Origin of the sequence: Streptomyces sp. 3214.6 (genome assembly GCF_900129855.1) — a bacterium.
Classification (GTDB): Bacteria; Actinomycetota; Actinomycetes; order Streptomycetales; family Streptomycetaceae; genus Streptomyces; species Streptomyces soliscabiei.
Window position 1 is genome coordinate 3090514 of record NZ_LT670819.1, and the last position, 113640, is coordinate 3204153.

Below are 113640 nucleotides of genomic sequence, written 5' to 3' on the forward strand. Positions count from 1 at the left end.
TGAAGCACACGCCGCTGGCGGCCGGCGGCGAGAGCCGTGAGTGGAGCGGGCCGATCGCCGACCACGACGCCGCGCTGAAGGCCGTCGCGGAGGAGCTGGCCAAGGACGGGCTGGGGCTGGACTCCCCCGAGCTCGCCGCCATCGGCCACCGCGTGGTGCACGGCGGCAAGCAGTTCACCGAGCCGACAGTGATCGACGACGCCGTCCTCGCCGAGATCGAGCGGCTGATCCCCGTCGCCCCGCTGCACAACCCGGCCAACCTCACCGGCATCCGCACCGCGAAGGCGCTGCGGCCGGACCTGCCCCAGGTCGCCGTCTTCGACACCGCCTTCCACACGACGATGCCGGAGGCCGCGGCCCGCTACGCGATCGACGTGGAGACCGCCGACGCGCACCGCGTGCGCCGCTACGGCTTCCACGGGACCTCCCACGCGTACGTCTCCCGGGCGACGGCGAAGCTGCTGGGGAAGACCCCCGAAGAGGTGAACGTCATCGTGCTGCACCTGGGCAACGGGGCGTCCGCGTCGGCGGTCGAGCGGGGCCGGTGCGTGGACACCTCGATGGGGCTCACCCCGCTCGAGGGCCTCGTCATGGGGACCCGCTCCGGGGACGTCGATCCGGCCGTCATCTTCCATTTGGCGCGAGTTGGGGGAATGTCCATCGACGATATCGACACTCTTCTCAACAAGAAGAGCGGTCTGATCGGGCTGTGCGGCGACAACGACATGCGGGAGATCCGGCGGCGGGTCGACGAGGGCGACGAGCGGGCGAAGCTCGCCTTCGACATCTACATTCACCGCTTGAAGAAGTACATCGGCGCCTATTACGCGGTACTCGGCACCGTGGACGCCGTCGCGTTCACCGCCGGGGTCGGGGAGAACGCGGCGCCGGTGCGGGAGGCGGCCGTCGCGGGCCTTCAGTCGCTGGGGCTGGCGGTGGACGGCGCGAAGAACGCCGTACGCGGCGACGAGCCGCGGCTGATCTCGCCCGCCGGCGCGCGGGTGGCGGTAGCCGTGGTGCCCACGGACGAGGAACTGGAGATCGCTACACAGACCTACGCACTGGTGGAACGGTATTGATATGCGGCTCCCCGCGTGGCGACCGAGCAGCCGCGTTGAAATGCGGCTCCGCCGCGTGGCAACTGAGCACATCCCTTCTCATTTGTATCTTCCGCCAGACGGAATATTCCGTTGCGAAACAAACCGATAGGATCGCCTCATGCGCCGTTCGAAAATCGTCTGTACTCTCGGCCCCGCGGTCGACTCCCATGAAATGCTCGTGTCGCTGATCGAGGCCGGCATGAACGTGGCCCGCTTCAACTTCAGCCACGGCACGCACGCCGAGCACCAGGGCCGTTACGACCGGGTCCGGGCCGCCGCCAAGGAGACCGGCCGGGCCATCGGTGTCCTCGCCGACCTGCAGGGCCCGAAGATCCGCCTCGAGACCTTCGCCGAGGGTCCCGTCGAGCTGGTGCGCGGTGACGAGTTCACCATCACCACCGAGGACGTCCCCGGCGACAAGACGATCTGCGGCACGACGTACAAGGGCCTGCCCGGTGACGTCTCGCGCGGCGACCAGATCCTCATCAACGACGGCAACGTCGAGCTGAAGGTCCTGGACGTCGAGGGCCAGCGGGTCAAGACGATCGTCATCGAGGGCGGTGTCATCTCCGACCACAAGGGCATCAACCTGCCCGGCGCGGCCGTCAACGTGCCCGCGCTGAGCGAGAAGGACATCGACGACCTGCGGTTCGCGCTGCGGATGGGCGCCGACCTGGTCGCGCTGTCCTTCGTCCGGGACGCCAAGGACGTCAACGACGTCCACCGCGTCATGGACGAGGAGGGCCGCCGGGTCCCCGTCATCGCCAAGGTGGAGAAGCCGCAGGCGGTGGAGAACATGGAGGACGTCGTGATGGCGTTCGACGGTGTGATGGTCGCGCGTGGCGACCTCGCCGTCGAGTACCCGCTGGAGCGGGTCCCCATGGTGCAGAAGCGCCTCATCGAGCTGTGCCGGCGCAACGCCAAGCCGGTGATCGTGGCGACCCAGATGATGGAGTCGATGATCACCAACTCCCGTCCGACCCGCGCCGAGGCCTCCGACGTGGCCAACGCGATCCTGGACGGCGCGGACGCCGTGATGCTGTCCGCCGAGTCGAGCGTGGGCGCGTACCCGATCGAGACCGTGAAGACGATGTCGAAGATCGTCACCGCGGCCGAGCAGGAGCTGCTCAGCAAGGGTCTGCAGCCGCTCGTGCCGGGCAAGAAGCCGCGGACGCAGGGTGGTTCGATCGCCCGTGCCGCCTGCGAGATCTCCGACTTCCTCGGCGGCCGCGGTCTGGTGGCCTTCACGCAGTCCGGCGACACCGCCCGCCGGCTGTCCCGGTACCGGGCGTCCCAGCCGATCATCGCCTTCACCACCGACGAGAACACCCGCAACCAGCTGGCGCTGAGCTGGGGCGTCGAGTCGCACGTGGTGCCGTTCGTGAACACCACGGACGAGATGGTCGACATGGTCGACATGGAGATCGCCAAGATCAACCGCTTCAACCCGGGCGAGATCGTCATCATCACGGCCGGTTCACCCCCCGGCGTCCCCGGCACCACCAACATGCTGCGCGTCCACCACCTCGGCGGCGGCTCCCGCGACTGATCCCGGCAGCCCCGTGAAGGAGCGTGAACGACGCTGAGGGCGCCCCCTGCGACAGGGGGCGCCCTCAGCGCTTGTGCGGCTCCCGGACGGGTCTAGGGGGCGCTCAGCCGGTGTGGTGCTCGTGTCGTCCGTCAGCCGGCGGTCGTGTACTGGTGCAGCCCCGGCACGGTCAGCGTGCCGCCGAACTGGCCCGCCTGCTGCACCTTCACGTTGGTGAAGTAGATCAGCGGGATGTTCAGGGGCGGCGGGCTCTTCGGGCTGAACGTGATCGGGATCAGGCCGAACAGGTTCCCGGAGATGCTCTCCGTGTACATGATCGTGTCGCCGTCGCGGATGGTCGACGTGGTGCCCTTGCCGGCCTGCACGTGGTAGGTCCGGCCGGACTGCTTGTCGTTCACCGTCTGATGCAGGTCGCCGATGTCCGTCCCGCCCGAGATGACGTACTTCAGCACCTCCTTGACGGTGCCGTTGGCGGTCTTCACCTTGACGACGCCCTGGTAGTCGGCGCCCTTGAGGAGCAGCGAACTGGCGTTCAGGTACCAGGGGTCGTCGGGCAGCCTGACCTTGTTGTCGATGCCGCCCTCGTCGTCGGTGGCGACGGGGCAGTCGTCGACGTTCGTGGTGGCGCTCTGCGAGGGGCTCGGCGAGGCCGTGGCGTCGTCGGTGGCCTTCCCGGCGTCCTTCGCCGTCTCCTCGGCCGTTTCGGCGGTGTCCTTGACGGTGTCCTTCACCTTGTCGGTGACGGCGTCCTTGGTGCCCTTGGACGTGCCGGAGGAGCCCTTGCCCGACGTACCGGAACCCGAGGAGCCGGACCCGGAGCCGGAGCCGGAGCCCGACGACGAGTCGCCCGCCGAGGCCGATCCGGAGGCCGACGGGGACGGGCTCGCCGTGGCCGTGGAGCCGGCGTCCTTGCCGTCGAAGAGGTCCGTGAGGGCGTCGCCGACGGTCTCCAGGACGCTCTTGCTCGTCTCGGTGGCCGACGGGCTCGCCGTCGCGGTGTCACCGGACGTCGCCGACTTCGCGGGCGAGGAGGACGCCGAAGGGGAGGGCTCCGCCGTGTCGCCGGAACCTGAATCCGACGACGAGGAGCCGCCCTTGTCGCCCGAGTCGCCCGACGTGTCCTTCGAGCCGTCCTTGGAACCGTCCGTGGACTCGTCCTTGGAGTCGCCCTTCGAGCCGTCTGCGTCCTCGCTGGCGCTGTCCGAGGCGGACGGCGACGGCGAGGGCGACGCGGACGCGTCCGCGCCCTCCAGGGCCGCCACGCAGTCCTTGTACTCGTCGATCGTGAGGCTCTTGGACGCCGGCTGGTCCTCGGCGTTGGCGAGGGTCGGCGTGAAGCCCATCCCCATGAGAACCGCCGTCGGCATGGCAGCCAGGGCTATCGCCTTGCCCGCCGGCATGTGGAATCTCGTGAACAGCGGCTTCTTGGGTGCCGCATGGCGCGGCCCGGTGGTTCTCACGCGGGCAGCGTCCACATCGCTCCCGGTGGAAACCTCGTCAGCCGGCACTGTGCCTCCCGTTCGCCCCGTTGGCCGGGCTCGTTCGTGACAGTTCGTGCAGATCGTGCGGCTCGCCCGTCGCCTCGTCGTCCTTGGTGAAGGACGGCCCCGCGGTGGGGGCCGGGCCCGTGCTGTACGGGTTCACGGTGAGATCGCCCGCCGGGACCGAACTCTCGGGAAACGCGCCCTCGGGGGCGTCTCCGGCGTTCGCGACGGCCTCCGGCGACTGGGCCGGGGCGGGCGGCGCACCCGGCGCCCAGGACACGGCCATCGCCCCGCCGATCAGCGCGAACAGGAAGCCGATGAGGAACCCGCCGAGGTTGGACACCGGGATGGAGACCAGGCCGAGCAGGATCGCCGCGACGCCCGCGAAGACCTGTACGTGCTTCTGAAACCACAGACTGATGCCCAGGACGCCCAGCAGCACACCGATGATCAGCGACCCGGCGCCCGCGGTGGTCGACATCGCCAGTGTCAGATGGCCCACCTGAAGGTGCGCGTAAGGGAAGTAGGCGATGGGGAAGCCGGCGAGAAGGACGAACAGGCCCGCCCAGAAAGGCCTGGTGCCCCGCCAGGCGCGGAACTGCTGCCTCCGGCGGGTGAACTGACCGGGGTCGGCAGGGGTCTCGGCGCTCATGGAAAACAGCTCCCTGGTGCGGCGTTTCTGTGGTGGTGAGTTGTACAGCGCGTGAAGACCCGGCCTTCACGATGGACGGGCGGGGGCGCCACCGGCTCCCCCGCCCGTCAGAGAGTGCTTAGTAGCACTCCTTGACACCCGTCGACAGCGACATCTTCAGGCCGCTGAGCTTGAAGGTTCCGGCGGTGGTGGCCCACGCCGTCTGCTTCACGTCGGTCAGCGTGACGGAGTCGGCCTGCTGGGCGAACCCGAACGGGTTCGCTGTGTCACCGCTCTTGAGACCAGGACCCTTGCTGGCGTCCTTGGCCGCGACGCCGATGTCGAGCCCCCGGAACACGGCGTCCGCCGAAAGGTCCTCGACGTCGATGTACAGGTTCTCGGCCTCGACCGGCTTACCGCCGCCGCCCGCCTTCAGCGTGAGGCTGACGGAACCGATCAGCGGGATGTTCGGGGTGACCACGGACTGGCACATGTTCGTGATCGAGGCGCTCTTGAACCCGGAGACGGCGACGGGGTGAGCCGTCTTCTTGCCGTCGAGGGTGTAACCCGAGTCGATCGCGCCGTACTGCGAGAAGCCCGTGCCGTCGAGCTGGTCGGCCGTGACCTTGAACGACTGGCCGGACACGCTGAACGACGCGGCCAGTGCACCCTGCGCGAGGGCGACACCTATACATGCCGTGGCGGCGACGCTGGGCACCATGACCACAGCGAACCGCTTCCATCTGGTCCCGCCACGCACCTGGGACTCCATATTTCCTCCTTCTCGGACGTACATCTCCTGGCCCTGACTAGCCTCCTGAAACGGCGGCTCAGCCGGGCAGGGATGGGAGAAGTGCTACGTCCTCGGGAAGGGGAGCGCCCGTAACTCGGAGGCGCGAACCGCGCACCGATCACCGGCGATCACCCCCGAGCGACAACCACTGGTCGCGCCTGACACGCATCACGCACAACCTTGCTGGGCAGGCTTCGCGCAGCGAAGACCCCCCTGCCCAAGGGCCGGCGCCACTGCCGCCTGCCCTGCTCGGTGGGGACCCAGGAAAACCCGTTGACCCAACCGGCTGTCGGGGTACGGGATTGGACCGAGCGTGGCCGATCGTGGTGCATTCTCGCCGCCCGCACAAGGGGGTTCGTTACTGGCTAGTAACGGCCGGATAACCGAACAACGACCCACAGGTCTCGACCGGCAACACAGGGTGTCATCCATGCCCAGGACAAAGCTGTTGATCGATGGACAGAATCCGACAGATCAACGCCATAGCCTTACTGGCAGTAACAGCGGCCGCGATTACCAAGATTTGGTAAAACGCGGCCGCGGAAGGCCCATCTCGGCAGAACTTTCACTCCGGCGACACGGGCTCTGACGTTTAGCGACTGGTCAGAACCCGCGCTCCGCCCGGATCAGAACAGCGCACGCGCCAGCGCCCGCCGGGCCGCCGCCACCCGGGGGTCGTCCGGCCCGACCACCTCGAACAGTTCGAGCAGTCGCATCCGTGCGGCGTCCCGGTCGTCGCCGGACGTGCGCTGCACGGTGTCGATGAGCCGCCCGAAGGCGTCCTCGACATGACCGCCCACCAGATCCAGGTCGGCCACGGCGATCTGCGCCTCGACGTCCATGGGTTGGTCGGCCGCCTCCTTGCGCACCTGCTGCGGATCCATACCACCCACCCGCTGAAGCAACTCGGCCTGCGCGAGCCCGAGTTTGGCCTCACTGTTGCCCGGGTCGTCGGCGAGCACGTTCTTGTACGCCTGCACCGCGCCGCCGAAGTCACCGGCGTCCAGCGCCTGTACGGCGGCTTCGAGCAGTCCGTCGTACGGCCCGACCGGCTCGGCCGCGGCGGCCTCCGGACGGCCGCCCGGCTCGGCGTCGGGATCGACGCTCAGACCGGTGAGCCCGAACCGCTGCTCGGCGACCTGCACCAACTGGTCGAGGGTCTGCCGGATCTGGGCCTCGCCGGCCGCCCCCTGGAAGAGCGGCAGCGCCTGCCCTGCGACGACCGCGAACACCGCCGGGATGCCCTGCACCCCGAACTGCTGCATCAGCATCTGGTTAGCGTCGACGTCGATCTTGGCGAGCAGGAAGCGGCCGTTGTACTCGACGGCGAGCCGCTCCAGGACGGGGCTCAGCTGCTTACAGGGCTGACACCACTCGGCCCAGAAGTCGATGACGACCGGCACCTCGGCGGACCGCTGCAGGACCTCCTGCTCGAAACCCGCCTCATCGACGTCGATGACGAGATCGGCCGGGGAGACGGCGCCCGCGCCGCCCTGCCGCGCCGTTTCGGCGCGCGTCTGCTCCGCCTTCGCCTTGGCCTCCTGGGCCGCCTTCACCGCGGCGAGGTCGACGACTCCGCTCATGGACATGTTCCGTGGCTGCATGCGTCTATCCTCCCCCGTCAGCGCGCCTGCATGAAAAAGCGTCCCGTTTACGCCCGACAACACGAGCTTACGCTACGAGTCGTAGCGTAATGGCACTGAGTGCCGCCACAACACCACCCCCTGGGTCGCCCTCTGGTGATCTGCCTCACGGAAGCCCGGAACAAACCGCCGGTTATGGTCGGGGGATGCAGAGCCGCACCCCCGTATGCCGTACCGGCCGTCCGCGCAGCGCCGCCGCGGACACCGCGATCCTGGCTGCGACACGGGAGGCGCTGGTCGAACTTGGCTGGTCGAAGCTCACCCTGGGCGACGTGGCCGCGCGCGCGGGCGTGGCGAAGACGACCCTCTACCGCCGCTGGTCCGGCAAGAGCGAACTGGTCGTCGACGCGGTCGCGGAACTCTTCGGCGAACTCGAACTCCCCGACCGCGGCAGCCTGGCCGCCGACATCGAGGGCGTGGTCCTGCAGTTCGCGGCGATCCTGGCCCGCCCGGAGGCCAAGAGCGGTCTGATGGCGGCCGTCGCCGAGTCCACGCGCGACGGCGAGCTGCGCGAGCGCATCCGCGCCTCCATCGTCGACCCTCAGAAGGACCTCGTCCTGGAGGGCCGGGCCCGTGCCCGTGCCCGCGGCGAACTCCCCCCGGAGTCCGACCCCGAGGAGGCGGCCCGCACCGTCGACCTCATCTTCGACGTCGTCGCCGGCGCGGTCGTCCACCGCACCCTGGTCAGCGCGGAACCGGCGGACGAGGAGTGGGTGCGCCGCTTCACGACGATCCTGCTGAGCGGCCTCACGGGCCTGCCCGGTTCCTAGCCGTCGGGTTCCCGCCCTGGATCACAGCTCCCGGGGCCGTTCAGAAACCCGCCGGTTCAGAAACCCGCCGGTTCAGAAACCGGCCGGCTCCGTGTACACCCCCCACTCGTCCCGCAGGGCGTCACAGATCTCGCCCAGCGTCGCCTCGGCGCGTACCGCGTCCAGCATCGGCCCGATCATGTTGGAGCCGTCACGGGCGGCGGCCAGCATGGCGTCGAGGGCGGTGCGTACGGCCCGCTCGTCCCGGGCCGCCTTCCGCGCAGCCAGCGCCCGGACCTGCTCCCGCTCCACCTCGTGGCTGACCCGCAGGATCTCCAGCTCCCCGGTCACCGATCCGGTGTGCGCGTTGACGCCGACGACCTTCTTCTCCCCCTTCTCCAGGGCCTGCTGGTAGCGGAAGGCGGACTCGGCGATCTCGCCGGTGAACCAGCCGTCCTCGATGCCGCGCAGGATGCCGGAGGTGATGGGCCCGATGGGGTGCCGCCCGTCGGGGTGGGCCCGGGTGCCGCGCTCCTTTATCTGCTCGAAGATCTTCTCGGCGTCCGCCTCGATCCGGTCCGTCAACTGCTCGACGAACCACGAACCACCCAGTGGGTCGGCCACGCTCGCGACGCCGGTCTCCTCCATCAGCACCTGCTGTGTGCGCAGCGCGATCTCCGCCGCCTGCTCGCTCGGCAGCGCGAGGGTCTCGTCGAGGGCGTTGGTGTGCAGCGAGTTGGTCCCGCCGAGCACCGCCGCGAGCGCCTCCACCGCCGTACGGACCACGTTGTTGTACGGCTGCTGGGCGGTCAGCGAGACGCCGGCGGTCTGGGTGTGGAAGCGCAGCCACTGCGCCTTCTCGGAGCGCGCCCCGTAGACGTCGCGCATCCACCGCGCCCAGATCCGGCGCGCCGCACGGAACTTGGCGATCTCCTCGAAGAAGTCGAGGTGCGCGTCGAAGAAGAAGGACAGGCCGGGCGCGAACACGTCCACGTCCAGGCCGCGGCTGAGCCCCAGTTCGACGTACCCGAAGCCGTCCGCCAGCGTGTACGCCAGCTCCTGCGCGGCCGTCGAGCCCGCCTCCCGGATGTGGTAGCCGGAGACGGACAGCGGCTTGTAGGCGGGGATGCCGGCCGCGCAGTACTCCATCAGGTCGCCGATCAGGCGCAGATGCGGCTCGGGCTGGAAGAGCCACTCCTTCTGGGCGATGTACTCCTTGAAGATGTCCGTCTGGAGCGTGCCGTTGAGGACGCCCGGATCCACGCCCTGCCGTTCGGCGGCCACGAGGTACATGCAGAAGACGGGGACGGCGGGACCGCTGATGGTCATGGAGGTCGTCACGTCACCGAGCGGGATGTCCTTGAAGAGGACCTCCATGTCGGCGGCGGAGTCGATGGCGACCCCGCAGTGCCCGACCTCGCCCAGGGAGCGCGCGTCGTCGGAGTCGCGCCCCATCAGGGTCGGCATGTCGAAGGCGACGGACAGGCCCCCGCCGCCGTTGGCGAGGATCATCTTGTAGCGCTCGTTGGTCTGCTCGGCGTTGCCGAACCCCGCGAACTGCCGGATCGTCCAGGTGCGCCCTCGGTAACCGGTCGGGTACAGCCCGCGCGTGAAGGGGTACTCGCCGGGCCAGCCGATCCGCTCGAAGCCGTCGTAGGCGTCACCAGGCCGCGGCCCGTAGACCGGCTCCACGGGGTCCCCGGAGAGCGTGCTGAAGTCGGCCTCACGCCTGCGCGAAGCGTCGTACCGGGCCTGCCAGCGGCGGCGGCCCTCCTCGATGGCGTCAGCGTCCATGCTTTCAATTTACTAGGACGTCCGAATAAATGTCGATGGATTCGATGAATTTTAGTAGGACGTCCTAGTAAAACTTCGCGAACAACCGCCGCACGCGCGTGTGGCGTACGGCGGTGGGGCTACGCCTTGACGGGCGTCGGCGCCGCGTCCGCGAGCTTGCCCTCCAGCTCGTGGCTGATCTTCCGCTCCACGATGAACGCGGCCGTCGGGATCGTCCCCGCCAGCAGCACCCACAGCTGCTTGCCGACCGGCCACTTCGCCTTGGAGCCCAGGTCGAAGGCGAAGACCAGGTAGACGACGTAGAGCCAGCCGTGCGCGATGGCCACCACGCGGGTGAAGTCCGCGGCGCCGTCGACGTCCAGGCCGTACTTGGCGATCATGCTCAGGCACAGCAGGACCAGCAGGACACCGGTGACGTAGGCCAGGACGCGGTAGCGGGTCAGCACGCTCTTTTTCATGAGGACGAGCGTAACCATCGGTTATCGGGCGATCTTGCGCGGGGTGAGGACAGGTGCTACTGGTCCTCGAAGTCGTTCGCCGCCACCCGCAGCGGGCGCAGCATCGCGAAGATCTCGCCGCACTCCTCCGCGTCGTACACCCCGAGCCCGAAGTCCATCGCCATCAGGTCCCGGGTGGCCGCCTCGACGACCTCGCGGCCCTTGTCGGTGATGACGGCGAGGGTGCCGCGCCCGTCGTTGGGGTTGGGGCGCTTGTCCACCAGTCCCGACCTGACCAGGCGGTCGACGGTGTTCGTCACCGAGGTGGGATGCACCTGGAGCCGTTCGCCGATCTTCGACATGGTCAGCTCGCCCTCCTTGGAGAAGGTGAGCAGCACCAGCGCCTCGTAGCGTGCGAACGTCAGGCCGTACGGTTTGACCACGGCGTCCACCTCGGCGAGCAGGATCTGGTGCGCGCGCATGATCGAGGTGATCGCGGCCATGGACGGCACGTTTCCCCAGCGCTGCTTCCAGAGCTCGTCGGCGCGGGCGATGGGGTCGAAGGGGAGACTGAGCGGTTTCGGCACGTCTCCAGACCTTACCGGCCGGTCATATCGCGGTCAGCCCCGTCTCGGCCTTCGGTCCGCCGGACCTCCCCGGCCACCGCCACACAGCACACCGTCCCCAGCACCCCCGCCCCCGTGACCGCGCCCGCCACGCCCACGAGCTCCGCGGCCACCCCCGCCAGGGCCATGCCGACGCCCTGGAACGTCATGAGCCCCGCGGTGAGCAGCGTCATGGCCCGTCCGCGCAGCTCCTCGGGCCCGTCCCGGACGATCCACTGGTCGAGGCCGAGGGTGTACGCCGAGCCGGCCCCCGACACCAGCAGCAGGACGAGGGAGACGGCGAGACCGGGGTGGAGGGCGTAGCCCAGGTAGGGCAGCAGCGTCACACAGACGAGCGGAAGGGCGATGCGCTCGCGGGTGACGGGACGCAGTCGGGCCCCCGCGTACAGCTCGCCGGCGATGGCGCCGACCGGCAGCGCGCGGTCGTTCAGTCATCGAGTCGTTCCGTAGAGGCTGCGCAGGCCGAGGACGTCGCCCTTGCCGAGGCTGCGGGCTCCGGTGGAGCAGGCGAAGGAGTTCGCGTACATGGTGAGGTTCTCGTGTCCGGCGCCGGAGTGGCCGAGGCCGAAGACATGGCCGGCCTCGTGCGTGGCGACGCTGCGGATGTCGTACGCGCGCGTGCAGCCGCCGGACGGCTTGTCGGTGAACGTGTAGTCGTGGGTGTTGAAGCGGACGTCGGCCTCGAGGAGTTCGTCCGGGCCGCCGGGGACCGGACGGCTCCATGAGCAGGTCGTGGCGACGGCGTCGGTGCCGAGGTCGCCCCCGTCCCAGACGCTCAGGCCGTCCCGGCGGACGCAGCGGGCCGCGCGGTCGATGCCGGCCTCGTTGCCGGTGGTCGACAGGTAGCGGGCCTTCGCCATGACGGCGTCGTCGTAACCGCAGTCGTTGCGGCTGGTGGTGATGGTGGCGATGGCGTCCTCGAAGGCCCGCCGGGCCTCGGCGCGGGACAGGCCGCCGGGCAGGGGGCCGTCGCCGACGAACCACTCGTACGTGCCGTACTCCTTGCGGCCGGCCGTGGAGTAGGCGCCGTCGGCGCAGGGAGCGGGCGCGTCGGCGCGGCTGCCCGCGACGGCTTCGGTGCGGGCCTCCTCGTGGGGGTAGGAGACCGTGCCGTCGGCGGCGACGGCCAGGGTGAAGTCGCCTGCCGAGCCGTTCGTGGTGAGCGCGTCGACGCTGACCGTCGTGCCGGGTTCGGGCACCGTCACGGCCGCCCCGGCGTGGGTGACCACACGGCCGACGGCCAGGCAGTCGAGCACGGACGAGCCGGCGGGCAGGTCGTCGACGGTCAGCTCGCCCCGGGCGCGGGCGCACGCGGGCGTCGCGCGGTGCGCCTCCCCCACGCAGACCACCGCCAGCGATGCCGTCAGTACGAACGCCGTGATCGCCCTGCCGAGTCGCCCCGGTCCGCGCCGCCCTGCCACCGCACACTCCCCTTCAATGCCACGCCACCGGGCGCAACTTGATCGACCCCGGGAGACATTAGCCATGCGGCACACGCCAAAACCCCGACCGCTGTCACCCGTTCGAGCGACTGCTCAAACGGGTGTACCAGCCACTGCCGGGGCAGGGCGTCACTGGCCGAGGTGGCGCTCCACGGTCTCCACCTTCGAGGTGAGGCCGTCCGTCACGCCGGGGCGGATGTCCGCCTTGAGGACCAGGGAGACCCGGGGGGCGCGTGCCTCGACTGCGGCCACGGCGCGCTTGACGACGTCCATGACCTCGTCCCACTCGCCCTCGATGGACGTGAACATGGCGTCGGTGCGGTTCGGGAGGCCGGACTCGCGGACGACCCGGACGGCGTCGGCGACGTATTCGCCGACGTCCTCGCCGACGCCCAGCGGGGTGACCGAGAAGGCGACGATCATGCGTTCACGACGCCTTCCTGGCGGGCGCGGGCCGCGATGACCGCGTCCTCGCTGGCACGACGCAGGCGGCGCTCGGCGATGAGGCCACCTCCAGGGATGATCGAGTACGCGAAGTAGAGGGCCGCGGTCTTCCGGGACCACTTCGTGCGATTCCAGGCGTCCGCCCAGAAGAGCACATACAAGACGAACAGCACGCCGTGGATCGGGCCGAGCACCCGGGCCACGTCGACGCTGGACGTGATCGTGTATTTGATGATCGTGCAGACCGCGAGGATGATCCAGGAGATGCCTTCCGGCACGGAGATCAGGCGGAGACGGCGGATGGCGGAAGCTGTCTTCAGGTCCACGAGTCACCTTCGGGGGGAGGTACGGCGATGGGCGGGCGGTTTGTGAACGCCGGTTTGTGAATGCGCGCACAAGCGTTCGTCCATTGTGGCAAACGGTCCCCCTAAGGGTGCGTTCAGGGTCGCTCTCCACCCCCGGGTGCTGTTCGGCGCACCCGTCCGGCGGCTACCTTCGCAGCGTGGCGATGTTTCGACTTCAAGGCAGCAAGGTGCTTGCCGTCGACATGACCGGGGACGCCGTGAAGGCGAAGAACGGCTCGATGGTCGCGTACGACGGGCAGATGGCCTTCAAGAAGCTCAGCGGGGGCGGCGAGGGGATCCGGGGGATGGTGACCCGGCGGCTCACCGGCGAGCAGATGACCGTGATGGAGGTGAGGGGGCAGGGCACGTGCTGGTTCGCCGACCGGGCCTCCGAGATCAACCTGGTCCAACTCCAGGGGGACAAGCTGTACGTCGAGTCGAGCAACCTGCTCGCGACCGACGCGGGCCTCAGGACGGGGACGAGTTTCACCGGGCTGCGCGGCGCGACCCAGGGCAACGGGCTGTTCACGACGACCGTCGAGGGGCACGGCCAGGCCGCGATCACCTCGGACGGGCCGGCGGTGGTGCTGCGCGTCAGCCCGCAGTACCCGCTGACCGTGGACCCCGGCGCGTATGTCGCGCACCAGGGCAACGTCCGGCAGTCCTTCCAGTCAGGCGTGACGTTCCGCACGTTCATGGGCGAGGGCGGCGGCGAGGCCTTCCAGATCCGCTTCGAGGGGGACGGCCTGGTGTACGTCCAGCCGAGCGAGCGCAACACGATCGCGGGGGACGTGTGAGATGACCTTCCGTGAGATCAACTCCAAGATGGTCGAGGCGACCGTCGTCCCCGGGCAACGGCTCTTCAGCCAGCGCGGCGCGATGCTGGCCTACCGCGGCGAGGTGGCGTTCACGCCCAACATCCAGGGCGGGCAGGGCGGCGTGATGTCCATGATCGGGCGGCGGCTCGCCAACGAGGACACGCCCCTGATGACCGTCGAGGGCAGCGGCACGGTCCTGTTCGGGCACGGCGGCCACCACGTCCAGGTCATCCGGCTCACCGGCGACACGCTGTACGTGGAGGCGGACCGGCTGCTCGCCTTCGAGGGCACGCTCCAGCAGGGCACGATGTTCCTCGGCTCGCAGGGCGGGGTCATGGGCATGGTGCGCGGCCAGGTCAGCGGCCAGGGGCTGTTCACCACCACCCTGAAGGGACACGGGGCCGTCGCCGTGATGGCCCACGGCGGGGTCTTCGAGGTCCCGATCACCCCGCAGCGTCCCATCCATGTCGACCCCCAGGCCTACGTCGCGCACCACGGCGACGTCCGCAACAAGCTGTCGACCGCGCTGGGCTGGCGGGACATGGTGGGCCGCGGCTCGGGCGAGGCGTTCCAGCTGGAACTCAGCGGCAGCGGTGCGGTGTTCGTCCAGGCATCGGAGGAGAAGCTGTGAGCATGTACGGGGCTCCGGGCGGCGGCCCGACGGTGCACGACCCCATGACCCTGCCGGTCGACGACAACGTGAACAACTACACCTTCTGCGTGGAGCTCAAGGGGAGCCAGTGGTTCCTGCAGAAGGGGAAGATGATCGCCTACTACGGCTCGATCGACTTCAACGGCGTCGGACACGGCCGGCTGGACCGTCTCGTGCGCACCTCGTTCCATTCGCCTCTGCACGCGAGCGACTGGGTCGTGGCGGAGGGCTCGGGCAAGATGCTCCTCGCAGACCGGGCCTTCGATGTGAATTCGTATGATCTGGACGACGGCAATCTGACCATTCGCTCGGGCAATCTGCTCGCTTTTCAGCCAAGTCTGTCGCTCAAGCAGTCGATCGTCCCCGGATTTCTGACGCTGATCGGAACCGGAAAGTTCGTCGCCGCGTCCAACGGTCCGGTGGTGTTCATGGAGCCGCCGATCCGGGTGGACCCGCAAGCGCTTGTCGGCTGGGCCGACTGCCCGTCCCCGTGCCATCACTACGACCACGGGTACATGACCGGCGTCATGGGCGGTCTACGTGCACTGACAGGCCTTGGAGGGGCCTCCGGGGAGGAGCATCAGTTCGAGTTCGTGGGTGCCGGCACGGTGCTTCTGCAGTCGACCGAGATCCTCATGGCCGAGCAGGCCACGGGGGCCGTCCCGCACGAGCCGGGAGTGCCCGGCGGCGGCGCGGGAGCGGGTGGTCACGGCGGCCACGGAGCGCAATCCGGCGCACCGCGCCTTCCCGGACAGCTGGGAGACCTCCAGCGTCGCTTCGGGCTGTGAGCGGTAGTCTGCGGAGTGTGACATCGAACGCGTGCGCACCGTCACACCACCCTCACTAGTTCGCCTTTCAACATTTTAGGTAGACTTCATTTATGGAGACCGAAACGGCCACGCGCTGGCTGACCAATGCGGAGCAGTGCGCCTGGCGCACCCACCTGGAGGTCAACAGGCTGTTGACGTATCAGCTCGAAAAGGACCTGCAGCCGTTCGGACTGACCATGAACGACTACGAGATCCTGGTGAACCTCTCCGAGTCGGAGGGCGTCCGGATGCGGATGAGCGACCTCGCGTCCGCCACCCTCCAGTCCAAGAGCCGCCTCTCGCACCAGATCACCCGCATGGAGAACGCCAACCTGGTGCGCCGTGAGAACTGCGAGTCCGACCGCCGCGGTCTGTACGCCGTCCTCACCGACCACGGCCTGGAGATGATGCAGAAGGTCGCGCCCCACCATGTGGACTCCGTACGGCGCCACTTCATCGACCTTCTCTCCCCCGAGGCCACGACGGAACTCTCCAAGGCCCTGAAGCCCGTCGCGGAACACCTCCGCACGCACCGGGGACGCCCGTAGGAGTCACGGGGCGCCCCCTGGGCGAGCGTCAGGCGAGGGGTACGAGTTCGCTCGTGCCCCTCCCCCTGGAGGTGCTGGTGAGCGCCGCCGTCAGCAGCACCGCCGCCCCCGTCACCGCGAAGCACACCCCCACCGGCAGCCGTCCGGCCAGCGCGCCCGCGACCGCCGTGCCGGCGGTGCTCCCCGCGTTGACGGCCGTGTTGATCCACGCCCCGGCCCGCACCCGGGCTTCCGGTGCGGCGCACTCGTCGGCGATGAGATAGGCGGTGGTGAGCGCCGGCGACACGAAGAACCCGGCGACCGCGACGGCCACGGCGAGCGTGCCGAGCCCCGGCGCCAGTCCCGCGCCGCACAGGGTCACGCCGAGCCCCGCCGTGAGCAGCGGCAGCCGCATCCCGGGCGCGGTCCGCCAGGCGACGGCCCCGTTGAGCAGCCCGCCGACGGCACTGCCGGCCGACAGCGCGGCCAGCACCCACGCCACGCCCGCCCCGCCGGACCCGGCCCCGTGCCGCTCGGCGAACGCCACGACCAGCAGGTCGACCACGCCCAGCGCGAGCCCGACGCCCGCGACGGCGACGACGGGCCGCCCGAGCCCGCGCAGCCCGCCTCCGCCCCGTCGCACGGCGGCCTCGGCCTTTCCCGGCCGCACGTGCCGCACCGCGGGCGACGACACGAACCCCGCCGTGCCGCCGGCCATCAGGGCCGCCCCGAAGACGATCCCGGCGGCCGGCGGCGCGAAGCCGACGAGGACGCCGACCAGCAACGGGCCCGCGACGAAGAGCAGTTCCTCGGCGACCCCGTCGAGGCTGTAGGCACGCTGCAACAGCGCGCGATCCGGGGCGAGCCTGCCCCACACGGCCCGCATGGTCGGCCCCAGCGGTGGCACACAGGCGCCGGCCGCGGCGGCGAGAACGCCCAGCACGGGGGTGGCGTCGGGGCGCGCGACGGCCGCGGTCAGCAGTGCGAGCATCGCGAGGTACGCGGCGGTCATCGGCACGAGCGCCCGGCGCGGCCCGTACCGGTCGACGAGGGCCGCCCGGGCGGGCGACAGAAAGACGACCGTGGCCCCGAACAGGGCCATCACGGTGCCCGCCACCGGGTACGAGCCCGAGGACCGGGTCACGGCGAGCATCACGGACAGCGGGACGATCCCGTACGACAAGCGGCCGGTCAGAGCGGCGGCGAAGGTACGGCGGGCATGCGGAACGCGCAGCACGACGGCATACGAAGGCCGCACGGCGGGTGAAGCGGACATGAGGAGTTCCTCGACTCATGGCAGGGCGGGAAAGGGGTCGCCGAATCGCCGCGACCGGCGCGGCCGACTGCCGCTCGCCGGTCACGGGCCGAGGCGGGCCCTATGCCAAGAGGAGAAACACGCGGGTGAACGTATCAGCGCGCCCGAGCGCCGCACCACGCCTTTTCCGGGCACCGGGGCCGGACAGGCAAGGGCGGGCATACACCAACCCACCCCCGGTACAACGCAGTTGGACACCACCCGACCAACTCCCCGACCACCACGGAACCGGTGGTACGCCAGACCCGGCCGAGCCCGGGACGGCAGAGTCGGCCGAGCGCGGCGCGGACGTCGGTGTCGCGGTTCTCGGGGGGATGAGCAGGACCGGTGGCGGGGCTCAGCGCTCGGTCAGTCCCGCCACCAGTTGGTCGGCCGCGCGGTAGGGGTCCAGTTCGCCGGCGACGATGCGTTCGGCGAGGGTGCTCAGGCGGCGGTCGCCGTGCAGGTCGCCGATGCGTTCGCGCAGGGCGGTGACGGCGATCGTCTCGACCTCGCGGGCGGCGCGGACGCGGCGCCGCTCGGTGAGGACGCCGTGCTCCTCCATCCACCCGCGGTGCTTCTCCAGCGCCTCGACGACCTCGTCGATGCCCTCGGCGCGGGCGGCGACCGTCTTCACGATCGGCGGACGCCAGTCGCCTGGGCCGCGGGCCTCGCCAAGGCCGAGCATGTGGTTCAGCTCGCGGGCGGTGGCGTCGGCGCCGTCCCGGTCGGCCTTGTTGACGACGTAGACGTCGCCGATCTCCAGGATGCCCGCCTTCGCGGCCTGGATGCCGTCGCCCATGCCCGGCGCCAGCAGCACCACGCTGGTGTCGGCCTGGGAGGCGATCTCGACCTCCGACTGGCCGACGCCGACCGTCTCCACCAGGATCACGTCGCAGCCCGCCGCGTCCAGCACACGGATCGCCTGCGGGGCCGCCCAGGCGAGCCCGCCCAGGTGGCCGCGGGTGGCCATGGAGCGGATATAGACGCCGGGGTCGGAGGCGTGCTCCGACATGCGCACACGGTCGCCGAGCAGGGCGCCGCCGGAGAACGGCGACGACGGGTCGACGGCCAGGACGCCGACCCGCCTGCCCTGCTTGCGGTAGGCGGTCACGAGCGCCGACGTGGACGTCGACTTGCCGACGCCCGGCGAGCCGGTCAGACCGACCACGTACGCGTTGCCCGTGAGCGGGGCCAGGGCCGCCATGACCTCCCTGAGCTGCGGGGACGCCCCCTCCACCAGGGAGATCAGCCGGGCCACCGCCCGGGGCCGGCCTTCCCTGGCCTGGGCGACCAGCGAGGAGACGTCCTGCATCACAGCTCCGTTCAGATCCGTTCAGTAAAAGACGTACGACAGCACTCAGGCCTTCGGTACCCGCACGATCAGCGCGTCACCCTGACCGCCGCCGCCGCACAGCGCCGCCGCGCCGACGCCGCCGCCCCGCCGCTTGAGCTCCAGGGCCAGGTGCAGCACCAGGCGCGCGCCGGACATACCGATCGGGTGGCCCAGGGCGATGGCCCCACCGTTCACGTTCACCTTTTCCGTGGACACGCCGAGGTCCTTCATTGACTGCACGGCGACCGCGGCGAAGGCCTCGTTGATCTCGATCAGATCCAGGTCGGAAACCTCCAGGCCGTCCTTCTTCAGGGCGTGCAGGATGGCGTTGGAGGGCTGCGACTGCAGCGAGTTGTCCGGCCCGGCCACGTTGCCGTGGGCGCCGATCTCGGCGATCCAGGCGAGGCCCAGCTCCTCGGCCTTGGCCTTGCTCATCACGACCACGGCGGCCGCGCCGTCGGAGATCTGCGAGGACGAGCCCGCGGTGATCGTGCCGTCCTTGGTGAACGCCGGGCGGAGCTTGCCCAGGGACTCCGCCGTGGTGTCGGCGCGGATGCCCTCGTCCTTGCTGAAGACGACCGGCTCGCCCTTGCGCTGCGGGATCTCCACCGGGGTGATCTCGGCCTCGAAGACCCCGTTCTTCTGGGCGGCGGCCGCGCGCTGGTGGGAGAGGGCGGCGATCTCGTCCTGCTCCGGACGGGCGATGCCCAGACGGGTGTTGTGCTTCTCCGTGGACTCGCCCATGGCGATGTTCTCGAAGGCGTCGGTCAGACCGTCGTACGCCATCGCGTCGAGCATCTCGATCGCGCCGTACTTGAAGCCCTCGCGGGACTTCGGCAGCAGGTGCGGGGCGTTGGTCATGGACTCCTGGCCGCCGGCCACCACGATGTCGAATTCACCCGCGCGGATCAACTGGTCCGCGAGCGCGATCGCGTCGAGGCCCGACAGACACACCTTGTTGATGGTGAGCGCCGGGACGTTCATCGGGATGCCGGCCTTGACCGCGGCCTGCCGGGCCGGGATCTGGCCCGCGCCGGCCTGCAGCACCTGGCCCATGATCACGTACTGCACCTGGTCGCCGCCGATCCCCGCACGGTCGAGGGCGGCCTTGATCGCGAAACCGCCGAGGTCGGCTCCGGAGAAGGACTTCAGGGAGCCCAGCAGCCGTCCCATGGGCGTACGCGCGCCCGCGACGATCACCGAGGTCGTGCCGTTGGAACCAGTCGATCCAGTCATGAGCTGCGATTCCCCTTACCGGCCTGCACAGGCCGAGGAGTGAACGAGGGTTTACTTCGAATGTACTGAGCGGTAGTCCGCCCCGTCACCGTGCCTTCAGTGTGATCGCGCGCACGTTGCGTAACCACCTCCCAAGCGGTCCACTGACTCCATGCTGACGCGAATCGACCACATCGGTATCGCCTGCCACGACCTCGACGCGACCGTCGAGTTCTATCGGGCCACCTACGGCTTCGAGGTGTTCCACTCCGAGGTCAACGAGGAGCAGGGCGTCCGCGAGGCCATGCTCAAGATCAACGATACGTCCGACGGCGGCGCCTCCTACCTGCAGCTTCTGGAGCCGACACGCCCCGACTCGACCGTCGCCAAGTGGCTCGACAAGAACGGCGAAGGGGTCCACCACATCGCTTTCGGTACGGCGGACGTGGACGGCGAGGCCGCGGACATCCGCTCCAAGGGCGTACGCGTTCTGTACGAAGAGCCGCGGCGCGGCTCCATGGGGTCACGAATCACTTTCCTGCACCCAAAGGATTGCCACGGAGTACTGACAGAACTGGTCACATCGGCCCCTGTTGAGTCACCTCAGCACTGACCCCCGTACATATGGGCCGGTAGGGTTGGGGGCGGTCGCCGCTCACACCGGGGCGACCCGGTCCTGCCGTACGGCGGCAGGGCGCAGCCGGGGTCCGGGTTTCGGGGGACGAGCGTCGGGGCAGCAGCCCATGCTCCGCCGTTGATCTGACACCATTCCCCGGGAGCCCCGTTCGGCGGATGGACGGAGCTCGTTCGGGAAGCTTGCGACCAGGGACGGATGGGACCGCGCAGTGCGGGGCTACGAGAGCCAGGAGCGGGAGCCGGCGGCTGACGTCGACCACCTGACTCGGTTCGAAGCCGAGATGAAGCGGCTGAAGACCGAGCGGGAAAAGGCGATCCAGCACGCCGAGGACCTCGGCTACCAGGTCGAGGTGCTGCGCGCCAAGTTGCACGAGGCGCGTCGCACCATCATGTCCCGGCCCGCCTTCGACGGCGGCGACATCGGGTACCAGGCCGAGCAGATGCTGCGCAACGCGCAGATGCAGGCCGACCAGCTGCGGCAGGACGCCGAGCGGGAGCTGAGCCAGGCCCGGGCGCAGACGCAGCGGATCCTCCAGGAGCATGCCGAGCAGGCGGCCCGGCTGCAGGCGGAGCTGCACCAGGAGGCGGTCACCCGTCGTCAGCAGCTCGACCAGGAGCTGGCGGAGCGCCGGCAGAACGTCGAGTCGCACGTCAACGAGAACGTGGCGTGGGCCGAGCAGTTGCGGGCCCGCAGCGAGGCGCAGGCCCGCCGGCTGCTCGACGAGTCGCGCGCCGAGGCCGAGCAGGCCCTGGCGGCCGCGCGCGCCGAGGCCGAGCGGGTCGCCGCGGAGGCCCGCCAGCGGCTCCAGGCCGACGCCGAGCAGACCCGCGCGGAGGCTGAGCAGCTCCTGCTGCGCGCCCGCACGGACGCCGAGCGGATGCTGAACGCCGCCTCCACCCAGGCGCAGGAGGCCAGCGACCACGCCGAGCAGCTGCGCACCTCCACCGTCACGGAGTCCGACGCGGCCCGCCGTCAGGCCGGTGAGCTCAGCCGGGCCGCCGAGCAGCGCATGTCCGAGGCCGAGGAGGCGCTGCGCAAGGCGCAGGCCGAGGCCGACAAGGTGCTCGCCGAGGCCAAGGCCGCAGCCGAGAAGGCGCTCGCCAGCGCCGAGTCGGCCAACGAGCAGCGCACCCGTACGGCGAAGGAGCAGGTCGCCCGGCTGGTCACCGAGGCCAACCAGGAGGCCGAGACCACCAAGGCGGACGCCGAGCAGATCGTCGCCGACGCCCGCGCCGAGGCCGAGAAGATCGTCGCGGAGGCCTCCGAGAAGGCCCGCACGCTCACCGCCGAGGAGAGCGCCACCCAGCTGTCGAAGGCGGCGAAGACCGCCGAGGACGTCCTCAACAAGGCGCAGGAGGACGCGCAGAACACCACCAAGGCCGCCGCCGAGGAGGCCGAGCGGATCCGCCGCGAGGCCGAGACCGAGGCCGACCGGCTGCGCGCCGAGGCGCACGACATCGCCGAACAGCTCAAGGGCTCGGCGAAGGACGACACCAAGGAGTACCGCGCCAAGACGGTCGAGCTGCAGGAGGAGGCCCGCCGGCTGCGCGGCGAGGCCGAGCAGCTGCGCGCCGACGCGGTCGCCGAGGGCGAGAAGATCCGCGCGGAGGCCCGCAAGGAGGCCGTCCAGCAGATCGAGGAGGCGGCCAGGACCGCCGAGGAGCTGCTGTCCAAGGCGAAGGCCGACGCGGACGAGCTGCGCCAGAAGGCCACCTCGGACAGCGAGAAGGTACGCACCGAGGCCATCGAGCGCGCCACCACGCTGCGCCGGCAGGCCGAGGAGACCCTGGAGCGCACCCGCGCCGAGGCCGAGCGCTCCCGCGAGGAGGCGGTGGAGCTCGCCGAGACCATCACCTCGGGCGCCGAGCGGGCCGCGCAGGAGCTGCGCGAGGACACCGAGCGCGCGGTCGAGGCCCGGCAGGCGGAGGCCGCCAAGGAGCTGACCCGGCTGCAGACGGAGGTCGAGTCCCGGCTCGCCTCCGCCGAGCAGGCGCTCACCGACGCCCGGGAGGAGGCCGCGCGGATCCGCCGCGAGGCCGGCGAGGAGACCGACCGGCTGCGCTCGGAGGCCGCGGAGCGGATCCGTACGCTGCAGCAGCAGGCCGCCGACGAAGCCGACCGGCTGCGCAACGAGGCCGCCGCCGACGCGTCCGCCTCGCGCGCCGAGGGCGAGGCCGTCGCCGTCCGGCTGCGCTCGGAGGCCGCCGCCGAGGCCGAGCGGCTCAAGACCGAGGCGCAGGACACCGCCGACCGGGTGCGCGCGGAGGCGCAGGCCGCTGCCGAGCGACTGTCCGCCGAGGCGTCCGAGACGCTGGCCGCCGCCCAGGAGGAGGCGCTCCGGCGTCGGCGTGAGGCCGAGGAACTCCTCGGTTCCGCCCGTCAGGAGGCCGGCCAGGAGCGCGAGCGGGCCCGCGAGCAGAGCGAGGAGCTCCTGGCGTCGGCGCGCCGGCGCGTGGAGGAGGCACAGAGCGAGGCCGTCCGGCTGGTCGAGGAGGCCGACCGGCGCGCCACCGAGATGGTGTCGGCGGCCGAGCAGCACGCGCAGCAGGTACGGGACTCCGTGGCCGGGCTGCACGAGCAGGCGCAGGACGAGATCACCGGGTTGCGCTCGGCCGCCGAGCACGCGGCGGACCGTACCCGGCGCGAGGCCGAGGAGGAGGCGGACCGGGTCCGTTCCGACGCCTACGCCGTGCAGGAGCGGGCCTCCGAGGACGCGAACCGGGTCCGGCGCGAGGCGAACGAGGCGGCTCAGGCGGCGCAGGAGCTGGCCGAGCGGACCGTCGGCGAGGCGATCGCGGAGGCGGAGCGGCTGCGCTCGGAGGCGTCCGCGCACGCCCAGCGGGTGCGCACCGAGGCCTCGGACACCATCGCGCAGGCCGAGCAGGACGCCTCGCGCACCCGGGCGGACGCCCGCGACGACGCCAACCGCATCCGCTCGGACGCGGCTACGCAGGCCGACACCCTCATCACCGAGGCGCGCAGCGAGGCGGAGCGGCTCCAGACGGAGACCATCGCCGAGGCCGAGCGGCTGCACTCGGAGACGGTCGCGGAGGCCGACCGGCTGCGCGCCGAGTCGGTCGCCAAGGCGGAGAAGCTCATCTCGGACGCCGCCGGGGACGCGGAGCGGCTGCGCGCCGAGGCCGCCGAGACGGTGGGTTCCGCGCAGGCGCACGCCGAGCGGGTCCGCGCCGAGGCCGAACGCGTCAAGACGGAGGCGGCCGCGGAGGCCGACCGGCTGATGAGCGTCGCCCGCGAGGAGGCCGACTCGACGCTGGACGAGGCCCGCAAGGAGGCCAACAAGCGGCGCTCCGAGGCGGCCGAGCAGGTCGACACCCTCATCACGGAGACGGCGGCCGAGGCAGACAAGCTGCTCACCGAGGCGCAGACGCAGGCGCAGAAGACCACCGCGGACGCGGAGGCGCAGGCCGACTCGATGGTCGGCGCGGCCCGCAACGAGGCCGAACGGGTCGTCTCCGAGGCGACGGTGGAGGGCAACTCCCGGGTGGAGAAGGCCCGTACGGACGCGGACGAGCTGCTTGTCGGGGCGCGCCGGGACGCGACCGCGATAAGGGAGCGGGCCGAGGAGCTGCGCGACCGCATCACCGCCGAGATCGAGTCGCTGCACGAGCGGGCCCGCCGTGAGGCCGCGGAGACGATGAAGTCGACGGGCGACCGCTGTGACGCGCTCATCAAGGCGGCCGAGGAGCAGCTCGCCAAGGCGCAGGCGAAGGCCAAGGAGCTGGTGTCGGACGCCAACTCGGAGGCCGGCAAGGTCCGCATCGCCGCCGTGAAGAAGGCCGAGGGGCTGCTCAAGGAGGCCGAGCAGAAGAAGTCGACGCTGGTGCGGGAGGCCGAGGAGCTCAAGGCCGAGGCGATCCGCGAGGCGCGGCGCACGGTCGAGGAGGGCAAGCGCGAGCTGGAGGTCCTGGTGCGCCGGCGTGAGGACATCAACGCCGAGATCTCCCGTGTCCAGGACGTGCTGGAGGCGTTGGAGTCCTTCGAGGCGCCGGGCGGCGGCAAGGACGGAGGGCTCAAGGCGGGTGCCGCCATCGGGGCGCCTCGATCGGGTGGGAAGTCCTCGGAGGGCTAGCGGAATGTGTGGATTGCGTTAAAGTCTGGTCCCTTTGAGCGAACCTTTGGCAAGCGGTCTGCCGTTCAGCCACCCAAAAGGGGTGTCATTCTCCAGATCAAACACGCATACGCTCGATGACACACCGCTCAGGCCCCTAGGATTCCACCTATCACCTCACCGGTCTCATTCGACAGGAACCCCATGAGCGACACTTCCCCCTACGGCTTCGAGCTTGTGCGGCGTGGGTACGACCGCGCTCAGGTGGACGAACGCATCTCGAAGCTCGTCTCCGACCGTGACAGCGCTCTGGCCCGTATCACTGCTCTGGAAAAGCGCATCGAGGAGCTCCACCTCGAAACGCAGAACGCCCAGGCCCAGGTAAGCGACGCCGAGCCGTCGTACGCCGGTCTCGGCGCGCGTGTCGAGAAGATCCTCCGCCTCGCCGAGGAAGAGGCCAAGGACCTGCGCGAGGAGGCCCGTCGGGCGGCCGAGCAGCACCGTGAGCTCGCCGAGTCGGCGGCCCAGCAGGTTCGCAACGACGCAGAATCGTTCGCTGCGGAGCGCAAGGCCAAGGCCGAGGACGAGGGCGTCCGGATCGTCGAGAAGGCCAAGAGCGACGCGTCGCAGCTGCGTTCCGAGGCGCAGAAGGACGCGCAGTCGAAGCGTGAGGAGGCCGACGCCCTCTTCGAGGAGACCCGCGCGAAGGCCGCGCAGGCCGCCGCCGACTTCGAGACCAACCTCGCCAAGCGCCGCGAGCAGTCGGAGCGCGACCTCGCGTCCCGTCAGCAGAAGGCGGAGAAGCGCCTCGCGGAGATCGAGCACCGCGCGGAGCAGCTGCGTCTGGAGGCCGAGAAGCTGCGCACCGACGCCGAGCGTCGCGCCCGGCAGACCGTCGAGACGGCGCAGCGTCAGGCCGAGGACATCGTGGCCGACGCCAATGCCAAGGCGGACCGCATCCGTTCGGAATCCGAGCGCGAGCTGGCGGCTCTCACCAACCGCCGCGACTCGATCAACGCTCAGCTGACGAACGTCCGCGAGATGCTCGCCACGCTGACCGGTGCCGCGGTGGCCGCGGCCGGCACGCCGTCCACGGACGACGAGCCGATCTCCCGCGGGGTTCCGGCGCAGCAGTCCCGGTAAGAGTTCTGCGTAAGAGTTTTGAGTAAGGGTTCTGAGGTCGAGGCCCGCACTCCCGGCAGGGGGGTGTGGGCCTCCGCCCTGTCACAACCGTTGCCGTCGGAGTCGCCCTCTGTTTGCCCATACGGGTGGCAGCCGTCCGACTCGGGTCATAGCGTGTCGGCATGATCGAGCTCGAGGGCCTGACGAAGCGGTACGGCGAGAAAGTGGCGGTGAACAACCTCACTTTCACCGTCAGACCCGGCATCGTCACGGGCTTCCTCGGTCCCAACGGCGCCGGGAAGTCCACCACCATGCGGATGATGCTCGGCCTCGACCGGCCGACCGCCGGGGACGTGCGGATCGACGGGCAGCACTACGACCGGCTCAAGGACCCCATCAAGTACATCGGCGCGCTGCTGGACGCCAAGGCCATGCACGGCGGGCGCAGCGCGTTCAACCATCTGCTGTGTCTGGCGCAGAGCAACGGCATCCCCAAGAGCCGGGTGCACGAGGTGCTGGACACCGTCGGGCTCACCGCCGTGGCGAAGAAGAAGGCCAAGGGGTTCTCGCTGGGCATGGGGCAGCGGCTCGGCATAGCGGGCGCGCTCCTCGGCGATCCACGGATCCTGATGTTCGACGAGCCGGTCAACGGGCTCGACCCCGAGGGCATCCACTGGATCCGCAACCTGATGAAGTCGCTCGCGGCGCAGGGCCGGACGGTGTTCGTCTCCTCGCACCTGATGAGCGAGATGGCGCTGACCGCCGACCACCTCGTCGTCATCGGCCAGGGCCGGCTGCTCGCCGACACCTCCATGGCCGACTTCATCGCGCAGAACTCACGGTCGTACGTGCGGATCCGCAGCCCTCAGCGGGAGCGGCTGCTCGATGTGCTGCACGGCGCGGGGATCACGGTCGTGGAGACGGGCAGCGGGGTGCTGGAGGTGGACGGCGGCAAGTCCGAGCGCATCGGGGAGCTGGCCGCGCAGCACCAGATCGTGCTGCACGAGCTGAGCCCTCAGCAGGCCTCCCTGGAGGAGGCCTTCATGCAGCTGACCGCGGAGTCGGTGGAGTACCACGCACACACGGACGCGCCCGCGCCGCAACAGCAGCGGTGGGGCGACGACTGGACGAGGAGCTGATGATGGCGGCGACCCAGGTCATCCGGTCCGAATGGACCAAGATCCGGTCGGTGGCCTCCACCGTGTGGACGCTCTCCCTCGCCGTGGTCGTCACCATCGCCCTCGGCATGCTGATCTCGGCACTGTCGAAGAACGACTTCGACCACATGAGCCGGGGCGACCAGCTCTCCTTCGACCCCACGTTCATCAGTTTCGCCGGGATGAGCCTCGGCCAGCTCGCGATGATCGTGTTCGGGGTGCTGGTCGTGTCGAACGAGTACAGCACCGGCATGATCCGCACCTCGCTGGCCGCGGTGCCGCAGCGCGCCACGTTCCTGTTCAGCAAGATCGCGGTGGCCGCCGGGCTGTGTCTCGCCGTCGGGCTCGTCACCAGCTTCGTCACGTTCTTCCTCGGGCAGGCCATGCTCGGCACCCACAAGGCGTCGATCGGGGACACCGGAGTCCTGCGGGCCGTCATCGGCGGGGGCCTGTACATGACCCTCATCGCGGTGTTCTCGATGGGCGTGGCCACGATGCTGCGCTCGCCGATGCTGTCGCTGGGCATCCTGATGCCGTTCTTCTTCCTGATCTCCAACATCCTCGGCAACGTCTCGGCGACGAAGAAGATCGGCCGGTACCTGCCCGACCAGGCCGGCAGCAAGATCATGCAGGTGGTCACGCCCCTCGACGACGACACGCCGTACGGGCCCTGGGGCGGGCTCGCGATCATGGCGCTGTGGGTGGTCGCAGCGCTGGCGGGCGGCTACCTCCTGCTGAAGAAACGCGACGCGTGACGCTTCAGGCTTTGCTTTCATTTGAGCGGAACCGTCAGCGCCCCGATATCCTCCTAACCCTTACGGGGGCGTGTGCCCTGCTGTCCTGATCCTTTCGATGGGTGCGGAGCATGATCGAGGCTGTCGGCCTGACCAAGCGGTACGGCGACAAGACCGCTGTGTACAACCTTTCCTTCCAGGTACGGCCGGGCGCCGTCACCGGCTTCCTCGGGCCGAACGGCTCGGGCAAGTCGACGACGATGCGGATGATCCTGGGCCTGGACAACCCCACCGCCGGGACGGTGACGATCGGCGGCTACCCGTACCGCAGGCTGCCGAACGCCGCCCGGCAGGTGGGCGCCCTGCTGGACGCCAAGGCCGTGCACGGCGGCCGGCACGCCCGCAACCACCTGCTGAGCCTGGCCCAGCTGTCCGGCATCCCGGCCCGGCGGGTCGACGAGGTGCTCGGCGTGGTCGGCCTCCAGGACGTGGCCAAGAAGCGCTCCAAGGGCTTCTCCCTGGGCATGGGCCAGCGGCTCGGCATCGCCGCCGCGCTGCTCGGCGACCCTCAGGTGCTGCTCTTCGACGAGCCGGTCAACGGCCTCGACCCCGAGGGCATCCTCTGGGTGCGCAACCTGATGAAGTCCCTCGCGGCGGAGGGCCGCACGGTCTTCGTATCGTCCCACCTCATGAGCGAGATGGCGCTGACCGCCGACCATCTCATCGTCATCGGGCGCGGGCAGCTGCTCTCCGACATGAGCGTGACCGACTTCATCTCGGCCAACTCCGCCGACTTCGCGCGTGTGCGCACCCCGCACACGGAGCCGCAGTTGCGCGAGAAGCTGGCCTCCGCGCTCACCGAGGCGGGCGGCCATGTGCTGCCCGAGCAGGACGGCGCGCTGCGGGTGACGGGACTGCCCCTCCCCCGCATCAGCGACATCGCCCATGACGCCGACGTACGCCTGTGGGAGCTGTCGCCGCACCAGGCCTCGCTGGAGGAGGCGTACATGCGGATGACGCAGGGCGCCGTCGACTACCGGTCGACCATCGACCAGAAGGCCGGCCTCCAGCAGCAGCTGCCGCCCGGCGCGCAGCCGCCCCTGCAGATGCCGGTGCCCGGCCAGGGCCAGCCCGGCTGGTACGCCCCGCCGCCCCCGCAGCAGCCGGGCTACGCACCCCCGCAGCCGGCCCAGACACCCCCGGCGGCCTCCCACGGCGCATACGGCGCCCCGAGCGCCCCCACCCCGACTCCCGGCCAGGGCGCAGCCAACCCGTACGCCCAGACCCCCGCACAGCCGGCCGACGCGGCCCCGGCCGCCGCCCCCGCCCCGTCGCTGGACAAGACCCCCGCCGCCGCTACCCCGTCCCCTTCCGCCTCGCCCTCTCCCTCCGCCGCCGACGCCCCGAACAAGTCCGAGGACGCCCGATGAGCACCCCGCAGCACCCCTCGCCGCAGGTCGCGCCCGCCTGGCAGGCGGCTCCCGGCCCCTCGTACGGCGCGCCCGGCGCCGCCTACACCTCGCCGATCCCGATCGTGCCCACCCACCTCGGGCACGCCATCGCCTCGGAGTGGACGAAGATCCGGTCGGTGCGCTCCACGATGTGGACGCTGGGTGTGTTCGTGCTGCTCGTCATCGGCATCGGGCTGCTGGCCGGAGCGGTGGTGGCCGCGAACGCCTCCGAGAGCGACCTCAAGGGCGACACCGCGCTCTCCTTCGGCTTCTTCGGCATCCTGCTGGGCAGCATGTGCGTCATCACGCTCGGCGTGCTGACCACCGCCTCGGAGTACGGCACCGGCATGATCCGCACCACGATGGTGGCCTGCCCGTCGCGCGGCCGGGTCCTCGCCGCCAAGTCGGTCGTGTTCTTCGCCGTCGCGTTCGTCGTGACGTTCCTGTCGTCCGGCCTCGTCGCGATGGTGCACGTGGCGATGCTGACCGAGGCACGGCAGCCGACCGGCGGGGAGTGGCTGAAGGCCACTCTCGGCGTGTCCCTCTACGTGGCGCTGCTCGGGCTGCTCTCGCTCGCCGTCGGCTCGATCATCCGGCACTCGGCCGGCGCCATCACCATCATGATCGGCGTTCTGCTGGCTCCGCTGGTCATCGCGATCTTCATGTTCTCGTCGTCGCTGGAGCGCCTGCAGCGGATCCTGTTCGAGTACTCGATCCCGAACCAGCTGGGCGTCTTCTACTCGAGCTCGCTCAGCGACAGCGGCCCCTCGGGCTGGGACCCGCTGTGGATCGCGCTGGGCACGACGGCCGTCGTCCTGGGCGGCGCCTTCGCCCTGCTGGAGAAGCGGGACGTCTGACCGTCCACCGGGGCACTGGAGCACTGGAGCACTGGAGCACTGGAGCACCAGAACCCCTGAACTGCCCTAGAACCTGGGTGCGTTACGGGACCGCTGCATCCCCGGGGTGCGGCGGTCCCGTGCGTTCCAGCACGCCTTGTGCCAGTGGCGGCGGTCGTCGACCCCCGCGTGCTCGGGCCAGGCGACGACGTGCGGGACGCCGTCGGGGATCATCTGGTCGCAGCCGGGGCAGCGGTACGCCTTGCCCTGGGCACTCGCGCCCGCCACGTGCCGTACGCTCCACCGCTCGCCCTGCCAGCTCTCCGCGGACTGCCAGCCGCCGTAACGGCTCTCGCGGTCGTCCTCGGCGCTGCGGCCGGACGAGCCCTCACCCTTGGGTCGGTTGCGACGCGGGGACACGGGACACCTCACGGGGCTATACAGGAAGCAGGTTTGGCGTCCAGCCTACGCGGCAAGCACGCGGGTACCCGTAGGACGGCGAGCCCTATGAGTCCCCCTCCCGGACGCTGTATGACGACGCACGACGACACACCACGACGCATTCTGCAGACAATCCGCAAATCTCTTCGCCAGGCCGTGTCCTCGGCACGTGTCAGACGGTTATGCCGGGTGGGGGAGCTCCGTGTCGGAGCCAAGGAAGCAGGAAAGTCCATGCGCGTTGGAAGTTTCGTGTTGGGGGCCCAGTTCCCGGGCCAGGGTCAGGGGGAGGCGCTGCACCGCGCGGTCCGCTCGGCCGAGGTGGCCGAGGAGGCGGGTCTCGATTCGGTATGGCTGGCCGAGCACCACTTCGTGCCGTACGGCACGTGCCCGTCGGCGGTCACGCTCGCCGCTCTACTGCTGGGCCGCACCCGCCGCATCCGGGTCGGCACGGCGGTCAGCGTACTGCCCACCGTCCACCCCGTCGCCCTCGGCGAACAGGCCGCGCTGCTGCATCTGACGAGCGGCGGCCGCTTCTCCCTGGGTGTGGGCCGCGGCGGCCCGTGGGTCGACCTGGAGGTGTTCGGCTCGGGCCTCGACGCGTATGAACAGGGGTTCCCGGAATCACTCGATCTGCTGGTCCGCTGGCTGCGCGAACCCTCGGTGGCGGCGGACGGCGAGCGCTTCCGCTTCCGCGAAGTGGCCGTCGTACCGCGGCCGTCGGAGGCGCTGACGGAGGCGTCGGGCCCGGAGGTCGTCGTCGCGTGCACCTCGCCTGCGAGCGTGCGGCTGGCCGCCGAGCGCGGACTGCCGATGCTGCTGGGCATGCACGTGGGGGACGAGGAGAAGGCCGAGATGGTCGCCCGCTGGGGGCAGTACGCGCGCGCCGCCGGCCGGTCCGGGGACGAGATCCGGGAAGCGGCGCATGTCTCGGCGGGCGTCTGCCAGATCGCGGACCGGCGCACGGACGCGGTGGAGACGCTGATGAAGGCGATGCCGGGCTGGCTGAAGCAGGGACTCGACGCCCATGTGACGGTGGACGGCCGGGCCCGCAGCATGCGGGACCCGGCGGCGTACACCGAACTCCTCTGCGGGCTGCACCCGGTGGGCACCCCCCGGCTGTGCGTCGACCGTCTCGCGGCGACCAGCGAGCGGACCGGCATCTCGCGCTTCGCCCTCCTCGTCGAGGGCTCCGGCGACCTGGCCGCCACCGAGGAGAACGTACGACGGCTGGGCTCGGAGGTGCTCCCCCACCTCCGGTGAACAGCCCAGCCGACCACGAAGCCTGCCGCTCCCGTACTGCTGATGGCACCTCCCGCGTCAGGAGCGGCAAGCAAGAGGCTCACACGGGTGCCTCAGCAGTCCCGGAACTCAGGGGACTGGTTCAGCACCTGGCTGCGGACCGAGGTGAAGCGGGCGAGCTTCTCGTCGACAGCCGAGTCCAACGGGAACACCGCCACCCGGTGGCAGTTCTGGAAGGCCAGACGCACACCGAAGTGCCGCTGCAGCGCGCCGCGTATCGCGTCACTCGCGAGCGCGCGCAGCAACTGCCCGCGTGCCTGCTCGTCCGGCGGGGGCGTCTGGTTGTCGGCGAATGCTCCGCCGTCCACCTTCAGCTGGGCCACCAGGGAGCTGACCATCTCCCATGCATAGGGCAGGGAGGTCCGGACGCAGTCGACGAATTCTGCTTCGTCGACCTCGCCTCGCTCGGCCTGTTCGAGTAGGGCCGGTGAGACGTCGAGCGACATGGGTACTCCTCTCGCACCCCCGGAACAACAGGGGTTGCCGGACAGGGAAAGGGAGTTCGCATGCCGAAATACCGAACACGCTGAGTACACGCATCGCGACCTCCCGTTCACTACGGTAGGCAACGGACGGTGACGGCACCAGGAGAATGGGCACATAGGGAACTGCAAGTAGGCACACAATCGGCCACTGTCGAGTAGCCCGTCGAAGGATCAGTTTCCAGATCAAAAGGGGCGGGCCCGAAGGGGCCTCAGTTGAGGGTGGTGGTGGGAGACGCTGGATCAAAAGGGGCGAACCGAAGGTTCTCGGTCAGGGTGGTGGTGGGCGACGGGAGGGAGAATCGCGTGGGCGGTGGGGCGTCGGATAGCGTTGTGCACCATGCGTCTCGTCATCGCCCGGTGCTCCGTGGACTACGCCGGCCGGCTCACCGCCCACCTCCCCTCCGCCCCCCGCCTCATTCTGGTGAAGGCGGACGGCAGCGTCTCCATCCATGCGGACGACCGGGCCTACAAGCCCCTGAACTGGATGTCGCCGCCCTGCACGCTGAAGGAGGACTCGGGGGAATCCGAGGGCGCGGCGAGCGTCTGGACGGTCGTCAACAAGGGCGGCGAGAAGCTCATCATCACGATGGAGGAGATCCTCCACGACTCGTCTCACGAACTCGGCGTCGATCCCGGCCTGATCAAGGACGGCGTGGAAGCACACCTTCAGGAACTGCTCGCCGACCGCATCGAGACCCTCGGCGAGGGCTACACCCTCATCCGCCGCGAGTACATGACCGCCATCGGCCCGGTCGACATCCTGTGCCGGGACGCGGACGGCCAGACCGTCGCGGTGGAGATCAAGCGACGCGGCGAGATCGACGGAGTCGAGCAACTCACGCGCTACCTGGAGCTGTTGAACCGCGACCCGCATCTCGCGCCGGTGCGAGGCGTGTTCGCGGCCCAGGAGATCAAGCCCCAGGCCCGCGTCCTCGCCACGGACCGCGGCATCGGCTGCACCGTCCTCGACTACGACGCGATGCGCGGCATCGAGGACGACAAGCTGCGGTTGTTCTGAGCATCGGTACGACGACGAGGGCCGGGTTCCTGTGCGGAACCCGGCCCTTCTCGTGTGCCCGAAGGCTCAGATCACCTGGTCCGGCGTGCTCGACGCGGAGGAGCTGGAGGAACTGATCGAGCTCGCGGGCGAGGACGACATCGAGCTGCTGGCCGACGTCGAGGTCGAGGCGGTGCCGGACGGGGTTCCGCTGGGCGGGGTGCTGGTCTCTGTCGGAGTCGAGGTCTCCGACTCGGACGGGCTTGCCGACGGCGACGATGACGTCGAGGGCCTCGAAGTCGAACTCGGCGACGACGACGGCTTCGGCGTACCCGAAGGCCCCCCGCCCCCCGTCCCGTGCGAGCTGCTCGCCCCGGAGGACGGCTCCGCCTCCCCCGTGGGTGTGGGGTCGTCGGACGTGCCCATCGTGCCGTCCGGGCCCGGGTCCGTCGGCCTGCTGGTCGCGTCGCCGGTGTCGGTGGAGCCGGTGTCGTCGCTCGGGGTGTCGGAGTCCAGGCCGCCGCCTCCCGCGCCGGTGCTGGCGGTGGGGTTGGCGCCGCCCTGGCGGGTGGGGTCGTTGGCGTCGTTGTCGGAGGTCGCGCCGAGCGTGACGACGGTGCCGAGCACGGCGACGAGCAGGGCGCCCGCGCCGACCGCGACGAGGTTGCGCTTGGCCAGGCCCTTCAGGCCGCCGCGGCTGTGCCGGGCCGGCGGGGCGGGGGCTTCACGGCGGGAGACGAGGGTCTCGGCCTCCGGCGGGAACGTCGGCAGCGCCGCCTGAACGATGCCGCGCGGCGGGGACGCCGACTCCTCGTGGCGGGCGTCGGGCACCTCCTCTGCGGCGGTCGCCGCGGCCAGGCCCGGGACGTCGCCCGAGGCGTCGGCGACCAGGGCGAGCGCGCGACGGCCGGCGACGGTGCCGCGCTTGTCGGCGATGGTGCCGCGCAGGGCGAGGGAGGCCTCCAGCTCGGAGCGGGACCGGTCGAGTTCGCCGGAGCACAGGGCGAGGATGCCGAGCTCGTGGTGGAAGTAGGCGCGGTCGGCGGACTCGCCGGCGAGCCTGGCGGCCTCGGCGCCTTCGTGCAGGCTGCTCTGCCAGGCGCTCCAGTGCAGGCCCGCGGCGAACGCGGGTGCCGCGGTGCGGGCGAGCTGGACGGCGGTGGCTTCCTCGTCCTCGGCGGGTCGGGTCGTGGCGGGGACGACCACGGTGAGGGCGGCGAGGACGGCGTCGGCCTCCGCGCAGACCCGCTCGGGCGTGACCGAGGGGTGGCCGGCCCACCAGGCGTAGTGCTGGGCGGCCGTGTGGGCGCGGGCCTCGATGTCGTCGGCGTATCCGGCGGCCTCCAGCTGGGCCTGGACGCCGGCGGCGAGCCGGTAGCGGGGGCCGACCGGGGAGACGAGTCCGCAGGCGGTGAGTTCGCCGAGGGCCGCGTCGGCGTGGGTGTCGCCGACGAGCGCGGGCAGGTGGGCCTGGTGCGGGACCTCGCCGCCGAGGGCGACGGCGAAGCGCAGGGTGGCGCGGGCGGAGGCGCTGAGGCGGGCGGCGAGCAGCGGTGCGGGGGCGGCGGCCTCGCCGAGCGAGGGGAGGGATATCTCCTCGGCGTCGCCCGCCCCGGCCGCGTCGACGGCGTCGAGGGGGGCGGTGAACGGCCTGGCGTCCTCGAACACGCCGAACGCGTCGACGGCGTCGGCGCTGGCCCGCAGCTGGTCGCGCTGCGAGAGCAGGGCGCCGGCCTGGACGAACCTCAGCGGGAGGCCCTCGGACTCGAACCAGAGGTCGCCGGCCCAGTTGGCCTCCTCCTCGGTGAGGACGCGGCCGACGGCGCGCTCGATCACCTCGACGCCGCCCGCGCGGTCCAGTCCGGTGAGGACGACTTCCTCGACGGCGGAGTCCGCGGAGGGCAGCGGGGTGTCCGGGGTCGCGCCGAGCAGGAAGGCACACTCGGGGGTCGCATCGAGCAGTTCGTCGAGGGCGGCGCCGCCGAGGGCGAGGTCGTCGACGACGACGACCGCGCCGATCTCGCGGACGAAGGCGTGCAGGTCGTCGTCGTCGGGGCGGTGGCGGGGGGCGTCGTAGACGGCGTGGAAGAGGTCGTGCAACAGCTCGGAGGTGGTGCGGCCGAGGCCGGTGAGGCGGACGACGCCGTCGGGGGCGAGGTCCTCGCAGTCCTCGGCGACGAGGTCGAGGAGGCTGGTGCGGCCGGAGCCGGGAGCGCCGGTGAGGCGGACCGAGCGGCCGCGGGCGAGGAGGCGGACCAGCTGTTCGCGTTCGTCCTGGCGGCCCAGGAGCGGCCTCGCGGGCCGGGCCGGGCCCGCGGGAGCGGGCGGCCGGGCGGCGCGCTCGGTCTCGGCGCGCTGCTCGGGGGTGCGCTTGGCGGGCCGTTCGGACCGCTCGGTGGGCGGGCAGAGCTCTATCTCGCTGCCGTCGACCGGGTTGACCGTGAGCAGGTGTGCGCCGGCGACGAGCCGCACCGTGCGGGCCTGGGCCGGCGTGTGCTGGCCGAAGTCGGGCGTCAGGGGGTCCCTGGAGGGGCGCGGGCGCGGCGCTCGGCCGTCGTCTTCGCGGCCGTACTCCTCGGGTCCCCGGGTGTTCGGGTCCATAGGTCAAGCCCCCCAAAAGCGTCGTGTGGCGGTAGCCCCTCCCGGCCTTGCCGCACACTGCGCTGTCGCTTCTGGTCCGGTGCCCGCTCGAGGGCTGAGGGCGGCGGGCAGACGAACCGTAAACCTTCGCACAGTATCTACGACAGCCGGGGGTGCCGGGCCGCCCGAAGCGTCACAGTCTTATGAGGATTGCGCCCGTCGCACGTTTCCCGCCGCAGGCCACGCCCCTGATGGGTCACACCCGGGGCAGGGACTCCACGCCGATGCCGCCCTCGATCGCGAGGATCCGGTGCAGCCGGGTGGCCACCAGCAGTCGTTGCATCTGCGGCGGTACGCCGCGCAGCACCAGACGCCGGCCGCAGCGGCCGGCCCGTCGGTGGACGCCCATGATGACGCCGAGCCCGGTGGCGTCCCAGGAGTCCAGCTCGGACAGGTCGAGCACCAGGTCGCCGACTCCGTCGTCGACGGCCGTGTGCAGGACCGTACGGGCGTCCGCCGCGCTGACGACGTCGAGGCGGCCCCCGACGACCAGCTCGACGTGGTCGCCCCTGATGTGCATAGCGCTCCCCTAAGCGTGCGTCTCGTGCTCCGCGGTGTGGTGTCCGGTGGTGCAACCTCTGACTGAACCTCTGACTGCGCGAGGCGGTCGGAGGTTGCCGTCTGTGAGCGAACCGATACCGAATTCACCCGCAGGGGTGAGGCCCATGGGGCCTGTGCGGTTTCGGTGCCTGTAGAAGCCCTGCCCGCTCACGCGTCCGATGTCACCGGCGTCAACCATCCGGCGCAGCCGCTCCGGTGACCTGTCCGTATGCCTCTCGGCGGGAGATTAGCGGGCGGGAGGCGCTGTGTGACCGGTTAGTAACGCGTTTCACGTCTCAGGGCGTGAGACGCCGGTCACGTCGTCAAATCCTGCCCGATTCACGCCGATTGGCCCGGGAGTGACCAGGTGCCGACAGCAGTGACGAACGGAACGGAACGCGGCGTCGGAGACGGTCTAGATTGGCCGCATGGTCAATCTGACGCGCATCTACACCAGGACCGGCGACCAGGGCACCACCGCCCTCGGCGACATGAGCCGGGTCGCCAAGACCGACCTCAGGATCGCCGCGTACGCCGACGCCAACGAGGCGAACGCGGCGATCGGCACGGCGCTCGCGCTGGGCGGGCTGGACGAGGAGCTCGTCAAGGTCCTCACCCGCGTCCAGAACGACCTGTTCGACGTGGGCGCGGACCTGTCGACGCCGGTGGTGGAGAACCCCCAGTTCCCTCCTCTGCGGGTGGAGCAGTTCTACATCGACCGCCTGGAGGCGGACTGCGACCGCTTCAACGAGCGACTGGAGAAGCTGCGCTCGTTCATCCTCCCGGGCGGCACCCCGGGCGCTGCCCTCCTCCATCAGGCCTGCACGGTCGTCCGACGGGCCGAACGCTCCACCTGGGCCGCGCTGGAGGCGCACGGTGAGGTGATGAACCCGCTCACCGCGACCTACCTCAACCGCCTCTCGGACCTGCTGTTCATTCTGGCCCGCACGGCCAACAAGGCGGTCGGCGACGTGCTCTGGGTGCCGGGCGGGGAGCGCTGACGTTTCGGCTATCGCATCTTGGCCGGTTCACGCTTCGGTTCACGCTTCGGGAACAGGGTGTAGCTCGCGGCGATGACGACGTTGATGCCGATGACGAACAGCATCCGCTGCTGCCACGCCCGCAGTGAGCCGGTCTCGCCGTCGCCGCCGACGTACCAGACGGCCGCCTGGAGCAGGGCCGCGGCGACCAGCGCGGCGAGGATCCAGCGGCCCGCGACCTTCCACTCGTGGACGGCGCGGGCCGTGCCGTACTTCGGCGGTCGCGCGGGCGGCGGGCCGCCGGCGAAGCGGTGGGCGACGCGGGCATCGGCCCACTGGATCGTGGAGTGGCCGAGGCCCACGGTGAAGCCGATGTAGACGGCGGCGAGGCCGTGCCGCCAGTCCGGCTCGGCGCCGTTCTTGAGGTCGATCGCGGTCACCGCGAACAGCACGACCTCCAGCAGCGGTTCGCACAGCAGCAGGGCCAGGCCCAGACGCGGCATCCGGAACACGTACCGGAAGGCCAGCCCGGCGGCCAGCAGCACCCAGAAGGCCACCTCGCAGGCGATGATCAGTCCGACGATCACGGTTCGCTCCTCTTCTCGCTCACCGTTCCAGGCTCCCGTCCGGGAGAGCACCTCTCGTCGTCGGCGGTGAGGAACTCGCGGTACATCGAAAGATGCAGTTCGGGACCGTCCCCGGGGGGCAGGCGGAGGGGGCGCCGGCCGTGTTGGATGGAGGGCATGGCCGTACGACGACTGCCCCGCCCGCATCGCTTCGACGTGTACATCGCGGTCGGCGGGCTGCTCGGCGGGCTGCTGCTGGTGGCCCTGCGGCTGGCCACGCGGCCGTCCCGCGATCCGGTGACGCTGTTCGACGGTCCGTGGCCGGTGCTGCTGCCGCTGACCGTGATGGCCGGCTGCGAGCTGGTGCGGCGGACGGCTCCGCGCGCGGCCCTGCTGACGGCCACCGCCGCGGTCACCGCGGACGTCGTGACCCAGGGAAATCTGTCCACCGTGCTGATGTTCACCGACATCATGTACGCGGCCGTGCTGTACGGCCCGCTCGCGTCGGCCCGCCGTATCCAGTGGATCACCGGGCTGCTCTCGGTGGCCGGGACGCTGGTGCCGTACGCGGTGTGGCGGGTGCCGGAGGCGCTGCTGATCGGCGTGGTCGTGGGCGTCGTGGCGTATGCGCCCGCCGCCACCGGGTGGATCGTGCGCAACCACCGGGACGCCGCCGAGGCCGCCCGGCTGCGCGCCGAACAGATCGCGCTGCTCGCGGAGATGGACCGCGCCCAGGCCGTCGCGACCGAACGGGCGCGGATGGCACGGGAGTTGCACGACATGGTCGCCAATCACCTTTCCGCGATCGCCATCCACTCGACGGCGGCCCTCTCTCTCGACGATGCGGACACCTCCCGGCAGGCCCTGTCGGTGATCCGCGAGAACAGCGTGGAGGGGCTGGCGGAGATGCGGCGGCTGATCGGGATCCTGCGTGACGGCAGCGGGGACCACGAGCCGGCCGCGGCCCCCACGCTCGACGGCCTGGAGGCCCTGGTCGACGGGGCCCGCGCCAACGGCCTGGACGTCGGTCTCGACGCGGAGCACGGTCAGGTTCCCGCCCCCGTCGAACTCGCCGCCTACCGCGTCGTCCAGGAGTCGCTGACCAACGCGCTGAAGCACGCGTGCCCCGGCCGGGTCACCGTCGCCCTCGTGCAACGCGACGGCATGCTCGACGTGCGGGTGCGCAGCCCGTACGGCCACCGGGACGGGCCGCGCGCGCCGGGTTCGGGCGCCGGGCTGGTGGGGATGCGGGAGCGGGCGGCGCTGTTGGGCGGCACGTTCGACGCCGGGCCGGAGGGCTCCCGCTGGACGGTGCGTGCCACGTTCCCCCTCGTGGAAGGAGAGCCCGTATGAGCTCCGCCATCCGGGTCCTGGTCGCCGAGGACCAGTCCGCCGTGCGCGCCGGACTCGTCCTCATCCTGCGCAGTGCGCCCGACATCGAGGTGGTCGGCGAGGCGGCGGACGGCGAGCAGGCGGTGGCGCTGGCCCGGGAGTTGCGGCCCGACCTGGTGCTGATGGACGTTCAGATGCCGCGGCTCGACGGGGTGTCGGCGACCCGGAAGGTCGTCGAGGAGGGCCTCGCCGACGTCCTGGTGCTGACCACCTTCGACCTGGACGCGTATGTGTTCGGGGCGCTGCGGGCGGGTGCGGCCGGGTTCCTGCTGAAGAACACGGAGGCGCGGGATCTGCTGTCGGCGGTCCGCACGGTGGCGGGCGGGGAAGGGATGATCGCCCCAGCCGTGACCCGCCGGCTGATCGCCGAGTTCGCCGCGAAGCCGGTCCGGGAGCCGAGGGCGGACCCCGCCGTCCTCGACACGCTCACCCGGCGCGAGCGCGAGGTGCTGGCCTGTCTCGGCGAGGGGCTGCCCAACGCGGGGATCGCCGTGCGGCTGGACATGGCGGAGGCGACGGTGAAGACGCACGTCAGTCGGCTGCTGGGGAAGCTGGAGCTGCGCAGCCGGGTGCAAGCGGCGGTGTTGGCACAGGAGTTGGGGATCGGGGGCTGACCGGTACGTCTCGACGGGCGCCCACGACGAGAGTGGTCCAGACCTATTGACCCGTGGTCCAGACCTTTCTATTCTCGCGGCACCGTGGGCGTGAAGGCTCAGTCACGCCCCCCCGACTCCCCCCGAGGAGGCGCAGGATGCGCTTCAGACACAGAGCCGCGGCAGGGTTCGCGACGCTGTTGCTCCCACTGGCCGGACTGGTCGGCCTCGCGAGCCCCGCCCAGGCCGCGAGCACCGCCACCGCCACCTACACCAAGGCCTCCGACTGGGGCACCGGTTTCGAGGGCAGGTGGACGGTGAAGAACACCGGCACCACCGCCATCAGTTCATGGACCGTCGAATGGGACTTCCCCTCCGGCACGTCCGTCACCTCCGCCTGGGACGCCGACGTCACGTCCGCCGGCACCCACTGGACCGCCAAGAACAAGTCCTACAACGGCTCCATCGCCCCCGGCGCCTCCGTCTCCTTCGGCTTCAACGGCGCGGGCTCCGGCTCCCCGTCCAACTGCAAGCTGAACGGCGACAGTTGTGACGGCACGACCGTCCCGGGCGATGCCTCCCCGACGGCCCCCGGCACCCCCACCGCCTCCGCCGTCACCGACACCTCGGTGAAACTGACCTGGTCCGCCGCCACCGACGACAAGGGCGTCAAGAACTACGACGTCCTGCGCGACGGCGCCAAGGTCGCCACCGTCACGACGACCTCGTACACCGACACCGGCCTGAGCGCCGGCACCGACTACTCCTACACCGTGCGGGCCCGCGACACCGCCGACCAGACCGGCCCGGTCAGCGGCGCGGTCGCGGTCCACACCACGGGCGGCGGCACCAATCCCCCGACCACCGGAAACAAGGTGAAACTCGGTTACTTCACCGAGTGGGGCATCTACGGCCGCAACTACAACGTCAAGAACCTCGTGACGTCCGGCTCGGCCGCGAAGATCACCCACATCAACTACGCCTTCGGCAACGTCACGAACGGCCAGTGCGCGATCGGCGACTCCTACGCCGACTACGACAAGGCCTTCACCGCCGACCAGTCCGTCAGCGGCGTCGCCGACACCTGGGACCAGCCGCTGCGCGGCAACTTCAACCAGCTGCGCCAGCTGAAGGCCAAGTACCCGAACATCAAGGTGCTGTGGTCCTTCGGCGGCTGGACCTGGTCCGGCGGCTTCGCCCAGGCCGCCGCCAACCCGGCCGCGTTCGCGCAGTCCTGCTACAACCTGGTCGAAGACCCGCGCTGGGCCGACGTCTTCGACGGCATCGACATCGACTGGGAGTACCCCAACGCCTGCGGCCTGTCCTGCGACACCTCCGGCGCCGCGGCCTTCAAGAACCTGATGTCCGCGCTGCGCGCCAAGTTCGGCACCGGCAACCTGGTCACCGCGGCCACCACCGCCGACGGCTCCTCCGGCGGCAAGATCGACGCCGCCGACTACGCGGGCGCGGCGCAGTACGTCAACTGGTACAACGTGATGACGTACGACTTCTTCGGCGCATGGGCCGCACAGGGCCCGACGGCCCCGCACTCGCCGCTCACCTCGTACAGCGGCATCCCGACGGCCGGGTTCACCACGGCCGACGCGATGGCCAAGTTCAAGGCGAAGGGCGTCCCCGCGAACAAGCTGCTCATCGGCATCGGCTTCTACGGCCGCGGCTGGACCGGCGTCACCCAGGACGCCCCGGGCGGCACGGCCACGGGCCCGGCGGCGGGCACCTACGAGCAGGGCATCGAGGACTACAAGGTCCTCAAGACGTCCTGCCCGGCCACCGGCACCATCGCCGGCACGGCCTACGCGCACTGCGGCAGCAACTGGTGGTCGTACGACACCCCGGCCACCATCGCCGGGAAGATGACCTGGGCCAAGAACCAGGGCCTGGGCGGCGCGTTCTTCTGGGAGTTCAGCGGTGACACCGCGAACGGAGAGCTGGTGAACGCCATCAGCAACAACCTGTAGGCCGCCACCCGCAAAGCGGCCAAGCCGCTAAGCGACGTTGACGCGCTGTCCGGGCGGGGCTGCCTCCAGCCACGCGAGAAAACCGGTCAGCGCGTCTTCGCTCATGGCGAGTTCGAGGCGCGTGCCCCGGTGCAGACAGACCAGGACGACGGCGTCGGACAGCAGCGCCAGCTCCTCCTCGCCCTCGGGAAGCCGGCGGCCGGCCACCTCGATCGAGCCGCGCTCCAGCACCCGGCGCGGACGGTAGGCGTAGGAGAAGACGCGGTACCACTCGATGCGGTCGCCGTTGTAGCGGGCGACCCCGTAACTCCAGCCTTTTCCGCTGGTGTCCGGTTTCTCGGGTACGTCCCAGCGCAGGGAACAGTCGAAGGTGCCGCCGGAACGCTGGATGAGTCTGCGACGCAGACCGAAGACGAACAGCCCCAGCGCCCCCAGGGCCACGACGATTCCGCACACAGTCAGAGCGAGGACCATCGACACCGACCTCCTCGTCTCCTAGGTACCGAAAATAGGTAACGGAACGGAAAAAACATCCAGATCTGCCTCAGCCGCGGTCGGCTCCGGATTGCTCCGGAGCCGACCGCGGCTGAGTGACGTCATGCAGGCTCGCGGGTCAGCGCGTCGCCGCCGCACGCAGTCGTACGTCCGCGCGGCGCTCGGCGGCGGCGTCGCCCTCCGCCTTCGCGCGCTCGAGCTCGCGCTCCACGCGCTGGACGTCGATCTCGTCCGACAGCTCGGCGATCTCGGCCAGCAGCGACAGCTTGTTGTCCGCGAACGAGATGAAACCGCCGTGCACCGCGGCGACGACCGTTCCACCATCACTCGTACGGATGGTCACCGGGCCCGACTCCAGCACACCGAGCAGCGGCTGGTGACCGGGCATGACGCCGATGTCGCCGGACGTGGTGCGCGCGACGACCAGGGTGGCCTCGCCGGACCAGACCTCTCGGTCGGCCGCAACCAGCGCGACGTGCAGCTCAGCAGCCAAGGTGGCTCCTCGGGTCACCACCCGGCGGGTCTTGCCGGGTGTTGGTTACAAGTCTAAGGGGCGTGCGTGAGGGGGCGGGACGCGCCCGCCCCCTCACCAGAACTCAGGGAGTTCAAGAGACGCCCAGCTCCTTGGCGTTGGCCTTCAGGTCCTCGATACCGCCACAGAGGAAGAACGCCTGCTCGGGGAAGTGGTCGTACTCGCCGTCGATGATCGCGTTGAACGCGGTGATCGACTCGTCCAGCGGGACGTCCGACCCGTCGACGCCGGTGAACTGCTTGGCGACGTGGGTGTTCTGGGACAGGAAGCGCTCCACGCGACGGGCACGGTGGACGGTGAGCTTGTCCTCCTCGCCCAGCTCGTCGATACCGAGGATCGCGATGATGTCCTGGAGGTCCTTGTACTTCTGCAGCACCGTCTTGACGCGCATCGCGGTGTTGTAGTGGTCCGCCGCGATGTAGCGCGGGTCCAGGATGCGGGACGTGGAGTCCAGCGGGTCCACGGCCGGGTAGATGCCCTTCTCCGAGATCGGACGGGAGAGCACCGTCGTCGCGTCGAGGTGGGCGAACGTGGTGGCCGGGGCCGGGTCGGTCAGGTCGTCCGCGGGGACGTAGATCGCCTGCATCGAGGTGATCGAGTGACCACGGGTCGAGGTGATGCGCTCCTGGAGGAGACCCATCTCGTCGGCCAGGTTCGGCTGGTAACCCACCGCGGAGGGCATCCGGCCGAGCAGGGTCGACACCTCGGAACCGGCCTGCGTGAAGCGGAAGATGTTGTCGATGAAGAACAGCACGTCCTGCTTCTGCACATCGCGGAAGTACTCCGCCATGGTCAGACCGGCCAGGGCCACGCGCAGACGGGTGCCCGGGGGCTCGTCCATCTGACCGAAGACCAGGGCGGTCTTGTCGATGACGCCCGAGTCGGCCATCTCCTCGATGAGGTCGTTGCCCTCACGGGTGCGCTCACCGACACCGGCGAACACGGAGACACCGTCGTGGTTGTTGGCGACGCGGTAGATCATCTCCTGGATGAGCACCGTCTTGCCGACGCCGGCACCACCGAACAGACCGATCTTGCCGCCCTTGACGTACGGGGTCAGCAGGTCGATGACCTTGACGCCGGTCTCGAACATCTCGGTCTTCGACTCGAGCTCGTCGAAGTTGGGGGCCTTGCGGTGGATGGACCAGCGCTCGCCCTCGTAGGTCTCGTCGACGTTCAGCACCTCACCGAGGGTGTTGAACACCTTGCCCTTGGTGAAGTCGCCGACCGGGACCGTGATGCCCGTGCCCGTGTCGGTGACGGCGGCCTGGCGGACCAGACCGTCGGTGGGCTGCATCGAGATGGTGCGGACCAGGCCGTCACCCAGGTGCTGGGCGACCTCCAGGGTCAGCGTCTTCTTCGCGCCGTCCTGGGCCGGGTCGGCCACCTCGACGTGAAGGGCGTTGTAGATCTCCGGCATGGCGTCGACGGGGAATTCCACGTCGACGACCGGGCCGATGACCCGGGCGACGCGGCCCGTGGCAACGGCCGTCTCAACTGTCGTCGTCATTACCTGTCACTCCCCGCGGTCGCGTCGGCCAGGGCTGCGGAGCCACCGACGATCTCGCTGATTTCCTGGGTGATTTCGGCCTGGCGGGCCGCGTTGGCGAGGCGGGAGAGCGTCTCGATGAGCTCTCCGGCGTTGTCGGTCGCCGACTTCATCGCGCGCCGCGTGGCGGCGTGCTTCGAAGCTGCCGACTGGAGGAGAGCGTTGTAGACGCGGCTCTCCACATAGCGCGGCAGAAGGGCGTCGAGGACGTCCTCCGCCGAGGGCTCGAAGTCGTACAGCGGAAGGATCTCGCCCTTCGGCGCCGCGGACTCCGTGGCCACCTCGTCGAGGCTGAGCGGCAGCAGACGGTCGTCGAGCGCCGTCTGCGTCATCATCGAGACGAACTCGGTGAAGACGATGTGGATCTCGTCCACGCCGCCGTCCGCCGTGTCCTTCTCGATGGCCTCGATCAGGGGGGCCGCGACCTTCTTGGCGTCCGCGTACGTCGGCTCGTCCGTGAAGCCCGACCACGACTCCGCGACCTTGCGCTCACGGAAGTTGTAGTGCGCGAGACCACGCCGGCCGACGATGTACGTGTCGACCTGCCTGCCCTCGGCCTCGAGGCGCGCCGTCAGCTGCTCCGCGGCCTTGATGGCGTTGGAGTTGAAGGCGCCGGCGAGACCACGGTCGCTCGTCAGGAGCAGCACCGCGGACCGCACGACCGTCTCGGCCTGCGTGGTCAGCGCGTGCTTCGTGTTCGAGCCGGTACCGACCGCCGTGACCGCGCGGGTGAGCTCGGTCGCGTACGGCGCGGAGGCCGCCACCTTGCGCTGCGCCTTGACGACACGCGAGGCGGCGATCATCTCCATCGCCTTGGTGATCTTCTTGGTCGCGGTGACGGATCGGATGCGACGCTTGTAGACCCGGAGCTGGGCTCCCATGAGTCAGGTCCCTTCCTTACGTCACTTGGCCGCGGCCGGGGCGTCCTCGCCGAGAAGCTTGCCGTCCGAGGTCTCGAACTGCTTCTTGAACTCGGCGATCGCGTCGGCAACAGCGATGAGGGTGTCGTCCGACATCTTGGCGCCCTCCTTGATGGAGGTCATGAGGCCCTGCTCCTTGCGGTGCAGGTACTCCAGCAGCTCCGTCTCGAAGCGGCGGATGTCGGCGACCGGAACGTCGTCCATCTTGCCGGTGGTGCCGGCCCACACGGAGACGACCTGGTCCTCGGTCCGCATCGGCTGGTACTGCGGCTGCTTGAGCAGCTCGACCAGGCGCTGGCCACGCTCCAGCTGGGACTTCGACGCGGCGTCCAGGTCGGAGCCGAAGGCGGCGAAGGCCTCCAGCTCACGGTACTGGGCGAGGTCGAGGCGCAGCCGGCCGGACACCTGGCGCATCGCCTTGTGCTGGGCGGAGCCACCGACGCGGGAGACCGAGATACCGACGTTCAGGGCCGGACGCTGGCCGGCGTTGAACAGGTCGGACTCCAGGAAGCACTGGCCGTCGGTGATGGAGATGACGTTGGTCGGGATGAACGCCGAGACGTCGTTGGCCTTCGTCTCGACGATCGGCAGACCGGTCATCGAGCCGGCGCCCAGGTCGTCGGAGAGCTTCGCGCAGCGCTCCAGCAGACGGGAGTGCAGGTAGAAGACGTCACCCGGGTAGGCCTCACGGCCCGGCGGGCGGCGCAGCAGCAGCGACACGGCGCGGTAGGCGTCGGCCTGCTTCGAGAGGTCGTCGAAGATGATGAGGACGTGCTTGCCCTCGTACATCCACTGCTGACCGATGGCCGAACCGGTGTACGGCGCCAGGTACTTGAAGCCGGCCGGGTCGGACGCCGGGGCGGCGACGATGGTCGTGTACTCCAGCGCGCCGGCCTCTTCGAGGGCGCCACGCACGGAGGCGATGGTCGAGCCCTTCTGGCCGATGGCGACGTAGACGCAGCGGACCTGCTTCTTCACGTCGCCGGAGCGCCAGTTGTCACGCTGGTTGATGATCGTGTCGACGGCCAGGGCGGTCTTGCCGGTCTGGCGGTCACCGATGATCAGCTGACGCTGACCACGGCCGATCGGGGTCATCGCGTCGACGGCCTTGTAGCCGGTCTCCATCGGCTCGTGCACCGACTTACGGGCCATGACACCCGGAGCCTGGAGCTCCAGGGCACGGCGGCCGGACGTCTCGATCTCGCCGAGGCCGTCGATCGGGTTGCCGAGCGGGTCGACGACGCGGCCGAGGTAGCCCTCGCCCACCGCGACCGACAGGACCTCACCGGTACGGGTGACCGGCTGGCCCTCCTCGATACCGCTGAACTCACCGAGGACGACGGCGCCGATCTCGCGCTCTTCCAGGTTGAGCGCGAGGCCGAGGGTGCCGTCCTCGAACTTCAGCAGTTCGTTGGCCATGGCCGAGGGCAGGCCCTCGACCTTCGCGATGCCGTCGCCGGCAAGGGTGACCGTACCGACCTCCTCGCGCGAGGCCGCGTCCGGCTTGTACGACTGGACAAAGTTCTCCAGCGCGTCCCGGATCTCCTCCGGCCGGATCGTGAGCTCCGCCATCTGGGTTCCCTGCTCTCCTTGTTGGGCCCGAAGTTTCACTTTGGGGGGATGGGGACTCCCCCCTGAAAGAGGTGAATCCTCTGCACGGCCCAACCAGGGCCGCCATCAGTTCGTACTGCGGTCTTGAGTTGCTGCTAGCTCGCCATGCGGCGGGCGGCGTCCTCGATGCGGTCCGCGAGGGAGCCGTTGATCACCTCGTCGCCGACCTGCACCCGGATCCCGCCGAGGACCTCGGGGTCCACGTCGAGGTTGAGGTGCATCGAGCGGCCGTAGAGCTTCGCGAGGGCGGCGCCGAGGCGCTGCTTCTGCGGGTCGCTCAGCGGTACCGCCGAGGTGACGACGGCGACCATGCGGTCCCGGCGCTCCGCGGCGAGCTTGGACAGGGCCTCGAGGCCCGCTTCCAGGCTACGTCCCCGGGGCGCGGTCACGAGGCGCGTCACCAGTCGCTCGGTGGCCGCGTCGGCCCGGCCGCCGAGCAGGCTGCTCAGCAGCTCGCTCTTGGCCGAGACGGTGGCCTTCCGGTCGGTCAGTGCGGCGCGCAGCCCGGTGCTGGAGGAGACGATCCGCCCGAAGCGGAACAGCTCGTCCTCGACGTCGTCGAGCGTGCCGGCCTGCTGTGCGGCGGTGAGGTCGGCGATGTTCGCCAGCTCCTCCAGCACGTCCACCAGGTCGCGGGACTGCGACCAGCGGGAACGCACCGTGCCGGACACCAGATCGGCGGTGGTGGCGCTGATCTGGGCGCCGAGGAGGCGCTGGACCAGGTCGGCCTTGGCGTCGCCCGCCTGCGCCGGGTCGGTGAGGACCCTGCGCAGGCCGACCTCGCGGTCGAGCAGCGCGGTGACGGCCGCCAGCTCGCCGGCCAGCTGCGCCGCGTCCACGGACGTGGAGTCCGTGAGCGCGTCGAGACGCTCACGGGCTGCTGCGAATGCCTCGCGGCTCGCTCCGTGTGCGGTCATCGAGACGCCTCGGCCTTCTCCTCGAGCTCGTCGAGGAAGCGGTCGATGACGCGGCTCTGGCGGGCGTGGTCCTCAAGGGACTCGCCGACGAGCTTGCCGGCCAGTTCGGTGGCGAGCTTGCCGACGTCCTGACGCAGCGCGGACGCGGCGGCCTTGCGGTCCGCCTCGATCTGGCTGTGTCCGGCGGCGACGATCTCCTCGCGCTGGCGCTGGCCTTCCGCGCGCATCTCTGTGATGAGCGCGGCGCCCTGCTCCTGTGCCTCCTGGCGCAGTCGCGCGGCCTCGTGACGGGCCTCGGCAAGCTGTGCCTTGTACTGCTCCAGAACGCTCTGAGCCTCGGTCCGAGCAATCTCGGCCTGTTCGATCCCGCCCTCGATGGCGTCGCGGCGCTCTTCCAGAACCTTGTTGATGTTCGGAAGGAGCTTCTTGCCCAGGACGAAGAACACGATCGCGAACGCGATCAGACCGATGACGAGCTCGGGGATCTCCGGGATCAGAGGATTCTGGGACTCCTCCTCAGCCGCGATTTGCAGCAAGGGCGAGATCACATCAGTTCCTTCCGTGGAATTCTCTCGTCGGCCGAGACCGTCAGGCAGACGGGTAGACGAAGCCCATGACCAGACCGATCAGGGCGAGCGCCTCACAGAGCACGAAGCCGAGGATCTGGTTCTGGCGGATGAGGCCGGCGGCCTCGGGCTGGCGGGCCAGCGCCTGGGTGCCGTTACCGAAGATGATGCCAACGCCGACGCCGGGGCCGATGGCCGCGAGACCGTAGCCGATGGCAGCGAGGTTGCCCTTGATTTCGACCGCGGCGAGGGTGTCGAGAGCGGACATGCCGTAACTTCCTTCTCTTTACACAGGCCGGTGGGGGTTGGCCACCGGAAGTTCAGGGGATGGTGATCAGCGTGCTCAGTGGTGCTCGGCGAGCGCGCCCTGGATGTAGCTGGAGGACAGGAGGATGAAGACGTAGGCCTGGAGGGCCTGGATGAACAGCTCGAAGACCGTCATCACGAGCACCATCAGGAACGAGACCGCCGAGTAGGCGATGCCGATGCCGTTGAGCAGGTACCAGGTTCCGATGGTGAAGATCAGGATCAGCACGTGGCCGGCGAACATGTTGGCGAAGAGCCGGACGGCGTGCGTGAAGGGCCGGATGAACACGTTCGAGAGGAACTCGAAGAACATGACCATCGGGAACACGGGACCGAGCGAACGGTCGTACCCGGTGATGTTCTTGAAGCCGCCGACGAAGCCGTGGCGCTTGAACGTGATGCTCATCCACACGATGTAGACGAGCGCGGCGAGACCGGCCGGGAAGGCGATGACCGCCGTGGCCGGGAACTGGGCGACCGGGACGATCGACCAGAGGTTCATGATCCAGATGAAGAAGAACAGCGAGAACATCAGCGGGACGTACTTCTCGCCCTCGCGCTTGCCGATCGTCTCGTAGACGACCCCGCGGCGTACGAAGTCGTAGCCGGCCTCGCCGATCATCTGGAGCTTGCCCGGAACCAGCTTCGGCTTGTTGAAGGCGGCCCAGAAGAATCCGATGACGAGGACGGTGCTCACCAGCGAGAGCAGCATCGGCTTGTTGAATTCGATGCCGCCGACGGTGAAGAGCGGCTCGAACATGAACGAGTGCAGGCCGGGGGTCGGGAAACCGCACCCGTCGAAAATATGACAGTCGGTCTCGAAGGCGAGCGTCTTGGCGTTACTCACCGCGAGCTCCTTCAGCGTGGCGCATGGGTACGGCAACCTCGATGTGTCGGCGCGGCCTGCGACCGCGGGACGGCACTGGACTGGACTTGCGGATAAGGGGGCGGCGACTGGGCTCCGAACCGTGAGACGTCACAGGCACGCTTGCCGCCCGCGCCAGCTCTGCCGCAGTTGTGGCGAGACCATAGCAAAAGAGCGGAAGTCCCTTTACACCGGCCCTACAGGTCACGACGACGTCCGAGCGGAATCCGGCTCGACGTAGAGGATCTTGGCTTTCATGTGCGAGCGCACCTGGGCCGCCATCCACACCAGGGTGGACGCGAGCAGCGTGAAGGCGAAGCATTTCGGGTTGAAGGCCGAGGTCCCCTTGAACGTGATCAGCACGATCATCAGCAGCAGGATCTGGGTGGTGTAGAGCAACAGCCCCATCGACTGGAACAGATGGGGAAGTTGGCGCGCGGTGCGCAGCAGCACCACCAGTCCGCCGCCCATGAACAGCAGCACGAGTACCGCGCCGAGGACGGCGCCGAGCGCTCCTTTGCCGCCGGCAACGGCGGCGCTCACCGCGACTCCCGCCGCACCCGCGAGCGCGGTGGGCAGGGCACAGTGCAGGAGCGTTCGTACGTCGTTGGACTGCATGGCGGCAACTCCGCATTCAAGGGGGGCAGGTGTCGTCATGGACGAGCGTAGTCCCGGCCCGAAGGGCGAGAGACCTCACGCCACCTCGCTCCGAAAGACCGTCGTACTGCGGCCCTTCGGCTCTATCCGGGGGTTCTCGTGAACCGTATCACAAACTATTTGATGAGGTCTTTACCTGGAAGGTGTGCCCGGTGTCACACATGAGAGTGACAGTGCGCGTCCGTGCGGAAACCGGGGGAGGTTGTCTGCTAATGGGGGACTTTGCCCTCTCCCGCTTCTCCCACGAGTTGGCAATGCTCTAGTCAGATTCTTACCTTGGAGCTGCGGCGGCCACCGATCGCGGTCGCCCCGTTGACCCTCGCCACACCCACCCCGACCGGCGTCTGCTGCTCCTGCGCTGCCTGCTCGTGTTCCTTCTCTTCTTCCTTCTCCGGCGCCTCTGCGACGGCGGCCGGAGCGGGCGCGGGCTGCTCCTGCGCGGCGACCACGGCGGCACGACGGCGTCGGTAGCGCGGCGGGACGAAGGCCTCGGCCCAGCGCGGCGCACGCGGCGTGAAGCGCGGCAGCAGAAGCAGCGCCAGCCCGATCGCACTGAGGAACACCACACCCAGCACGATCCACATGGAAGCCGAGTTGACCGAGTAGGCGAGCGCCCCGAACCCGATCAACGCCGACCAGAAGTACATGATCAGCACCGCGCGGCTGTGCGAGTGGCCGATCTCCAGCAGCCGGTGGTGCAGATGCCCGCGGTCCGCCGCGAACGGCGACTTGCCGCGCCAGGTGCGGCGCACGATCGCCAGGATCAGGTCGGCGGCCGGGATCGCGATGATCGTCAGCGGCATCAGCAGCGGGATGTAGACCGGCACCATCTGATGGACCGCGTTGCGCTCGGAACCGGAGAACAGCTTCATCACATCGGGGTCGACCTGGCCCGTCACGGAGATCGCGCCCGCGGCCAGCACCAGCCCGATCAGCATCGAACCCGAGTCGCCCATGAAGATCCGCGCCGGATGCATGTTGTGCGGCAGGAAGCCCAGACACATCCCCATCAGGATCGCCGCGAACAGCGTCGCCGGGGCGGCGGCCTCGATGCCGTACGAGTACCAGATGCGGTAGGCGTACATGAAGAACGCGGCCGCCGCGATGCACACCATGCCGGCGGCGAGACCGTCGAGGCCGTCGACGAAGTTGACCGCGTTGATGGTGATGACGACCAGGGCCACCGTGAGCAGGGTGCCCTGCCACTGGGTCAGCGCGACCGTGCCCACGGTCGGGATCGGCAGCCACAGGATCGTCAGACCCTGCATCACCATCACACCCGCGGCGATCATCTGCGCGCCCAGCTTGATCAGGGCGTCGATCTCGAACTTGTCGTCCAGGACGCCGATCAGCCAGATCAGCGCGGCCCCCGAGAGCAGGGCGCGCGGCTCGTTCGACTTCTCGAAGACCTCGTTGAGGTTGTTGAGATGGTCGGCGACCAGCAGACCGGCGCACAGACCGAAGAACATGGCGATCCCGCCGAGCCGCGGAGTCGGTTCCCGGTGCACGTCACGGGCCCTGATCTCCGGCATCGCTCCGGCCACGATCGCGAACTTCCGTACCGGCCCGGTCAGCAGATACGTCACCGCGGCCGTGATGCAGAGCGTCAGCAGGTATTCACGCACAGGCTTCCCCACAGGTCTCGCTGGCCATCTCAGTCCCACACCCTAGCGATCGACTCCTACACGGCGCATATGTGTGAGGACTTCCGGGTAGTGACGATGGTTTCACGTGAGGCTGTGCGAAGCGGCGTACGGGGGGTGCGCCCCAGGGTGTGCACGGGGCGCGCCTACCCCGGTTCAGCCCGGATACGGCGGAAACGCCAGGCTCAGCTCGCGCACTTCGTCGCGGGCCTTCTTCCCCTCGATCTCCTCCCGCAGCACCCCCGCCAGCAGCGCCGCGACCCGGGTCATCTCCTGCTCCCCCATACCCTGCGTGGTCACCGCGGCGGTGCCCAGACGCAGGCCACGGGCGTGATCGTGCGGCAGCGCGCAGCAGTCCAGGACCATTCCGGCAGCCGCGAGCAGACCCCGCGCCACGCGCCCGTCGACCCCGAGGGGCGCCGGGTCGGCGGTGATGAGATGGGTGTCGGTCCCGCCGGTCGTGACGACCAGCCCCTCTCCCTCCAAGGCGGCCGCGAGAGCCCTCGCGTTGGCGACCACCTGATGGGCGTACGCCGAGAACGCCGGGGTTGCCGCCTCGCCGAACGCGACCGCCTTCGCGGCGATCGTGTGCATCTGCGCGCCGCCCTGCGTGAACGGGAACACGGCCCGGTCGACCCGTTCGGCGAGCTCACTCCCGCAGAGGATCATCCCGCCGCGCGGCCCCCGCAGCACCTTGTGCGTGGTGGCGCACACGATGTCGGCGTACGGCACCGGGCTGGGCGCCGCTCCCCCGGCGACCAGGCCGATGGGGTGGGCGGCGTCGGCGATGAGATAGGCGCCGACCTCGTCGGCCACCTCCCGGAAGAAGGCGTGGTCGAGATGGCGCGGGTAGGCGATGGAGCCGCACACGATCGCCTTGGGCCGATGGCTGCGGGCCAGCGTGCGCACCTGTTCGTGGTCGATGAGCCCGGTCTCCGCGTCCACCCCGTAGGGCACGAAGTCGAACCAGCGCCCGGAGAAGTTCGCCGGCGAACCGTGCGTGAGATGACCGCCGTAGGGCAGCCCGAGCGCGAGGACGGTGTCGCCGGGCCGCAGCAGCGCCGCGTAGGCGGCCAGCACGGCCGAGGAGCCCGAGTGGGCCTGGACGTTGGCGTGTTCGGCGCCGAACAGCGCCTTGGCGCGGTCCACGGCGATGCGCTCGGCGACGTCCACGATCTCGCAGCCGCCGTGGTAGCGGGCCCCCGGATACCCCTCCGCGTACTTGTTGGCGAGGGTCGAGCCGAGGGCGGCCAGCACCGCGGGCGAGCTGAAGTTCTCCGCGGCGACCAACTGCAGCGTCGTCGCCTGCCGCTCCCGTTCCCCGAGCAGGATCTCGGCCAGCTCGGGGTCCTGCCGGCGCAGGACATCGGCCTCGGGGACATGGGTGACCGACATATGACACTCCGGGCGTCGACGGTGACGTACGTCCAATGTAGGCCCGGGGAGGACAGGGTGCGCGGCTTGTTACATCCGAGCGGGTGCTCCCGTCAGCGCCGTCACCACCGGGACCCATCTCCCAACGCACCCCTCGCACCGCTCGGCCCCAGCGGGCCTCCCGGGCAGCGGGCCGCTGCGGCGGCCTCCGACCGCCGACTCCACCCACGCCCTCAAGCCCGCGCCGGCACTCCGGTCAGTGCTGTCACCACCGGGTCCAGGGCCTGGTGTATTTCGTCGCCGATCGAGCGGAAGAAGGGGAGGGGGGCGCCGTAGGGGTCGTAGACCTCGTCCGCTTCCAGGGTGGGGGCCAGGAGCCACCCGCGTAGCGCGGCCGCCGCGCGGACCAGGGCACGGGCGCGCATCACCACGCCCTCGTCGAGCGGGGGCAGCGTGGCGGGGTCGATGGCGTTCACCAGGCGGGTGAACTCCTTGAGGGTGAAGGTGCGCAGGCCCGCCGAGTGGCCCATGGAGATGACCTGGGCGCGGTGGTCACGAGTCGCCGTCAGGACCAGATCGGCCATGATGACGTGCTCGTCGAGGAGCTCGCGGCCGGTGAACCCGGTCGCGTCCGCGCCGAAGTCGGCCAGCACGGTCTCCGCGTTGGCCTCCATCGGCGCGCCCTCATGGCCCCAGGTGCCCGCGCTCTCCACGATCAGCCCGCCGCCCAGCACCCCGAGTCGCTGCGACACGAAATGCCTGGTCAGCCGCTCGGTGATCGGCGAGCGGCAGACGTTGCCGGTGCTGACGTGGAGGATGCGGAAGGTGTCGCGCGGAAACCCGAACGTCGTCGTCTGTTCCGCGGCACGTTCCCCGTTGCCTATGCCACGCCCCGCGTCAGGGGCTGTCAATTCGCCACCTCGAGGTCGGGTACGACCTTGCGCAGCTCGTCCGCGGAAATCGCGCCCGCACGCAGCAGCAGCGGCACCTCACGGCTGACGTCGACGATCGACGACGGGACGTTGCCCGGGGTCGGGCCGCCGTCGAGGTACACGGAGACGGAGTCGCCGAGCATCTCCTGCGCGTAGTCGCAGTTCTCCGGCGCCGGGTGGCCGGTGAGGTTGGCGGAGGACACCGCCATCGGGCCGACCTCCGTCAGCAGCTCGAGGGCGACCGGGTGCAGTGGCATGCGCACGGCGACCGTGCCACGGGTGTCGCCGAGGTCCCACTGCAGGGACGGCTGGTGCTTGGCGACGAGCGTCAAAGCGCCCGGCCAGAACGCGTCGACGAGCTCCCAGGCCAGCTCGGAGAAGTCCGTGACGAGGCCATGCAGCGTGTTCGGGGAGCCGATGAGGACGGGGGTGGGCATGTTGCGGCCCCGGCCCTTGGCCTCCAGCAGGTCGGCGACGGCCTCCGAGGAGAACGCGTCGGCGCCGATGCCGTACACCGTGTCGGTCGGGAGGACCACGAGCTCGCCACGGCGGACGGCGGAGGCTGCCTCGCGAAGACCGGTCACGCGGTCGGTCGCGTCGTTGGTGTCGTATCGCCGTGCCATTTAGCGAGCCTCCTCGTACACGTACTGCTGCGGGTCGAACGTATGGGGCGCGCTCACGGCATCGCCCTGCGGGCGGTGGCGAAGCGCGGACGGTTGTTGAGGTCGGGGTGGTCGGCCGCGTCGGCCCAGCCCCGCTCCTCGGTGAAGATCCACGGCACCTGGCCGCCCTGTGTGTCGGCGTGCTCGATGACAACGACGCCGCCCGGGCGCAGCAGCCGGTGCGCGGTGCGCTCGATGCCGCGGATCAGGTCGAGGCCGTCCTCGCCCGAGAACAGGGCGAGTTCGGGATCGTAGTCCCGGGCCTCCGGCGCCACGTACTCCCATTCCGTGAGCGGGATGTACGGAGGGTTGGAGATGACCAGGTCGACCTGGCCGTCGAGGTCGTGGAAGGCGTCCAGGGCGTCTCCCTGACGCAGGTCGACCCTGGACCCCTCCATGTTCTTCCGCGTCCAGCGCAGGGCGTCCTCGGACAGCTCCACGGCGTGCACACGCGAGCGCGGCACCTCCTGGGCGAGAGCGAGCGCGATGGCGCCGCTGCCGGTGCACAGGTCGACGATGCGGGGCTCGACGACGTCCATGGCGCGCACGGCGTCTATGGCCCAGCCGACCACGGACTCGGTCTCGGGGCGCGGTACGAAGACCCCGGGCCCGACCTGAAGCTCCAGATACCGGAAGAAGGCCCGCCCGGTGATGTGCTGCAGCGGCTCGCGCTGCTCACGCCGGGCGATGACCTCCCAGTAGCGGGCGTCGAAGTCGGAGTTCTTCACGGAGTGGAGTTCACCGCGCTTCACGCCGTGCACGAACGCGGCGAGCTCCTCCGCGTCGTTGCGCGGCGAGGGCACGCCGGCGTCGGCCAGCCGCTGGGTGGCCTGGGCCACCTCTGCGAGCAGCAGGTTCACGCAAGTCCTCCGTGTCGTACTCGTCGTGCGTACGTCCTACAACGCTTACGCGGCTGCGAGCTTGGCGGCCGAGTCCGCGTCGACGCAGGCCTGGATCACCGCGTCGAGATCGCCGTCCAGGACCTGGTCCAGGTTGTACGACTTGAAGCCGACCCGGTGGTCGGAGATGCGGTTCTCCGGGAAGTTGTACGTGCGGATCTTCTCGGAGCGGTCGACCGTGCGGACCTGGCTGCGGCGGGCGTCGGCGGCCTCCCGCTCCGCTTCCTCCTGCGCCGCTGCGAGCAGCCTGGAGCGCAGGATACGCATCGCCTGCTCCTTGTTCTGCAGCTGACTCTTCTCGTTCTGGCAGGAGGCGACGACTCCGGTCGGAATGTGCGTGATGCGCACGGCGGAGTCGGTGGTGTTGACGGACTGCCCGCCGGGGCCGGAGGACCGGTAGACGTCGATGCGCAGATCGTTGGCATTGATCTCGACGTCGACCTCCTCGGCCTCGGGCGTCACGAGCACACCGGCGGCGGAGGTGTGGATCCGGCCCTGGGACTCGGTCGCGGGCACCCGCTGCACCCGGTGCACGCCGCCCTCGTACTTGAGCCGCGCCCACACGCCCTGTCCGGGCTCGGTCGCGCCCTGACCGCCCTTGGTCTTCACCGCGACCTGGACGTCCTTGTAGCCGCCCAGCTCGGACTCGGTGGCGTCGATGATCTCGGTCTTCCAGCCGACGCGCTCGGCGTAGCGGAGATACATGCGCAGCAGGTCGCCCGCGAACAGAGCGGACTCGTCGCCGCCGGCGCCGGCCTTGATCTCCAGGATGACGTCCTTGTCGTCGGACGGGTCCCGGGGCACGAGCAGCAGCCGCAGCTTCTCGGTCAGCTCCTCGCGCTGCTTCTCCAACTCCTTGACCTCGGCGGCGAAGTCGGGGTCGTCGGCGATGAACTCGCGGGCGGTCTCGATGTCGTCGCCGGTCTGCTTCCAGGAGCGGTACGTGCCGACGATGGGGGTCAGCTCGGCGTAGCGCTTGTTCAGCTTGCGCGCGTTGGCCTGGTCGGCGAAGACCGACGGGTCGGCGAGCTTCTTCTCCAGGTCGGCGTGCTCACCGAGCAGTTCCTCGACGGCCTCGAACATGGTGGGCTCCTGATGACGTACGTGGGGGAAGGGCGGGCGACCAAAAACGCCGGTCCCGGTGTGCCCCTGGGCGGGGACACGACCGTGGACCGGCGCTTGGGGCTCGCTACTTCTTGGAGCCTGCGGCGGCCTTGCCGAAGCGGGCCTCGAAGCGGGCCACACGGCCACCGGTGTCGAGGATCTTCTGCTTGCCCGTGTAGAACGGGTGGCACTCGGAGCAGACGTCGGCGCGGATGGCTCCGCTCTCGATCGTGCTACGGGTGGTGAACGAGGCGCCACAGGTGCAGCTGACCTGCGTCTCGACGTACTCGGGGTGGATGTCGCGCTTCAAGGTGTCTCCTAGTTTCGGGAGGGCGCCGGGTCGCTGCCGCGGGATACGACAAACGTGAACCGGAGCCGACGTACCAGTCTGCCAGCACTGGCCGCATCCCCCAAAACCGGGGCGGGTCCCGGGGTATTCCTGGGTGGATCCCCGAACCGGCGGATGCCCTGACGTCTGGGATACCTTCGCGCACCGCGGGCAAGCTGGGGTGCCAACGGCTCAAGCGCGTGGGCGCGGCCCCGTTTGGAGGTCCCACGCCCACGATGCTACTTCTTCAGACGCAATTCGAATTCACAGCCGAGTGTCTGAACATATCGCTGGTCGCTCTGCGTGTACTCGAAACTACAGTTGGTCGGATTCTTCCGTATCGGGCCGGTGACCTTCAGGTGAGCCACGTAGAACACTTCGCTAAGAGCCCTGGCCTTCACCTTGAACCCAGACTTCGAATGATCCTTTAGTTTGCGGTATTCAGGTGTTCCCGGGGCGCCGTCCACAGCCATGAGGGGAAGTCCCCCTGTGTCCGCGAGGCGGTACGCTCCGTAGCCCAGGACCTTGACACCCGAAGGAGGATCGATCATCTCCGCCTTGATTATCCTGACGTCCTTCTGGGACTTGTTCGTGGGGATGGGCAACGCGTACCAGAACTCCTGACCCACGACTGCATGGTCATAACCGACGACACCCATGGCTTGATTGCCACCGTTGAGTGCTGTCCCGACCTTCGACTCACCCGGAGAACTTGATGCGGAACAACCCGATACAGCAAGCACGGTGAGCGGCAGCAAAACCGACACGCTACCACGAATAAATGACACCAGCGTTAGCGTCGATTTGCGCATAAAGCCCCCAGACGTCATGCTTGTTGGTCGTCTTGCCTCCGGCCCTGATGTACTGCCCATGCTCCGAATCGTAGGACGAGGAGCCCCCGACCGAGTAACCGAATGCTGTGGCAGCCCCCGCCCATTTAACGCTCTTGCCCTTCTTCAGCGCGAACGTGAAGCCCGGCGGCAACTGCGCCCGGTAACGGGGGTTCGACTGGCTGAAACGCGTGGGCCCGTCCAAGTGTCGTGCATCCTTGCCATACGTGGCCACCGCGCCCCCGGCAGGGATCTTGTAGCGGCCCGCCCTGATCTCGTAATGGGCCTGCAGATCCCCGTAGCAGTCGTTGACGACCTTGACCTTGCTGTATTCGATTGGGACCCGGAGCTGCTTTGCGAAGTACGGACCGCGCCAGGTGAAACCGACAGTGGCCGCGATGGAACTACCCAGGGAAACCGATCCGCCGACTTTCCAGTTCTTTCCGTCGACGCTGTACCCCAAATCGAACGTGCTGGAGAGTTTGGAGCTGTAGTCTGCGTAACCCGCGGCATCCCAATAGGCGTGCGACTCTCCGACGGTGGTGTACGCGATCTGCCGCGCAATTACCACCGAATGCCACTTACATACGTCAATGTACGGCGTTACCGGCTCAGCACTGATGTTAGTGCCGTTGACGACGTATGGATTGTAGTCCGTAGGCGCCGGACCACGGTCGCTCTGCCACAAGGGCGTCGGCGCGTCGGGGTCATACGCCGGCTGCGATTCGACGGAATTCGCGTAGGTGGTCTTGAGCTGCTCGGCTGTCGGCTCGGGGACCGTAGTCTCGGCCCCGCTGGGCAACGGCATGAGCTGCACCGTGTGCGCGCCCGACGCGCCGACGCTCGCGGCGAACGGTGTCGGTTTGCCGGTATCGGGTGCGGGGGGTGCCGCTGTCAGGTGGTCGGTCCCGACGAGCCTTACGCCGGATGTGGTGTGACCCACGGTGGTCGCTGTGACGTTGAGAGCACCGCCGTTGCCGGAGACGGCCTCCTCCACGGCGGGCGGCAGAGGGTCGGGGATAGTCAGGGACCATGTCCCGTCTGCGGCCGTCATCACCTTTCCGAGATCCGGCAGGTCGACGGCGCTGCTGTCGTCCGGCAACAGATCGCTGGCTTCCACCACGACCTGCATGCCCGCGGCAGGCCTTCCGTCGCCCAGAACGAACTTTCCGGAGACCACTCCGGGGCCGGAAGAAGGCGCATCAGGGGAAGGCACGGCAGGAGCGGGCGGGACGTCCGAGTCGTCAGGTACCTGGCCGACGTACGGCTTGGAGTCGGATGCATCCGTCAGACAGGGTGCAGCAGCAGCGAACATTCCGCCTGCGACCCCGGTGGCAACGTCACCGTCGACGAGCGTTAGAGGTGTTCCCGCATATTTGTTGACGGTGCCGTCTGCTGTCTTCGTATAAACGATGTTTGGTGCTGGGCTCCACCCGGTCACGACGTCTGTGAGCCCACTGATCAACACGGTACCGGCGTCTGCAGGTCCGAGCGTGATGCCATTCAGTGTGGCCTGATAATCCCACGACCGCACGGTTCCATCGTGTAGACCGAAGACCTTGTCGCCCGCCGACCAGATATTCGTCGACTCCCGGAGTGCAGTCGCCGCCGGAGAGTTGGCGGGAAGCTGGGCCAGCCGCGACATTCTCGCGGAAGCCGACGTACCGTCAGGCAGTTGGATCACATAGACGTTGAGATTGCCAGCCTCGTCAAAATTTACGACCCTGCCCTGCGAATCGGACCAGATCTTCATGTAAGCTGGCCAGTTCTGACCCGCTCGGTCCGCAAAAGTGTATTCCGCACTGAGCAGGGAGCCACCTGATTCCGACTTGTCCTGATACGACCGCAACAGAGCCGTACCATCGTTTGAGTAATTGATTGCGAATATCCGAGTCCCGCCGCCCAGGAACAGTCGTTTCGCAAAGACTTGCTCCGACACCCCGGCGTTGACCAGGGTACTACTGCCGGCCGGATTCCAGTCGACAAACCTTGTTATCGTTTCGCGCGAATTGAGAGCACCGCTCGCGATGATGTTATATGTCGATATTTTCGACGGGCATGTTTGACTGGCCGATCGAATGCCGGACACATTCGCCGCCGCAGCTGTCCCTGGAAGTCCGAGGGCACCTCCGAGCAGAGTCGAGCTCAACAGGGCAATCAGCACTGTCCTGCTCCGCGTCCGAGAAGAATGAAAAGACAAATTTCCCCCCAGAAATAATATAAGGTCAGTTAACTGACACTCGCGCCGTGCACATTCAAGCATGATCAAGCTGCCGTGTACAGATCAGCAGAGGATTCGGAGCGGTGTGCCGGAAGGCTCAGAAAATGCTCAAATCTTTTCCCGCGCCGCCGCTCATCGCCTCACTCGAAGCCTCGAGTACGGGCTTTGACCTTGCGGATGGCGACCTCGGCGGCGGCGCTAAACGAGTAGTTCCGATGTGGCTCAGCGGTCGCAGGCGATCAGCAACCTGGTGATGGGTGCGCGGATGGTGCGGTTGCGCCAGATCGCGCAGGTCATGGTCAGGGCCACTGGGCCACCCGACCGCCGTGGTGTGCAAGGTCGAACTGGCCTTTGAGGGTGTAGTTAACCGAATCGATCAGCTGCCGGACCGTCTTGAGCACTGCTTCTGCGGGGTGTGGGGTGCCGCGGTTGCGGTAGGACGGCCGTAGCAGGCTGATACCGCGAGCGGCGAGGAAGCGGTCGAGTGTGGCGGCGATGTCTCCCTTGTCCGCCAGGATCAACAGCCCTGGCCAGGCGGCTGCCAGATGCGGTTCGTTGTCGATCAGGGTGCCCAGGGCCTGCCGTTCGTCGATCTTGGGGTCGGCCAGGGCCCCACGGGCAGGCCAGCTGGGGTGAACACCAGGTGCAGTTTAACCTCGGGCTTTCGCGAGGTGGTCTGTCCGAGGCTTGATCACAAACGCGAGAAGTGCTCCTGACCTGGAACGATAGGACTTGTCGAGGGTCCAGATCGTGCCGTGGAAAGAAGCACTTCTCAGGTGAAGAAGCGTATCGGGTCGTACCCGCGTGTCCGCGTTGAGGGCAGCGGTCGTGGAGTGGTCTCGCAGGCAGGGGCCGTGCTGCTGGTGGAGACGGTCCGCAAGACGGGCCTGGATACTGCGATATCTGCGGCTCTGACACCCTGGCGCAAGCCGCGGGCGGTGCACGATCCCGGCAAGATTTTGCTGGATGTGGCGCTCGCGGTCGCCCTCGGTGGCGACTGCCTGGCCGACGTCGGCATGCTGCGGGCCGAGCCGGCCGTGTTCGGGCCGGTGGCCTCGGACCCGACAGTCTCCCGGCTGATCGACACGCTCGCCGCGGGCGGCCAACGCGCCCTGAACGCGATCCGTAGTGCCCGCTCCCAAGTACGCCAACACGTATGGAAGTTGGCTGGGCAGACGGCGCCGGATGCGACCGGCTCTGTGACCGTGGACCTGGACGGCGTTCTGGTGATCGCGCACTCCGACAAGGAAGACACGGCTGCGACCTGGAAGAAGACCTTCGGTCACCATCCGCTGATGGGCTTCGTCGACCACGGGACGGGCGGGTCCGGCGAACCGGTGGCCGCTCTGCTCAGGCCCGGGAACGCGGGCAGTAACACCGCCGCCGACCACATCACCACCACCCAGCTGGCCCTGGCCCAGCTGCCCAAGTCCTATCGGCGCGGGCGCCGGACGCTGATCCGCACCGACTCCGCGGGCGGCACCCACGAGTTCGTGGCCTGGCTCGCGAAACGCGGACGGTGGCTGTCGTACTCGGTGGGCATGACCATCACCGACGCAATTCACCAGGCCGTACTCAAGGTGCCGCTCGCGGCATGGACGCCGGCCGTCGAGCCCGACGGAGAGATCCGCGACGGGGCTTGGGTCGCCGAACTCACCGGCAACATGCTCGACGGCTGGCCGAAGGGCATACGGCTGATCGTTCGGAAGGAACGGCCGCACCCCGGCGCCCAGTTGAGGATCACGGACGCCGACGGGATGCGGATCACGTGCTTCGCCACCAACACCACCGGCCGGCCCATCGCCGAGCTCGAACTCCGCCACCGCCTGCGGGCACGGGCCGAGGACCGCATCCGGGCAGCCCGCGCGACCGGCCTGCGGAACCTGCCCCTGCATGACACCGCGCAAAACAGGGTCTGGCTGGAGATCGTCCAGATCGCACTCGACCTGCTGGCCTGGATGCCGATGCTTGCGCTGAACGGCAAGGCCCGGCTCTGGGAGCCCCGCCGCTTGCGGCTCCGCCTGTTCAGCCCGGCCGGCCGGCTCGTCACCACCGGCCGCCGCCAGATTCTCCGCCTCGCCCGCCACTGGCCCTGGACCCATGTCGTCACCGGCGCCCTGGAACGGCTCGATCAACTGCCCAACCCGGTCTGACCAGTAGCTTTCCCGTCCCTGCGAGCAGCCCCATCGTCTCCGGAGCAGTGGAACCCGGCGCCCACCCGACACGCCAGTCGGGCTACTGGCCTGCCCGCCAGCAGCCACGAAACGCGAAACTGCCAACTCCGTCGGCAGACCGTCATGAAAGATCGAGGTTAAGAAGCCGTATGCCTATCGATCATGCGGACGGTTCTGATCGAACGGAATCCCAGGTCGGGTGATCTTGGCCGGGTGGGCGCATGAAAGCAGGGCTTCCGGTGCAGCACGAGGGTTGCGAAGCCGACGAGAGTGCAGGGAGGCCCTATTGTCCCAGTCTTGCGTGACGATGCTGTTCCCGTCCAACTCCCGCGTGTCGCGTGCGATTGCCTCGCGCACCGGTTCGGGAACGCGGCCGATCGCCCGAAACAGGGTGCGGACGTATCCGTCGGACATGACGGATGAGGAATGGGCCGTGGTGCGGGACGCGCTGCCCACACCAGCGTGGCTGGAGGGCCGGGGCGGGCAGCCGGAAGGCTACTGCCACCGCCAGATGCTGGACGCGATCCGGTACGTCACCGACAACGGGATCAAGTGGAGGGCGATGCCCGCGGACTTCCCCGCGTGGGACCAGGTGTACGCGTTCTTCGCTGGTGGCGCGAGAACCGAACTGGCCCAGGAGTTCCACGACCGGCTGCGCAGCCACCGAGGACGGCTTGTGCCGGTAGCGGGGCTGCGGCTTGCGGCCCTTTTCGGACCACGCCGGGGCGGTGGGCTGGGCGTCGAGCGGGTGGACCGTCGCATCCGAACGAACCGCCGCAGCATAGCCGATGCCCCGCTCGCTCAAGCCCTCGCAGAAGTCGGCGTTCTGCCCGTAGCCGGCATCGGCCACCACCGGCGGCACCATTCCCACCCGGCCAGCTCGTCGAAGATGTCCAGAGCCAGGCACCGCTTCTCCCGGTGTCCGACCTCCGGCGGTAGCCCGGTCTTCTACCGTCGTCCGGCGTCATGCGCCCATTCCTCGGGCACGAACAACTGCCACTGAGTGGACAGGAGGCCGTGTCGGAGACCGCGTGCACGCTCACCGCGACCTGGGCAGTTGGCCTGCTTGCCAAAGCTCCGCAGTACTGGTGTGCGACCGCCACCGACATGCGGCCGTCCCTGGGGGACGACACATCATCGACCGCCCAGGCATCCGGGCTGATCAGCGGCAGCGTCCGCTGCGCGATCCGCCGCCGCACCGGCAGCGAATCCCAGGTCGACTGGTTCACGAACTGCTGCAGGTTCTGCTCGTTGCCGTCCGGCAGCCGCTCCCCCATCGGCTGGATCGACTTGCGTCGCCCGTCCGGCATCAGCCCCGCAGATAGCAGTCACTCTTCGCCCGCTGATCCGTGCGCGGCACCGACGCGAACACATCAGCGACGAACAACGCCAGCTTCCCCCGAGCACGGTTCACTTCATGCGCATCCACACCCCCAACATGCCCCCTAACAGGACCACCACGAGACAGACCTAACGGAGTCCTACTAGCGCACCACTTCGTCGGCCTGACCAGTGGCTGCGCCCTTCATCGCGGAGGCGGGTATCGGCAGATCGTTCTTGAGGGCCGTCCAGACCTGCTGCGCCTTCTTCTCCTGGACGAGGACCCGGTTGGGGTTCGCGGGGTCGTACTGGACCGGCATCGTTACCATCGTCATGTCGGTCGAGCTGATGCCCTTCAGACCGTTCGCGAAGGACATGAGGGAATTGACCGTGCCGAGGTCGGAGTCGGTCGTGACGGCCTTGGTGGCGGTGTTGGCGAGGTCGTACAGCTTGGTGCCGCTGCTGAACAGGCCGATGTGCTTCACCTGGTTGACCAGGGCCTTGATGAACGCCTGCTGAAGCTGGATGCGGCCCAGGTCGGAGCCGTCGCCGACGCCGTGCCGGGTGCGGACCAGGCCGAGGGCCTGCTTGCCGGTGAGCGTGTGCGTGCCGGCCTTGAGGTTCAGATGGCTGTCGGAGTCCTTGATGGTCTTGGTCGTGGTGACCTGGACGCCGCCGAGTTCGTCGATGAGCTTCTCGAAGCCCGAGAAGTCGACTTCCAGATAGTGGTCCATACGGACGCCGCTGATCGACTCGACCGTCTTCACCGCACAGGCCGCGCCACCGGTCGAGTACGCCGAGTTGAACATGACGTCGGAGGCGGCGTCGTGGGTGACGCCCTTGGTGTCGGTGCACGAGGGGCGGTCTATGAGGGTGTCGCGCGGTATGGAGACCACGCTGGCCTTCTTGTGGCCCTCGTACACGTGGATGATCATCGCGGTGTCGGAGCGGGCGCTGCCGTCGTCGGTGCCGCCGCCGAGCTGCTTGTTGGCGCCGGAGCGGGTGTCCGAGCCGAGCACCAGGATGTTCTCGGAGCCGTTGTCGACCTTGGTCGGCCGGTCGGTGCCCAGCGCCTGGTCGATGTCGACGCTCTTGATGTTGCCGTTGAGCTTGAAGTACAGGTAGCCCACACCCGTGCCGCCCAGCACCACGATGCCCGCGGCCGTCCACGCGGCGATCAGCAGCCCCTTGCGCCTGCCCCGCTCCCTGCGGTGGCGCGGACCGTTGCTGCCGGCCGCCCCGCTCGTTGTGCCGGCCTCACCCGGTATACCGGGCTCCGGCGTGCTCTCGGCGGACACTTCGCTCCTCTGTTGTCGTGCAACCTCACCATCGTCACTCCGCCAGGTCAGACGGGGAAACTCGGGACAGGGTTGCACAACGCTCCGTGCCCGATCCGCTGCGGACCGGGCACGGAGCGTGACGCGAGCGAGCCGGGAGTACCCCGCTCACCTGCGATTTCGGCCGGACTCAGCCGAAGATGTCGTACTGTTTGTAGGTCGTCCCGAGTGAGACTCTTGTGGCAAAGATCGCACTCGTGGCCTTTCCTGTGCCCTTGAACAGGTACAGGGTGCCGGCCGGGGTGCGGGCCAGGACGTCGGCCAGACCGTCGCCGTTGACGTCGCCGACGGTGGCGATGACGTTGTACGTCGTGTTGGTCCAGGTGGCGACCTTGATGCGGGCCGCGAAGGACGCCGTGGGGGTGCCGTTGCCCTTGTAGAGGAACAGCTCGCCGGTGGTCTTGTTGCGGGCCAGCAGGTCCGTCTTGCCGTCGAAGCTGAAGTCGCCGTGACCGCGCACGACGTTGTACTGGTTCCAGCCCGTGCCGTTCTTGACGGGCGCGGCGAAAGTGCCGTTGCCCTTGCCCGGGTAGACCCACAGCGCGCCGGCCGAGTCGACGGCGATCAGGTCGGGAAGGTAGTCGCCCGTGACGTCGCCGGGGGCGACGATCTGGGTGCGAGTCTTCCAGTTGTCGCCGATCAGCTTGGTGTCCCAGGTCTCGCTGGAGGCCACCCAGTGCTTCCAGAAGACGTCGCCGTCCGAGGCGCGGCGCAGGATCAGGTCCTGGATGCCGTCGTGGTCCAGGTCGGTCTGCACGACGAGGTTGTAGGCGCTCATCGCGCCCCAGGAGTCGCCGCCGACCAGCGAGGTGCCCTTGGAGTACAGGTCCCGGGCGGCCTTGGTGGACGCGTTACGCACCCACAGGTCGGCCAGGTGGTCATCGTTGAGGTTGGTGTCGTCGACGCGCGGGTAGGCGCTGGCGGCGTAGGTGGAGATCTTGCTGAAGACGCTGAACGCGCCGCTCTCCACGCAGTTCTCCACGCCCCAGGAGACGACGCCCACGATCCGGTACTCGCCGGCGGTGTTCTTGACGATCAGCGGGCCGCCGGAGTCGCCGTTGCAGGCGGTGGTGGTGCCCTCGTCGCTGCCAGTGGCGGGCGTGCCCGCGCACACCATGTGGCCCTTGATGTAGTAGCCAGCGGGGAAGGCGGCCGCACAGGTCGTGTTCGACTGGATCGGCAGCTCGGCCGTCTTCAGGGTGTCGGAGATGTCCTGCGAGGCGGAGCTGGTGCGGCCCCAGCCGTACAGCGTGGCCTTGGTGCCGGTCGCGTACGAGGCGCTGTCGGTGTTCGTCGTCATCTTGATCGGCGTGGCCTTGACCGGGGTTTCCAGCGTCAGCACGGCGATGTCGTTGTCGAGGGTCGAGTCGCTGTACGACCAGTGGTTCCACTGCCGTGAGACGAACGAGGCGGTGCCGCCGTGCAGGTCGCCGTCGACGGACATCAGCTGCGTGCTGCCCGTGACGGCCCAGCCGTGGGCAGCCCAGTTGTAGCCCTTGACACAGTGCGCGGCGGTCAGGATCTTCGTCGGCGAGATGACGGAGCCGCCGCAGAAGAAGCCGATGTCGTCGCTGGTGGCGTCGGTGCCCCGGTCGTCGGAGTACCAGAGCTGGGCCATCCACGGCGCGGTGGTGATCGTCGTCGTGGTGCCGCCGATGATCTTCGGGCTGACCTTGCTGGCGCTCGTGCTCGCGCTCAGGGTCGCCTTGGACCTCGCCCCCGGAGTTTCGTCGCCGGCGACGGCGAGAGGGGCCCGTTCCTTGAGCTCCTCGGCCGACATCGTCCTGGCGGGCGCGGGCGTCGGCGGCGCCTCCGCGGCCTGGGCCGACGACAGGAACAACGCACCGGCGACGGCCGCGGCCAGCCCGGCCGCGACGACGGGCAGGGCGATCCGTATCCGGCGTCTGTGCCGACCGCCGCTGCCCCCGGACGTGGGTGTACCCACTCGAGTCCCCCCTCGGGATCAAGAAGTTCGTTTCAGAAAGTTCGGGTCAAGATGTTTGAAGAGCGAGATCGTATCCCGCGGGTGAAGAACCGATGAGGGCCGCCCCCTGCACGGGGACGGCCCTCATGGATGTGGTGCGTGACGTCAGTCGTTGTTGCCCGGCGACGGCGTCGTCTTCTGGATCTGCAGCAGGAACTCGCCGTTCGACTTCGTCTGCTTCATCTTGTCGAGAAGCAGCTCGATCGCCTGCTGCTGGTCGAGCGCGTGCAGCACCCGGCGCAGCTTCCAGACGACGGCCAGCTCGTCGTTGCCGAGCAGGATCTCTTCCTTACGGGTACCGGACGCGTCCACGTCCACCGCCGGGAAGATGCGCTTGTCGGCGAGCTTCCGGTCGAGCTTGAGCTCCATGTTGCCGGTGCCCTTGAACTCCTCGAAGATCACCTCGTCCATGCGGGACCCGGTGTCCACCAGGGCGGTGGCGAGGATGGTCAGCGAGCCGCCGTCCTCGATGTTGCGGGCCGCACCGAAGAAGCGCTTCGGCGGGTACAGGGCGGTCGAGTCGACACCACCGGACAGGATGCGGCCGGAGGCCGGGGCGGCGAGGTTGTACGCACGGCCCAGACGCGTGATCGAGTCGAGCAGCACGACGACGTCGTGGCCCAGCTCCACCAGACGCTTGGCGCGCTCGATGGCGAGCTCGGCGACCGTGGTGTGGTCCTCGGCCGGACGGTCGAAGGTCGAGGAGATGACCTCGCCCTTCACCGACCGCTGCATGTCGGTGACCTCTTCCGGACGCTCGTCGACCAGGACGACCATCAGGTGGCACTCGGGGTTGTTGTGCGTGATCGCGTTGGCGATCGCCTGCATGATCATGGTCTTGCCGGTCTTCGGCGGGGCCACGATCAGACCGCGCTGGCCCTTGCCGATCGGCGACACGAGGTCGATGATCCGCGTGGTCAGCACGCCCGGGTCGGTCTCCAGGCGGAGCCGGTCCTGCGGGTAGAGCGGGGTCAGCTTGTTGAACTCCGGGCGGCCGCGGCCGTGTTCGGGCGCCATGCCGTTGACGGAGTCCAGGCGGACCAGCGCGTTGAACTTCTCGCGCCGCTCGCCTTCCTTGGGCTGACGGACCGCGCCGGTGACGTGGTCGCCCTTGCGCAGGCCGTTCTTGCGGACCTGGGCGAGGGAGACGTACACGTCGTTCGGGCCCGGCAGGTAGCCGGAGGTCCGGATGAACGCGTAGTTGTCGAGGATGTCCAGGATGCCCGCGACGGGGATCAGGACGTCGTCGTCGGCGAGCTGCGGCTCGGCGGTGCCGATCTCGTCACGCCCGCGACGGCCACGACGGTCGCGGTAGCGGCCGCGACGGCCACGGCGGCCGCCATCGAAGTCGTCGTCGTCCTGCGGACCGTTGTCGCGCTGCTGACGGTCCTGACGACCGCCGCTCTGCTGCTGGCCCTGCTGCTGGCCGCCGCGCTGGGGCTGGCCGCCCTGCTGGTCCTCGCTCTTGCGACGGTCACCGCGGTCCTGTCGCTCGCCACGGTCGCGGCCGCGCTCACGGCGGTCGCGGCGGCGGCCCTCGCCGCCATCGGCGTCGCTCCTGGCGTCGCCCTGCGGCTGCGCCTGGGCCTCGGCCTGCGCCGGGGCGGGCGTCTCGGCCTTCGGGGCGGTCTTCGCCTCGGCGGCGACCGTCTCCGGGCTGCCCGCCTCGGCGGTGGCCCGGCGGCGACGGCGCTCGACCGGAGCATCGTTGCTGGCCGGCTGGCCGGGGATCTCGATCTGCTGCTGGGCCACGGCCTTCTCGGCGGGGGCCTCGGCCGCGGCGGCGTCCGCCTTCTTCTCGGCGGCGGCATCGCCCGTACGGGCCTTGGAGGTGGCGCGGCGCTTGGGCTTGGTCTCGGAGACGGCGGCCTCGGCCTTCGCCGGGGCGCTGCCGCCCGATGCCTGCGCCTCCTTGATGACCTCGATCAGCTGGCTCTTGCGCATACGCGCGGTGCCCCTGATTCCGAGGCCGGATGCGACCTGCTGCAGCTCGGCCAGCACCATGCCCTCGAGGCCGGTACCGCGGCGCCGCCGGGAGCCGGCACCGGTGGCAGGCGCGGAGGCGTCCGTGGCGGGCGCGGCAGCGGTCTCCTCGACACGTGCGCCCATCAGATCGGTGGTGTCGCTCACGAAGGGTCCTTCCCTGGAGCGGACGTCGGCCTGTCTGGCTCGGCGACCGGTTGTGCTGTCCGACTTCGGTCCCTCGTGTGGCGAAGCCGGGGCGGTGGTCCGCCAAAACGGCGGAAGAGAGATTTGCTGGTGATGGCGCTTCCTCGACGAGCCGTGACACTCAGTGTCACGTGGCGTGGTCGCACCGATTCCGGAGCGTGCCCTGTGGACCGCTCAGCGTCGCTGCACGGCGTACTGCCCAGGTACGACGTACGGAACGCAGTGCGGCTTGGGGAGCTCCCGGAAGAATGTCTGTCCCGGACGGGGACACGAAGCACCTCGCCGTGGTGGGGTCGGGTGCAGACTTGAGATTAACACTACCGGATCCAACAAACATTCCCCCTCTCGAAATCCGGCAACCGTGTGCTTTCAGAGGTCGCCGGAGGGCGCAAGGGGCAGCACGCTCGCCCCTTGCAGGTCCAGGGCCAGGCGGTTCGCGGCCCAGTCCGAGCCGGCCGACGCCTCGATCTTGTCGGCCGTGGCCGCGTCGGCCAGCGCCATCACGGTGGGTCCGGCGCCGGAGATCACCGCGGGGATCCCGTCGGCGCGCAGCCGCTCCACCAGAGCCGCGCTCTCCGGCATGGCCGGGGCGCGATACTCCTGGTGCAGCCGGTCCTCGGTGGCGGGCAGCAGCAGTTCGGGGCGGCGGGTCAGGGCCTCGACGAGCAGTGCGGCCCGGCCGGCGTTGGCGGCGGCGTCGACGTGCGGCACGGAGCGCGGGAGCAGACCGCGCGCGGTCTCGGTGAGGACCGGCTTTCCGGGCACGAAAACCACCGGAACGATGGAATCGGCGGGCTCCGTCCTGATCGCCCGCGCGGCGCCGGACTCCATCCAGGACAGGGTGAACCCGCCGAGCAGACAGGCCGCCACGTTGTCCGGGTGGCCCTCGATCTCGGTCGCGAGCTCCAGCAGCGCGGCGTCGTCGAGCTTGCTCTCGCCGCCTATGGTCACCGCGCGCGCGGCGACGATGCCGGCGCAGATCGCGGCGGAGGAGGAGCCGAGGCCCCGGCCGTGCGGGATGCGGTTGGCGCAGACGATCTCCAGGCCGCGCGGCTGGCCGCCCAGGGCGTCGAAGGCGGTGCGCAGGGAGCGGACGAGGAGGTGCTTCTCGTCGCGCGGAAGCGTCTCGCTGCCCTCCCCCGCGATGTCGATGTGCAGCCCGGAGTCGGCCACCCGGACGACGACGTCGTCGTAGAGCCCCAGCGCGAGGCCGAAGGCGTCGAAGCCCGGGCCGAGGTTGGCGCTGGTGGCGGGGACGCGCACCCGGACGGGGGCGGCGCGGAAGGCGGGACCGGCCATCTCGCGATGACTCTCCTTGAGCTGCGGGACTGTCGAATGACATTCGATGGGTGTGTGAGGACCCTTGAGGCCCGACGGCGACGCGGTGACGACGCGGCACTGCGGCATATGCGGCGGGCGGGTTCAGTACAGCCTATCGAAGGAAGGTTCTGCGGCGACATAGGGCGCACAGGAGGCGCACGATGCGTGTCGTAAGCCCCCTGTGCACCCCTTACAGGGATTACCCGGTCGAGGACGACCCGGTCCGCCCGGTCCGCCCGGTCGAGCCCGGGTGGTCCGCCCGGTCGAGCCCGGGTTTGTCGCTCAGGCCAGACCGAGGCGCTCGGCCGCCGTCGCAGCGTCGACCGGGACGGTGACCGGCTGCGGGGCGCCGGCGACGGCCCAGTCGGGGTCCTTCAGGCCGTTGCCGGTGACGGTGCAGACGATGCGCTGTCCCGGGTCGACCTTGCCCTGCTCGGCGGCCTTCAGCAGACCGGCCACGGACGCGGCGGACGCGGGCTCCACGAAGACGCCCTCCTGCGCGGCCAACAGCCGGTAGGCGCGCAGAATCTCACGGTCCGTCACCTCGTCGATGAAGCCGCCGGACTCCTCCTGCGCCGCCAGCGCGAACTTCCAGGAGGCGGGGTTGCCGATGCGGATCGCGGTGGCGATCGTCGACGGGTCCTTGACGACCTCGCCGCGCACGATGGGCGCACTGCCGGACGCCTGGAAGCCCCACATGCGGGGCGTCCGCGCGGCGATGCCGTCGGCGGCGTACTCCTTGTAACCCTTCCAGTACGCGGTGATGTTGCCCGCGTTGCCGACCGGCAGGACGTGGATGTCGGGGGCGTCCCCGAGCATGTCCACGATCTCGAACGAGGCCGTCTTCTGACCCTCGATGCGCACCGGGTTGACCGAATTGACCAGCGCCACCGGGTAGTTGTCCGACAGGTCACGCGCGAGCGTGAGGCAGTCGTCGAAGTTGCCGTCGACCTGGAGGATCTTCGCGCCGTGCACGAGGGCCTGGCCCATCTTGCCGATCGCGATCTTGCCCTGCGGGACGAGCACGGCACAGACCATGCCGGCGCGCACGGCGTAGGCGGCGGCGGACGCGGAGGTGTTGCCGGTGGAGGCGCAGATGACGGCCTGCGCACCCTCCTCCTTGGCCCGCGTGATGGCCATGGTCATACCGCGGTCCTTGAAGGACCCGGTCGGGTTGGCGCCCTCCACCTTGAGGTGGACCTCGCAGCCCGTGCGCTCGGAGAGCACCTGCGCGGGCACGAGGGGCGTGCCGCCCTCGCGGAGGGAGACGACCGGCGTGCTGTCGGATACCGGCAGCCGGTCCCGGTACTCCTCGATGATTCCGCGCCACTGGTGGGTCATTGCTGGTTACTCTCCTTCAACCCGCATGATGCTGGCGACACCCCGCACGGTGTCGAGCTTGCGCAACGCCTCGACGGTCCCGGTGAGGGAGGCGTCGGACGCGCGGTGGGTGACGACGACGAGGGAGGCCTCGCCGTCGCCGTCTTGGCGTCCTTGCTGCCGCACGGTATCGATCGACACCCCGTGCTCGGCGAACACCGTGGCGACCTGGGCGAGAACGCCCGGTTTGTCGGCGACGTCGAGGCTGATGTGATAGCGGGTGACGACATCGCCCATCGGCGACACCGGCAGGGCGGCATACGCCGACTCGCCGGGCCCCGTTGCCCCGCTGAGCCGGTTGCGGCAGACGGCGACCAGGTCGCCGAGCACGGCGGAGGCGGTGGGAGCACCGCCGGCGCCGGGGCCGTAGAACATGAGCTGCCCGGCCGCGTCCGACTCCACGAACACGGCGTTGTACGCGCCGCGCACGGAGGCGAGCGGATGGGTGAGCGGAATCATCGCCGGGTGCACGCGGGCCGTAACGGACCCTCCGTCGGCGGCCCGCTCACAGATGGCGAGCAGCTTTATGGTGCAGCCCATCGCCCTGGCGGAGGCGAAGTCGGCCGCGGTCACCTCGGTCATGCCCTCGCGGTAGACGTCGTCGAGGCGCACGCGCGTGTGGAAGGCGATCCCGGCGAGGATGGCGGCCTTGGCGGCGGCGTCGAAGGCCTCGACATCGGCGGTGGGGTCGGCCTCGGCGTAGCCCAGGGCGGTGGCCTCGTCGAGGGCCTCCTGGTATCCGGCGCCGGTGGAGTCCATCTTGTCGAGGATGAAATTGGTGGTGCCGTTGACGATCCCGAGCACCCGGTTGACCTTGTCCCCGGCGAGGGACTCGCGCAGCGGCCGGATCAGCGGGATGGCGCCGGCGACGGCGGCCTCGTAGTAGAGGTCCTCGCCGTGCTCCTCGGCGGCGGCGTGCAGCGCCGCGCCGTCCTGGGCGAGGAGCGCCTTGTTCGCCGAGACGACGGAGGCGCCGTACTCGAAGGCGGTCGTGATGAGCGTACGAGCGGGCTCGATGCCGCCGATGACCTCGACGACGACGTCGATGTCCCCGCGTTTGACGAGGGCGGTGGCGTCGGTGGTGACGAGGTCCGGGTCGATGCCGTCCCGGACCTTGGAGGGCCGCCGCACCGCGACGCCCGCAAGCTCCACCGGCGCCCCGATGCGCGCGGCGAGGTCGTCGGCGTGCGTCGTCATGATGCGCGCCACCTCTGAGCCGACCACTCCACAGCCCAGCAGCGCCACCTTCAGCGGACGCTTACGCATCATCCGACCTCGTTTCCTCATACCGTCTACGGTTGTTTCCGGTTGCCCCAGTCTCACTCACCGGACCGGACTTTCTGCCCATGGTCCGGATCGTGAGACGTCTATTTCATTTTCTCAGGGACGGCAGACAGGAGATCTTCCGCCCTGTTCTTCCGCGTTCCCCTCCATGTTCCCTTCTGCGTCCCCGGCCGCAATCCTCGGCCGCAATCCGAGGCCGCAACCCTCGTCCGCCGGTCCTTGTCCGTCGGTCCTTGTCCGCCGGTCAGCCGACGTCGAGGCGCAGCAGATCGTCCTCGGTCTCCCGCCGCACGATGACCCGCGACTCCCCCTCGTGCACGGCCACCACCGGCGGCCGCAGCACATGGTTGTAGTTGCTGGCCATGGACCGGCAGTACGCGCCCGTGGCGGGCACGGCGATCAGGTCACCCGGTGCCAGGTCGGACGGCAGGAACGCGTCCTTGACCACGATGTCGCCGCTCTCACAGTGCTTGCCGACCACCCGGGCCAGCATCGGCGCCGCGTCGGAGACGCGGGAGACGAGGACGACGCTGTACTCGGCGTCGTACAGCGCAGTGCGGATGTTGTCCGACATGCCGCCGTCGACGGAGACATAGGTACGGAGCCCGTCGAGAGGCTTGATGGTGCCGACCTCGTAGAGCGTGAAAGCGGTGGGGCCGACGATGGCGCGGCCGGGCTCGACGGAGATACGGGGCGTGCGAAGGCGGGCCCCTTCACACTCGCGCGTGACGATCTCGGTGAGGGCCTTGGCGATCTCATGGGGCTCGCGCGGGTCGTCGTCGCTGGTGTAGGCGATCCCGAGGCCGCCGCCGAGGTCGATCTCGGGCAGTTCGACCCCGTGCTCGTCACGGATGTCCCTGAGCAGTCCGACCACCCGGTGCGCGGCGACCTCGAAGCCGGACATGTCGAAGATCTGCGACCCGATGTGGGAGTGGATCCCGATGAGCTCGAGCCCGTCGAGCTGGAGCGCGCGGCGCACGGCTTCGGCGGCCTGTCCCCCGGCCAGCGGAATCCCGAACTTCTGGTCCTCGTGGGCGGTGGCGATGAACTCGTGCGTGTGCGCCTCGACGCCGACGGTGATCCGGATCTGAACCCGCTGCCGCTTCCCGAGAGACTGCGCGATGTGGGCGACCCGCACGATCTCCTGGAACGAGTCGAGAACGATCCGCCCGACCCCGGCGTCGACGGCCCGGTGGATCTCGTCCGTGGACTTGTTGTTGCCGTGGAAGGCGATGCGGTCGGCGGGCATACCGGCGGAGAGGGCGGTGGCCAGCTCGCCGCCGGAACAGACGTCGAGGTTGAGCCCCTCCTCGTGCAGCCACCGCACGACGGCCCGGGACAGGAACGCCTTGCCGGCGTAGAAGACGTCGGCGTCGGCCCCGAAGGCGGTACGCCAGGCACGGGCCCGGTCCCGGAAGTCCGCCTCGTCGAGGATGTAGGCCGGGGTGCCGTGCTGCTCGGCGAGGGACTTGACGTCTACCCCGCCGACGGTGACGACACCGTCGGTGTCGCGCGTGACCGTCCGCGCCCACACCTTGGCGTCGAGGGCGTTGAGGTCGGTGGGCGGAGCGGAATAGTGCCCCTCGGGAAGGACGTCGGCGTGACGGGGCCCGGCGGGGTGGGCGGAACGGCTCATGTCTTAAGTCTCTTCTTGGCTCAGAGGTGGTCGGGTGCGTCGATGCCGAGCAGGGACAGGCCGCCGGCCAGCACCGTCCCGGCGGCTTCGGCGAGCGCGAGCCGGGCACGGTGGGCGGCCAAGGGTTTCTCGTCACCACGGGGAAGGACGCTGGGAAGCAGGACGAGCGTGGCGTCGGCGAGGGCCAGCAGGTGACGGGTGAGACGGGAGGGGGCACCGGGGTCAAGGGCCGACGACGCCGGCAATCCCGGCGTTCCCGGCGTTCCCGGCGTTCCCGGCGTTCCCGGCGTTCCCGACTGGTGCGGGGGGCTCGGGGAGCTCGGACGGCTCGGGAGCCTGACGGTGGTAGCAAGGATGCGGGGGTGATCCGCGAGCAGAGCGACGAGGTCGTCGACGGCCACCGCGTCCACCCCGTCCAGTGGACCGGGCTGCCCGGTGAAGCCGAGATCGGCGGCGTTACGGCTGACGGCCCGGGTGCGGGCGTGGGCGTAACGGACCCGGAAGAGGGGGTTGCCCTCACGCTGGACCAGATGGTCGGCGGTGATCCTGGGTCGATCGTGCGGGGCGGGGTGGAGCAGCGCCCACCGCGCGGCGTCGAGACCGAGTGGAGCGGGATCCTCGGGAGCGGGGACCGGCCGCAGGGTGACGGGCTCGCCGTGCCCGATGTCGACGCGGCCGCCCTGCGCCCCGATGATCCGCCCGAGCGCGTCGGCGATGACCTCGGCCCGCACCTCGTACGGCACCCGCACCGCGAAAACCTGCCCGGCGAGGCGGTCGGTGTGCCCGTACCGCAGACCTTCGAGCTGAATCCGCCGGACGAGGGCGGAGGCGGCGGAACCGTCGAGGCTGATGTTGAGGAACCCGGGCCCGGTGATCTCGACCCCGGCAACGCCTTCGGCCCGGGCCAGATACCGCCGAAGCACCTCGGCAACCCGAAGCGGTGGCCGCCCGGCCGGCCGGGCGAGCTGCAGAGCGATGTTGGTGGCGTAGTCCCCCCGCCCCCCGGGCCCCGGCGGCGTGACCACGGCCCGCTCCGGAACGCCCACGCTGAGCTCTCCGTCCTCCACAGCACAACGCACCGCGCGCAGCACGGTACGGGAGAGCTCGACGGGAGTCACGGGACAAGCGTAGGGGAGGAGGGGGGCGGGTAGGCGAGCAGGTTTGGACAGGTCCCGGCATGTGGACGCAGGGGGCGAGGGCGGCGGAGCAGGCCGAGGTCGGGCCCTACACATCTCCGGGCTGCCTCCGGCACATCGCCGACAGAGGAAGCAGACATGGAGCAGCGGGAGCGAGGGAGCAGACAGGGGGCAGAGGGAGCAGACAGGGGGCAAAGAGAGGGCAGACGGCGGAGTCGAATCCCTCTCTCGGCCTGCTCCCGGCCCTACGGGCAGGGAGGCTCCATCCGGTGCCCCACGGGCAGGACAGTGCTACTCGGCCGCAGACCCAGCGCCCGGCACGCCGCCTTTCCCCGCACCCACGCCCTCCCCCGCTCCCAGCACAGGCCCGATCCCCAGACCCAACCCCAGATCCACCCCAGCCCCACTTCCGCCGTCCCCCTTCCTCCGCTCCATCAACTCCCGTACGACGGAGACGAGTTCGGTGGGCTCGAAAGGCTTGGCGAGAAAGGCGTCGACGCCGACTTCGAGGCCGGCCTCGACCTCGTACTGCGTACAGGCGCTGATGATGACAAGGGGAAGATCTCGCGTCCGCGGATCGGCACGCAACCGAGCGGCGGTGCGCAGCCCGTCCAACCGGGGCATGACGACATCGAGGGTCACGAGATCGGGCTGCACCTGATGAACGACTTCCAGACACTCGGCACCATCGGACGCGGTCACGACCTCGATGCCCTCCAGCTCGAGATTGACCCTGATCAGCTGCCGGATGACCTTGTTGTCGTCCACAACAAGCACCCGGCCCGACGCGCCTGGCACAACTCGAGAGTAGGTCGGGACCGGCCACCGCGTCCGGGTTTTCGCCACTTCCACCCCGTCCGGGCGACCCCCACCCCCACGGAAACCCGTTCATGAACACCCCGGGCAAGCTGGTAGTGTTCTACCCGTCGCCGCGAGCAACACCATCGCAACCGACACGCCCCCGTAGCTCAGGGGATAGAGCAACGGCCTCCGGAGCCGTGTGCGCAGGTTCGAATCCTGCCGGGGGCACCCTGTATGAGGTGCCCAAAGACCCCGTCACCAGCGGAAACGCTGAGGGTGGGGTCTTCGCGTATGTGCAGGCGGATGCAGCCTGAAGCGGGCGTATGTCGGGGCTCGTGGACGAGGCGTGGACGGGATCTTGAGGCATCGCCGCAGGTGAGACCCCGAAACGACGAGGCCCCTGGACGGGACGCCAGGGGCCTCACGCATAGCTCTGTGTTCAAGCTTGGATCTCTCGAACCAGAGTGTTGTCTCCTTCGTAGAGCTCCAGGAAGTACCTCATGCCGAAGCGGTGGAGTACGTCTGCGAGCTCATCCACACGTTGCGGGTCGACGACACCGTTCAGTAGAACTTCTGAGCCTTCGATCGGGTCGACCTCTACCCGGCACCAACTCGTTTCGAGCTCGTAGCCGTGCCAGGAAGACGATCTCGACGTCCAGCCGGCCCGCACGAAGTGTTGGGCCACAACCGAGGTGTCCCGGCAACCGCGCAGGATGCCGCATACGTTGTTGCCGACCTCCACCCACTCAGGATCGAGCTCTGGGCCGTCCTCGGATGTGTCCACGCGGGAAGTATGAAACACCGGGGCACACGCGATCACTCGTTTTCACGAAGCAAGTCCTCGATACGCCGGTTGGCGACGCCCTGCCGTCCGTCGAGGCACTTCGCGTTGCGGGACAGCAGGACCTCGACTCCTTTGCCGACACGCTCGGTGTGGACGGGATCTTGGGGCATGCCGCAGGTGAGTCGTGCACTCTGCAGATCTCAGGTTCGGTGCGACTGTCACCCGCCGGGCGGAGAACGGAAGTGTCAGAGGTGTGCGCTTGGATGAGCAGGTGACCATTCATGATGTTGCTCGGCAACTGCCCGAGATAGCAGTACTTCGCGAGCACTGCCGTTCCATGGCCATCCTGGAGGCGGTCCTCAGCCCTGAGTGGGAGGGCCGCTACCACTCCTTCAACGACCATTGGTCCGAGGAGGAGTCGATGGCCTCGATGCGGAACGGATCGGGCGACGAGTACTCAATCGTCTTCTCGGCCGCTGGAGCCTACGTCCGTGGATTCGATCACGAATCACCTATGAGCCCCTACGCAGAGGACGGCCCATGGCCCGGAGTGCTCGATGAGGTTCCCGACGTCTTCCGGCCCTGCGTTGAGGAGCCCGCGTTCTCGGATGAGGACGGGATGCCTACCGTCACTGCGTGTACGTGGCGAGAGACGGGAGACAGTGGGTGGAAAGCCGGATCGATCGACTTTCCCCACAGGGCAAATGAAGACCCGGACGGTTCCGGGTACCTCTTCCAACTACTGTTGGATCGCTCGCCAGAGTCGTTTCAGCAGTGGGCCGAGGACTACTACGAGGTCCCGGTGGACTTGGGGGCCGTTCGTCACATCTTTTCTTCGCGTCCTCTGACCGAAGGAGTGATCAACGCGTTGAACTCAGAGATCGCCCTGGCCGACCTCGTGCAGGACGTTGCGGACATTGGCTATCCGACGAGCTGAGACGTTCAGCAACGAAGAGGCCCCTGGACGCGATGCCAGGGGCCTCGGATGCGGGCAGGGTGTCACTCGTACTCGCGAAGCAGGTCCTCAATCCGCCGGTTGGCGACGTCTTGCCGTCCGTCGAGGCACTTCGCGTAGCGGGTCAGCAGAACCTCGACGCTGTTGCCCGCTCGCTCGGCGACCTCGGTGGGGTCCACACCCGCGTTAAGCCACGTCGACAGCGCCGAGTGCCGAAGGTCGTACGGTCGACTCGCGAGCGGCGAAGCTGCGACGGCCGGCGGCAGCGCGAGGAACCGAGCCTCCTGCCAGACGCGGTAGTACGTCGAGGACGGAACGACGGATCCCTTCTCACTGAAGAAGAGCCGCCCGTCGTCCGCTGTGCCAAAGGTGGCCAGGTGCTCGCGAAACTTGGCGACGAGGTGAGGCGGGATAGGCACTCGCCTAACGTCCTCGGTTGGCCGGTTCTTGAGCCCGCGGTCGTCATGGGTCTCCCCCGAGTCGGTCCACTGCTTACCGACCGACGGGCGAGTCCGGTGGAGCAGAGCCGAACCCCATCCCTGCTCGGGGAGGACCAGATCCGTCTCAACAAGGCCGACCGCCTCAGCCGGCCGGAGACCGCCGAAGTACATGGCAGCGAACAGCCCCACGAGGCGCCGACCACGAGCGCGCCGGTAACCGCCCACGTAGGAAACGGCCGCCAGGAGATTACGAGCCTGCTCCGGGTTGGCGACAACGCGGGGATCCACCTGGCTGGACACCTTCGGCTTCTGCCAGCGGACAGCCGTGATCGGGTTCTCGCGCAGCTCCCCCAGGTCGACGGCGTAGTTCGCAGCGTTGACAAGCGTCCGGCGCTTACGCCGTACCGTTTCGGCGGCGGCTGCTGCGCCGTCGAGCTTGAGTTTCAGCGAGTCGAGCACTGCACGGGCCGTCGCGGGTTCGGCGAGATCGGCGAGCGGGCGAGATGCCTTGGACACCCAGTGAAGGACGTTCCGCACGTCGTCCGGGACTTCCCGGTCGTTGGGCCCCGGCAGCACGAAGGCCCAGTTGCGGAGCGCTTTGCGCAAGGCCTCGTCGGACGGCCGTCCAGCGCGCTCGTCGAGGAGTTCCACCGTCACGCTGGTGAGCGATTCGTTGATGCCGTCCCGCGTGTTGGGTGCGGCGTGGGGCCACTTCATCGCGAGGTACCTGAGGGCGAAGTCGTACCAGGACACGGCCGACTTCTGCTCTTCCATGGTGCCAGGGAGGCCGGACTCCGTGTCGAATTCCTCGCCCTCACGCATCGCGCGCATGAGCTTCGAGCGGTAGTGATCAGCGAGCGCCTTGGTGCGGAAGGAGTCGGAGAAGACATTTCCGGCCACCGACCAGCGGACACCGTAGGAAGGTGTCTTGGTACCGCGGTTACGTACGCCCCAGACCTTCACGTCGAGTGACTTCACGCCGCTGCCTCCAACTGCCGCAGCCACGTGGCGAAGTCACTCCGCCACACCCGGAGCTCCCCGTTGGGCAGCTTGAACGCGGCTGGCCCGTATCCCAACTCGCGCCAGCGGTAGAAGGTGCGACGGGAGACTCCGCCCAACTCGGTGAGGATCTGCGGGACAGTCATCAGTTCGTCTCGTCGGCGGTCCACGACGAGTCTCCTTCCGTCGTGTCGGAGGCGGGTCGCCGTGAAGTGGCGAGCCAGGACTCAGCAGCGGTCAGCCCGGTACCGGCGAAGCGCCAGTGCGAGAGGACGAGGACCGTGGCCGGGTCCGGGAGGGGGTGGCCGGCCAGGGCCGCACGTTCGCGGGTGAGCGCTTCGTTGTGGTCGGCGCGTTCCTGGCGGAGGGCGCCGAGAGTGACGGAGTACGCGCGGGACTTGGTCGAGAAGTGGCCGCGGAAGCCGAGCATGTGAGCCCACTTACGCAGGCGCAGATCTTCGAGTTCAGGAAGTGCGCCGAGGTGCCAGCAGGCGAGGATCATCCGCCGGGCGTGGTCGGTGACGTCGGTGCCGACGAGGTCGATCACTGGGTTGCGAATCGGGCGGTCGAGAGTGCCCGTAGCGCTCTCCGCGCCCTTGGTGGCGTACTTGGCGATGTAGGAGGCGACGGCTCGGCTGCTCAGGTCGGTAGTGCCCGTGAAGTCGGCAGAACGGATGGGTCGGACGTCGAGCTCTTTGCCGAAGCGAAAGGTGTATGCCCGACCGTCGAGGATCGGACCAGGTGCCTCGGCGAGACGACCTGCCGAGCGGATCGCATCGCTGAGGAGCTCTGTCGTCGCCCAGGCCGGCGGAGTGTCCTCGGCACCTTCCGGACCGTCGAGCCGGATCACAGCGTGGAAGTGGACGGCACCGCGCCGCTGGTACTCGGCGACCTTGGCGTACGACACCTTGAGGCAGTCGCGCAGTGCGGAGCGGCCGATGCCCGCGCGGGCGGCGAGCTGCTGACGCAGGTAGGTGGTGAACCGAGCCCAGAGGGCACCGGCGTGCGCGTTCCAGAGGACGGCCGCGCGGTAGTCGTAGCGCTCCGGGTCGAGGGGCGTGCCGAGGACGGGGTCCCCTTCCGGATGGATACGGCCACAACGGCAGCGGCCGGCCGACGGGCGGTTGTGGACCGGGCCGAACGACGGGGCGGTGAAGGTGGCGAAGACGCGGGGGTGTCCCGCGACGACCGGGCCGATCCCCTTGCCGCCGCTCAGCCCGGCCGTAACCAGGTGGAACGTGTCCTTGCGGTAGACCTCGGCGCACGCGGCGCACCTGGTGGCGCGGCGGTTGTTGCAGCGGATGAGGAGCTGTCCGACCGGAAGGTCCCGGTCGACGAGCTCACGGACGATCTCGCCCGTAGCGGCGTGGACGTCCAGGCTGTGACCCTCCATCCGTACGGGCTGCTCGCAACCACCGAGACGTTGGATCTGCCGTGCGTAGCCACTGAGGTCGCCGTGCAGGGCGAGGGCCGCCAGCTGGCGGATGGCTCCGGGCGGAGCCTCGGGACGCATGTGCGGGTTCCTCCTTGGAGGGGCTGGAGATTGGGACCGGGCCCCGGCTTGTCCAGGGGGCTAGACAGCGTGGGCAAGCCGAGGCGGAGAAGTTGATGAGGTCAGCGGCGGTCGCTCCGGAGGATGGAGCGGATGACGACCGCGCACACGGCCACCGAGGCGGCGGTAACAGCGACCGCCAGGAGCATGGAGACCAGGACCGCGCCGACGACCAGAACGGCGGCGCTGCCACCGGCGACGAGGGCGAGCGTGCTGCCGGGGGTGAGCTGGACCGTCGGCCGGTTGGAGGCCGGGGCGGACGGAACGGGGACGGAAGCCGGGACATAGGCCGCCGGGCTGTACGCGGTCGGGCTGTAGACGGTCGGAGCCGGGATGGTGTGGACCGGGGCGGTGTCCTGCGGCGGGTACTTCGGGGTGAACACGTGGGTGATCCCTTCGGGCGTCAGTTGAGGAGGGCGGCGACGGCGGGGGCGAGGACGCTGTCGGCGACGAGGTAGCCGCCGAGGAGGAGCAGGGCGACCAGCCACCACGGCGGGCGGGCGAGTTGGATGCCGAGGACGGCGACGACGAGCACGGCGAACCAGAGCGGGACGGTCATGGCGGCGGTCTCCTGTCAGGCCTTGCAGCGGTGGATGCGGGCGGCGAGTTCGGCGGCGGCGCGGCTGTCGTACTCGGTGGAGAAGTCGCAGCGGGGTGCGGTGCAGGCGGCGAGGTGGCGGTTGCGGCCGCGGGCGAGGTAGGAGGCGATCTGTACGGGTCCGATGCGGCGGACGTTGCGGAAGCGGGGGCCGGTCATCAGTGGGCGTCCTCTCCGGTGAAGTCGTGCGCGTGGTCGGTGAGCCATTGGCGGATCTCGGGAAATTCGTCGTCGCTGGCCTGGTGGAACGCGGCTTGTGCGACGGCGACGGCTTCGACGAGCCGGTTGCGGCGGGTCAGGTCAGCGGCGTACTCCAGTGCGGAGCGAATGGCGGGGCGCATCGCATGCATTTCCCTTCTCAGAGGTGGGCGGCGACGGACTGCGTCATGGACGGCGGCAGGCCGAGCCGGACCCGGACCGTGTCGGGGTCGGCAGGCCGGCCGGTGGTGGCGTGGTACTCCTGGGCCAAGGCCCGGACGCGGTCGACGAGGGCGGGCGGCAGGGAGACGGCGGGGGCGAGGGGCGCCGGGGCAGGGACCGGAGTTGGAGGGGTGATCCGTTCGGCAGCGGGTTCCGGAGCCGATTTCGGTTCCGGTTCCGGGTCGGTGGAGGGTGCCGGGAGCACGTCACGGCGGGGGTCTTCGACGGTGGCCGGGGCAGGGAGCGTCTCCGTCTCCACTGGTGTCACGGGGTCCGTCGGGGTCCGGGGTGTGTGGGCGAGCAGAGTTCCGCCGAAGAACGCGACGGCGGGCCAGCCGGCCACCACGACGCGGAGGGAGGCGGGTACGTGGTCCAGGTCGAGGAGTCCGGCGGTGGCGATGTTCGCGCCGAGGGATGCGGCCAGCGCGATCAGGAACCACAGTCGCGGTCCCCCGGCCGGGCGTCCGGCGCGCTGCTGTTCGCGCATCCGACGCCAGGCGGCGACCAGCAGCAGGTCGACGCTGACGGGGTAGGCCCACGCCTTCCACCCACCCTGTCCCGCCGCGTCAGCCAGGTCGTGAAGGTGCGAGAAGGACAGGGCACCTGCGATGACGGCCTGGACGATCACGGCGTCCACACGGGCCAGTTGGGCGCGCATCGGCTCTGCTTCCTTCCGGTTCGGGGCATGGGAGGGGTAGGGACTTGGCGCGAGGCGGTCACGCCGACCGTGGGGAAGGATGTGCGGCTACTCGGTCACCGGGCGGGCGACGGGCGCGGCCGGGGCAGCGGCGGGAGAGGCCGACCCGGCAGACTCGACGGCGATGAGGGGCCGGAAGGCGTCGAGGCGGGGCAGTTCCGGCACGAGGGCGGAGGTTGCGCGGCAGACGGCCGCCGCTTCGTCGAGGGTGAGGTGGGGCGAGCGCACGCGGGACCAGCCGCCGGAGGAGTCGCCGACGATGGCGACGCCGGGCCGTTCGGCCGGGATGGCGGTGGCGGCGAGCGCCGCTTCCGGGGAGATGTCGGCCAGCGCCATGTTCGCCGAGGACTCGTCGTTGACGCGGTGGCAGATGCGGCCGGTGAGCTGTGCGCGCAGCATGGTCGCGCCTTTGCCGAGTTCGGAGCCGAAGCGCTGCCCGCACACTTCGAGGTAGATGCCGGCCGCGCGGCCGAGCTGGGCGATGCGGATCAGCTTGGTGACCATGGCATCGCGTCGCTTCTCGTCGTCACGGCTCGCCGCGAGGAAGAGTTCGGCGACCTCGTCGACGACGACCACGACCGGCACCGGCCGTACCGCGTCCGGCAGCCCCCACACGTCCGAGGTGAGCACGGCGTCCGGCCCCGCCGTGGACGAGAGCCCGATCAGCCTGAACCGCGCCTCCATCTCTTCCAGCAGGACGTCGAGGAGGTCGTTCGCCCGGTCCGGGGTGTCGGCGAGCGCCGACAACCGGGGCGCGAACGGGGCCAGTTCGACACCCCATTTGCAGTCGACGCCGACGAGCACGACCCGCTGCCGGGCCAGGCCGCACACCAGGTTCCGCAGGTACACGGACTTGCCGGACTGCGTCGCTCCGAGGATGAGTTCATGCGGCACAGCACGGAAGTCCCGCACGTGCCACCGCCCGTCATCGCACAGGGCCAGCGGGAGTGTGAGCGGGCCGCGCTGCTTCCACCGCCGTGCGGGCTGCACGTCAGAGAGCACGTCCCAGCCGATCAGGCGCAGTTCGAGCCACCCCGGTTTGGTCGGGCGGATGTGGACGGCGTGCGCGGCCCAGGCGTGGCGCAGCCGGTCGGCCGAGGCCAAGAAGTCCTCAGGAGCCTGCCCGGTCGCCATGCGCAGCCGCATCACAAGCCCGGACCCGGTCGGCCACGGCAGTGACCGTCGAGGCGGTACGGGGGCGGTCTCCCGCCCGATCATCCGGGCCGTGGCCCGACGGACGGCCGAGGCCGGGACCGTCAGCCCGCACGCGTCCATCGTGGCCCGGTAGGTGGTGAGCACGCGCAGCGCGACGAACGGATAGCCGACCAGCCACCAGAATGCGACCGGCATGCGACGGCGCAGGACCAGCAGCGCGGCGAGTGCCAGCAGGCACAGTGTCAGCGTCCAGACGGTATTGGTCATGGCGGTCAGCCCTGCACCGGAGCCGGAGCGTTGACCATGACCGCGTCCGCCCGGTAGGCGATGCCGTGACGCATCCGCCCACCGAACTCGCTCTCCCACGGCCGGGCCACGAGGCCGGGCAGGATGACCGGAGCGCCCATCACCAGGCCCTCACCAACGCCCTTCTCCGGAACGGTGACCTTGATCATGTCCGAACCGCCCGCCGCGATGAACACCAGCTCCAGCACCATGAGCCGGTCATTGGTGACCGGGTCGACGGCGATCTCGCCGGTCTGACGGTCCTTCACCTTGACCTCAGGCAGCTTGGTGACGAGGAGCGTCGCGGCCGAGACGTCTACGGGGATGACACGCATTTCTTGAACCTCACTTGGTTGGCGGTGCCCTGAGTTCGCGCCGCTCGGTCTGGATACCCCCCTAGACAGCACGGGGAGCGGCCCGCCCTGACTGTCTAGGGGGGTTGGCGACGACGATAGCCCGACGGACCGTCAACTGTCTAGGGGGGTATGCATGCGAGTCCCGGTGCGCACTGACGCATCAAGACGGCGCTCCAGCCGCGAGCTAACTGGGAGTCAAGTCCGCTATTGGGACCAACCGCCTGCGCGGATGCGCCGAAATGCTCCCGGCCTTGATCACCATGAGCAGATGAAGCCGCCAGGTGGTGACCAGGAACCTCGCACGCTCGACGACGTCCAGGCCAAGGTCGGCAAGCGCCTCGACGATGTCGCCAAGATCCTCGCCGGTGCCCTGGTCACCGTGGCCGGCGTCATGACTGCGCTGGGGTTGACGAGCGATGTCGTGTTCGTCGCGCTCAACAATGAGTCATGGCCCATCTACGTGGCCGCGCTCAGCGCCATTGTCGCCATCGTTTGCAGCATCGTCGCCCTGCTCATCCATCCGACGCGGCGGGGCAACATTTGGGAGACCGTCGTCCTAGGGCTCGGAGTCATCTTCTACATGGTGGCCTTGAGCGTGGCGGTCGTCGGCGCGGCCCAGGCGGCGGGTGGCAGCGGGCGTCCAACGCTTACCGACGTCAGGCTCGCGGCCCAGGGATCCGAGCAGAAGCTGAGCTTCGGCGTCCACGCGGACGGGGTTGATCAGTGGGCGAGTGTCAACGTGTACGTCACTGCCGTAGACGCAAACCAGAATGATCTACGCGAAACGAATGACCTCTTCAGCGTCAGCCTAAGGCCCAACGACAAGGGCGAGATCGACCACCAAATGAGCATGCCGCTCCCGGCCATGCCGAAGGCGTGGGGAATCCAGATCATCGCCTCGAACGCCGAGGGGAACGACACATGCGAGGGACGATCCGCTCACGGCCCCTCATGCGCGGTGCTCCAACTCTCTTGACCGTGCGAAGACACACTTGGGGGGTCGAGCGTGTCAGTTCCAAAGGGCGGTCACGGCAGCACCCAGTGCAGGACGGTCGCGTCGTCCTGCGCCTTGCCCCGCGGCCAGCGCAGCCCCTCGGGGTCGCCGGCCTCAGCCTCCCGTACACGGCGGAGCAGCTCACCGGGCCCGGACGAGGCGAGCACGGCCAACGTCTCTTCCCAAGTGGTGAGTTGGAAGCGGTCGACGAGTCGCGTTGCGCCGTCACTCATCAGCGTCACGGACGTGAGCGACTCCAGCGGGGCCGCCCCAGTGAGCGCGTGTTCGGCCGCGCGTGGTTCGGGCCCGGCGATCCAGAATCCGCCGGGCTGGTTGCGGAACTCCGTCAGGGCGTTCCGGTACTCGGCCAGGGCGGCGGCGTGCTCCGGTGAGCCGGTGGGCAACGCGTCGACCGGCCCGCGCAGTCGCTTGCCGACGTCGTCCAGGCGGCGGTCTGTGACGACGGTCGTAGCGCCGTCCTGGTCGGCGAGGAGAAGGGACGAGTCCCCGAGTACGAGGTACTCCAGAGCTCCCGCGCCAGCCCGGACGGCGACGACCGTGCTCGTCGGACTGGCCCGATAGGCCAGGTCGCAACCGTCCTCGTGCAGAGAGCGGACGGCGTGGATCGCATCGGCAAGGCATTCGGCGAGCGGCCGGGCGGGGTGCGCTGTGATGGTGCTCAGCAGCAGCCCGCCCAGCGTCGCGGAGAACCAGGCGACGCCGTGCGTGCACCCGGTCTCCGCGCCGGCCACTCCGGCGCCGTCGAGGAGGACGGCCGCTCCGGGAGCGGCGGCGGCGAAGTCCTCGTTCTCCCGGCCCGGCTCAGCGGGCAGAGAGGCGAGGGCGATTCTCACGCCGACGTCTCCTCGTCGTGCCGGTAGAGGGGGGCGAGCAGTTCGACGGACTGCGGCTCGCTGGTCTCCGGGTCGTACTCGACGCCCACCAGCGTGGAGAAGCGATGGTCGCCCACCTGTCCCCACAGCGTGTTCAGGTCGGAGGCGAGCAGTTGCACGACGCCGAGGGAGCCTTGTGTGTGGATACCGGCGATGGCGAGGAGCGAGCCGTTGCCGTCGGGGCGCGGCAGCCTGCCGAGGTATCCCACGTCGTAGGAGCGGGCCGGATCGCTGTCCTGTCCCGACCGGTACACGGTGCCCGTCCGCCGGTCGACGACCGTCCAGGGCCCGTCTTCTGCCTGCTCCCAGTGCAGTACAGGATCCTGCGCGTAGGTGTCCCACATCTGCTGGGACATGCGCGGACCGCAGACGACGACCAGGCCGTCACGGTCGAGGTCGAGGGCCCCGCTCACCGGCACGTGCTCCGAAGTGACGTCGAGCCCGTAGGAACGCGCGAGGTCTTCCAGCCGCTTGCCGGAACTGACGTCGTCCACGGCGACGACCGTGCGCCCGCGTTCGTCGTCCCGCCGCAGCGGGGTCGCGACGGTGACCGCACCCCGCCCGAGGAAGGCCCCTTCCGGCGCCGGTCCCGTGTGGCGGATCTGATGGATCCGCCCGCGGCTCAGGCCGGCCTTCTCGGCGATCTGCGCGTACGAGAGCCCCTGCGCATGAAGGTCCTGAACGACGCGCCGACGCAGCCGGGCGAGTTCGGTCACCTCTTGCTGCGCACCGGCCAACCGTGTCGTGACCTCCCGCAGGAGCAGATACGGATCATCGATCGCCGCGATCCGCTGCAACTCGTCCGACATGACCACACCTCCTAGAAGTACCCAGGAGTCTAGAGCCCTAGACGGTATGGGCGGGAGACGCCGCCCGGAACGAACTCCGATCACGTAGAACCTGGCCCTGCGCCGAGGCACACCCCGGGGGCTCACCCTCCACTGTCCACGAAGCGACCACGCGCCACCACCGAGCGGGACGTCATCGGACGCTCACCCGCGCCAGGTCGGCCCAGACGCAACGGCTACCGGCAGGTCGGTCCTTCACGCCCCAGTCCTTGGCGCAGGCCGCGATCAGCATCAGCCCGCGTCCGCCCTCCTCCACGTGACTGCGCACGCTGCGGAGCTGGGGCTCGTCGTCGCCGCCCTGGTCGATCACCTCGATACGCACCAGGTCGTCTCCGAAGCCGACGACCACGAGGAACCACCCGCCGTACCAGCCGCTCCGCGAGTGACGTACGGCATTGGCCGCCAGCTCGCCGACGACCAGGACGGCGTCGTCGACGAAGTCCGACCCCTCGTCCTCTAGCAGGCTGCGGACGAAGTGACGGGCCTCGGCCACCTGCCAGGCCAGACCGGGAAACATGCGGCACCAACTTTTGAGCATGGGGAACACTCCTCCTCGTCTAGGGGGCTAGACGACACAGCGGCAGAGTATTCCCATGCGCGACTAATGAGCCAGGCATCTTGAGGAATTATTCCTCTAACGAGTGGTGGAGTCCTCCAACTCCCGGAACTCCTTCATCACCCGGACCAGGAGCTCCCGCGCCTCGACCCCGAAGACCGCAGCCTCTTCGAACCGGGCGAACGTCTCCTCGTACGCGGCGACCTCATCGGAGTCGTCCAGGACCCGCTCACCCCGGAAGCTCTCGATGACGACCGCCCGCCGGTCGCACAGGGTGAACCCATGACGAGGCATGACCGGCACCCGCCGCCGCCACGGAATCACCCCGATGCGTACGGTGCTCAGACCGTCGACGGCCAGCAGCCGGTCGAACTGGGCGAGCATCAGCGCAGGGTTCCCCGGCCAGGTCCTCAACACGGCTTCCGTCAGCACGAACACCGTTTCCCGCCCGGGCTCGTAAAGGACGCTCTGCCGCTCGACGCGGGCGGCGACAGCACGACCGACCGCCTCAGGGGTCGTACCGGGCGCACTCTCGAAGACGTGCCGGGCGTACTGCGCAGTCTGGAGCATGGCCGGCAGCGCGACGCACTGAAACGAGCGCACCAACCGGGCAGACCGGACCGCGTCGTTGAGCGTCGCCCCGGCGGGAGCCACGTCGTCGGACGCTTCGACAGTGTCCGGCGCAGCTTCCACAGCAGCCAGGAGGTCACGCACCTCGCGAGTGGTCGACTCGTCGAGGCCGAGAGCGAGCGACAGCCGACCCAGGACTTCGGCACTGGGGACCATCCGCCCGTTCTCCACCTTGGACACGGTCGGTTGTCCCACACCAGCCCGCTGAGCCAGTACAGCACCCGTTAGACCAGCCTCTGTACGAAGCCCCCGAAGTCGCGCCCCCAGCGCCTTCATCCGCTCCCGCCGTTCACTCCCCATACCCAGGGTTCTACACCACGGGGCAGCAGAGGCCACGCCCGTTGGCGACAGCACACAGATCAGGTCTAGACAGCGTCGTCCTCTGACCGCACCCAGGCCAGTTGCATATCACTCAGCGAAGGAACGAACCCTTGCGGGAACATCAACATGAGCGGCTGCGGCCACACGCTCTCGGGGCCGTGCTCTTCACAGTGCAGGACAACGAGATGCGCACCTTCCCCACACGCCGCATACCCGTAACGGCGGTCATGGGTCTGGCAGAAGTACCAGAACGTCGAGCAGTCGTCCTCTTCGGTCGGCTCGTAGAAGCCGGGATCACGAACGATCAGAGTCACCGGCTCTTGACGGTTGAACCGGGGTATCGGCCGGGGGTCACACCACAGCAGTCGGGAAGGAAGCACACGCCCATGTTGCCCTGGGCCCGAAGTGTCAAGCATCTCCCGGGACCGGACACACCAGGCAGCAGGACCATGATTCAAACTTTCTCTACTGGTTCAAGCGCCCGTCGTCGCTCCGCTCCTCCGGGCGGGAGCGGGCGGCCGGCGGCGCCCGCGCTCATGTCTCCGCCCCGCTCGGCACCGCCGGCCGCCCGCTCCCGCCCATGAGGCAGGCACACGGGCATGAGGTCAGAACAAGCCTTCGGCGGGGGATCGGCCGACGCCGCGATGGATGGGGCGCCATACCCCGAGTGCGGGTACGTCGGGGGGCGTGCGTGGGATGCTCCCATCCCGTGTGCCGTCGTCCCAGGCAGAGCCGAACAGACGCGGCACCTGGGGTGGAGGGCGATTGAGGTAGCCGGTAAAGCTCTGAGCAGGTCAAACAGGTAGCCAGATACCTATGCAGCGCCCAGCTAGGCCCAGAGGTCCTCTGGGCTGCAGGTGTACCACAGAAGCCGTAAAATGACGCCTCATCACTTGGATGTTGGATGGGGGCTCGTCACCGGTGTGTGCTCATGCAGTGCAACCTAACCTCGTAGGCCGCACCAACGTTCTCAAGATCAGTGCTACAGACGTCCAAGAGCGCTCCAAGACTTGCGCTATGGGTGGCGCACTGAAGGTTCGGCCCGATGTCAAAAGCCCAGACTGGCAGCGTCGATGGGACGACAGCCACCCATTCCTTCTCGGCGTCATCCGAGAAATTGCATGTGCAATCCATGACGACCCAAGAGTCGATACGTGGCACGGCATGCAAGAGGTAATCAAAGAGCGGCTCGATCCTCTCCCGTTGCATCCTGTCACTCGTCGATACGCAGCGCATGCCATCGCGGGCTACCTCGAAGCGCACGATGCACTGTCATCCGACACGCCTGGTTTGCAGTTTCGGTGCTTTGATCCAAAAGTGTTTCCTGAACCAGGAGGGACTTTGTGGGTCTGGGGCCCCTTGTACGAGGACGCAACAGGGATTCGCGAGGTGCGCAAGATGCGCCTTGGGACAGTGCGCGATAAGCCACCCACACCAGACCCTTGGACTGCAGTAGCCGCACACGTCGCAGCCCTACTCAGACCCACGCAAAACATCTCCCGTATCCGCGTGGTGGAGATCGGCCTGAACGACTCATCCTTCCAGGTCCTTTTTGATGGCAGCACGGAGGAGGCCCGCTCCACCTTCACATCGATCGCACTGCCCGACCTGAATAAGATCATCGGTGGTCACACGTTCCACCCCGGAAGCTTCTGTAAGGACTGCAAAATCGCCGGGTGTTGCGGTGCTCTCGAAAGGCTGGACGGATTTCTCGGACAGAGCGCTCCCGGTTTCGCAACTCGCTCCGTCAGCGCGCGAGATATCGAGCTATATGAGACGTGTCCCGCACAATGGTTTATCACACGCTCACAACACCTGCCTAGGCAAAATTCAACAGGTCCGGCTTCACAACGGGGGCGACTCGTTCACGACTGGATGGCTAGAGCTCACAGTCGCTCGGTGCAGTGCACCACTCAGGACATTGGCGAATTCGACGATCCAGAGTCTTTCACGTCAACTCTCTCCCGAGACGACTACGCAGAGATCCAACCGTTTCTTGCTCAACATGTTGAAATCTGCCCGGTGCGTAATGAGGTGGATATAATCTCTATCGAGTCACCTCTATACGGATATGACGCCTCGGCTGACGTGATTATCGCGAGCGCACCCGACATGATCTTTGTCGATGCTGACGAGTCGCTTGTAATCCGAGAGACAAAGACCACACGCCGCGAGATGCCTCATGACAACGCAGAGGCCTTCGATCAGTTCTTCGCAGTCGCTTGGCTTCTCAATCTTTTCGCTAGCGGCTACCGCGGCCCTTATCAAAGCAGCTCCGCCCGACTGCAGTTGGAAGTCATCACAGCCGATGCGAGCCGAGTTTTTGAATGGGATCTGAAGGATGCAGGGGTCCTTCGAATGGCCCAGAAGGAGGTCCGACAGCGGGCCAAGTCCTGGCATAGGGACGCCACTTGGGTAGCGACTCCCGGAAGGCATTGCACTTGGTGCCCCGTCAAAGGTTGGTGCCCGGAGGCAGAAAGCAACGACGAGATCAGCACCGGGATGGAGTGACCGCCCCGCAAAGCGAACTCATTCCAGGCGTAGCGTGTTCCCGGAGGCGGGTGCGTGCGCCCTCCGTCGGGGCTACGCTTGTCTGGGTACTCCGGCATGCGGAGCGGGAGTGTGAATAGAACGGCGAGGAGGGGCAGTTGGACGACCTGGGGCGCCCCTCCCCCAAGGCAATGGCCTTGCGGCGCTCGAGCTTGCAGCCGCGGCCTCAGTCTCAGCCCTCACGCTGGCAGAAGGTAGCGAGCCAGCCGAAGCGCCACTCTCCAGTCGACTTGGCGTGGTGTGACACCGGTACCCTATGCTCCTTGGGCCTCCGGCCGGCGATGCTCGACAAGGTGTTGGCGCTGTATGGCGCATCACTTGTCGTCACCGATGCCGTGGCAGGGGAGATTCGCACCATGGCGAACGTCCCGAACGTCGCACGGACTGCGGAGAACCGTCTGAGGTGCAACAGCGCCGACGTGATCGTTCGGAAGCTGGATGCGGGCGAGATTCGTGAGCTCCCCCTCCTTGAGACGAGGGAGACGTTGGAGATGCTCGACAGGGTCCTGCGGCAGCTCGACGCGATCGAGCAGCGGCAGAACGCCGCGGCAGGGCGGTCTAGTGACGCTGTGCGCTCCCACAAGCACGCGGGTGAGGCATACAGCATCGTCAGCGCTATGCGCACGGTCGGTCACCAGCGGAGCACGCTTCTCCTGACGAATGACAACGGCGCGACGCTGGTGGCTGAACGGAACGGCATCGCTTGGAAGCACACTGCCCAGTTGCTCGCAGAGCTCGGGTGCCAGGACTCGCTCCTGGATGCGGAGCTGCTCCATGAGAACTTCACTCACATGACCTCGAAGTTTGCCACTGTTCCGGCAGAGCTTCGGCCCAACACCTCAGACTTCTTCGCGTGCCGCCAAAAGAACGGCACCTGCGCTCTGTGCGACGCCACGGCTTAAGCGTCGACCAGATCCCAGCCGGCAGCGTGGAGCTGCTCAGCGGCATTCGCTTGATCACCATCGGCAATTACATCGGCAACAGCCTGCAAGGAGATCAAACCAGCAGCGAATGAGTTGAGAGCCTGCTGAGTCAGCCGCTCCGATGGGAAGCAGTTCCCCTCATTCTGCTTGACCTCAAGCCATTGCTCCACATTTCCTGACACAAGCATCAGGTCCGCAATTCTCGCCATCCCGCAGGCCTGAATTATCTCGGGATTCGCGAATTCACCGAGGGTTTCATTTAGTGCGTACATGGTGGCATCACGGCTGACACCATACGTGAGCATCAGGTTCGTCACGAGGGCAGCCATCCGCTCAAAGCGATCGATGACTCCATGGCTTTCATAAGCATGATGTAGGGCATCTTCCGGAAGCAAGAAGTTCCTTGCGAACGAGTCAGCAATTCGTTCAGGACGCCTATCTTCGACCGTAGCCCGATCCACAACGACTTGCCCTGTATCCCGTTGAAGAATGTGACTGAGTTCATGCGCCAAGGTGAAGCGCTGCCGAGCCCAATTATCTTCACAGTTAATCAGGATAACCCAAGCCGTGTGGGCGCCCCATTGTTCGGGAACGGAAATTCCGTGCACATCACGCGGGAGCGCGCGATATTCAACGGGATAGCCCAGACTCTCTACTAGTCCGGTGAGATCTTCGACGGGATCAAGGTCATCTATATCCAAGAAGGCCCGAAGTCGAGAGGCGGTCTTCTCGCCTGCCTCTCGATCATGCCAAACTTTGGAGGGAGAGAAGTTAGAAAGCGACACAGTCGGTTCTTCGTGACCCCAGTCACGAGTCAGACGATCGACCGCAAGAAGCTTGGTCGCGTGAGCCACAGACTCACTGACATCACTTATACCTTCTAGCGTACCGAGTCGGAAACTGACTCCCATTGATGGCGACATAGACTGAAGTAGGGCGCTAGGGGCAACCCTGAAGAATGCGCCAAGAACAGTCGCTTCATATAGCGACGGCATGCGCGAACCTGCGATTAGCTCGCGAAAAGAATCGCGAGATCCGAGAAGCTCAATTAGCTGTGCAGCTGGCGTTTGCCCTTCGGTGATTAGGGATTGGAAGGTCGCACTAAAACGCTCTTCGGGTGTTTCTCCCATTTCCATCACCGCCCCTTCCTGTGCGCTGCCAACTCGCTCCGCAAGGCTCAGACTTGCCTCATGCGCTATCTACCAGTGTGGCAGATGTCCCGCCACCACACAGTGCGTGCAGCAGGACTGGCACCCCTGCTCCACACAAAGAAACACTAGCCTCTGGCACTGACAGTCACTGTCTGTGACTACCAGTGTCAGAAGCTAACCTCCATCTGCCGTGCAGGTTGCATGGCAGATGCCACTCCCCCTACCTCAAGCGTCTCTCATGACTCACGAGGCCCGGGGGCCTGGTCCGGGGTCGGCCTCGCCACACGGAACACGCAAGCGGGCCTTCAGGTCCGTGAAAGCAGAAAACGGCCGCTGCTCGGCGGTGTGGGCCAGGGGGCGAGCATTTACCCCCTCCCGCCGCAGGTCAGGGCCGGAGTAAGCCCTAGATACCCTCAGCTTCTCAGCTCAGGGCTTAGGCAGTCGTCACGGCCCGGCCGGTGCGGCTTGTTCTGGTCGACGGCATGGCAGCGTGGCTGAGACCGGTGGGGGTACAGCGAGGCACACGCGTGCGTGGTCGGTCAGCGCGCCGCCGTCGTGGCTGACTGTCGTCGGCTGAGGCTCAGACGGCTCGCACCGAAAGCGTCTGTCTTCAGCCAACCGGCCGGGCCGTGCAGGTAACGTCCGGGCAGTCTCCAGGTCAGCGGCCCCGGTCGAACAGGTTTCCCTTGAGGCGTAGCCGTCCAGCATCGGGGGTTTCTAGCCCGATGCCAGATCATCTCGCTCGCTTTCCGTTCATGTCGGCTCCGTGCAGCCCCTGGACCAGTCGGAGTCCCTCGGAGGCTACCCGGACTCGTTCCCGCGTTGGACTCCCTTGCCGAAGAATCAGCCTGCCCAAGATCTTTCGTGAGAGGAGGAGCGGCCCCTCGCCGACTCCGGCAACATCGATCCATCGATACCCGGGGGGACGTCTTGAGCTTGGTGCACACGGCTACAGAGCAGATAGGTGCCCACATCTCTCACGCATGGTCAGGACTTGCGGCGTGGCGCCGCCGGGTCAACCAGCGGGTCGTCAGGGGCCGCCTGTGCAAGTTTGCAACGTCGCTTCAAACTCTTCGAGTAGAGGGCACGGCCGTCGCCCAGACCCGGAGGGTGTTACGGGAGACGCGGACAACTTTGGAGACAGTGCCTTACGGATCGATCGCCGCCGCCTACTTCGGCATGTGGATCGGCTTGAGGATCATCAAGATTTTGGCAGTCATCCTTCGCGACCTGGCAACAGCCGTTGGGGCTGAGGCCGCAGCCAGGGCAACACAGTATTTTTTGTGGTCACTTCGCCCTGAAATGGGGAATCATCCCATCCGAGGATGGGACGGCCTCATCTTCGTGATCACTTACTCTGTGGTTCTGTCACTACCTATATGGTGGTTGGGTACGTTCCGCTGGGCCCGAGGTGCCGTATACCGCAATCGCGCAACTCTGAGGGCTGTGGACGCCCTCCACCTCTGCGCGGAGGCATACCGGCAGCCGCCCGGAGAACGCGCCTCACACCTTCGAAACTTCGACTCCGCCCTCCGTAGGGCTGAAGACGCCATCCTTCACGCTCATCGGCACCTCGGTACCATTCCGCGCCAATCACCGAGGTTGGCAGCAGCACGGGCCCACGCGGCCTTGGTTGTGGGGGCACTTCGAGCAGAGTCTCTGAAAATTGACGCCGACCCGAACGCCGCGCTGCCTCGCCTGGGGACCATGCTGGCCGTGATCGGCGAGCGATGCGCCGCAGGCCGCATCGGAGCGATGTTGCCAGAGGAGTTCCTGGCACGGGCCACTCCCATCTCCCTCACCCGTACAGCCATCCGCGAGTCTGTTCACGTGGCAGCCATCGTTACCGCCGCGATGACGGCAGCCGTCGGCGCTGCCTCGGCACTCCGCCCGCTCGGTGTGAACGACGATCTTCGCCCGTGGCTCATCGCCGGTTGCTCCTTGTTGGCCGCGATTATCGTGGGCGGCTGGCCCCGGGTAGGCAGGCTTCTAGAACTGTTGCCGGGCAGGTGAGGCATGGCGAAGGTCCGGACAGCGAGTAGTGAACGCCGGCCTGTGATTCTCATCCGGTCGAGTCCGTGGAAGGCCGGCACCGAGCAGACGCGCATGACGTGTTCGACATGGACAACGGGCATGTCCGCTACTTCGGTGACCACAAGCCCACCACCACGGTTGCGTCCGGCAGGACCACGCGCAACGCGGCGCTGCTCGATGCCTTCACCGGACACCAGGGGCGCACCCTTGAGGAGCGGGCAACTGCGGTCCCGTTGCAGGAAATCTTGTTCGAGTACCCCCGCCTCCCAAGTCACCTCCGGAGGTGCGTGGCCGCCCCCACCACCACGGTTCACGGTCGTGTGGGTTGACGGAGACTGAACGGAAGCTGGGGAGAGTGTTGGGCACCCGGAGACACCAACGATCTACTGCCGACTCCCTTAGATGAGGCACATGCTGGCTAGATATCTGACGCGCACTAGTCAGGGAGCATGGGCACGGTCATCATGATCGGTGACTAGTCCCAGTCGCTATCATGGGGGGGGACCATGTACTTCAGTGAGCTCTTCGAGGTCGAGTACAAAGCCGAGTACGACTGGTTTGATCCAATTCTGGAAAACGACACGCTTCTCTTCGTAGATCCTTTCCTGATCTTCGCTGACAAGCAACAAGATTGGCAGGAAGCCTACGCTGAAATCATGCGCTACTTCCAGTCCGCCTTTGACTTGCTGGCGCGTAGTAAGCTGAATCGAAAGCACCAGTTCTATAGGCGCGCTCTGACTCTGATGGAGTTTCCAGAACCTCGAGAGTTCAGGTTGGGTTTCGCAAGCAAGAATGCGGCGGGGTCGGGTTCTGGCCCGGGACTTGCTTCCAAGGTGGTAGAAGCGATGTCTCAAGCAATCAACCGCGGGATCGAGGACATTGAACACTTCGAAGAACTCGGAATTCTTGTCTCGGGCATCAATAGAGACCGAATTTCTGACATCACATGCAATCTACTGAAGCCCAAACTGATCGCGTACACCCAAGACGTTTGCAGTTCTTTCGACATTCCCATGCAAGTCAGGGAGGTCAAACACAGCCGCTACGACGACCTGCGGTCGCGATGGATGGACGACGATCACTTGGTTCCTGTGGATCCAGAGACGGACGAGCCAATTCTGCTTGTCCCGAAGCGATTCCTCAGAGAACTACCCACACTATCCTCGAACAGTTGGGGAGATTTCCTGGACTCTTCACTGAGGGACGATCTAAACCTCAGCATCTCCGGAAGCATGAAGAAGGAGGATATCGTAGCGCTCGCACGCCAGAAGCCGGAGATTCTGCGCGAGTGGATTCGGTACACCGTCGAGCGAGGATCCTCTCCGTACGACGTGGACAAGGATCCAATGTTGCACGTTCAATGGCAGCGCCTCGCACAAACAGCCATGGACGACGAAGCGCCACCAACGCCTCCTAATATCGACTCACCGGAAGCCCTTCTCGAATTCGCACAGTCTGCGGTTGCGCACTTCAGACACTGGGTCGAGGACAAGGGTGGCTGGCGGGTATTCTGGCGCGACGTCAGAGAAATGAAGACTGTTCCCGAAACGAACATGCAGCTTCTCTTTCTAGGAGTGCTCGACCACTACTGCGAACGAGCCGGGGTCATCCTAGACCGCGAGGTCGAGACAGGTAGAGGGCCCGTTGATTTTACATTCACTTCTGCAGGTAATTTGCGAATTCTCCTGGAGATGAAGAAGCTAACACACGGAGAATTCTGGAACGGGTTACACTCCCAAACTCCTATCTACATGGCGAGCCAAAACGTTGAACATGCGATATTCCTCGCAGTTCGTGACTCCACCTCTCAGGCCATGAAGGAGAGATGGAATAAGCTCGATCACGAAGCAAGCTTGGTTAGCGATCGAACCGATTCGATCATCGAAGTAGCTCGCATCGACATCACGCCCAAGAGTTCGGCCAGCAACTCTTAGCGAAAGGCGCCTAGGAATCTTCGCGCCCGGCATGCTCAGAATAGAAGGAAGATCTTGTGGCGGATCCTTGGGAGATTGCTTCAGGAATCGGCGCAGTGGCGTCCGTAGGTGGGGCTTGGGCAGTCTATAGAGGACAAACGAGGCAGGTGGACTACGAGCTCGCTCGAACTCTGCACCTCGACCTCACCAGCGGCGAAGTCGCTATAGCGCGGGACGTACTTACCAATTTTCGCCTGGGCCGAAGGCCGTATTCCCCTGACGTGCTCTCCGCATACTTCACAGTACTGTGGTGCTTTGAGCGAATCTTTCATGGCCGCCGGTCCATGATTCGTTCTCGCCTCGATCGGTGGAAAAGTAGCGCGCCTGTCCGCTTCCTGGATGATGCACTGTGCAAGCACGTTGCGAGCTGGGAAAGGAACCTTCCCGCCCTTCGCAGCATGTTGGTGACTGCACTCGACGAAAGTCATGGCGGGGAACTTCACGACAAAGGCCTGACAACAAACTTCGAGAAGCTTGCACAGGCGCTGCACGCATCTGGAGTCATGCCTTCAGCCGGCCCGTCACTAGGTACCAGGCCTGCCCAGGTTGAACCTCGCCCAACCGCCGCGCGTCCGACCTCACCTTCAGCAGAGTGAGATCACCGCAACGGTGCGTCCCCGTCCCCGCACTCAGTAACCCTCGGACGACCTCATATACCCGGAGGATCGTGGACTACTCGTGGACTGGTATGCACCACGCGACTGCTTGCGAGACGCTGACCAGCGCCGATGCTGGGTGCTGCAAAGCCCTCCGGAGCCGTGTGCGCAGGTTCGAATCCTGCCGGGGGCACTCCAGCTGGACCAGCACCGCAAGGTTGCTGACCTGCTGAAGTGCCAAGCATGAAGACCTGGACCCAGTCCCACTGAGTCCAGGTCTTTGTCGTTGTTACGCACGGGTCGCGATAGACCTGCGATAGAGACCGCAGGCCGGACAGGTATGCACGTGAGCCCGCCCCTGGCCGGCGGCGACGGTGAAGCAGCGGGCAGACCTTGACCCCTCTCCCCGAAGATCATGGTCCACCCGCCACACGCCCCAGGACACCGCTGGGCTCGTGATGGGGCGCACTCGCCAGGGCCCGACCCTAGCCATCAGGGCCTCAGGGCCACACGTCAGTCACTTCCGCCTGGCGAACCTCACTGCTTCTGGCCTCAGTAAAAGCCACGGTGTTAAGGCGGCGTGAAGTGTCAACATCCCCCCACGCATATCCAACGAGACTCCCGCTCTGCCCCACATTCCCCTTGCTGTAACACAACCAGTTTTGACGCATCTCGTGGATTTCCTGCACCCCATTCCCCTGTTGCCATACACACTGCAGCACATGACCCCTCTTCGTGGGTTGCTGCAGTTCCAGCGCCCACGGGTTGATCCTCGCACGCGAACGTGGCGCTCCGAGATCGGCCACATCCGGCCGTTTCGGGGCCGCCAAGATGATGACGGATTGGTCCCAAGGAGAGTCGATGCATGCAGCATCTTCGCTACTCGGCGCCGACCATGGCATGAACCAGCAGGGGTCATGGATCTTCGAGTCCGGAGTGCTGCAGCGAAGAGCACTAGGGTCATTGGTTCCAGCCGCCCTGGTCCAGCAATCACCCCCGGCAAGATGGGCGGACTCCGTGAAGGGGGGAATTAAGTCACCCGAGGCCGTGACAAGGTGTACGTAATGGACGCTAGTGGCACCCACAGGGGGCGGCTTGGCAGAGCATCTCACAGCAACTTGCTGGACTACCACACCGACCGCCGCCACAACGATTACGCCCAGCAGCTTCTTGAAGTGAACGGCAGCCCACCGATACAGCCGCACCAGACGACTGCGACCGGGGCCGTCTTCCACAGAATTTGGGGGCATCACGTCACAAGCATTTGCGACCTGCGGTGCTGAGGCATGCCCGCCACGCGAAGCCATCACCTAGATGACAGAGCCTCAGTCCGTCTGGCCGCGCCCTTTGGGATCATACTGGTCGAATCTGACCCCAAAGGGCACAACCGAGACCGCAGTCAACTACCCGATCGACCCCTCCGCTGGCCAATCAAGTTCCCGTTCGATCTTCAGGTTCATCGCGGCTTCCTGACCGTAGATGCATCCCTCGTAGACGCGGTGGATCACCTCGGGCGAGTTGCCCACCCGACGGGCAACCTCGGCCACGGGCACCCCGGCGTTCAGCCACATCGTGATGCAAGTGTGGCGTAGGTCGTAGGGGCGACCGCCCAGGATGGACGACTGGAGGTCGGGCGGGAGCGCGTATTCCCGAGCGTCCTTCCAGACCCGCCAGTACGTGCTGCTCCCCACGAGACCGAGCCGCTCGTTGGTGAACAGCCGGCCGTCCTTGGCCGTGCCGAACTCCTCCAAGTGGGCGCGGAGCATCGCGACCAGGGGTGGGGGGATCGGGACGGGGCGGTCGGAGTTGGCCTCCCGGGACTTGAGCCCGCGTTTGTCGTGACGCTCGCCGCTGTTGGTCCACCTCTTGCCCGCCACGGGGTGGGTGTGGCGGAGGGGCAGGGTTCCCCACCCCTGCGCTGGGAGGTAGCAGTCCGACTTCTTCAGTCCGACCGCTTCACTCGGCCGGAGGGCGGCAAAATACATGACCCCATAGAAAGCGACCAGCCGGCGTCCCTTCTTTCGGTCCCATGTGCCCACATAGGAGACCGCGGCGAGCAACTGAGCCGCTTGCGTCTTGTTCACCAAGACACGAGGATCGACGCGATCGGACGCGGATTTCTTCACCGGCTTGAGCGCCGACAACGGATTCCCAGCCAGGAGTTTCCTCTCAATCGCGTATTCCACAGCGGTATTCAATGCGCACCGCCTACGCCGCGCCGTTTCGCCAGCAGCAGGGCTGCCGTCAAGCTTGAACGAGAGCCGATAATGAACGCCCCTCAAGACTTTCGGGTCTTCCAACGCCGAGACGGGCAGGGATTTCTTCACGAGCCATTCATAGGCGTCCTAGAATTCGTCCGGTGGTTCCAACTCGGCGGTTCCCGGGACAACGGCCCAGCGAAACGCAAGACGCAAATCCTCATCTTCGGGAACCTGCCCGCCCTGCTCCACCAGAGCCAGGGTGACGGCCGCAAGACCGTCAGCAATCCCCTCTCTCGTCTTGGCCGCCGCCGTGGGCCAGCGCATCGCCATGTACTCACGACAGAACGTGAACCAGAGCATCTCTTCTCGGACATCAGCAGCCTGCACGACGGCGCGGACTTCAGATTCAGGCAAGCCGTCCTTAATTCGGAAGGACTCACCGCGCTTTATGCCGAGCCACAACTCGGAACGCCGTGTATCTGCAAGCCCAACAGTGGCAAACGTCTTGCTGCTGACCTTTCCACCGACGATCCAGCGGAGCTGATACGGGCGGGTTTTACTCTGAGCCTTGGTCACGTTCCAGAGACGTACATCAAGGGAGAACTCGTCCGGGTCCGAGCCGCTGGACTGCTCAGACCCGGATTCCTGGCCCTTCGTCACGCTGCTTCCTCTCGCGATTCCAGCCAGCGATCCAGTTCGGAGCGTCGAATTCGCACGGCGCCATTCGGGAGCTTGATCGCCTTCGGGCCCTTCTTGCACTGACGCCAGCGATAGAACGTCGCTCTCGGCACTCCGATTTCCTCAACTACCTGGGGAATGGTCAGCATTTCGTCGCGGGACTTGGCCACGGCGAGACTCCTTGGTTGGTGAACGGTCAGGACGGGACCGGACTGCCCCCTCCCGGAGCTCCGCTACTGCCGCTACTCCGCTACCGCGCAGGTCAGGCGGGGTGTTTTGGTAGCGGATGGGGTAGCGGTAGCGGATGTGTGCCGCCACCGGCCCGGGGTGGGTGTGGGCCGGTGGCGAGGTGGAGGTAGCGGATCTTTGCCGCTACCTCGGGGGGTTGCCGCTACCTCGGCGGGTGCTGTGACCTGCGGGGTAGCGGAGGTAGCGGAGGTAGCGGACGTCTAGAAGCCGGGGGCGGGGCAGTACCGGTTCCAGGCGTCGGCGAGGTCGTCGGCGTAGTAGCCCTTGAGGACTGCCCCGCCGCTCTTGATGTTCCGGGCAACGATGGGCTCGTTAGCGCCGGTCATGTACTCGCGGAGCATCCGGGCCAGGCCACGGGAGTCGAGCGGGCGGCCGTCCATGTCGCCCCAGGGCGATTCGTCCAGCGACCGGAGCTGTTCGAGGACCACGGCGGTGGGTAGGCGAGCGATGTCGCCGAAGACGTGGTCACGCAGGTCGGTCAGGAGCCGGATCCCGAGACTGGCCTTGTCGTCGCTCTCGGCGGCGGTAACGAGTTCGACGCAGGCGGCGCGGGCGCGGTCGGGCCAGGTGCCGCCGGCGGCGTCGGCGACGGCGAGGAGGGGTTCCCAGACGTCGGCGGGCCGGTCGGTGACGCCGTCGGGCATGACGGGGAAGGCTCCGGTGATGCGGTCGCGGACGGGGTCGGCCCAGGTGGCGAGCCGGTCGCGGAGGGCGTGGCCCTCGGTGGTGTGGAGGCGGGAGCGGAACGGCTCGACCTTCTCGGAGCGGGCACGGCGGCGCATGCGAATGACGACGGAGCGGGTCAGGATCGTGTCGGGCAGGTTGCCCAGTCCGGCGACGGCGAGCGCGCAGTACGAGGGGAAGGCGACGACGGACTGGTTGCCTGCGCCGTCGCTGACGCACCGATAGGTGACGCCGGAACGTCGGTGGCCCGCGTTGATGAAGCCGCGCAGCTCCTCGTTCTCCCCGGCCTTGGGGCCGAAGACGGTGTCGATCTCGTCGAAGAGGATGGTGGGCCGCCCTTCCCCGCCGGAGACGGCGCGGAAGAGGGCGGCCGGGGAGGCGTTGACCGCGACCATCGGGGCCGGGACCAGGGTCTCCACGATCTCCAGGGCGCGGGACTTGCCTGAGCCGGGCTCCGGAGAGAGGAAGGCCAGGCGCGGGGTTGCGTAGAAGGTGTCGAGGAGATGGGCATGGGCGTCCCACAGAGCGACGGCGACGTAGGCGGCCTCGCTGGGGAAGACGTTGAACCGGCGGTGGAATGCCTCGACCGCGTCGAGGACGGCCGCTCCCTCCGGCGTCTGCTCGGGGGCATCGGGCACGGCGGGCGCGGGGTTGAGGGTGGTGAGGGTCATGCGGCGGCGCTCCTGTCGTCGGCCTTCAGAGGGCAGAGGTCACGGTGGTGGTCGTACTCGGCGACCAGCGCGGCCACGGCGCGCTGTCCGGTGGCGGTGCCGGTCTGGCCGCAGCGGCAGGCGTATGTGGCGGTGGGGGTGTCTGCGTAGCGCTTGGACCAGCGGGCGCCGTCGTAGTGGTGGCGGTAGACCGGTGCGGCGTAGATCCGGATCCCGGGCCGCTCCGGCGTCGGGTCGTCCAGGTCGCGGGGCCCGGCAGCGCTGGCGAACTGGTCAGAGCGTCGAAGGACTGAAAGGACGCCTTCGGCGACGACCTTCGCCGCCCCACCCCAGTCGGCGGCCGGCCCCGGTTCGGCGGCCATCGGGCCGGTGGTCACGACGCCCTCTCCAGGCCGGCGTGCGCGAACCCGTTGGTGACGGCCCGCTCGGCGTAGGCCTGCGGGACGCCCATGGATACAGCGGTGTCGATGATCTGCTGTGCGAGGGCGTCCAGGCCGCACGGGCCGGGGCAGGCGGTGTGCTGGGAGGCGAGGAACCGGGCAACGCCGTAGGCCTGGCTTCCGGCGCCCTGCTCGCGGCACGCGAAGACCTTGGCCACGCCCCGGTTCAGGCCGGTGCGGACGTAGGCGTCGGTGTGGCGGCAGCCGGTGGCCACCGACCGGTCCCAGCGGGCTCGGCCCGGTGACGAAGAGTCCACCCCCGCCCCCGTGCGCGGCGGGGTGGTCTCTTCCTTCCCGACCAGGGCGCGGACGGCATCCGGCATCCGGGCCATGTGACCGGTGCCGTTGCCGAGCCAGCGGGCGTAGGACATCCGGGATTTGATGTCGGTGCCCGGGCGGACCTTGTTCGCGGACTGCATGGCGCCCCGGTAGATCCAGTGCTCTCCACGGGTGCTCGGCACGGTCAGGGTGGCGGGCAGATGCTCACGGGCCCAGGCGACGGCGGCGGCGTTGTCGAGGTCGACCACGGTCAGGTGGGCACCGCCGGGGTGGTAGCCAACTGCCCCGGCCCCGGCCCAGGCCCCCCGCCACCACATGGAGACGATCGTTCGGGGGTCGGTGGTGGCGGCAGCCCAGGCGTGGCAGGGCCGGGGGCAGGTGCAGGGGCCGGGGGTCTTCATGTTCGGCCGGCCGCCGCACGCCCCGTCCTGGCAGGTGGGGCAGTTGGCGAAGGGCCGCTTGTCGCGCCCCAGCGGCAGCACAGGCAGGCCGTCGGCCGCCAGCGCGAGCGCGGTTTCCAAGAGCGGGCGGGTGCTGTCACGGTCTCGCCCGATGTCGGCGGGATGGGTCATGCTGGATTCGGGCCTTGACCCAAGGCCGGGTAGTTAGGGCTTGCAGAGCATTAACCCGTAGCTTCCCGCCGGTCGTTTCGTTGGCGTGGTATGGGCGCATCGGAGGGGCAACGGGCGGCTCTGGCAGCCAAGCTCGAGGCGATCTTCCCGCATCTCGACGAGCGGCAGCGGCGTCTGCTGATAGGAGCGGAAGCCCGGTCGATCGGCCATGGCGGGATCAGGCTGGTTGCCGGGGCCGCCGGGGTGCGGGAGGCCACGGTGTCGCTGGGTGCGGATGAACTGGAATCCGGCGAGGCCCCGTTGGGGCGGGTGCGCCGGGTGGGCGGGGGCCGCAAGCGGACGGTCGATCTGGACCTGGGACTTCGTCCGGCGCTGCTGGCCCTGGTCGAGCCGGATGTGCGGGGTGATCCGATGTCGCCGTTGCGCTGGACGACGAAGTCCACCCGTCATCTGGCCGCCGAACTCACCCGCCAGGGTCACCGGATATCCGCCGACACCGTCGCCGACGTGCTGCGCGAGGAAGGCTTCAGCCTCCAGGGGAACGCCAAGACCATCGAAGGCCGGCAGCACCCCGACCGGGACGGCCAGTTCCGCTACATCAACGAGCAGGCCAAGAACCATATCGACGCCGGGGACCCGGTGATCAGCGTCGATACGAAGAAGAAGGAAATCGTGGGGTCGTACAGGAACGGCGGCCGCGAGTGGCGGCCCGCAGGCGACCCGGTCCAGGTCAGCACTCATGACTTCCCGGACAAAGAACTCGGGAAGGCCGTGCCCTACGGCATCTACGACCTGGCCGCGAACACCGGCTGGGTCAGTGTCGGCACCGACCATGACACCGCCGCCTTCGCCGTGGAATCCATCCGCCGCTGGTGGAAGGGCCGCGGCCAGGAGGACTACCCGCATGCCGGACGACTGCTGATCACCGCCGATGCGGGCGGTTCCAACGGCTACCGGACCCGCGCCTGGAAGGCCGAACTCGCCGCCCTGGCCCTGGAGACGGGACTAGACATCACTGTCTGTCACTTTCCTCCCGGCACTTCGAAGTGGAACCGGATCGAGCACCGGCTGTTCTCCCACATCACCATGAACTGGCGCGGCAGGCCCCTGACCAGCCACGAGATCATCGTGCAGTCCATCGCCGCGACCAGCACCCGCACCGGCCTGAGAGTCCACGCGGAACTCGATACCACCGCCTATGAGACGGGGATCCGTATCGGCGACGGGCAGATGGAAGCCCTGCCCCTGACCCGCCACGACTGGCACGGCGACTGGAACTACACCCTCCGCCCCGAGGCATACGCCCAGGTCAATGACGCCCCGGACCCCTTCGACCAGCCGAGCCCCGACCTCTCCTGGCTCTGCCACCCGGCCCTGACCGGGCTGCCGCCACACGAGTGGGACACCCTCATCACCACGCTGACCACCCTGCACGAGGCCCAGCGCGAGACGCACCTGGACAAACGACGCGGCCACCGGCCACGCGCCAAGGGCGACGGCAACACCGGACGCCGCCCGATCCTCACCCTCGCCGACCGGCTCCTGGCCGCCGTCCTCCATTACCGGCACGGCCTACCCCAGATCGCTATCGCCGCCCTGTTCAATGTCCGGCCCGAGACAATCAACCGGCGCCTGAGGGACATCCGGGAACTGCTGGCAACCGCAGGCCACGACCTCCACCCCGACAAACCCCAACTCGCCACCCTGGACGACCTGTTCAACCTGGCACGCGAGGCAGGCATCATCACCGCGCTAGAGATCAAGACTGCGAGTTAATGCTCTGCAAGCCCTTAACTACCCGGCCTTGGGTCAAGGCCCGTCGCGTCACCGACCCCGCACCCGACAGCACTGTCACCCGAATGGCCCAACAAGGCGTGCCACCCACATGGGTGAAGATCAAGCTGATTAGTGCCCCAACCGAGGCAATCCGTGAAAGGGAAACCAAATGCGCATTCGACGAACCCTCGCCGCCGTCATCGCCACAGCAGCCCTCGCCGGACCCGGCCTCATAGGTGTCGCCACCGCCACCGCCGCACAGGGTGCCCCATCCTACGTCACCCCTTCTGAGTGCAGGCAGGGCGGCGGAACGGCCGATCTGACGGACAACCTCTGCAAGGGCGGTACGCACGACGGGGAGAAGATCGACTAAACCGCACAAGGCGCCCCGCGGCCACGCACCGCGGGGCGCTCCCGCGCGAGGGCAGCCGGGAGAGTCGCAGGGACTGTGCCGAGCCGTCGGGCACGCTCGGTCCGAGTCGGCCCGGAAGCACGCGGGCGGGAGCTCCCGAACGCCGTCGCGCGCGAGCGCAGCGAGCTGCCAAGGTTTGCGCAGCCGTAGGCCGCACCCTTCGGCGTTTCAGGGGCGTGCCACAGACGTGCCGCTATGGGCCCGCAGGGTCCCTCTCGGACGGGCCGGAGGCCGCTCCCCCACTACCCCGGATCAGCCGGGCGAAGCGGTCGAGGTACGCCTTTACATCCGGCAGGAGTTCGGTCGGGAAGGCCACGGGGATTGTCGTCTTTTCTCTTCGCGCCGTTTAGCGGCGGAGGGGTCTGCGGCGCCCGCACACCACGACTCGCGTGTCTGCTCAGCGTCACCCATCCTGAGTAGTAGGCCGTGCCTGGCATAAGCCCGGTCATCCCGAAGCACCGAACCAGGGCACGCGAGAGGAGAAGAGCATGCGTATACGACGACTGCTGGCGCTCGCGCTCGCCACAGCAACCCTGGCCGGCGTGAGCGCCGTCGGCGCCGCCACCGCTCAGGCAGCGACGTATCCGGCCATCTCGGCGGAACAGTGCACAGCCCAGGGCGGAACGGTCAACCAACTCCCCTACCGCGGCCCCACGTGCAGCTTCCCCGACGGGCACTCGGAAAGCATTACCTGAGCACGCCGGGCCAGACGGGCGGGATGGCAGCCCTGGCATCATGCAGAATCGCCACGCACAAATGACCTTTGGTGGTCTGGCAGATCCGCCAGGGCTCTCTACACAGATCGTGACGTGCGCGTACTACTCAACCTCCGGTGAGACGACACAACTCGGACCTGGTCTCCTGCCGCGCACACGAACCCTCTGCAGGCTGCGGTGACAGCTGTCTCTGACGGCAACGTCGGCGCGCTGAAACGGTCTTGACCGTTTCCCGGAGCACGTACTGCGCCTTGCCGTCAGCTCGGCAGGAAGGCGAGCCGTCCAGATGGGCGAGCGATTTTGGTCCGGGGACTTTCAGTACGTGGGAGGGGAGATACGGCCGAGCCAAGGGTCGCCGGGGCGGGATGTCGATCGCACACCGCCACGTCCGCTGCTCGGTCCTTTGAATCTGCGAGTTCCGACCAACCCCGGAGAGTAGGTGGGTCCCATGTGCACATCGTCCCGCGCAGCCGGTCTCCTCACCGGCCTAGCCCTCGCCCTCGGCGTGGTCTTCGCCGCCCCCGCCGCCCATGCGGACATCCCGGCTTGCACGAACCTGGTCCAGGGGGCGGGCGTCGAAGTCTCGGATGCCGTCAGAACGGCGTGTACCCAAGGTGTGCACAATGACCTACAAGGCTGCGTGATGGGCCTGACCGACGCCGGCGTGCCGGGCGGCGCCGCGAACGGTGCCTGCCGGCTGGCGGCCAAGCCCCCTGCCTGAGCCCGGCTGCGTTCACAGACCTCTGCGCTCGCCGACGGGCAGAACGGGCGGACGGCACAGCGACCGTGGATCTCACCGTGGACGGCGCCTACGGCGGGAACCTCCAGGTGACCAGTAAGAGCGCGAACGGCTGGGTCAGCGACGCGGCTTGGTGGGGTATCAGCTACGACACCACTCCCACCGTCGCTTCGGACGCCTGTCCGGAGACCGGTTCGGGCGGCGGCGTCGGCGTTCCTGGCACGTTCACGTTCACGCCGAAAGTGAAGGATGTCGTGAGCTACACGTACACCTTCAACAACGGTGACCCGGAGGTCACGGTCCCCGCGGACGCCAACCACACCGCGAGCATCGACTGGGCCCCGGCCTCGGCCGACTCGTACGACCTCACGGTCTACGCGACCACCCGCTCCGGCATGCAACTGGCGCCTTACGACTATTACTTCACTGTGAACTGAAACCCGAAACGATCGCGATCGGCACGCCCAGGGCCCATCGAAGCCGCCGGTGGGGCCCAGCGGCCGCGACACACCGCCCTCACCCACTCAGCGTGGTGGGTCGTGTCCCGCGGCCGGACGAACAACGGCGAACAACCGCGAACAACCGCGAACGCCGACGGACGGAAACGGCCCCTGACCTGCCCAGAAAGACAAGGCGGGGGCCGTTGGTGCCTCAGGCGCCCAGGTAGACCGGGGGCTTCTGGGTCTTGCCGTAGACGTAGCCGCTGAGGGTGCCGTCGGCGCCCAGGACGACCAGGGTGACGTCGTCCTGCTGGACGGACGGCCGGCCCTTGGCGTATTCGACGGAGAACGTGCCGTGGCTGGTGGTCAGCTGCGCCCCGTAGACACCCGCGCGCTTGACGAGCTTCACCGTGGCGCCGTTGGCAAGCTTGTAGCGGCCGAGACGCGGGTTCGCGGCGGTCTTGGCCCCGGTCCAGGTGGCGGTCGTGCCGTCGGGGTTCAGCACGAGCGTGCGGCTGCCGAACAGGGCGGCGCCGGCGCGACCGTGCGCGTCGATGAACCGCACCAGCTTGCCGCTCTGGTAGACGCGGGCCTGGTAGTGGCTAGCGGAGATCTTGAAAATCTGTGCGGCCGTACGGGAGTCGAGACGCAGGGTGCGCGCGAGTCTGCCGCTCTGCGTGCAGTCGGCGGACAGCACCGGGAAGGCGGTGGACTTCCAGGGGGTGGACCCGCCCTCGCTGCGCTGCCCGAAGACGGGCCTGGCGCTGAGCACTCCGGTGATCCGCAGACCATTGGCCGAGTCGACGGTCCTGCTCTGGTCGACGGTCGAGACGAGGTGACCCTTCTCGTCGAGGAGCTTGGCGGACGCGCCATTGTCGGCGCTGTTGACCAGCTTGACCTTCCAGCCGCCGAAGACGGAGGGGATGGTCTTGGTGGCAACGCAGGCGCTGCTCGTGGAGGACGCGGCCGTAGTGGCGGCGCCGGCGGCCGTGGCCGTGGCCGTCACGACAGAAGCGGTGGCCGTACCCACGAGGGCGACGATGGCGAGGGCGGTACGGAGTGCGGTGCGCATGACGGCTCCTGGCGATTCGGCTTCTGCCGCGCCGGCCTCTCTGACCAGCGAGAACAACGTTATTGGGTCACGCGTTCCGGAACCGTCGGCCCCATGTCACAGGCATGCGACAAGCCGTCTTTCCCGCCCGGGTTGCCGCTCATCGGTCTGGCAGTAATGGGCCTGGTCCCTGATTCGGCCGGCGCTCTCGCCGTCGTAGCCGACTGTCGTCGGCCGAGGTTCGTGCCACTGCCGTACCACATGCAGGGGTCAGCCACGGGCAACAGAGGTGTCGGACGGAGATGACCGACTCGCGGTGGTCCTGTGCATTCAGCGCATACTGACGGTTCGCCCGGTAAGGGAAGCGGTCTCCGAGCAGGCAGGGTAACTCATGGGAAATGCACGTAAGTTCTTCATACCGGCCGCCGCCGTAGCAGCGCTGCTGGCAGTCTCGGGGTGTTCGGAGGATAAGCCGGCCGCCCAGGCTTCCCCGTCTGAGCTCGCTCACTACACTGCCGCTCCCGGCCCGGCGACTCCGACGCAGAGCCCGACGACGGCCGCGCCCGCGGAGTGCGTGAAGACCAGTGGCATGAGCGTCAAGCAGCTGACTGACTATCTGAAGAATCTACGCAGCGCCAGCGGCGAATACCAGACCAGGGGCTTGACCCTGGACTCCTCCGGCCTGAACTTCATCCCGGAGGCGATCCAGAGACCGTGCGAGGCAGTGACGGTAAAGCTCGCCCGTTATTGGGTCGACGTCAAGAAGAAGAGGGAGGCGACCGCCGTCAGCCCAGCCCGCTACGAGTACCAGTACACGCTGATCGACGTCACGGCCCACAAGGCCGGCCCGCAGGATGGCAGAGTCCCCGACACCGCGCCGCCGGGGGGCGGCGACTGCCAGGGCTCGGTTTCGGTGGTCTACCTCGGCAAAGACATTCCGCTGCAAGCCCTGCCGTACGACCTGGAGCTGATCGATGCAACAGCGCCGGTCCCGGTCAAGGTGGACGGCGACGGAGTGCTGTCCGCGGTTTACATCTCGCCCCTCGGCGTGGCGTCCTGCTGACCGTCATTCGGGCGGGGGTCTCGCCGCGGTAGCAGCGAGTTGGCCGGTGGTCCGGTCTTGTCGCTCGTCGTGTGAGCGGTGGCGACCTGGTCGAGCCGGGGCACCGGCTACCGAGTCGCGTCCGGTTCAAGTCACGGTGGTGGGACGTCCGTCCACGTACTGCCGGCGTATGCGTCGGCCCTACGCGGAAGCGGCGTCTCCGAGAGGTTTTTCGCCTCGGAGACGCCGCTTCCGTATTCGGGGTGGGAGAGCCACGGCAGCTCGGGGTTAGCCGACGGGGGAGACGACCGACCCCGGCTGCCGTGGCTCGTTCGGGGGCGCCGTCAGGTGCGGCTCTTGGCGCGGTAGAGGTGCATGGTCAGCGGGGCGAAGATCACCGTGATGATTCCGCAGGCCAGCAGGACCCAGCCGATGTCGGCGCCGCTCGCATCGCCGTGGACCAGTCCGCGTACGGCGGTGGCCGCGTTGCTGACGGGGTTGACCTTGACGATCGCCTCCATCCAGCCGGGCATCGTCTCGGGCTCCACGAAGATGTTGCTCGTGAAGACCAGGGGGAACATCACCAGCATGCTGGAGCCGGACACCGTCTCGGGCGCCTTGGCGACCACGCCCAGGGCGGCGAAGATCCAGCTGACGCTCACCGCGAATACCAGCAGCAGGAGCATCGCGGCCAGCACGCCGCCCACTCCGCCGTCGGGGCGGAAGCCCAGCGCCAGGCCGACACCCATCGTGGTGGTCATCGCCAGCACGTAGCGGACGATGTCGCCGAGAAGGCTGCCCACGATGGTGGCCGGCTGCCAGAACGGCAGGGTCCGGAAGCGGTCGTAGATGCCCCGGGTGATGTCCATGTTGAGCGCGGTGCCTGTGTAGACAGTCGGCATCACGACCGTCTGCACGAGGACGCCCGGCAGGAAGTACTGGAGGTATTCCTTGGTCGATCCGGCGAACGCGCCGCCGAAGAGATAGGTGAAGGTCAGCAGGAAGATGACGGGCATCAGCGTGACGTCGAACAGCACGGCCACGCCGTAGTGCTTCATCTTCCGCATCGTCCGCCAGGCCGAGACCCGTACGGCGGTCAGCGGGTTGGGGCGGGAGGGGCGGATCTGACTGCTGAGGGCCTTGCGCAGGGCGTCGGTGGGCACGCCGGGGGTGGCCGTCGTCTCGGATGTGACGGTCATGCCGCGTCCTCCTGGTCGGTGTTGTCGGCTTCCGCGGGGCGGCCGGTCAGGGCGAGGAAGACCTCGTCGAGGCTGGGCCGGCCGAAGGCGAAGTCCGAGACGGCGATCTCGGAGCGGGCCAGCTCGGCCAGGGCTCGGGCCACCCTCTCGTGGTCGTCGGTCCGTACGGACAGTGAGAACGGGTCGGACTCCTGGAAGACCGGCGAGGCGAGGGCCCGGGTGAGCAACTGGGTGGCGTCGGGGCGCTGTTCGGCGTTGACGAGCCGTACGTGCAGGGCTCCGGTGCCGACCGACGACTTCAGCTCGCCGGTGGTGCCCTCGGCGATGACCCGGCCGTGGTCGATGACGGCGATCCGGTCGGCCAGTTGGTCGGCCTCGTCCAGATACTGCGTGGTGAGCAGGATCGTGGTGCCCAGGGCCACCATGGCTCGCACGCTGTCCCACACCTGGTTGCGGCTGCGCGGGTCGAGTCCGGTGGTCGGCTCGTCCAGGAAGAGCAGGTCGGGGGTGAGGACGAGGCTGGCGGCGATGTCGAGCCGGCGGCGCATGCCTCCGGAGAAGGTCTTGGACTGCCGTCCGGCGGCATCCGTGAGGTCGAAGGCCGCGAGCAGTTCCTCGGCCCGGTCCGCCGCCTGTGCGCGGGAGAAGCCCAGCAGCCTGGCGAGCAGGGTCAGGTTCTCGGTGGCGGTGAGGTCCTCGTCGATCGAGGCGAACTGGCCGGTGAGACTCACCCGGCTGCGCACCGCCTCGGCCTCCTTGACCACGTCGTGCCCGAGTACCCGGGCGGTTCCTCCGTCGGGGGTCAGCAGGGTGGACAGCATCCGGATCGTCGTCGTCTTGCCCGCGCCGTTGGGTCCCAGCACGCCGTACACGACGCCCTGGGGGATGGCCAGGTCGACGCCGTTGACGGCACGGGTCTCACCGAAGACTTTGACGAGGCCCGACGTCTCGATGGCAAGCGTGGATTGCGAACTCAATCTGTGACTCCTTGGTCCTGATGCGCCACGAGGGGCTGTGCGCCATGGCGGACGCACCGGGAGAGCCCCCGGACGGGAGGGCGGAAAAGAACGGCACCCCGGTTCAGTAATCAAATTTGATTACCCATCCAAGCTAGGGCACGGACGGCCCACTATGCAAGTTTGATTAGTGAAGTGTGCGAAGGCCCGTCAGTGCACCAACGGCTCGATGAGGGACCGCCAGGCTCCCGGCATCCCGAAGGTGCTCTCGTGCTCGCCCGCCATCTCGTACTCCCCGGATGTCACCCGTTCCAGCAGGTCACGAGTCCATTCCACGCTGAGGTCGGCATACCGTGCCCGCATCGTCCACAGCTCGCGAAGATGCGGTGGCAGCGCCTCGGCGTCGACCGCGGACGACTCGCGCAGCACCGCGCGCTGGGTCTCCAGGACCGCCAGCCGCGTGGAGAGCACGGAGACGGCACGGTCACGGGTGAGCGCGGGCAGCAGTGCGAGGCCGGCGCTGAGCATGTCGGCACGGTGCTCGGGCCGTTCCAGGGCGTCGACGAGCAGCCGGAAGAACTCCTTGTCCCCCTCGGGGGTCAGGCTGTAGTCCACCCGCCCCGGCCAGTCCGCGATCTCGCTGGCTTCCAGGAGGCCGGCCTTCGCCAGCTGCCGCAGGGCGTGGTAGATCGAACCGGGTTTGACGTTGGCCCAGTCGTCGATCCCCCAGGACAGCAGCTCGGCGCGGACCCGATAGCCATGCGTCCTCCCGAAGCCGCGTACCACCCCGAGGACCAATAACCTCGTCGCCGACATCGTCACCCCGTTCCGTCTGGTGCGGCGTTCCGTCTGGTGCGGCGTTCCGCCTGCCTGCCGCTCGCCTGCGCGTCAGCATAGTGAGCGGCCCGGGGCGCGGCGAAGGGCTCCCGGACGGGGTCGATCCGACGCGAGGGGACACCCCGACCCGGGGGTGCGGGGCACGCCCGCACCCCCGGGCTCCCGCCGGTGGAGCGGCACACCGGCGGCTGAACGACCGGGCAGGTCAGGCGCTTGCTTCCAGCTCGACCTTCGGAACGTCCGGCAGCTTGCCCAACTGGACCAGCAGGGGGCGCATGTTGATGACGTCCCAGTGCTCCACGACCTTGGCGTCGGCGAAGCGCAGCTCCTCCACCAGGTGCCAGCTGACGCGCTGTCCGGTCGGTTTCACGCCCATGAACTCGTTCTGGTGGGTGGCGGTCACGGTGATGCGCAGGATGACCCGGTCCTCC

Annotated in this window: 108 protein-coding genes, 1 tRNA gene and 4 pseudogenes (2 of these 113 cut by a window edge); 35 read left to right on the top strand and 78 right to left on the bottom strand. The window is 68.4% G+C overall.

What is annotated here, in order from left to right; genetic code table 11:
- On the top strand, window positions 1-1079 hold the 3' portion of the coding sequence (locus tag B5557_RS13695; protein WP_079664760.1) for an acetate kinase. Its footprint begins 151 nt before the window's first position; the window shows 1079 of its 1230 coding nt (coding positions 152-1230); its start codon lies beyond the left edge, outside the window; the stop codon is at window positions 1077-1079.
- Between the two features lie 139 nt (window positions 1080-1218).
- Window positions 1219-2649 (top strand): pyruvate kinase, encoded by a 1431-nt coding sequence (pyk, locus tag B5557_RS13700; protein WP_079659445.1) that lies wholly within the window; start codon window positions 1219-1221, stop codon window positions 2647-2649.
- Between the two features lie 131 nt (window positions 2650-2780).
- On the opposite strand, the gene B5557_RS13705 is transcribed toward pyk, so the two are convergent.
- The 4 genes from B5557_RS13705 to B5557_RS13720 form a co-directional block, all read right to left on the bottom strand.
- Window positions 2781-4157 carry a hypothetical protein gene (locus tag B5557_RS13705; RefSeq protein WP_079659446.1) on the bottom strand — a complete coding sequence of 459 codons (1377 nt, stop codon included), beginning with the start codon at window positions 4155-4157 and terminating at the stop codon, window positions 2781-2783.
- Window positions 4147-4785, bottom strand: coding sequence for a DUF6114 domain-containing protein (locus tag B5557_RS13710; RefSeq protein WP_079659448.1), 639 nt, complete (start codon window positions 4783-4785; stop codon window positions 4147-4149). The genes B5557_RS13705 and B5557_RS13710 overlap by 11 nt, the downstream gene beginning before the upstream one ends.
- Before the next feature lie 118 nt (window positions 4786-4903).
- Window positions 4904-5536 (bottom strand): DUF6230 family protein, encoded by a 633-nt coding sequence (locus tag B5557_RS13715; protein ID WP_079659449.1) that lies wholly within the window; start codon window positions 5534-5536, stop codon window positions 4904-4906.
- 647 nt (window positions 5537-6183) lie between these two features.
- Entirely contained in the window at window positions 6184-7161 is a 978-nt protein-coding gene (locus tag B5557_RS13720; protein ID WP_079659451.1) for a tetratricopeptide repeat protein, read from the bottom strand.
- A gap of 185 nt (window positions 7162-7346) precedes the next feature.
- Between B5557_RS13720 and B5557_RS13725 the strand changes: the two genes are divergently transcribed.
- Window positions 7347-7970 (top strand): TetR/AcrR family transcriptional regulator, encoded by a 624-nt coding sequence (locus tag B5557_RS13725; RefSeq protein WP_079659452.1) that lies wholly within the window; start codon window positions 7347-7349, stop codon window positions 7968-7970.
- Between the two features lie 72 nt (window positions 7971-8042).
- Here B5557_RS13725 and B5557_RS13730 read toward each other — a convergent pair whose 3' ends face one another.
- The 7 genes and pseudogenes from B5557_RS13730 to B5557_RS13760 all read right to left on the bottom strand — a co-directional run bounded on the left by B5557_RS13730 (window position 8043) and on the right by B5557_RS13760 (window position 13018).
- Window positions 8043-9743: an acyl-CoA mutase large subunit family protein gene (locus tag B5557_RS13730; RefSeq protein ID WP_079659455.1), complete on the bottom strand. Its 1701-nt coding sequence runs from the start codon at window positions 9741-9743 to the stop codon at window positions 8043-8045.
- Window positions 9744-9862: 119 nt separating this feature from the next.
- Window positions 9863-10201: a DUF3817 domain-containing protein gene (locus tag B5557_RS13735; protein WP_079664761.1), complete on the bottom strand. Its 339-nt coding sequence runs from the start codon at window positions 10199-10201 to the stop codon at window positions 9863-9865.
- Window positions 10202-10257: 56 nt separating this feature from the next.
- On the bottom strand, window positions 10258-10767 hold the full coding sequence (locus B5557_RS13740) for a MarR family winged helix-turn-helix transcriptional regulator (protein ID WP_079659470.1): 510 nt from the start codon (window positions 10765-10767) through the stop codon (window positions 10258-10260).
- An 11-nt stretch (window positions 10768-10778) separates the two neighbouring features.
- Window positions 10779-11225: pseudogene (locus tag B5557_RS13745) on the bottom strand (MFS transporter); the annotation flags it as partial.
- A 12-nt stretch (window positions 11226-11237) separates the two neighbouring features.
- Window positions 11238-12227: a matrixin family metalloprotease gene (locus tag B5557_RS13750; protein ID WP_079659482.1), complete on the bottom strand. Its 990-nt coding sequence runs from the start codon at window positions 12225-12227 to the stop codon at window positions 11238-11240.
- A 150-nt stretch (window positions 12228-12377) separates the two neighbouring features.
- On the bottom strand, window positions 12378-12671 hold the full coding sequence (locus tag B5557_RS13755) for an MTH1187 family thiamine-binding protein (protein ID WP_079659483.1): 294 nt from the start codon (window positions 12669-12671) through the stop codon (window positions 12378-12380).
- Entirely contained in the window at window positions 12668-13018 is a 351-nt protein-coding gene (locus tag B5557_RS13760) for a DUF3817 domain-containing protein (RefSeq protein WP_079659484.1), read from the bottom strand. Before B5557_RS13760 ends, B5557_RS13755 begins: the two co-directional genes overlap by 4 nt.
- A 182-nt stretch (window positions 13019-13200) precedes the next feature.
- Between B5557_RS13760 and B5557_RS13765 the strand changes: the two genes are divergently transcribed.
- From B5557_RS13765 to B5557_RS13780, 4 genes are all read left to right on the top strand, one after another.
- The gene (locus B5557_RS13765; RefSeq protein ID WP_079659485.1) at window positions 13201-13833 is read left to right on the top strand and encodes an AIM24 family protein; all 633 of its coding nucleotides are present in this window, start codon (window positions 13201-13203) and stop codon (window positions 13831-13833) included.
- Between the two features lies 1 nt (window position 13834).
- Window positions 13835-14485, top strand: a complete 651-nt coding sequence (locus B5557_RS13770) for an AIM24 family protein (protein WP_079659486.1) — start codon at window positions 13835-13837, stop codon at window positions 14483-14485.
- Between the two features lie 2 nt (window positions 14486-14487).
- Window positions 14488-15294 carry an AIM24 family protein gene (locus B5557_RS13775; RefSeq protein WP_173877827.1) on the top strand — a complete coding sequence of 269 codons (807 nt, stop codon included), beginning with the start codon at window positions 14488-14490 and terminating at the stop codon, window positions 15292-15294.
- Window positions 15295-15386: 92 nt separating this feature from the next.
- The gene (locus B5557_RS13780) at window positions 15387-15863 is read left to right on the top strand and encodes a MarR family winged helix-turn-helix transcriptional regulator (protein ID WP_079659488.1); all 477 of its coding nucleotides are present in this window, start codon (window positions 15387-15389) and stop codon (window positions 15861-15863) included.
- A 28-nt stretch (window positions 15864-15891) separates the two neighbouring features.
- Here B5557_RS13780 and B5557_RS13785 read toward each other — a convergent pair whose 3' ends face one another.
- The 3 genes from B5557_RS13785 to B5557_RS13795 form a co-directional block, all read right to left on the bottom strand.
- The gene (locus tag B5557_RS13785; RefSeq protein WP_079659489.1) at window positions 15892-17118 is read right to left on the bottom strand and encodes an MFS transporter; all 1227 of its coding nucleotides are present in this window, start codon (window positions 17116-17118) and stop codon (window positions 15892-15894) included.
- A gap of 376 nt (window positions 17119-17494) precedes the next feature.
- Window positions 17495-18451 carry a methylmalonyl Co-A mutase-associated GTPase MeaB gene (gene meaB, locus B5557_RS13790; RefSeq protein ID WP_079659490.1) on the bottom strand — a complete coding sequence of 319 codons (957 nt, stop codon included), beginning with the start codon at window positions 18449-18451 and terminating at the stop codon, window positions 17495-17497.
- 45 nt (window positions 18452-18496) lie between these two features.
- The gene (locus tag B5557_RS13795) at window positions 18497-19708 is read right to left on the bottom strand and encodes an acetyl-CoA C-acetyltransferase (RefSeq protein ID WP_079659491.1); all 1212 of its coding nucleotides are present in this window, start codon (window positions 19706-19708) and stop codon (window positions 18497-18499) included.
- A 151-nt stretch (window positions 19709-19859) separates the two neighbouring features.
- On the opposite strand from B5557_RS13795, the gene mce reads away from it, so the two are divergent.
- From mce to B5557_RS13830, 7 genes are all read left to right on the top strand, one after another.
- Window positions 19860-20300 carry a methylmalonyl-CoA epimerase gene (gene mce, locus B5557_RS13800; protein WP_079659492.1) on the top strand — a complete coding sequence of 147 codons (441 nt, stop codon included), beginning with the start codon at window positions 19860-19862 and terminating at the stop codon, window positions 20298-20300.
- A 232-nt stretch (window positions 20301-20532) separates the two neighbouring features.
- A complete protein-coding gene (gene scy, locus B5557_RS13805) occupies window positions 20533-24414 on the top strand; it encodes a polarized growth protein Scy (protein WP_079659494.1) in 3882 nt (1293 codons plus the stop codon).
- Between the two features lie 183 nt (window positions 24415-24597).
- The gene (locus tag B5557_RS13810) at window positions 24598-25536 is read left to right on the top strand and encodes a cellulose-binding protein (protein WP_079659495.1); all 939 of its coding nucleotides are present in this window, start codon (window positions 24598-24600) and stop codon (window positions 25534-25536) included.
- 161 nt (window positions 25537-25697) lie between these two features.
- Entirely contained in the window at window positions 25698-26654 is a 957-nt protein-coding gene (locus tag B5557_RS13815) for an ABC transporter ATP-binding protein (RefSeq protein WP_079659496.1), read from the top strand.
- A 2-nt stretch (window positions 26655-26656) separates the two neighbouring features.
- A complete protein-coding gene (locus tag B5557_RS13820; RefSeq protein ID WP_079659497.1) occupies window positions 26657-27427 on the top strand; it encodes an ABC transporter permease in 771 nt (256 codons plus the stop codon).
- 110 nt (window positions 27428-27537) lie between these two features.
- Window positions 27538-28836 (top strand): ABC transporter ATP-binding protein, encoded by a 1299-nt coding sequence (locus B5557_RS13825; RefSeq protein WP_079659498.1) that lies wholly within the window; start codon window positions 27538-27540, stop codon window positions 28834-28836.
- The gene (locus B5557_RS13830) at window positions 28833-29714 is read left to right on the top strand and encodes an ABC transporter permease (protein WP_079659499.1); all 882 of its coding nucleotides are present in this window, start codon (window positions 28833-28835) and stop codon (window positions 29712-29714) included. The genes B5557_RS13825 and B5557_RS13830 overlap by 4 nt, the downstream gene beginning before the upstream one ends.
- A gap of 66 nt (window positions 29715-29780) precedes the next feature.
- Here B5557_RS13830 and B5557_RS13835 read toward each other — a convergent pair whose 3' ends face one another.
- Window positions 29781-30113 carry an ATP/GTP-binding protein gene (locus B5557_RS13835; protein WP_079659500.1) on the bottom strand — a complete coding sequence of 111 codons (333 nt, stop codon included), beginning with the start codon at window positions 30111-30113 and terminating at the stop codon, window positions 29781-29783.
- 252 nt (window positions 30114-30365) lie between these two features.
- Between B5557_RS13835 and B5557_RS13840 the strand changes: the two genes are divergently transcribed.
- Window positions 30366-31394: an LLM class flavin-dependent oxidoreductase gene (locus B5557_RS13840; protein ID WP_079659501.1), complete on the top strand. Its 1029-nt coding sequence runs from the start codon at window positions 30366-30368 to the stop codon at window positions 31392-31394.
- A 92-nt stretch (window positions 31395-31486) separates the two neighbouring features.
- Here the strand turns inward: B5557_RS13840 and B5557_RS13845 are convergent, their stop codons facing one another.
- Complete coding sequence (locus B5557_RS13845) at window positions 31487-31879, bottom strand: SCO5389 family protein (protein ID WP_079659502.1); 393 nt, start codon at window positions 31877-31879, stop codon at window positions 31487-31489.
- A gap of 376 nt (window positions 31880-32255) precedes the next feature.
- Between B5557_RS13845 and nucS the strand changes: the two genes are divergently transcribed.
- A complete protein-coding gene (gene nucS / locus B5557_RS13850; RefSeq protein ID WP_079664762.1) occupies window positions 32256-32936 on the top strand; it encodes an endonuclease NucS in 681 nt (226 codons plus the stop codon).
- Window positions 32937-33002: 66 nt separating this feature from the next.
- Here nucS and B5557_RS13855 read toward each other — a convergent pair whose 3' ends face one another.
- The gene (locus B5557_RS13855) at window positions 33003-35516 is read right to left on the bottom strand and encodes an AAA family ATPase (protein WP_079659503.1); all 2514 of its coding nucleotides are present in this window, start codon (window positions 35514-35516) and stop codon (window positions 33003-33005) included.
- A 235-nt stretch (window positions 35517-35751) separates the two neighbouring features.
- Entirely contained in the window at window positions 35752-36075 is a 324-nt protein-coding gene (locus tag B5557_RS13860) for an STAS domain-containing protein (protein ID WP_079659504.1), read from the bottom strand.
- A 448-nt stretch (window positions 36076-36523) separates the two neighbouring features.
- Here B5557_RS13860 and B5557_RS13865 point away from each other — a divergent pair, with 448 nt between their 5' ends.
- Window positions 36524-37096: a cob(I)yrinic acid a,c-diamide adenosyltransferase gene (locus B5557_RS13865; RefSeq protein WP_079659505.1), complete on the top strand. Its 573-nt coding sequence runs from the start codon at window positions 36524-36526 to the stop codon at window positions 37094-37096.
- A gap of 8 nt (window positions 37097-37104) precedes the next feature.
- Here the strand turns inward: B5557_RS13865 and B5557_RS13870 are convergent, their stop codons facing one another.
- Window positions 37105-37662 carry a hypothetical protein gene (locus B5557_RS13870; RefSeq protein WP_079659506.1) on the bottom strand — a complete coding sequence of 186 codons (558 nt, stop codon included), beginning with the start codon at window positions 37660-37662 and terminating at the stop codon, window positions 37105-37107.
- Between the two features lie 147 nt (window positions 37663-37809).
- On the opposite strand from B5557_RS13870, the gene B5557_RS13875 reads away from it, so the two are divergent.
- From B5557_RS13875 to B5557_RS13885, 3 genes are all read left to right on the top strand, one after another.
- Window positions 37810-38994 carry a sensor histidine kinase gene (locus tag B5557_RS13875; RefSeq protein WP_443031350.1) on the top strand — a complete coding sequence of 395 codons (1185 nt, stop codon included), beginning with the start codon at window positions 37810-37812 and terminating at the stop codon, window positions 38992-38994.
- Window positions 38991-39647: a response regulator gene (locus tag B5557_RS13880; RefSeq protein ID WP_079659508.1), complete on the top strand. Its 657-nt coding sequence runs from the start codon at window positions 38991-38993 to the stop codon at window positions 39645-39647. The genes B5557_RS13875 and B5557_RS13880 overlap by 4 nt, the downstream gene beginning before the upstream one ends.
- Before the next feature lie 137 nt (window positions 39648-39784).
- Window positions 39785-41605 carry a glycoside hydrolase family 18 chitinase gene (locus B5557_RS13885; RefSeq protein ID WP_079659509.1) on the top strand — a complete coding sequence of 607 codons (1821 nt, stop codon included), beginning with the start codon at window positions 39785-39787 and terminating at the stop codon, window positions 41603-41605.
- 27 nt (window positions 41606-41632) lie between these two features.
- Here B5557_RS13885 and B5557_RS13890 read toward each other — a convergent pair whose 3' ends face one another.
- The 20 genes and pseudogenes from B5557_RS13890 to B5557_RS46245 form a co-directional block, all read right to left on the bottom strand.
- The gene (locus B5557_RS13890; protein WP_079659510.1) at window positions 41633-42079 is read right to left on the bottom strand and encodes a DUF2550 domain-containing protein; all 447 of its coding nucleotides are present in this window, start codon (window positions 42077-42079) and stop codon (window positions 41633-41635) included.
- A 139-nt stretch (window positions 42080-42218) separates the two neighbouring features.
- Entirely contained in the window at window positions 42219-42593 is a 375-nt protein-coding gene (locus B5557_RS13895) for a F0F1 ATP synthase subunit epsilon (protein WP_079659511.1), read from the bottom strand.
- A gap of 112 nt (window positions 42594-42705) precedes the next feature.
- Window positions 42706-44142 (bottom strand): F0F1 ATP synthase subunit beta, encoded by a 1437-nt coding sequence (gene atpD / locus B5557_RS13900; protein WP_079659512.1) that lies wholly within the window; start codon window positions 44140-44142, stop codon window positions 42706-42708.
- Entirely contained in the window at window positions 44142-45062 is a 921-nt protein-coding gene (locus tag B5557_RS13905; protein ID WP_079659513.1) for a F0F1 ATP synthase subunit gamma, read from the bottom strand. The genes atpD and B5557_RS13905 overlap by 1 nt, the downstream gene beginning before the upstream one ends.
- A gap of 21 nt (window positions 45063-45083) precedes the next feature.
- Window positions 45084-46673, bottom strand: coding sequence for a F0F1 ATP synthase subunit alpha (gene atpA / locus B5557_RS13910; RefSeq protein WP_079659514.1), 1590 nt, complete (start codon window positions 46671-46673; stop codon window positions 45084-45086).
- A gap of 134 nt (window positions 46674-46807) precedes the next feature.
- Entirely contained in the window at window positions 46808-47629 is an 822-nt protein-coding gene (locus B5557_RS13915) for a F0F1 ATP synthase subunit delta (protein WP_079659515.1), read from the bottom strand.
- Complete coding sequence (locus tag B5557_RS13920) at window positions 47626-48177, bottom strand: F0F1 ATP synthase subunit B (RefSeq protein ID WP_079659516.1); 552 nt, start codon at window positions 48175-48177, stop codon at window positions 47626-47628. Before B5557_RS13920 ends, B5557_RS13915 begins: the two co-directional genes overlap by 4 nt.
- A 40-nt stretch (window positions 48178-48217) precedes the next feature.
- Window positions 48218-48463, bottom strand: coding sequence for an ATP synthase F0 subunit C (gene atpE / locus B5557_RS13925; protein ID WP_067259277.1), 246 nt, complete (start codon window positions 48461-48463; stop codon window positions 48218-48220).
- A gap of 75 nt (window positions 48464-48538) precedes the next feature.
- A complete protein-coding gene (gene atpB, locus B5557_RS13930; RefSeq protein WP_079659517.1) occupies window positions 48539-49348 on the bottom strand; it encodes a F0F1 ATP synthase subunit A in 810 nt (269 codons plus the stop codon).
- A 222-nt stretch (window positions 49349-49570) separates the two neighbouring features.
- On the bottom strand, window positions 49571-49984 hold the full coding sequence (locus tag B5557_RS13935) for a hypothetical protein (protein ID WP_079659518.1): 414 nt from the start codon (window positions 49982-49984) through the stop codon (window positions 49571-49573).
- Between the two features lie 302 nt (window positions 49985-50286).
- Window positions 50287-51648 carry an MraY family glycosyltransferase gene (locus tag B5557_RS13940; protein ID WP_079659519.1) on the bottom strand — a complete coding sequence of 454 codons (1362 nt, stop codon included), beginning with the start codon at window positions 51646-51648 and terminating at the stop codon, window positions 50287-50289.
- 174 nt (window positions 51649-51822) lie between these two features.
- Window positions 51823-53061 carry a serine hydroxymethyltransferase gene (glyA, locus tag B5557_RS13945; protein ID WP_079659520.1) on the bottom strand — a complete coding sequence of 413 codons (1239 nt, stop codon included), beginning with the start codon at window positions 53059-53061 and terminating at the stop codon, window positions 51823-51825.
- A gap of 212 nt (window positions 53062-53273) precedes the next feature.
- Complete coding sequence (locus tag B5557_RS13950) at window positions 53274-53951, bottom strand: arsenate reductase/protein-tyrosine-phosphatase family protein (RefSeq protein ID WP_079659522.1); 678 nt, start codon at window positions 53949-53951, stop codon at window positions 53274-53276.
- Window positions 53948-54595, bottom strand: a complete 648-nt coding sequence (locus B5557_RS13955; protein WP_079659523.1) for an L-threonylcarbamoyladenylate synthase — start codon at window positions 54593-54595, stop codon at window positions 53948-53950. The genes B5557_RS13950 and B5557_RS13955 overlap by 4 nt, the downstream gene beginning before the upstream one ends.
- A 53-nt stretch (window positions 54596-54648) precedes the next feature.
- Complete coding sequence (prmC, locus tag B5557_RS13960; protein WP_079659525.1) at window positions 54649-55494, bottom strand: peptide chain release factor N(5)-glutamine methyltransferase; 846 nt, start codon at window positions 55492-55494, stop codon at window positions 54649-54651.
- A gap of 45 nt (window positions 55495-55539) precedes the next feature.
- Window positions 55540-56616, bottom strand: a complete 1077-nt coding sequence (prfA, locus tag B5557_RS13965) for a peptide chain release factor 1 (protein WP_079659526.1) — start codon at window positions 56614-56616, stop codon at window positions 55540-55542.
- A 106-nt stretch (window positions 56617-56722) separates the two neighbouring features.
- Window positions 56723-56947: a 50S ribosomal protein L31 gene (rpmE, locus tag B5557_RS13970; RefSeq protein ID WP_079659527.1), complete on the bottom strand. Its 225-nt coding sequence runs from the start codon at window positions 56945-56947 to the stop codon at window positions 56723-56725.
- A 257-nt stretch (window positions 56948-57204) separates the two neighbouring features.
- Window positions 57205-57594, bottom strand: a complete 390-nt coding sequence (locus B5557_RS13980) for a hypothetical protein (RefSeq protein WP_079659529.1) — start codon at window positions 57592-57594, stop codon at window positions 57205-57207.
- A 139-nt stretch (window positions 57595-57733) separates the two neighbouring features.
- Window positions 57734-59959 carry a hypothetical protein gene (locus B5557_RS43670; protein ID WP_159424376.1) on the bottom strand — a complete coding sequence of 742 codons (2226 nt, stop codon included), beginning with the start codon at window positions 59957-59959 and terminating at the stop codon, window positions 57734-57736.
- Window positions 59960-60238: 279 nt separating this feature from the next.
- A pseudogene (locus B5557_RS46245) lies at window positions 60239-60671 on the bottom strand (IS982 family transposase); the annotation flags it as partial.
- Window positions 60672-60792: 121 nt separating this feature from the next.
- On the opposite strand from B5557_RS46245, the gene B5557_RS13995 reads away from it, so the two are divergent.
- Window positions 60793-62169 (top strand): IS1380 family transposase, encoded by a 1377-nt coding sequence (locus B5557_RS13995; protein ID WP_079659532.1) that lies wholly within the window; start codon window positions 60793-60795, stop codon window positions 62167-62169.
- A gap of 433 nt (window positions 62170-62602) precedes the next feature.
- Window positions 62603-62767, top strand: a pseudogene (locus tag B5557_RS44210) (transposase); the annotation flags it as partial.
- On the opposite strand, the pseudogene B5557_RS14005 reads toward B5557_RS44210, so the two are convergent.
- From B5557_RS14005 to B5557_RS14045, 10 genes and pseudogenes are all read right to left on the bottom strand, one after another.
- Window positions 62753-63619: pseudogene (locus tag B5557_RS14005) on the bottom strand (IS701 family transposase); the annotation flags it as partial. The pseudogenes B5557_RS44210 and B5557_RS14005 sit on opposite strands and share 15 nt — an antisense overlap.
- Window positions 63620-63674: 55 nt before the next feature.
- Window positions 63675-64808 carry an LCP family protein gene (locus tag B5557_RS14010; protein ID WP_079659533.1) on the bottom strand — a complete coding sequence of 378 codons (1134 nt, stop codon included), beginning with the start codon at window positions 64806-64808 and terminating at the stop codon, window positions 63675-63677.
- A gap of 169 nt (window positions 64809-64977) precedes the next feature.
- Window positions 64978-66792, bottom strand: coding sequence for a trypsin-like serine protease (locus B5557_RS14015; RefSeq protein ID WP_079659535.1), 1815 nt, complete (start codon window positions 66790-66792; stop codon window positions 64978-64980).
- 144 nt (window positions 66793-66936) lie between these two features.
- Window positions 66937-68961 carry a transcription termination factor Rho gene (gene rho / locus B5557_RS14020; RefSeq protein WP_079659536.1) on the bottom strand — a complete coding sequence of 675 codons (2025 nt, stop codon included), beginning with the start codon at window positions 68959-68961 and terminating at the stop codon, window positions 66937-66939.
- A gap of 408 nt (window positions 68962-69369) precedes the next feature.
- Window positions 69370-70299, bottom strand: coding sequence for a homoserine kinase (gene thrB / locus B5557_RS14025; protein ID WP_079659537.1), 930 nt, complete (start codon window positions 70297-70299; stop codon window positions 69370-69372).
- 303 nt (window positions 70300-70602) lie between these two features.
- The gene (gene thrC, locus B5557_RS42840) at window positions 70603-71661 is read right to left on the bottom strand and encodes a threonine synthase (RefSeq protein ID WP_099935928.1); all 1059 of its coding nucleotides are present in this window, start codon (window positions 71659-71661) and stop codon (window positions 70603-70605) included.
- A gap of 6 nt (window positions 71662-71667) precedes the next feature.
- Window positions 71668-72966, bottom strand: a complete 1299-nt coding sequence (locus B5557_RS42845; RefSeq protein ID WP_099937125.1) for a homoserine dehydrogenase — start codon at window positions 72964-72966, stop codon at window positions 71668-71670.
- Between the two features lie 262 nt (window positions 72967-73228).
- Window positions 73229-74620: a diaminopimelate decarboxylase gene (gene lysA / locus B5557_RS14035; RefSeq protein WP_079659539.1), complete on the bottom strand. Its 1392-nt coding sequence runs from the start codon at window positions 74618-74620 to the stop codon at window positions 73229-73231.
- A gap of 20 nt (window positions 74621-74640) precedes the next feature.
- On the bottom strand, window positions 74641-75738 hold the full coding sequence (nrtL, locus tag B5557_RS14040; RefSeq protein ID WP_079659540.1) for an ArgS-related anticodon-binding protein NrtL: 1098 nt from the start codon (window positions 75736-75738) through the stop codon (window positions 74641-74643).
- 309 nt (window positions 75739-76047) lie between these two features.
- Window positions 76048-76554, bottom strand: coding sequence for a response regulator (locus B5557_RS14045; RefSeq protein ID WP_079659542.1), 507 nt, complete (start codon window positions 76552-76554; stop codon window positions 76048-76050).
- 159 nt (window positions 76555-76713) lie between these two features.
- On the opposite strand from B5557_RS14045, the gene B5557_RS14050 reads away from it, so the two are divergent.
- Window positions 76714-76785 (top strand) — tRNA-Arg (locus B5557_RS14050).
- A 211-nt stretch (window positions 76786-76996) separates the two neighbouring features.
- On the opposite strand, the gene B5557_RS14055 is transcribed toward B5557_RS14050, so the two are convergent.
- Window positions 76997-77341 (bottom strand): hypothetical protein, encoded by a 345-nt coding sequence (locus B5557_RS14055; RefSeq protein ID WP_159424377.1) that lies wholly within the window; start codon window positions 77339-77341, stop codon window positions 76997-76999.
- Between the two features lie 32 nt (window positions 77342-77373).
- Window positions 77374-77511, bottom strand: coding sequence for a hypothetical protein (locus B5557_RS44215; RefSeq protein WP_173877675.1), 138 nt, complete (start codon window positions 77509-77511; stop codon window positions 77374-77376).
- A 101-nt stretch (window positions 77512-77612) separates the two neighbouring features.
- Between B5557_RS44215 and B5557_RS14060 the strand changes: the two genes are divergently transcribed.
- Entirely contained in the window at window positions 77613-78278 is a 666-nt protein-coding gene (locus B5557_RS14060) for a hypothetical protein (protein WP_079664764.1), read from the top strand.
- A 62-nt stretch (window positions 78279-78340) separates the two neighbouring features.
- Here B5557_RS14060 and B5557_RS14065 read toward each other — a convergent pair whose 3' ends face one another.
- The 10 genes from B5557_RS14065 to B5557_RS14105 form a co-directional block, all read right to left on the bottom strand.
- Complete coding sequence (locus tag B5557_RS14065) at window positions 78341-79714, bottom strand: tyrosine-type recombinase/integrase (RefSeq protein ID WP_079659545.1); 1374 nt, start codon at window positions 79712-79714, stop codon at window positions 78341-78343.
- A complete protein-coding gene (locus B5557_RS14070) occupies window positions 79711-79881 on the bottom strand; it encodes a helix-turn-helix transcriptional regulator (RefSeq protein WP_079659546.1) in 171 nt (56 codons plus the stop codon). The genes B5557_RS14065 and B5557_RS14070 overlap by 4 nt, the downstream gene beginning before the upstream one ends.
- The gene (locus tag B5557_RS14075) at window positions 79881-81248 is read right to left on the bottom strand and encodes a replication initiator (protein WP_079659548.1); all 1368 of its coding nucleotides are present in this window, start codon (window positions 81246-81248) and stop codon (window positions 79881-79883) included. The genes B5557_RS14070 and B5557_RS14075 overlap by 1 nt, the downstream gene beginning before the upstream one ends.
- Before the next feature lie 101 nt (window positions 81249-81349).
- Window positions 81350-81670, bottom strand: coding sequence for a SpdD protein (locus B5557_RS14080; protein ID WP_079659549.1), 321 nt, complete (start codon window positions 81668-81670; stop codon window positions 81350-81352).
- A 20-nt stretch (window positions 81671-81690) separates the two neighbouring features.
- A complete protein-coding gene (locus B5557_RS44220; protein WP_099935933.1) occupies window positions 81691-81846 on the bottom strand; it encodes a hypothetical protein in 156 nt (51 codons plus the stop codon).
- 15 nt (window positions 81847-81861) lie between these two features.
- The gene (locus B5557_RS14085) at window positions 81862-82044 is read right to left on the bottom strand and encodes a mobile element transfer protein (RefSeq protein ID WP_079659550.1); all 183 of its coding nucleotides are present in this window, start codon (window positions 82042-82044) and stop codon (window positions 81862-81864) included.
- Window positions 82044-82226, bottom strand: a complete 183-nt coding sequence (locus tag B5557_RS14090) for a hypothetical protein (RefSeq protein ID WP_079659552.1) — start codon at window positions 82224-82226, stop codon at window positions 82044-82046. The genes B5557_RS14085 and B5557_RS14090 overlap by 1 nt, the downstream gene beginning before the upstream one ends.
- 17 nt (window positions 82227-82243) lie before the next feature.
- Complete coding sequence (locus B5557_RS14095) at window positions 82244-82963, bottom strand: DUF2637 domain-containing protein (protein WP_079659553.1); 720 nt, start codon at window positions 82961-82963, stop codon at window positions 82244-82246.
- An 87-nt stretch (window positions 82964-83050) separates the two neighbouring features.
- Complete coding sequence (locus tag B5557_RS14100; RefSeq protein ID WP_079659555.1) at window positions 83051-84424, bottom strand: FtsK/SpoIIIE domain-containing protein; 1374 nt, start codon at window positions 84422-84424, stop codon at window positions 83051-83053.
- 5 nt (window positions 84425-84429) lie between these two features.
- The gene (locus B5557_RS14105; protein ID WP_079659556.1) at window positions 84430-84777 is read right to left on the bottom strand and encodes an SCO3933 family regulatory protein; all 348 of its coding nucleotides are present in this window, start codon (window positions 84775-84777) and stop codon (window positions 84430-84432) included.
- Window positions 84778-85066: 289 nt separating this feature from the next.
- Here B5557_RS14105 and B5557_RS14110 point away from each other — a divergent pair, with 289 nt between their 5' ends.
- The gene (locus B5557_RS14110; RefSeq protein WP_079659558.1) at window positions 85067-85774 is read left to right on the top strand and encodes a hypothetical protein; all 708 of its coding nucleotides are present in this window, start codon (window positions 85067-85069) and stop codon (window positions 85772-85774) included.
- Between the two features lie 50 nt (window positions 85775-85824).
- On the opposite strand, the gene B5557_RS14115 is transcribed toward B5557_RS14110, so the two are convergent.
- From B5557_RS14115 to B5557_RS14135, 5 genes are all read right to left on the bottom strand, one after another.
- Window positions 85825-86646: a protein phosphatase 2C domain-containing protein gene (locus tag B5557_RS14115; protein ID WP_079659559.1), complete on the bottom strand. Its 822-nt coding sequence runs from the start codon at window positions 86644-86646 to the stop codon at window positions 85825-85827.
- The gene (locus B5557_RS14120; RefSeq protein ID WP_079659561.1) at window positions 86643-87494 is read right to left on the bottom strand and encodes a sigma factor-like helix-turn-helix DNA-binding protein; all 852 of its coding nucleotides are present in this window, start codon (window positions 87492-87494) and stop codon (window positions 86643-86645) included. The genes B5557_RS14115 and B5557_RS14120 overlap by 4 nt, the downstream gene beginning before the upstream one ends.
- Before the next feature lie 172 nt (window positions 87495-87666).
- Window positions 87667-88071 carry an ATP-binding protein gene (locus B5557_RS14125; protein WP_079659562.1) on the bottom strand — a complete coding sequence of 135 codons (405 nt, stop codon included), beginning with the start codon at window positions 88069-88071 and terminating at the stop codon, window positions 87667-87669.
- A 96-nt stretch (window positions 88072-88167) separates the two neighbouring features.
- Entirely contained in the window at window positions 88168-89019 is an 852-nt protein-coding gene (locus B5557_RS14130) for a helix-turn-helix domain-containing protein (protein WP_079659564.1), read from the bottom strand.
- 65 nt (window positions 89020-89084) lie between these two features.
- Window positions 89085-89354: a hypothetical protein gene (locus B5557_RS14135; protein WP_079659565.1), complete on the bottom strand. Its 270-nt coding sequence runs from the start codon at window positions 89352-89354 to the stop codon at window positions 89085-89087.
- Between the two features lie 703 nt (window positions 89355-90057).
- On the opposite strand from B5557_RS14135, the gene B5557_RS14140 reads away from it, so the two are divergent.
- Entirely contained in the window at window positions 90058-91551 is a 1494-nt protein-coding gene (locus B5557_RS14140; RefSeq protein WP_159424378.1) for a PD-(D/E)XK nuclease family protein, read from the top strand.
- A 302-nt stretch (window positions 91552-91853) separates the two neighbouring features.
- On the top strand, window positions 91854-92492 hold the full coding sequence (locus B5557_RS14145) for a hypothetical protein (RefSeq protein WP_159424379.1): 639 nt from the start codon (window positions 91854-91856) through the stop codon (window positions 92490-92492).
- On the opposite strand, the gene B5557_RS14150 is transcribed toward B5557_RS14145, so the two are convergent.
- A complete protein-coding gene (locus B5557_RS14150) occupies window positions 92489-93649 on the bottom strand; it encodes an ImmA/IrrE family metallo-endopeptidase (protein WP_159424380.1) in 1161 nt (386 codons plus the stop codon). The two genes, B5557_RS14145 and B5557_RS14150, sit on opposite strands and share 4 nt — an antisense overlap.
- 1722 nt (window positions 93650-95371) lie before the next feature.
- On the opposite strand from B5557_RS14150, the gene B5557_RS14155 reads away from it, so the two are divergent.
- Together B5557_RS14155 and B5557_RS43675 are read left to right on the top strand one after the other, a co-directional pair.
- Entirely contained in the window at window positions 95372-95677 is a 306-nt protein-coding gene (locus B5557_RS14155; RefSeq protein ID WP_079659571.1) for a hypothetical protein, read from the top strand.
- A gap of 527 nt (window positions 95678-96204) precedes the next feature.
- Entirely contained in the window at window positions 96205-97632 is a 1428-nt protein-coding gene (locus tag B5557_RS43675; RefSeq protein WP_159424381.1) for a hypothetical protein, read from the top strand.
- A gap of 2038 nt (window positions 97633-99670) precedes the next feature.
- On the opposite strand, the gene B5557_RS45925 is transcribed toward B5557_RS43675, so the two are convergent.
- The 6 genes from B5557_RS45925 to B5557_RS14185 all read right to left on the bottom strand — a co-directional run bounded on the left by B5557_RS45925 (window position 99671) and on the right by B5557_RS14185 (window position 104041).
- Window positions 99671-100594, bottom strand: a complete 924-nt coding sequence (locus B5557_RS45925; RefSeq protein WP_331716834.1) for a tyrosine-type recombinase/integrase — start codon at window positions 100592-100594, stop codon at window positions 99671-99673.
- 18 nt (window positions 100595-100612) lie between these two features.
- Window positions 100613-101128 (bottom strand): hypothetical protein, encoded by a 516-nt coding sequence (locus B5557_RS45930; RefSeq protein WP_331716835.1) that lies wholly within the window; start codon window positions 101126-101128, stop codon window positions 100613-100615.
- Window positions 101125-101316, bottom strand: coding sequence for a helix-turn-helix transcriptional regulator (locus tag B5557_RS14170; RefSeq protein ID WP_079659573.1), 192 nt, complete (start codon window positions 101314-101316; stop codon window positions 101125-101127). The genes B5557_RS45930 and B5557_RS14170 overlap by 4 nt, the downstream gene beginning before the upstream one ends.
- 279 nt (window positions 101317-101595) lie before the next feature.
- On the bottom strand, window positions 101596-102750 hold the full coding sequence (locus B5557_RS14175; RefSeq protein WP_173877676.1) for a DUF3631 domain-containing protein: 1155 nt from the start codon (window positions 102748-102750) through the stop codon (window positions 101596-101598).
- Complete coding sequence (locus tag B5557_RS45075; protein ID WP_231976348.1) at window positions 102747-103127, bottom strand: hypothetical protein; 381 nt, start codon at window positions 103125-103127, stop codon at window positions 102747-102749. Before B5557_RS45075 ends, B5557_RS14175 begins: the two co-directional genes overlap by 4 nt.
- Window positions 103124-104041: a bifunctional DNA primase/polymerase gene (locus B5557_RS14185; protein ID WP_079659574.1), complete on the bottom strand. Its 918-nt coding sequence runs from the start codon at window positions 104039-104041 to the stop codon at window positions 103124-103126. Before B5557_RS14185 ends, B5557_RS45075 begins: the two co-directional genes overlap by 4 nt.
- Window positions 104042-104131: 90 nt before the next feature.
- Here B5557_RS14185 and B5557_RS14190 point away from each other — a divergent pair, with 90 nt between their 5' ends.
- From B5557_RS14190 to B5557_RS14210, 5 genes are all read left to right on the top strand, one after another.
- On the top strand, window positions 104132-105817 hold the full coding sequence (locus tag B5557_RS14190) for an ISAzo13 family transposase (protein ID WP_079659576.1): 1686 nt from the start codon (window positions 104132-104134) through the stop codon (window positions 105815-105817).
- A 169-nt stretch (window positions 105818-105986) separates the two neighbouring features.
- Complete coding sequence (locus tag B5557_RS14195) at window positions 105987-106190, top strand: hypothetical protein (protein ID WP_079659578.1); 204 nt, start codon at window positions 105987-105989, stop codon at window positions 106188-106190.
- A 527-nt stretch (window positions 106191-106717) separates the two neighbouring features.
- A complete protein-coding gene (locus B5557_RS14200) occupies window positions 106718-106924 on the top strand; it encodes a hypothetical protein (RefSeq protein WP_079659579.1) in 207 nt (68 codons plus the stop codon).
- A 469-nt stretch (window positions 106925-107393) separates the two neighbouring features.
- A complete protein-coding gene (locus B5557_RS14205) occupies window positions 107394-107666 on the top strand; it encodes a hypothetical protein (protein WP_079659581.1) in 273 nt (90 codons plus the stop codon).
- 65 nt (window positions 107667-107731) lie between these two features.
- Window positions 107732-108121 carry a hypothetical protein gene (locus tag B5557_RS14210; protein ID WP_231976349.1) on the top strand — a complete coding sequence of 130 codons (390 nt, stop codon included), beginning with the start codon at window positions 107732-107734 and terminating at the stop codon, window positions 108119-108121.
- 214 nt (window positions 108122-108335) lie between these two features.
- Here B5557_RS14210 and B5557_RS14215 read toward each other — a convergent pair whose 3' ends face one another.
- Entirely contained in the window at window positions 108336-109196 is an 861-nt protein-coding gene (locus tag B5557_RS14215; RefSeq protein WP_079659582.1) for a hypothetical protein, read from the bottom strand.
- A 568-nt stretch (window positions 109197-109764) separates the two neighbouring features.
- Between B5557_RS14215 and B5557_RS14220 the strand changes: the two genes are divergently transcribed.
- Complete coding sequence (locus B5557_RS14220) at window positions 109765-110238, top strand: hypothetical protein (protein ID WP_079659584.1); 474 nt, start codon at window positions 109765-109767, stop codon at window positions 110236-110238.
- Between the two features lie 323 nt (window positions 110239-110561).
- Here B5557_RS14220 and B5557_RS14225 read toward each other — a convergent pair whose 3' ends face one another.
- From B5557_RS14225 to B5557_RS14240, 4 genes are all read right to left on the bottom strand, one after another.
- A complete protein-coding gene (locus B5557_RS14225; protein WP_079659585.1) occupies window positions 110562-111416 on the bottom strand; it encodes an ABC transporter permease in 855 nt (284 codons plus the stop codon).
- Window positions 111413-112393 carry an ATP-binding cassette domain-containing protein gene (locus B5557_RS14230; RefSeq protein WP_079659587.1) on the bottom strand — a complete coding sequence of 327 codons (981 nt, stop codon included), beginning with the start codon at window positions 112391-112393 and terminating at the stop codon, window positions 111413-111415. Before B5557_RS14230 ends, B5557_RS14225 begins: the two co-directional genes overlap by 4 nt.
- Before the next feature lie 189 nt (window positions 112394-112582).
- The gene (locus tag B5557_RS14235) at window positions 112583-113188 is read right to left on the bottom strand and encodes a PadR family transcriptional regulator (protein ID WP_079659589.1); all 606 of its coding nucleotides are present in this window, start codon (window positions 113186-113188) and stop codon (window positions 112583-112585) included.
- Window positions 113189-113414: 226 nt separating this feature from the next.
- Window positions 113415-113640: the 3' portion of an ester cyclase gene (locus tag B5557_RS14240; RefSeq protein WP_079659590.1), read on the bottom strand. Its footprint extends 212 nt past the window's final position; the window shows 226 of its 438 coding nt (coding positions 213-438); the start codon falls outside the window, past its right edge; it ends in the stop codon at window positions 113415-113417.

What these genes read in the sequence shown, in the direction of transcription:
- pyk (WP_079659445.1), top strand. Translation starts at nt 1,219, where the DNA reads ATGCGCCGTTCGAAAATCGTCTGTACTCTCGGCCCCGCGGTCGACTCC.
- B5557_RS13710 (WP_079659448.1), bottom strand. Translation starts at nt 4,785, where the DNA reads ATGAGCGCCGAGACCCCTGCCGACCCCGGTCAGTTCACCCGCCGGAGG.
- B5557_RS13715 (WP_079659449.1), bottom strand. Translation starts at nt 5,536, where the DNA reads ATGGAGTCCCAGGTGCGTGGCGGGACCAGATGGAAGCGGTTCGCTGTG.
- B5557_RS13720 (WP_079659451.1), bottom strand. Translation starts at nt 7,161, where the DNA reads ATGCAGCCACGGAACATGTCCATGAGCGGAGTCGTCGACCTCGCCGCG.
- B5557_RS13725 (WP_079659452.1), top strand. Translation starts at nt 7,347, where the DNA reads ATGCAGAGCCGCACCCCCGTATGCCGTACCGGCCGTCCGCGCAGCGCC.
- B5557_RS13730 (WP_079659455.1), bottom strand. Translation starts at nt 9,743, where the DNA reads ATGGACGCTGACGCCATCGAGGAGGGCCGCCGCCGCTGGCAGGCCCGG.
- B5557_RS13735 (WP_079664761.1), bottom strand. Translation starts at nt 10,201, where the DNA reads ATGAAAAAGAGCGTGCTGACCCGCTACCGCGTCCTGGCCTACGTCACC.
- B5557_RS13755 (WP_079659483.1), bottom strand. Translation starts at nt 12,671, where the DNA reads ATGATCGTCGCCTTCTCGGTCACCCCGCTGGGCGTCGGCGAGGACGTC.
- B5557_RS13765 (WP_079659485.1), top strand. Translation starts at nt 13,201, where the DNA reads ATGTTTCGACTTCAAGGCAGCAAGGTGCTTGCCGTCGACATGACCGGG.
- B5557_RS13770 (WP_079659486.1), top strand. Translation starts at nt 13,835, where the DNA reads ATGACCTTCCGTGAGATCAACTCCAAGATGGTCGAGGCGACCGTCGTC.
- B5557_RS13775 (WP_173877827.1), top strand. Translation starts at nt 14,488, where the DNA reads ATGTACGGGGCTCCGGGCGGCGGCCCGACGGTGCACGACCCCATGACC.
- B5557_RS13780 (WP_079659488.1), top strand. Translation starts at nt 15,387, where the DNA reads ATGGAGACCGAAACGGCCACGCGCTGGCTGACCAATGCGGAGCAGTGC.
- B5557_RS13785 (WP_079659489.1), bottom strand. Translation starts at nt 17,118, where the DNA reads ATGTCCGCTTCACCCGCCGTGCGGCCTTCGTATGCCGTCGTGCTGCGC.
- meaB (WP_079659490.1), bottom strand. Translation starts at nt 18,451, where the DNA reads ATGCAGGACGTCTCCTCGCTGGTCGCCCAGGCCAGGGAAGGCCGGCCC.
- B5557_RS13795 (WP_079659491.1), bottom strand. Translation starts at nt 19,708, where the DNA reads ATGACTGGATCGACTGGTTCCAACGGCACGACCTCGGTGATCGTCGCG.
- mce (WP_079659492.1), top strand. Translation starts at nt 19,860, where the DNA reads ATGCTGACGCGAATCGACCACATCGGTATCGCCTGCCACGACCTCGAC.
- B5557_RS13810 (WP_079659495.1), top strand. Translation starts at nt 24,598, where the DNA reads ATGAGCGACACTTCCCCCTACGGCTTCGAGCTTGTGCGGCGTGGGTAC.
- B5557_RS13815 (WP_079659496.1), top strand. Translation starts at nt 25,698, where the DNA reads ATGATCGAGCTCGAGGGCCTGACGAAGCGGTACGGCGAGAAAGTGGCG.
- B5557_RS13820 (WP_079659497.1), top strand. Translation starts at nt 26,657, where the DNA reads ATGGCGGCGACCCAGGTCATCCGGTCCGAATGGACCAAGATCCGGTCG.
- B5557_RS13825 (WP_079659498.1), top strand. Translation starts at nt 27,538, where the DNA reads ATGATCGAGGCTGTCGGCCTGACCAAGCGGTACGGCGACAAGACCGCT.
- B5557_RS13830 (WP_079659499.1), top strand. Translation starts at nt 28,833, where the DNA reads ATGAGCACCCCGCAGCACCCCTCGCCGCAGGTCGCGCCCGCCTGGCAG.
- B5557_RS13840 (WP_079659501.1), top strand. Translation starts at nt 30,366, where the DNA reads ATGCGCGTTGGAAGTTTCGTGTTGGGGGCCCAGTTCCCGGGCCAGGGT.
- B5557_RS13845 (WP_079659502.1), bottom strand. Translation starts at nt 31,879, where the DNA reads ATGTCGCTCGACGTCTCACCGGCCCTACTCGAACAGGCCGAGCGAGGC.
- nucS (WP_079664762.1), top strand. Translation starts at nt 32,256, where the DNA reads ATGCGTCTCGTCATCGCCCGGTGCTCCGTGGACTACGCCGGCCGGCTC.
- B5557_RS13855 (WP_079659503.1), bottom strand. Translation starts at nt 35,516, where the DNA reads ATGGACCCGAACACCCGGGGACCCGAGGAGTACGGCCGCGAAGACGAC.
- B5557_RS13860 (WP_079659504.1), bottom strand. Translation starts at nt 36,075, where the DNA reads ATGCACATCAGGGGCGACCACGTCGAGCTGGTCGTCGGGGGCCGCCTC.
- B5557_RS13865 (WP_079659505.1), top strand. Translation starts at nt 36,524, where the DNA reads ATGGTCAATCTGACGCGCATCTACACCAGGACCGGCGACCAGGGCACC.
- B5557_RS13875 (WP_443031350.1), top strand. Translation starts at nt 37,810, where the DNA reads ATGGAGGGCATGGCCGTACGACGACTGCCCCGCCCGCATCGCTTCGAC.
- B5557_RS13880 (WP_079659508.1), top strand. Translation starts at nt 38,991, where the DNA reads ATGAGCTCCGCCATCCGGGTCCTGGTCGCCGAGGACCAGTCCGCCGTG.
- B5557_RS13885 (WP_079659509.1), top strand. Translation starts at nt 39,785, where the DNA reads ATGCGCTTCAGACACAGAGCCGCGGCAGGGTTCGCGACGCTGTTGCTC.
- B5557_RS13890 (WP_079659510.1), bottom strand. Translation starts at nt 42,079, where the DNA reads ATGGTCCTCGCTCTGACTGTGTGCGGAATCGTCGTGGCCCTGGGGGCG.
- atpD (WP_079659512.1), bottom strand. Translation starts at nt 44,142, where the DNA reads ATGACGACGACAGTTGAGACGGCCGTTGCCACGGGCCGCGTCGCCCGG.
- B5557_RS13905 (WP_079659513.1), bottom strand. Translation starts at nt 45,062, where the DNA reads ATGGGAGCCCAGCTCCGGGTCTACAAGCGTCGCATCCGATCCGTCACC.
- atpA (WP_079659514.1), bottom strand. Translation starts at nt 46,673, where the DNA reads ATGGCGGAGCTCACGATCCGGCCGGAGGAGATCCGGGACGCGCTGGAG.
- B5557_RS13915 (WP_079659515.1), bottom strand. Translation starts at nt 47,629, where the DNA reads ATGACCGCACACGGAGCGAGCCGCGAGGCATTCGCAGCAGCCCGTGAG.
- atpE (WP_067259277.1), bottom strand. Translation starts at nt 48,463, where the DNA reads ATGTCCGCTCTCGACACCCTCGCCGCGGTCGAAATCAAGGGCAACCTC.
- B5557_RS13935 (WP_079659518.1), bottom strand. Translation starts at nt 49,984, where the DNA reads ATGCAGTCCAACGACGTACGAACGCTCCTGCACTGTGCCCTGCCCACC.
- glyA (WP_079659520.1), bottom strand. Translation starts at nt 53,061, where the DNA reads ATGTCGGTCACCCATGTCCCCGAGGCCGATGTCCTGCGCCGGCAGGAC.
- B5557_RS13955 (WP_079659523.1), bottom strand. Translation starts at nt 54,595, where the DNA reads ATGGCACGGCGATACGACACCAACGACGCGACCGACCGCGTGACCGGT.
- prfA (WP_079659526.1), bottom strand. Translation starts at nt 56,616, where the DNA reads ATGTTCGAGGCCGTCGAGGAACTGCTCGGTGAGCACGCCGACCTGGAG.
- thrB (WP_079659537.1), bottom strand. Translation starts at nt 70,299, where the DNA reads ATGGCCGGTCCCGCCTTCCGCGCCGCCCCCGTCCGGGTGCGCGTCCCC.
- thrC (WP_099935928.1), bottom strand. Translation starts at nt 71,661, where the DNA reads ATGACCCACCAGTGGCGCGGAATCATCGAGGAGTACCGGGACCGGCTG.
- B5557_RS42845 (WP_099937125.1), bottom strand. Translation starts at nt 72,966, where the DNA reads ATGCGTAAGCGTCCGCTGAAGGTGGCGCTGCTGGGCTGTGGAGTGGTC.
- lysA (WP_079659539.1), bottom strand. Translation starts at nt 74,620, where the DNA reads ATGAGCCGTTCCGCCCACCCCGCCGGGCCCCGTCACGCCGACGTCCTT.
- B5557_RS44215 (WP_173877675.1), bottom strand. Translation starts at nt 77,511, where the DNA reads ATGCCCCAAGATCCCGTCCACACCGAGCGTGTCGGCAAAGGAGTCGAG.
- B5557_RS14070 (WP_079659546.1), bottom strand. Translation starts at nt 79,881, where the DNA reads ATGACTGTCCCGCAGATCCTCACCGAGTTGGGCGGAGTCTCCCGTCGC.
- B5557_RS14075 (WP_079659548.1), bottom strand. Translation starts at nt 81,248, where the DNA reads ATGCGTCCCGAGGCTCCGCCCGGAGCCATCCGCCAGCTGGCGGCCCTC.
- B5557_RS44220 (WP_099935933.1), bottom strand. Translation starts at nt 81,846, where the DNA reads ATGACCGTCCCGCTCTGGTTCGCCGTGCTCGTCGTCGCCGTCCTCGGC.
- B5557_RS14085 (WP_079659550.1), bottom strand. Translation starts at nt 82,044, where the DNA reads ATGACCGGCCCCCGCTTCCGCAACGTCCGCCGCATCGGACCCGTACAG.
- B5557_RS14090 (WP_079659552.1), bottom strand. Translation starts at nt 82,226, where the DNA reads ATGCGCCCCGCCATTCGCTCCGCACTGGAGTACGCCGCTGACCTGACC.
- B5557_RS14095 (WP_079659553.1), bottom strand. Translation starts at nt 82,963, where the DNA reads ATGCGCGCCCAACTGGCCCGTGTGGACGCCGTGATCGTCCAGGCCGTC.
- B5557_RS14100 (WP_079659555.1), bottom strand. Translation starts at nt 84,424, where the DNA reads ATGACCAATACCGTCTGGACGCTGACACTGTGCCTGCTGGCACTCGCC.
- B5557_RS14105 (WP_079659556.1), bottom strand. Translation starts at nt 84,777, where the DNA reads ATGCGTGTCATCCCCGTAGACGTCTCGGCCGCGACGCTCCTCGTCACC.
- B5557_RS14110 (WP_079659558.1), top strand. Translation starts at nt 85,067, where the DNA reads ATGAAGCCGCCAGGTGGTGACCAGGAACCTCGCACGCTCGACGACGTC.
- B5557_RS14120 (WP_079659561.1), bottom strand. Translation starts at nt 87,494, where the DNA reads ATGTCGGACGAGTTGCAGCGGATCGCGGCGATCGATGATCCGTATCTG.
- B5557_RS14125 (WP_079659562.1), bottom strand. Translation starts at nt 88,071, where the DNA reads ATGCTCAAAAGTTGGTGCCGCATGTTTCCCGGTCTGGCCTGGCAGGTG.
- B5557_RS14130 (WP_079659564.1), bottom strand. Translation starts at nt 89,019, where the DNA reads ATGGGGAGTGAACGGCGGGAGCGGATGAAGGCGCTGGGGGCGCGACTT.
- B5557_RS14140 (WP_159424378.1), top strand. Translation starts at nt 90,058, where the DNA reads ATGGGTGGCGCACTGAAGGTTCGGCCCGATGTCAAAAGCCCAGACTGG.
- B5557_RS14150 (WP_159424380.1), bottom strand. Translation starts at nt 93,649, where the DNA reads ATGGAAATGGGAGAAACACCCGAAGAGCGTTTTAGTGCGACCTTCCAA.
- B5557_RS14155 (WP_079659571.1), top strand. Translation starts at nt 95,372, where the DNA reads ATGCTGGCCGTGATCGGCGAGCGATGCGCCGCAGGCCGCATCGGAGCG.
- B5557_RS43675 (WP_159424381.1), top strand. Translation starts at nt 96,205, where the DNA reads ATGTACTTCAGTGAGCTCTTCGAGGTCGAGTACAAAGCCGAGTACGAC.
- B5557_RS14175 (WP_173877676.1), bottom strand. Translation starts at nt 102,750, where the DNA reads ATGACCCTCACCACCCTCAACCCCGCGCCCGCCGTGCCCGATGCCCCC.
- B5557_RS14185 (WP_079659574.1), bottom strand. Translation starts at nt 104,041, where the DNA reads ATGACCCATCCCGCCGACATCGGGCGAGACCGTGACAGCACCCGCCCG.
- B5557_RS14190 (WP_079659576.1), top strand. Translation starts at nt 104,132, where the DNA reads ATGGGCGCATCGGAGGGGCAACGGGCGGCTCTGGCAGCCAAGCTCGAG.
- B5557_RS14195 (WP_079659578.1), top strand. Translation starts at nt 105,987, where the DNA reads ATGCGCATTCGACGAACCCTCGCCGCCGTCATCGCCACAGCAGCCCTC.
- B5557_RS14200 (WP_079659579.1), top strand. Translation starts at nt 106,718, where the DNA reads ATGCGTATACGACGACTGCTGGCGCTCGCGCTCGCCACAGCAACCCTG.
- B5557_RS14205 (WP_079659581.1), top strand. Translation starts at nt 107,394, where the DNA reads ATGTGCACATCGTCCCGCGCAGCCGGTCTCCTCACCGGCCTAGCCCTC.
- B5557_RS14215 (WP_079659582.1), bottom strand. Translation starts at nt 109,196, where the DNA reads ATGCGCACCGCACTCCGTACCGCCCTCGCCATCGTCGCCCTCGTGGGT.
- B5557_RS14220 (WP_079659584.1), top strand. Translation starts at nt 109,765, where the DNA reads ATGAGCGTCAAGCAGCTGACTGACTATCTGAAGAATCTACGCAGCGCC.
- B5557_RS14225 (WP_079659585.1), bottom strand. Translation starts at nt 111,416, where the DNA reads ATGACCGTCACATCCGAGACGACGGCCACCCCCGGCGTGCCCACCGAC.
- B5557_RS14235 (WP_079659589.1), bottom strand. Translation starts at nt 113,188, where the DNA reads ATGTCGGCGACGAGGTTATTGGTCCTCGGGGTGGTACGCGGCTTCGGG.